Origin of the sequence: Peteryoungia rhizophila, from assembly GCF_004912145.1 — a bacterium.
In the GTDB taxonomy this organism is placed as follows: Bacteria; Pseudomonadota; Alphaproteobacteria; order Rhizobiales; family Rhizobiaceae; genus Allorhizobium; species Allorhizobium rhizophilum.
The window spans coordinates 114,653-204,300 of the sequence record NZ_STGT01000007.1; the positions used below are offsets into that span (position 1 = coordinate 114,653).

Genomic DNA, 89,648 nt, shown 5'->3' on the forward strand with positions numbered 1-89,648 from the left:
ACGGATGGTTCGGCCTTCGTCGCTCAAGCTGTCGAAAAGGGCGCTGTCGCCATCGTCGCGTCGCATCCTGTGGACGCGTCCGTTCCCGTCATCACCGTCGACAATCCGCGCCGCTTTCTGGCTCTTGCGGCTGCCCGCCTCGTCGGACGTCAGCCGAAGACCATGGTCGCGGTGACCGGTACCGCCGGCAAGACCTCGGTCGCCTCGTTCACGCGCCAGATCTGGGCCGAAGCCGGCCACGCCGCTGCGCAGATCGGTACCACGGGCGTGATATCTCCTTCGCGGAACGACTACGGCTCGTTGACCACACCCGATCCGCTGGCGCTGCATTCGCTGCTTGGCGAGCTCGCCGACGAAGGCGTCACCCATGCCGCGATGGAAGCCTCCAGCCACGGTCTCGACCAGAGCCGTCTTGATGGTGTCGTGCTGTCGGCTGCCGGCTTCACCAATCTCGGCCGTGACCACATGGACTATCATCCGACCATGGAAGACTACATGGCGGCGAAGATGCGGTTGTTCGATACGCTGCTGCCGAAGGGCGCACCGGCCGTGATCTTTGCCGATGACGCCTGGTCGGACGAGGCCATTCGTGCGGCGAAGGCTGCCGGCCATGATGTGCGCACCGTTGGCCGCAAAGGCGAGTTCCTGAGCCTGAAACGCGTCGAGCACTTTCGTCACAAGCAGGTGGCCGAGGTGCATCACGGCGGCGAGATCTTCGAGGTTCACATCCCGCTTGCGGGCGATTTCCAGATTGCCAATGCGCTGGTGTCTGCCGGTCTTGCGATCTCGACGGGCGTTGCTCCGGCCGTTGCGCTGAAGGCTCTTGAGCATCTCAAGGGTGCTTCGGGGCGCCTGGAACTGGTCGGACAGACCAAGGCCGGTGCACTCGCTTATGTCGATTACGCCCACAAGCCGGAAGCGCTGGAGAACGTGCTGACCTCGGTGCGTCCGTTCACAACAGGCCGCGTCATCGTGGTCTTTGGCTGCGGCGGTGACCGGGATAAGGGCAAGCGGCCGATCATGGGAGAAATCGCTTCGCGGCTGGCCGACATCGTCATCGTCACCGACGACAATCCGCGCTCGGAAGTGCCGGCGACAATCCGTTCGGAGATCATGGCGGCGACCCCTGATGGCATCGAAATCGGTGATCGCGCCCAGTCGATCCGCGCCGGTGTTGCCATGATGTCGGCGGGGGATACACTGATCGTGGCGGGCAAGGGGCACGAGGAAGGACAGACGGTGGGGTCGGAGACGTTGCCGTTCTCGGACCATCACGAAGTCCGCAAAGCCTTGGAGGAGTTCGACCGTTGACCCTGCTCTGGACCGCGCGTGAAATGGTCGTCGCCATGGACGGCCGGCCTTTCGGCAACCTGCCGGAAGGTGTCACCGGTATTTCGATCGACAGCCGGACGATCACGCCCGGCGAAGCTTTCTTCGCCATCAAGGGCGATCGCGTCGATGGCCACAATTATGCGAGCATCGCGATCGCCAATGGGGCTTCTCTGCTCGTGGTCAGCGAGGCGAAGCTGCCGGCACTCGGCCGGCTGACGATACCGATGATTGTCGTCGAGGACGTGCTGGTCGGTCTGCAGAAGCTCGGCCTGGCGGCGAGGGATCGCACCCCTGCCACGGTGATTGCGGTGACCGGATCCGTTGGCAAGACGACGACCAAGGAAATGTTGCGCATGACGCTCGAGCCGTCAGGCAAGGTGCATGCCTCTGTCGCTTCCTTCAACAATCACTGGGGCGTGCCGTTGACGCTCGCCCGCATGCCGATTGATACGCGCTATGGCGTTTTTGAGCTCGGCATGAACCATCCAGGCGAGATCGGCCCGCTTTCGCGCATGGTCCGGCCTGACGTGGCCATCATCACCACGATTGCGCCAGCTCATCTCGGCAATTTTTCCAGCGTCGACGAGATCGCCGATGCCAAGGCTGAGATCTTCGAGGGCGTCGTCAATGGCGGCGATGCGATCCTCAACCGCGATATTCCCTATTACGAGCGCCTCGAACAGGCGGCGCTCGCTCAGGGTGTCGAGAACATTCACAGCTTTGGCCAGCATGCCAAGGCCGAATTCCGCCTTGCCGAATTCGACGGTGCGGCCGAGCTTTCGACTGTCTGGGTGTCCTTCGGCGGCGAAACGCGCGAAGTGACGATTGGTGCGCCCGGACGACACCTCGCGGAGAATGCCATGGCGGTTCTCGCGGCTGTTTCGCTTGTCGGTGCCGATATCGATGCGGCGATCGAGGCGCTTGCCAATCTGACGGCCGTCAAGGGCCGCGGTCAGCGCCATAAGCTCAAGATGCCCGACGGCGCCCTGACGCTGATCGACGACAGCTACAATGCAAACCCTGCCTCCATGCGCGCTGCGATCGCCGTGCTCGCTTCGTCCCAGCCGACGGGCGAGGGGCGGCGGATTGCCGTGCTCGGCGATATGCTGGAGATGGGCGAATTCGCCCCCAGCGTGCATGCCGAACTCGCCGGGCCACTGCTGGCGGCGGGTATCGAACATGTCTGGCTCGCAGGCCCGGATATGGTGGCGCTTCGCGACGCCCTGCCGGAAACGGTTCATGTCGTCTATCTCGAGACCACGGAGGAGCTCGCGAATTTTGTCACCGCCGAGGTCCGCGCCGGCGACGTCGTGATGGTCAAATCTTCTCTCGGCATCGGTTTCGGCAAGATCGTTTCGGCTCTGCTTGACAAGCATCCGGCATTCCCCGACACGGAGCGCCAATTTTAATCCGGGCTTTGGGAAAGGGCTCCAATGCTGATTTGGCTTGTGGAACTGTCGGACAACCTGCAGTTTTTCAATCTCTTCCGTTACATCACCTTCCGGACGGGGGCAGCTCTCTTCACCTCGGCGCTGGTGGTCTTCCTGTTCGGCCCTATGATGATCGCATCATTGCGCGTGCGCCAGGGCAAGGGGCAGCCGATCCGGGCTGACGGACCGCAGACCCATTTCAAGAAGGCGGGAACGCCGACCATGGGCGGGTTGATGATCCTGGCCGGTATCGTCGTGTCGTCGCTGCTCTGGGCGGACCTGTCCAATGTCTATGTCGTGGCGACGCTGCTCGTGACGCTGGGCTTCGGGGCGATCGGCTTTTATGACGATTATCTCAAGGTGACCAAGCAAACGGAGAAGGGCTTTTCCGGCAAGGCACGCCTCGGCATCGAATTCCTGATCGCCGGCATTGCCGTCTATTTCATGATGTCGACGGCGCTGAGTTCCGGGCCGCAAGGGTCTACCTTCGGTTCTTCGGTCGCCTTTCCTTTCTTCAAGGATTTTCTGATCGATCTCGGGATCTTCTTCGTACTGTTCGGCGGCTTCGTCATCGTCGGTGCCGGCAACGCCGTCAACCTGACGGACGGCCTTGACGGTCTCGCCATCGTGCCCGTGATGATTGCGGCTGCCTCCTTCGGCGTGATCGCCTATCTCGCCGGCAATGCGGTGTTCTCAAACTACCTGCAGATCAATTTCACGCCGGGCACGGGCGAACTTGCCGTGGTGCTCGGCGCCGTCATCGGTGCCGGCCTCGGCTTCCTCTGGTTCAACGCGCCACCGGCTGCCATTTTCATGGGTGATACGGGTTCGCTCGCACTCGGCGGCCTGATCGGCTCTGTGGCTGTCGCCACCAAGCATGAGATCGTCATGGCGATCATCGGCGGCCTCTTCGTCATGGAGACGCTGTCGGTCATCATTCAGGTCGGCTATTTCAAGCTGACGGGCAAGCGCGTCTTCCTGATGGCGCCGATCCACCACCATTTCGAAAAGCTCGGCTGGACCGAGAGCCAGGTCGTCATCCGCTTCTGGATCATTGCTGTGGGCCTCGCCATGCTCGGCCTCTCGACCCTGAAGCTGCGGTGAGGCGGCGATGATCGCGGCCAACACCTTCCAGGGCAAGACCGTCGCGCTGTTCGGGCTCGGCGGTTCGGGCCTCGCCACGGCGAAAGCGCTGCAGGCCGGCGGCGCCAATGTGATCGCTTGGGACGACAATCCCGACAGTGTTGCGCGGGCGGAGACAGAGGGCGTGCCGACCCGGGACTTGCGCGAAATCGACTGGTCCTCGGTCGCGTCCTTCGTGCTGTCGCCCGGCGTGCCGCTCACCCATCCGAAACCACATTGGACGGTGGGCTTTGCCCGCAATGCCGGCGTGGAGATCATCGGCGATGTCGAGATCTTCGTGCGCGAGCGGCGGGCGCAGGCGCCGAATTGCCCGTTCATCGCGATCACAGGCACCAATGGTAAATCGACAACGACGGCACTGATCGCTCATATTCTGTCAGCAAGCGGTCGGGATACGCAACTCGGTGGCAATATCGGCCGAGCCGTTCTGACGCTCGATCCGTCGAGGGATGGCCGGTTCTTCGTCGTCGAGTGCTCGTCCTATCAGATCGACCTTGCACCGACGCTCAATCCGACCGCCGGTATCCTGCTCAATCTGACGCACGATCATCTCGATCGTCACGGTACGATGCAGCATTATGCCGAAGTGAAAGAGCGCCTCGTCGCTGGGGCCAAGACTGCGATCGTCGGGACCGATGACAGCTATTGCGAACTGATCGGCGATCGTGTCGAGCGCGCCGGCACCAAGGTCATCCGGATCTCGAAGCGGCAGCCGCTCGCCGATGGACTTTATGCCGAGGGCTCACGGATCATGCGGGCCGAGCAGGGGGCGACCTCGCTTGTCGTCGATCTCGACGGAATCCAGACGCTGCGTGGCAGCCACAACGCCCAGAATGCCTGTGCTGCTGTCGCCGCCTGCCTTGCGGTCGGTGTGTCTGAGGACGAGATCCAGAAGGGTCTCCAGAGCTTCCCCGGTCTGAAGCACCGAATGCAGCCGGTCGGTCGTCGCCGCCAGGTCGTTTTCGTCAACGACAGCAAAGCGACCAATGCCGAGGCGGCAGCACCCGCGCTGTCCAGCTACGAGCGGATCTACTGGATTGCCGGTGGTCTGCCCAAGGAAGGCGGCATCGCAAGCCTTGCACCACTCTTTTCGCGCATCGTGAAGGCCTATCTGATTGGCGAGGCTGCATCGGCCTTCGCCGCGCAGCTTGGTGACCGTGTCCCTTACGAGATCTCGGACCGACTAGAGCGCGCCGTGGCCCATGCTGCAGACGATGCCGATCGGGATGGCGAAGCTTCTGCCGTGATGCTGTCACCGGCTTGCGCAAGCTTCGACCAGTACAAGAATTTCGAAGTTCGCGGCGACGCCTTTGTTTCGCATGTCGCGGACCTCGAGGGAATGACGATGCTGATCGACCTGCCGACAGGAGGCAAATGAGATGGTAAGCCGCGTAGAGAGGGGCCCGGTCGCTGACTGGTTCTGGACGATCGACCGTCTGTTCCTGATCACCTTTGTCCTCCTGATGGGGATCGGGCTGATGCTCTCCTTCGCGGCGTCGCCGGCGGTTGCCGAACGCCTCAATCTCGACAGCTTCCACTTCGTCAAGCGCCACGCCTTTTTCATGCTGCCGGCACTCGGTGTGATGATCGGGCTGTCCTTCCTGTCGCCACGCCAGGTCAGGCGCATGGCCATGCTGATCCTCGCGGCCTCGCTGATCATGATGGTGCTGGTTCTGTTCATCGGTCTCGAGGTGAAGGGCGGTCGGCGCTGGCTCTCGATCGGCTCGATGTCGATCCAGCCTTCGGAATTCATGAAACCTGCCTTCGTCGTGATCTGTGCCTGGTTGTTCGCCGAACATGCCCGCCAGCCGGAAATTCCGGGCAATCTCTTCGCCATCCTGCTCTTCGGTATTGCCGCCGCCCTGCTGATCGCGCAGCCCGACCTCGGCCAGACCATCCTGATCGGCAGCGTCTGGGGGGCGATGTTCTTCATGGCTGGCATGCCGTGGCTGTGGATCGTCGTGCTCGGCGCGCTGGGCAGTGCTGGCTTCTTTGGCGCCTATTTGACGCTTCCTCACGTTGCCGGCCGAATAGACCGGTTCTTGACCGGGGAGGGCGACACCTTCCAGGTCGATACGGCGCGCGAGGCGATCATTCGTGGCGACTGGTTCGGTCAGGGGCCGGGTGAGGGGATCGTCAAGCGCATCATTCCCGACAGCCATACCGACTTCATCTTCTCGGTAGCAGCCGAGGAATTCGGCATCATCTTTTGCATGGTGCTCGTTGCGATTTTCGGGTTCTTGGTATTGCGAGGGCTCAGCCACGCCTACAAGGAGCGCAATGATTTTAACCGTCTCGCCGTGTCCGGTCTCGTGCTGCTGCTCGGTGTGCAGTCGATGATCAATATCGGCGTCAATCTCGAACTGCTGCCGGCCAAGGGCATGACGCTGCCGCTCATCTCTTATGGCGGATCGTCGATGACCGCTATCTGCGTCACCGCCGGTTTCATCCTGGCGCTGACCCGCCGCCGTCCGGAGAAACGCGCTCAGGAGCGCAGCCTGTTCCGCTCGGTTGCCGGCGTTCCCGCGGAGTAATTGCGTATGACCAAAGGTATAGTGTTGCTTGCCGCCGGTGGCACCGGCGGACATCTCTTCCCGGCCGAGGCGCTGGCGCATGAATTGAAGGCGCGGGGCTTTAGCGTGCACCTGGTGACCGACAGGCGGGCCGAACGCTATGCGGGGAGCTTTCCGGCGGATAAGATCCACACCGTGTCCTCCGCCACGATCGGATCGAAGAACCCGGTCGCCGTCGTCAAGGCGTTTCTGTCGCTCTGGCGCGGTTACCGCGAGGCACGGAGCCTTGTGTCGCGACTGAAGCCAAAAGCCGTCATCGGCTTTGGTGGTTATCCGACCGTTCCGCCAGTTTTCGCTGCGGCCGGTCTCGGCGTTCCGACAGCGGTGCACGAGCAGAACGCTGTCATGGGCCGCGCCAACAAGCTTCTCGCGTCGCGGGTGCGGGCGATCGCCGGCGGCTTTCTGTCGCCTGGCGGGGACCATGCGGCGAAGATGGTGCTGACAGGCAATCCGGTGCGGCCGGCGGTGATCGCTGCTGCGGCGCAGCCCTATGTTCCGTCTAATGCCGATGAGACGTTCAACCTTGTGGTCTTCGGCGGAAGCCAGGGCGCGCAGTTCTTCTCCGACGCCATTCCCGGCGCCATCCGGCTGATGCCAGATGCCCTGCGTGCGCGCCTCGTCGTGACGCAGCAGGCGCGACCTGAAGACCGTCAGAAGGTCATCGACAGCTATGCGACGCTCGGCATCCGTGCGGATGTCGCGCCGTTCTTTACCGACATGTCGGATCGGCTGGCATCTGCCCATCTCGTGATCTGCCGGTCCGGGGCCTCGACGGTTTCCGAACTCGCGGTGATCGGCCGGCCAAGCCTGCTCGTGCCCTATCCCCATGCTCTTGACCATGACCAGGCCGCAAACGCTGCGGCGCTCGCCGCTCAAGGCGGAGCGCAGGTCATCCCGCAGGCGCAGCTTTCCACCGACAGGATCGCAAGTCTTCTGACGGAGGCGATGGAGGGGCCAGATCGGCTCGCCACGATGGCAGCTGCTGCGAAAAGCACGGGCAAGCCCGATGCGGCCGGCTTGCTCGCAGACCTCGTAGAGGCTATTGCCGCCGGCAGGGGCATTGCCCAGTCGAAGGGAGCCACACAATGAAAATGCCGAAATCCATTGGCCTCGTCCATTTCATCGGGATCGGCGGCATCGGAATGAGCGGGATCGCCGAGGTTCTGCACAATCTCGGGCATAGGGTGCAAGGGTCAGACCAGGCAGAGAGCGCCAATGTCCAGCGTCTGCGCGCCAAAGGCATCGAGGTGTTCGTCGGCCACAAGGCCGAGAACCTGGGTGAGGCCGAGGTCGTCGTCGTTTCGACCGCGATCAAGAAGAACAATCCCGAACTCGTCGCCGCCCGCGAAAAGCTGCTGCCGATTGTCCGGCGCGCCGAGATGCTGGCTGAACTCATGCGCTTCCGCAATGCGATCGCCGTCGGCGGCACGCATGGCAAAACAACGACCACGTCGATGGTGGCGGCCCTGCTCGATGCCGGCGCGCTCGATCCGACCGTCATCAATGGCGGTATCATCAATGCCTATGGCACTAATGCCCGCATGGGCGAGGGCGAGTGGATGGTGGTCGAGGCTGACGAGTCCGACGGGACCTTCCTGAAGCTGCCGGCCGATGTTGCGATCGTCACCAATATCGATCCGGAGCATCTCGACCACTACGGCACCTTCGACAATGCGCGTGCGGCGTTTCGCCAGTTCGTCGAGAATGTGCCGTTCTATGGCTTTGGCGTGATGTGCCTCGACCATCCGGAAGTCCAGGCCCTGGTCGGACGGATCGAGGATCGCAAGGTCATCACCTATGGGGAAAACCCGCAGGCCGATGTGCGTTTCTCGAATGTGAGGCTCGACGGCACCCGCTCGATCTTCGACGTCGAAATCCGCCGTCGTCGCACGGGCCGTGTGTTCAACTTCAAGGATCTGGTCCTGCCGATGCCGGGCCGGCACAACATTTCCAATGCCTGCGCGGCGATCGCTGTCGCGAACCGGCTCGATATTCCGGAAGAGGCGATCCGCAAGGGGCTCGCCGGCTTCGGCGGCGTCAAGCGTCGCTTCACGCTGACGGGAGATTCGAACGGTGTGCAGGTCTTCGATGACTACGGGCACCACCCGGTCGAGATCAAGGCCGTGCTCAGAGCGGCACGGGAAGCCTGCCAGGGGCGCATCATCGCCGTCCACCAGCCGCATCGCTTCTCGCGCCTCGCCAGCCTTTTCGACGACTTCGCCAACTGCTTCAACGATGCCGACACGATCTTCCTGTCGCCGGTCTATGCAGCGGGCGAAGAGCCGATCGAGGGGATCGATTCGGAAACGCTGGTCTCGCGCATCAAATCGGGCGGCCATCGCGACGCGCGATACTTGGCCGCGCCCGAACAATTGGCCTCGCTCGTCGCGGGCATTGCACAACCGGGGGATTTCGTGGTCCTGTTGGGGGCCGGCAACATCACCCAATGGGCTGCTGCCCTGCCGGCTGAACTAGATGCAATTTCGGGAAAGTCTTAGATGAAACAGGTGGATGGGGAAAAGCTTCTGGCCTCGCTCGGCCCTGAAGTCAACGATCTCAAGGGGCGGCTGACGCCCGACGCGCCGATGGACCGGGTGACCTGGTTCCAGGCCGGCGGCCTCGCCGAGCTGATGTTCCAACCGCATGACGTCGAGGACCTGACCGCGTTCCTGAAGCTTCTGCCCGAAGACGTGCCGTTGACTGTCGTCGGCGTCGGATCAAATCTGCTTGTGCGTGACGGCGGGATCCCCGGTGTGGTGATCCGCCTCTCGGCCAAGGGTTTTGGCCAGGTCGAACTCGCAGGCGAGAACCGGATCCGCGCCGGCGCGATCTGCCCGGACAAACATATCGCCGCCATGGCGATGGACAACAATATCGGTGGCTTCCATTTCTATTATGGCATTCCCGGTTCGATCGGCGGCGCGATCCGTATGAACGCCGGCGCCAATGGCGGGGATACGGCGGGCCGGCTGATCGAGGTCGAAGCCGTCGACCGCAAAGGCAATGTCCACGTCCTGTCGAATGCCGACATGGGCTACACCTATCGCCATTCGGAGGCTTCCGAAGGGCTCATCTTCACCAGCGCGCTGTTCGAAGGCTATCCGGAAGAGAAGGCGAAGATCCGCGCCGACATGGATGCCGTGCGCCATCACCGCGAAACCGTCCAACCGGTCAAGGAAAAGACCGGTGGCTCGACTTTCAAGAACCCCGACGGCCATTCGGCCTGGGAACTGATCGACGAGGCCGGTTGCCGTGGCCTCATGATCGGTGGTGCGCAGATGTCGTCGCTTCACTGCAACTTCATGATCAATATCGGCCATGCCACGGGCTATGATCTGGAATATCTCGGCGAAACCGTGCGTCAGCGGGTTTTCGAGACTGCCGGCATCAAGCTGGAATGGGAAATCAAGCGTCTCGGCATCTTCATGCCCGGCCGCGAGGTGAAGCCGTTCATGGGCATCGTGGACGCGTAGTCCTTTCCAGGACCCCACGAAGTTTTAACTTCGCTGATCTAGGCTTCCCGTGGTTTTCGGGGAGTTTCATGTTCGATCTGGTCCACCAATGGGTTATCCGACAGTTGACGCTCGGCGAGTTTTCCTCGCCCCGCGCGGTCGTGACCAAAGCAGCCTTCATGGCGGCCAAGATTGCCATCTTCGCCTATCTCCTCAACATCGTCGGGCATCTGATCCTGGTTGCGCTCGGGCTTCTGCCCTATCCGCTCGGCCCGGCGCTGGTGGTGGCCACGATGCTCACGCCGCCGGTGTCTTTCATCGTGGCCGTCATCGCCTATTCCGTCGTCGGGCTGGCGATCTATGATCTCGGCATGTCACGCCAGCGTTTCGAAATGCTCAGCCGGACCGACATGTTGTCCGGCCTGATGAACCGCCGGGCCTTCCTGGACACGTTCGAGCAGGCGCGCGGACACGTCGCCCTGATCGTGTTCGATATCGACCGCTTCAAGTCGATCAATGACGCGCTCGGCCACAAGGCGGGGGATGACGTCATCGTGCGGGTCGCCCAATGTTTCACAGATGTGCTGGGCGAGGGGGCGACGGTTGCCCGCATCGGGGGCGAAGAGTTCGCCGTATTGCTTTCTGGTCCGCGATCAGACGGCGCGCTCGACGTCGCCGAGGCGATCCGCCAGACAGTCGAAGACCTGGGGTTCGAGGTTGCGGGGCGCAGGATATCCGTGAGCGTCTCCGCAGGCGTATCGGAAGGTGTCGCGGGACTCGGATTCAGCGAGCTGTTTTCCGGCGCGGATCGCGCCCTTTACCTCGCCAAGGCGAGCGGGCGGAATCGAATCGTGCATGCGAAACAGCTCGTCGAAGCGTCCCTCGATGCCTCCTATCCGGCCGATGGACACGCGGAGGCGAGCGCCTCCCGCTTGTCTGCCTGACAGGCGTCTGGTGGAATTTGTCTTTAGAAATTCAGATGTTTATCACGACCTCTTCAGGTTTCTTGTGAGCTTTGGTGTATCCGGCCAGCGGCCCGGGTTAACGAAAGTAAACGGTTCATTAACCTTAATGTTGTTGAACTGACCTCATAGAGCCGATGCGGTCCATGCGACGGTCGGCCAGTTCAGGAATTTGCGAGGCGTAAATGAGTGGCAAGCATGTCGCGGTTTTGATGGGTGGATTGTCCTCCGAGCGGCCCGTGAGCTTGTCGTCGGGTAGCGCCTGCGCTGCAGCCCTCGAAGGTGAGGGCTTCCAGGTCACGCGGGTAGACGTCGGTCGTGACATCGGTCGTGTCCTCGGAGAGCTGAAGCCGGACGTTGCCTTCAATGCGCTGCATGGTCCCTTCGGCGAGGATGGCACGATCCAGGGCGTGCTCGAATACCTCGAGATTCCCTATACCCATTCCGGTGTGCTGGCGTCGGCGCTTGCGATGGACAAGAAGCAGGCCAAGATCGTGGCCGCGCAGGCGGGCATTCCGGTCGCGGATGCGCTGGTGATGAACCGGCTCGAGATCGGCAATGTGCATCCGATGAAGCCGCCTTACGTGGTCAAGCCGGTTCGGGAAGGTTCCAGCTTCGGCGTTGTCATCGTGCGCGAGGACATGGCCCATCCCCCGCAGATCCTGACCTCCAGCGAATGGCGTTACGGCGATATCGTCATGGTGGAGCGCTATGTGGCGGGGCGTGAGCTCACCTGCGGCGTCATGGATGGCAAGGTGCTCGGCGTGACGGAGATCGTGCCGCTCGGCCACAGCTTCTACGATTATGACTCCAAGTATGCGGAAGGTGGCTCGCAGCACGTTCTTCCAGCGCAAATTTCACCGAAAATTTACCAAAAAATACAATCATTGGCGCTGAAGGCACATCAGGCGCTCGGGTGTCGCGGAGTGAGTCGGTCCGACTTCCGCTATGACGACCGCCTCTCCGAAGATGGTGATCTGATCTGGCTGGAACTCAACAACCAGCCTGGCATGACCCCCACTTCGTTGCTGCCGGAAATGGCGGCCCATGCGGGCTATGGTTTTGGTGAATTCGTACGTTGGATGGTGGAGGACGCCTCTTGTTCTCGTTGAGCGGCAAAAAACTGGCTGATGCATCCCGGGCCTATCCGGTCGCTCCGATTGCCTCCTCGGAGGCCAAGGTGCTTCCGCGCCCGCTGCGTCGCGTCGCCCGTTTCGTGATCAGTCTGTTTTCCGGTCGTATCGTTCTGCCTCGTCATCTCGGCAAGGTCAGTCTCGGTGCGTTCTATGGCGTGGTCTCTCTGCATGGCGTCGTCGTTGGTGGTCATGGTCCGGTTGTCATGCAGGCCGTTACGGCTTCCGCCGGTTTTGCCGTCGAGGATGTTCGAGTCTCCGGCAATCAGCACACGTCGGAAATCGACATCCTTCAGCTGCTCGGTCTCGATGGATCGACCAGTCTGCTCGGTCTCGACATTGCGAGTGCCCGCAAGGCGCTTTCCGAGCTTCCCTGGGTCGAATCTGCCGATGTGCGCAAGGTTTATCCCTCGACGGTCGAGGTTGTGCTGCGCGAGCGTCAGGCTTACGGAATCTGGCAGCACGGCACGGACCTGTCCTTGATCGAGCGTTCGGGATCGGTGATTGCGCCGCTGCGAGACAACAAGTTCGCCTCGCTTCCGCTCTTCGTCGGTCGTGATGCCGAGACGGCCGCAGCTGTAATCGATGAGGAATTCTCCAAGTGGCCGGCGATCGCTTCGCGTGTGAAGGCTTTCGTTCGTGTCGGCGGTCGTCGTTGGGATGTGCATCTCGACACTGGCGTCGTCGTCCGTTTGCCGGAGGAGAATGTCGCCGGAGCATTGGCGCTGCTGAACCGATTCGACGCTGAGCAGCAGGTTCTCTCGCGGGATATCGCCGTCGTCGATATGCGCCTGCCGGATCGTGTCGCCGTTCGTCTGACGCCCGGTGCGCAGGAGCGCCGTACGGCCGCCGTCGAAGAACGTCGCAAGGCTCTCAAGAAACTGGAGCAGAAGACATGAGCATCTTTGGTGGCTCTTCCTTCGGTCTCCCGCGCGCAAAGCCTCTGTCTTCGAAGCGTGCGCATGTCGTTTCGGTGCTCGACATCGGCTCGACCAAGGTCGTCTGCATCATTGCCCGGCTCACGCCGCGCCGCGAGTCCGCTGTGCTGCCGGGCCGCACCCACAATGTCGAGGTCATCGGCCTCGGTCATCAGCGTTCGCATGGGGTCAAGTCCGGCGTGATCGCCGATCTCGATGCGGTTGAAAATGTCGTGCGGCTCGCGGTCGATGCGGCAGAGCGCATGGCGGGCCTCACCGTCGAGAGCTTGATCGTCAATGTCTCGGCCGGACGCATTGGCTCGGATGTCTACACCGCCTCCATCGATCTCGGTGGCCAGGAAGTCGAGGCCGGCGATCTGCGCAAGGTGCTGATTGCGGCCGGCCAGCAATCCCAGGGCAGCGACCGCGCGGTTCTGCATTCGCTTCCCACAGGCTTTTCGCTTGACGGAGAGCGGGGAATCCGTGATCCACTTGGAATGTATGGCGATGTTCTCGGCGTCGACATGCACGTGGTCACGGCCGAACGGGCAGCGCTCCGCAATCTGGAGCTCTGCATCAACAGGGCTCATCTGACCGTCGAGGGCGTGGTTGCCACGCCTTATGCCAGTGGCCTCGCAGCCCTGGTCGACGACGAAGTGGAGCTCGGTTGTGCGGCGATCGACATGGGTGGTGGCATGACCACCATCTCGGTCTTCGCCGAAGGCAAGCTGATCCATACGGACGCCATCGGGATTGGTGGTCACCATGTGACGACCGATCTGGCGCGCGGGCTTTCCACCCGTATCGAGGATGCAGAACGTCTGAAGGTTGTTTACGGATCGGCTGTCGCCAATGGCGCCGACGATCGCGAGCTCGTGTCCGTTCCGCCGATCGGCGAGGACGACCGTGACCAGCCGACCCAGGTTCCCAAGGCGCTTCTGACCCGGATCATCAGCGCGCGAATCGAGGAAACTCTCGAATTGCTGCGCGACCGGATCCAGAAGTCAGGCTTCTCGCCGGTGGTCGGAAAACGCGTCGTTTTGACGGGTGGCGCCTGCCAGTTGACCGGCATGCCGGAGGCGGCCCGCCGTATTCTGGCCCGGAACGTGCGTATCGGTCGTCCGATGGGTGTGTCGGGTCTGCCGGCAGCGGCCAAGGGACCGGCCTTCTCGACGGCCGTCGGCCTGACGATCTATCCGCAGATGGCGGATCAGGAAACACATGCCGGGCAGGGCGGGTTGTTCTCGCCCTTCGGCAACGGAAACAGCCGGATCGCCCGCATGGGCCAGTGGCTGAAAGAGAGTTTTTGAGTTCACCCTCCGACCACAAGGTTCGGCCAAGGGAAATCTGTTGAAATGACATGGCCGGCTTGGCGATGCGGCCGGAAAAAGAAGGAACGGGTACCATGACCATCAAGCTGCAGAAGCCAGATATCACTGAGCTGAAGCCCCGCATCACCGTCTTCGGTGTCGGTGGCGGTGGCGGCAATGCCGTCAACAACATGATCACCGCTGGTCTGCAGGGCGTCGACTTCGTCGTCGCCAACACGGATGCCCAGGCGCTGACCATGACCAAGGCCGAGCGGATCATCCAGCTCGGCGTCAATGTCACCGAAGGCCTCGGCGCCGGTTCGCAGCCGGAAGTCGGTCGCGCCGCCGCTGAAGAGTGCATCGACGAGATCATCGATCATCTGAACGGTACCCACATGTGCTTCGTCACCGCCGGCATGGGTGGTGGTACCGGTACCGGTGCTGCTCCTGTCGTCGCCCAGGCAGCCCGGAACAAGGGCATCCTGACCGTCGGCGTCGTTACCAAGCCGTTCCACTTCGAAGGCGCCCGCCGCATGCGGCTTGCCGAATCCGGTATCGAGGAACTGCAGAAGTCGGTCGACACGCTGATCGTCATCCCGAACCAGAACCTGTTCCGCATCGCCAACGACCGCACTACCTTTGCCGACGCCTTTGCGATGGCCGACCAGGTGCTCTACTCCGGCGTTGCCTGCATCACCGACCTGATGGTCAAGGAAGGCCTGATCAACCTCGACTTCGCGGACGTTCGCTCCGTGATGCGCGAAATGGGCCGTGCGATGATGGGCACCGGCGAAGCATCCGGCGAAGGTCGTGCCATGCAGGCCGCCGAAGCTGCGATCGCCAACCCGCTGCTCGACGAAACCTCGATGAAGGGCGCCCAGGGCCTCCTGATCTCGATCACCGGTGGTCGTGACCTGACCCTGTTCGAAGTCGACGAAGCTGCGACCCGCATTCGCGAAGAAGTCGATCCGGACGCGAACATCATCCTTGGTGCTACCTTCGACGAAGCGCTCGAAGGCATCATCCGCGTCTCGGTCGTCGCCACTGGCATCGACCGCGCCGCGCTCGCTTCCAAGGGCTTTGAAGCCGCTCCGCTGTCAAAGCCTGCTATGCGTTCCTCCGCGGCCGTTGCTCCGGCACCGGCCGCATATCAGCCTGCAATGGCGCAGGCCCCCAAGCCGACCATGGATCCGGTCGCAGACACCATCCGTTCGGCTGAAGCCGCCATGGAACGCGAACTCGAAATCGCTGCTGCTCGTCAGCCGCTGAGCCAGCCTCATGCCGCGCCGCAGCAGGACTTCCGCCCGGCAAGCCGCCTGTTCGCATCGCCGGCTCCGGAAGCAGCTCCTGCTCCGCAGATGATGCAGCCGGTTGCTCCGGCCCCGGTCATGAGCCAGCCGGCTCCGGTCATGCAGCAGCCCGCTCCCGTCATGCAGGCGCCCGTTGCGCCGGCACCGATGGCTGCCGAGCCCCGCATGGCACCAGAGCCGGTTCGCATGCCGAAGGTGGAAGACTTCCCGCCGGTCCTGCGCGCCGAAATCGACCACCGCGCCCAGCCGGCTGCTCCCGCTGCCCAGGACGAGCGTGGCCCGATGGGTCTCTTGAAGCGCATCACCAACTCGCTTGGCCGCCAGGCCGATGAGGAGCCTGTGATGGGTGACATGACCGGCTCCGCTCCGGTGGCGCCCTCGCAGCAGCGTCGTCCGCTCTCGGCCGAGGCAAGCCTCTATGCACCGCGTCGTGGACAGCTCGACGATCAGGGTCGTGTAACGCCGGCCCGGGCTACCAGCGAAGACGACCAGCTTGAGATCCCGGCCTTCCTGCGCCGCCAGACGAGCTGAGTTCGGACAACGACTCACTAACGAAACCCGGGCTGACAAGGCCCGGGTTTCTTGCATTTCACGATCTGTTTCAGGATGTGGAATTGTTGATGATAATCAACGGCCTGGCTTCGTTACAAAGCGAAAGAATCAGTGATTTGGCTGTATGGGCGGTGCCGCGTATGTATGTGATCGAAGCAGGGCTCCACGGCCCTTTCACACAAGTTTGCGACGGCAAGTTTCAGATCCACCGCCTCGTCGCTTCATTTTAAGGCTATCGGAATGGCAATTGCTTTGCTCGGATTTCAAACCACGATTGCAGCGCCGCTCACGCTGACTGGGATCGGGGTTCATTCCGGACGAGACGTGACAATCACTTTCCAGCCGGCAGAGGCCGGTACGGGCATTGTTTTTCAGCGTCAGCATGACGACGGCTCGACCAGTGAATATCGTGCTGTCTCCGCCCATGTCGGCAACACCGATCTCTGCACCGTGCTTGGAACCAACCCGGCCCGCTCCGTGGCGACGGTCGAGCATGTGATGGCCGCGCTCTATGCGCTCGGTCTCGACAACGTCATCGTTGAAGTCGACGGCGCTGAAATGCCGATCATGGATGGCAGCTCGGAAGTCTTCATCGATGCGATCGAGCAGGTCGGCATTTCAAATCTCGGCGTCAAGCGCCGCTATATTCGCGTCACCAAGCCAGTGCGTATCGAATCGGGTGCTTCCTGGTCCGAGTTCCGCCCCTATGACGGTACTCGCTTCGAGGTCGAGATCGATTTCGACAGCAAGCTGATTGGCCGGCAGAAGTGGGAAGGCGACCTGACGGCAGAGACCTTCAAGAACGAACTGTCGCGGGCGCGCACCTTCGGGTTCATGCGCGATGTTGAGCGCCTCTGGGCCGCCGGTTTCGCGCTCGGCTCCTCGCTGGAAAACTCCGTCGTCATCTCCGACGACGACACGGTCATCAATGTCGAGGGTCTGCGCTACGAGAAGGACGAGTTCGTCCGTCACAAGACGCTGGATGCCGTCGGCGACCTGGCATTGGCCGGTGCGCAGTTCATCGGCTGCTACCGTTCCTATCGTGGTGGTCACAAGATGAATGCGAATGCGCTGAAGGCGTTGCTCAGCGATCCCACGGCTTATGAAGTGGTTGAAGCCCCGAGCCGCAGCCACCAGGTTCGTGCGCGGGAATTCGTTCCGGTCCAGGTGCCGGAATTTGCCCCCTGGTCGGCCTGACCTCGGAACGGGCAACTGGAAGATTGCGCGCCGGCTTCCATTAGGAGGCCGGCGTTTTTGCTGGGCGACGGAAGATACTGAAGAAACGGCACTTTCTGGGCGCCCTGCCACAAAAATGCGTTAAAGTCACATCACTGCGTTGCCCTAGTGCCGCTTTTGTGGCTAGAAACGCCAGTTGAAGGCGACGGTTTTCAAGCGGCGCTGCAATCGGGATCATTTCGAATGAATCATGTGGGATCGGTCGTTGTGAAGAAAGCCGCGCGTATTGCAGGCCTGTGCGTGATGATGTCGGTCGGGGCGGTGCTCGCTGGGTGCCAGTCCGACCCGGATATCGACATCAGCAAGCTCGCTGCCGAGACCGAACCGCCGGAAGTCCTCTACAATCAGGGCCTCGCCAACATCAAGGCGGGTAACATGGGCGAAGCGTCGCGCAAGTTCGACGCTGTCGATGCGCAGCATCCGTTCTCCGAGTGGTCGCGCAAGTCGCTCGTCATGAGCACGTTCACCAAATATCGGCTTGGCCGCTATGCGGATGCCATCGCCTCCGGCAACCGCTACATGAACCTCTATCCGAAGTCCGAGGACGCTGCCTATGCGCAGTATCTCGTCGGACTTTCCTACTGGAAGCAGATCTCCAGCGTCACGCAGGACCAGCGCAATTCGGTGAAGACCATCGAGGCGATGCAGCGGGTCGTCAACGAATTCCCCGATTCGGAGTATGTCGACGATGCGCAGGCCAAGATGCGTTTCGCTCGCGACCAGCTGGCCGGCAAGGAAATGCAGGTCGGACGCTATTATCTGGAGCGCAAGGAATACCTCGCGGCCGTCTCGCGTTTCCGCGTCGTGGTCGAGCAGTATCCGAACACGAACCAGATCGAGGAAGCGCTCGCACGTCTGGTCGAGTCCTACTATGCCATGGGTGTCGTCTCGGAAGCGCAGGCTGCCGCCGCCGTCCTCGGTCATAACTATCCGGACAGCCAGTGGTATGCCGACAGCTACGCGCTGTTGCAGAAGGGCGGCGTCGAGCCGCGTGAGAACGCCGGGTCGTGGATCACCCGCGCCGGCCGCAGGCTGCTGGTCGGGACCTGACGGTCCTAAGTCACGAAGTGAGAACCTGAGCCCATGCTGGTCCAGCTGTCGATCCGCGATATCGTTTTGATCGAGCGGCTGGATCTCGCCTTCGAAGCCGGTCTCTCCGTGCTGACCGGCGAGACGGGTGCTGGTAAGTCAATTCTCCTCGACAGTCTGTCGCTTGCGCTCGGTGGTCGCGGCGATGGCTCTCTCGTGCGCCATGGCGAGGACAAGGGACAGGTGACGGCTGTGTTCGACGTGGACAATAGCCACTCCGCACGCACCTTGCTCAAGGGCAATGGCGTCGATGACGACGGTGATCTCATCTTCCGCCGCGTGCAATCGGCCGATGGGCGCACCCGTGCCTACATCAACGACCAGCCGGTCAGCGTGCAGCTCATGCGTCAGGTCGGGCAGTTGCTTGTCGAAATCCACGGACAGCACGACGACCGGGCCCTGATCGATAACAATGCGCATCGCATGCTGCTCGACGCCTTTGCGGGGCTCACCGACGAAGCTGTGAACCTCGGCGAAAGCTATCGCCGCTGGCGGGATGCTGAGCGTTTCTTCAAGACCCACAAGGCGAAGGTCGAGGCCGCCGCCCGTGAGGCTGACTATCTGCGCGCGTCCGTGGAGGAACTCGAGACGCTTTCGCCGCTCGATGGTGAAGAGGACGACCTCGCCGAGCGGCGCTCGGCCATGCAGAAGTCGGAGCGGATTGCAGGCGACATTGCCGAGGCTTCGGAATTCCTGAATGGCAACGCGTCCCCCGTGCCCCATATCGCGTCGCTGATGCGTCGCCTGGAGCGCAAGAGCCACGAAGCTCCCGGACTGCTCGAAGAGACCGTGCAGCTGCTCGGGACCGCGCTCGACACGCTTTCTGCCGCCCAGATGGAAGTGGAGGCGGCGCTGCGCCGCACCGAATTCGATCCCCGCGAACTGGAGCGGGTCGAGGAGCGTCTGTTTGCTCTCAGAGCCGCCGGCCGCAAATACTCCGTCGCGGTTGTCGACCTTCCGGCGCTCGCCGAGAAAATGGTGGCGGATCTGGCGGATCTCGATGCTGGTGAGGAGCGTCTCGGCCAGCTGGAGGCCGCCGTGCACGAGACCAGGGTCCATTACGATCACCTAGCCCAGCAATTGTCTGCCAAGCGCCAGAAAGCAGCCCAGGCCTTGGCTGATGCCGTCATGCAGGAACTGCCGGCGCTCAAGCTGGAACGGGCCCGCTTCATGGTCGAGGTGGCGGCCGATCCCGAGAACGCCACGGCAGACGGCATCGATACGGTGGAATTCCATGTCCAGACCAATCCCGGCACGCGCCCGGGTCCGATCATGAAGGTTGCCTCGGGTGGCGAGCTCTCGCGCTTCCTGCTGGCGCTGAAGGTTGCACTCGCGGATCGCGGATCCGCGCCGACATTGGTCTTCGACGAGATCGATACCGGTGTCGGTGGTGCGGTGGCCGATGCCATCGGCCAGCGGCTCAAGCGGCTCGCGGCCAGGGTGCAGGTCCTTTCCGTCACCCATGCGCCGCAGGTCGCCGCGCGCGCCTCCACGCATTTCCTGATTTCCAAGGGCCCGACCGGCGATGCGGGCGACAAGATCGCAACGCGGGTGGCGATCATGGAGCCTGACCATCGCAAGGAAGAGATTGCGCGCATGCTCGCGGGTGCCTCTGTGACCGACGAAGCACGGGCGGCAGCGGCCAAGCTGCTTGCGGCCGGCGAGTGATCTCCATCCGCCCGGTGTTGGTTGCGATTCTCACCAAAACCTGTTTCGCTGGTCCGCCATGCTTGAACTGATCCAGATCTACTGGGCCGAGACCCTTGCCGTGCTCTCCGTGGTCTTCGGTACGATCGCCGCGACCCATGCGGCGATGACCAAGCGCGAAGTTCGCTCTGCCCTCGGCTGGGTAGGCGTGATCATCCTCTCGCCGCTGGTGGGAGCCATGATATATGCGGTGGCGGGTATCAACCGCATTCGGCGCGCGACCCTCATTTCTCGACGTGCCCTGGAACTCGACGAGATCTGGCGCAGTCTCTCGCTCTATGCCGTCAGCCGCGAAACGGTGGCCACGCAGTTCGGCGCCAGGTTCGGACAGATGAAGCTGCTCGGGGATAAGGTGACCCGCCGTCCGCTTTCGTCCGGCAACCACATCGCGATGCTCACCACCGGTGAGGAGACCTTTGACGGGATGTGCTGGGCGATCGAGGCTGCTGAACAGAGCATCATCCTCGAAACCTATATTTTCGATCGTGATGCCGTCGGCCTGCGTATCGCGGATTGTCTGATCGCTGCCCATCGGCGCGGTGTCGTTGTGCGCGTGATCGTCGATGCCGTCGGTGCGCGTTACAGCGTGCCCAGCATCATCGGCTATCTGGAAGAGGGCGGCGTTCCGGTGGCGGTCTTCAACGGTCAGGTCATCATGGGGCTCCGGCTTCCTTACGCCAATCTGCGCACCCACCGGAAGATCATGGTGGTGGATGGTGCGACAGCCTTCGTCGGCGGCATGAATATCCGCGCCGGCTTTGTCGGGTCTGATGGTGCGCGTGACACGCATTTCAGGGTGACCGGTCCCGTCGTCGCCGACATCCTGGCGGTCGCGGCCGAAGACTGGCATTTCGAGACGGGTGAGGTTCTGCTGGGGCCGGAGTGGCGGGTGCGGCTCGACGATGCGGTGTCGGGGACGGGGACCGCGATCCGGGCCGTGGTGTCGGGGCCGGATACCCATATCGAGACGAATCACCGGCTCTTGCTCGGTGCCTTTTCAGTCGCCGAACGCTCGATCCGGATCGTCTCGCCCTATTTCCTGCCGGATACGACCTTCATCGCGGCGTTGAATACGGCGGCACGGCGGGGCGTGCAGGTCGATGTGATCGTGCCTTCGCAGAACAATCTCGCCATCGTGGCACGTGCGATGATGGGGCAGTTTGACCAGATCCTGCGGGAAGGCTGTCGCGTACATCTGTCGACCGGCACTTTCGACCATTCAAAGCTGATGGTGGTCGACCGGCAATGGTGTTTCGTCGGATCCTCCAATCTCGATTCGCGTTCGCTCAGGCTCAATTTCGAGATCGATCTCGAAGTGTATGACCGGGTGCTGGCCGAACAGATCGAAGACCGTATCGACGAGAGGCTGGGGACGGCGGAAGAGATGACCCTCGAAAGCCTGAGGGCACGTTCCCTGCCGAACCGGATAATCGACCGCTTTTTCTGGCTCGGATCGCCCTATCTTTGACAAATGAACGGCCATTCGTGGCTGTCAGGGCCGCAACGGTCAACGCCTCGAAAGACGACGGATGCACCTGGTGTGATGAAAAAGATAAAGCCCAGCCTCGCTCGCACGATGGTGACCTCGCTGCGCAATCGCAAATCGCGGCCGGGCGAGCGTGTTTCATCCGGGACGACCGAGGGGGTAATGACGGTCGCCTCCTACAATGTGCACAAATGCGTCGGCACCGACGGCCGTTTCGATCCGGAGCGGATCATCGATGTCATCCGCGAAATAGGGCCCGACGTGATCGCACTACAGGAGGCGGATCAGCGCTTCGGCGAGCGGTCCGGTCTGCTCGATCTCAACCGACTCAGGCTCGAAACCGGATTGCTGGCGGTTCCCGTCATCGCCGGTCCGAAGTCACATGGCTGGCGCGGCAATGTGCTCCTGTTTCGCGAGGGCATCGTGCGCGACGTGCACCAGATTGCGCTGCCGGGGCTCGAACCGCGGGGCGCGCTGGTCGCGGAGATCGATCTCGAAGGCAAGGCGGGGCTGCGCGTCATCGCTGCCCACCTCGGGCTCCTGCGTTGGGCGCGGCGGCAGCAGGCCGACGTGATCCTCGATCTCCTGCAGAGCCGGGACGAGCGGCCGACGCTGCTGATGGGCGACTTTAACGAGTGGCGGCTGGGACCTGGCTCGGCGCTGACCCGGCTCGAGCCCATCTTCGGGCCGCTACCGCCGGCGATCCCGAGCTTTCCGGCACGGCTACCTGTACTTTCGCTCGACCGGATCATGGCCAACAGGGCGGGGTTGATCGCGGATCTGACCGTGCATGATACGCCGCTCGCCCGAGTGGCGTCGGATCATTTGCCGCTGACGGCAAGGCTTGATCTCGGCAAGGTGGAGGACTGAGGGCCGGGCCTTTTCATTCGCCGATTTTCCGCTAAACCCGACTGGAGATTTCCGGAGGTTGCCATGGCCGTTGACACCAGTCCCGTCGAAACCCTGAGCGAGGAGCAGGCGAAGGCCGAGCTACAGCGGCTCGCGGCCGAGATCGCCCATCACGACGCGCTCTATCACGGCAAGGACCAGCCGGAGATCTCGGATGCGGACTACGACGCGCTGAAGCAGCGCAACGATGCGATCGAGGCACAGTTTCCGCAAATGGTGCGCACTGACAGTCCGTCGCAGCGGGTGGGTGCCGCCCCTGCCGGGATCTTTGCCCAGGTCGTGCATGCAAGGCCGATGCTATCGCTCGACAATGCGTTTTCCGACGAGGACGTGCAGGACTTCGTGGCCTCGGTCTATCGCTTCCTCGGGCAGATGCCGGACAATTCCATCGCGTTCACGGCCGAGCCAAAGATCGACGGGCTCTCCATGTCGCTGCGCTACGAGAACCGCAAGCTGGTGACGGCCGCCACGCGAGGCGACGGGACGACCGGTGAAAACGTCACGGCCAATATCCGCACGATCCGGGAAATCCCGGAGGAACTGCCGGCCGACGCGCCTGACATCGTCGAGGTGCGCGGCGAGGTCTACATGGCGAAATCCGACTTCATGGCGCTCAACGCGCAGATGGAGGCCGAGGGCAAGCAGACCTATGTCAACCCGCGCAACACCGCCTCGGGCTCGCTGCGCCAGCTCGACCCGAAGGTGACGGCCAGCCGCAATCTGCGCTTCTTCGCCTATGCCTGGGGCGAGATCAGCCAGATGCCTGAAGACACCCAGTGGGGCATGGTACAGGTGTTCAAACGCTGGGGCTTCCCGGTCAATCCATTGACGCGGCGGCTGAGCTCCGTCGAGGAGATCATCGCGCATTACAGCGACATCGGTCTCAAGCGCGCCGATCTGGATTACGATATCGACGGTGTCGTCTACAAGGTTGACCGGCTCGACCTGCAGGCCCGCCTCGGCTTCCGTTCGCGTTCGCCACGCTGGGCAACGGCCCACAAGTTCCCGGCGGAACAGGCCTTCACGACGGTCGAAGCCATTGACATTCAGGTTGGGCGCACCGGTGCGCTGACACCGGTCGCCCGGCTCACGCCCGTGACGGTCGGTGGTGTGGTCGTGACCAATGCCACCCTGCACAATGCCGATTACATCGAGGGCATCGGAAATTCCGGCCAGCGCATCCGCGAGGATGAGCATGATATCAGGATTGGTGACACGGTCATCGTCCAGCGCGCCGGTGACGTCATTCCGCAGGTGCTCGACGTCGTGCTGGAGAAGCGGCCCGAGGGGGCGGCAAAGTATGTCTTCCCGACGAAATGCCCGGTTTGCGGCAGCCACGCGGTGCGGGAGAAGAACGAGAAGACCGGCAAGCTCGATTCGGTCACTCGCTGCACCGGCGGTTTCGTCTGCCGTGCCCAGGCGGTCGAGCACATCAAGCATTTCGTCTCGCGCAATGCCTTCGACATCGAGGGGCTCGGCACCAAGCAGGTCGACTTCTTCTTCGAGAGCGAGGATCCGGCGCTGATGATCCGCGCGGCGCCCGATATCTTCACCCTCAAGGTGCGCCAGGAGCAATCGCTGACCAAGCTGGAGAATATCGAAGGCTTCGGCCGCGTCAGCGTGCGCAAGCTGTTCGAGGCGATCGATGCGCGGCGTGAGATTGCGCTCAACCGCTTCATCTTCGCGCTCGGCATCCGTCATGTCGGGGAGACAACGGCAAAGCTGCTGGCGCGCTCCTATGGCAGCTACGCTGCGTTCTCCGAGGCGATGCAGGCGGCAGCGCCGAAGTTCGGCGATGCCTGGAACGACCTCAACAACATTGAAGGCATCGGCGAGGTCGTTGCCGCCTCGATCGTCGAGTTCTTCAAGGAACCACGCAACCTCGAGGTCGTGCAACGCCTGCTCGACGAGGTGCGCCCGCTCGATGCAGAAGCCGCTCTCACCACCGGAAGTCCTGTCGTCGGCAAAACCGTGGTCTTTACCGGATCGCTCGAGCGGTTCACGCGTGACGAGGCGAAGGCGCGTGCCGAATCCCTGGGTGCCAAGGTGGCCGGGTCCGTGTCCAAGAAGACCGACTACGTGGTTGCAGGGCCAGGGGCGGGTTCGAAACTGGACAAGGCGCGGGAACTGGGCGTTCAGGTCATGACCGAAGACGAGTGGCTGGAACTGATCGCCGGCTGATCACGCGACGCTGAAGGCGGCGTCGGGTAGGTCGATGGCCGGGCTGTCTATATGTGCAGTGCGGGGCAGGTCGCGTTCGAGCACGATGCGGTTGCGGCCGGCAGATTTCGCGATGTAGAGCGCCCGGTCGGCGGCGGCGTAGACGGCTGAGAAATCCAGGATCGGGGTGATGTCGGCCAGCCCCCCGGAGACCGTGACCGTGATGGTGTGATGAACGGCTTCGATCTGGCGGTTGGCGACAGTACGGCGCAGTTTCTCCGCGAGCGACACCACTTCGGCGAAATCCGTGTCGCGGAAGAGGATTGCGAATTCCTCCCCGCCAATGCGGGCGACGAGATGCGGCGGCCCGGCAGTTTCCTTCAGCATCTCGGCGACCGAAACGATCACGTCGTCACCTGCCAAGTGCCCGTAGCGATCGTTGATCTGCTTGAAGCGATCGATGTCGATGATCAGCAAATATCCCCGCTCTACCTGGGAAAGGTCGTCGATGAAGGCGCGGCGATTGAGCAGGCCCGAGAGCATGTCGGTTCGGCTCATCTGGCGGAATTCGAGGCGCGTTCGGGCAAGATGGATCACGGCATAGCCCATGTAGAGTGAGCAGAGCATCGTCAGCGCGAACGACACGATGAAGGCGATTCCGCAGCCGATTGCGAGGTCTCGCAGCAGTGGGTTGAGTAGGACACCCAGAGCGTGCAGGACGACGAGGGTCGAAGCCACCATCGTGCATGCAATGATCGAGGTTCGGATGGACAACCGCGTCGCGAAACGCATCACGGGATCCCAATTGTCGAACTCTGTCAGTCCTATGTCGCGAATTACCCAGGCCTCTATACGTTTCTTCAACATCACCACCGCCCACACAATATGACTTGAAATCACGGTTGCCCATGAACCGCCACATCGACTTCGGTGGCGTTATCTATTCTGAAATATCTCTGACCCAATGACTATGCGGCCGTCTGCGGTAAAGGTGAACAAAGCCGCCCCGACAGTAAAGCCGTCTCCTGCACTTACACCAAAATTAATCCATCACAAATTAAGTTTAGATGAATCTGTAACTCTGGATTGCATATTCTGTCGTTTCGATACGGGACGCTCACGGTTCCGTGAAGCTGCCGGGCAGTACGCTCAAGCGGTAGCGTGATGGGTCGTTGACGAAGAGCAGGCCGCCTTTACTCGTCGAACCGGCGGCCACATAGTCGAAGGTGACCTGCACCTCTTCGATGGGTGTGGTGCCGTCCAGGAGGGCGCCCTTGACCTCGACTGCCGCTGCTGTCGCATCGGAGGCATTTCGGACCTCGACCATGACGCGCCATCCCTTGGCAACGGGTTCGACGTCGAGCACCTGTGCCGACAATTCCGGCGGGCGATCGTCAGTCTTCATGGCTTCCCACAGAATCCAGCCGGTCATGGCAAGCACGATGAGCGTGGCGAATAGACCGGTCAGCCATTCGACCCAGTGAGGGCTGATCTGCTCTGCGTTCTTGCTGAGACTGGAACGGGTCACGATATTTTTCCTCACAGGATGAGACGCGCTGCGGCGGCGCCGATCGCTGCCGGAAATGACAGGACGACGACAGTCAGGATCGCCTGCGCCGAGCCCAGGTCATCCAGCCGGCCGAAGGTCCACAGGGCATAAAGGCTGACGGCAAGTGCGACGACATAGCCGGGAAGGGTGAAGCGGATGAAGGCGTGCCAACCGGGCGTGCCTTCCTCAAGGCTGTGACTGCCGCGAAAGGCAAGCGCATAGACGAAACCATGCATGAGAAAGATCGACAGGGTCAGAAGCGCCAGGGCGTGCCATGCCGTCATCTTGTGGGCGAGCAGGATCATCTCTTCGGTCGGGGCGAGATTGAGCGAGAGGAAGAGAGCGCCGACCGCCATCATGAAAAGTTCCGTTGCGTAGCTCGTTTCCGCCGCGTCGCCGGGTTCGTCTTCCTCGCCATCCTCCTCGTCACGCATGCTGAGCTGGCTGCGGCCGAGCAGGGCGCCGATGCTGGCAGGCACGGCCTGGACCGCCACCATACCCACCCATTCGCGCGGGGCCATGTCGACCGTGATCACGCCGAGCAGGACAAGGATCAGCGCACTCGCCAGGACACCCATGCCATAGGCGACGATCGCGTCCCGGGCGGATTCGCGCCAGGTGGCGGTGTGTTCGAAGCCGATCCGGTGGGAGAGGCCGATCAGCAGCGGAAGGTTGAGGACGAGCAGCAGAAGCAGGCGCTCACGCTCCATGTAGAAGCCGAGGAACCACATCTCCATGGTCATCAACATGGGGATGGAAAATAGCAGCGCGCCTGCCACGCCCCGGGCAATGCCGACGAGGAAGCGGTTCACGCGTTCCCTATCGTGTCGCTGATTGTGATCGACTGCTGCCATTGTTCCACCGTCCCGTTGTCGCGCAGCAATGCGCGAGCGACGATGGTTGTTCCAACTCGTGAAAACGATGACGCCAGCCCGAAGGCTGGCGTCATCGTTCATCAGTTCCTTGCCGAAGCACTCAGCAGCAGTGCTTGCCGGATGCTTAGACCTTCGGCTTGTAAGGCTTCTTCTTCGCACCGCCGGCGGCGCCGCGGTCTTCGAACTTGCCCTTCGGCTTGCCGGCATAGGCGGGCTTGCCGGCATAGGCAGGCTTGTCACCCTTGGGCTTGCCGGCCCAATCGGGCTTGGCAGACTTGTCCCAAGCGTTGGAAGCGTCCTTGGGCTTCTTGAAGGCAGGCTTGGCTGGTGCGTCGCCCCAGACTTCGGCATCGGTTGCAGCCATGGTGTCACGGGGCGTACGAGGGGCCGCATCGTCCTTGCGGGCATAGGGCTTCTTGTCGCCGAACGGCTTCTTTTCGCCATAGGGTGCCTTGTCGCCGAAGGGCTTGCGATCACCGAAGGATTTCCGGTCGTCCGTCTTGCGGTCGCCATAGGCCTTCTTCTCAGCATAAGGTTTGCGGTCGCCTTCCTCACGCGGCGGGCGAGCAGCGCGCTCCTTCGGGGCGGCGTTGAAATCGGGCATGCCTGGAAGCTGTGACAGTGTGATGCCGCGCTCGAGTGCCTTGTTGGGGCCGAGGGCGCCGAGGAAGGTATCGAGCGCGCTTTCGGCGATCTCGATGAAAGTCTCTTCCGGCTGCATCTTGATCGCGCCGATCTCGTTCTTGGTGATGTTGCCGTTGCGGCAGAGCATCGGGATCAGCCAGCGCGGCTCGGCATTCTGGCGGCGACCGACGGAGACGGAGAACCAGACGCTGGCGCCGAAATCGCCGCGCGGCTTGGTCGCGGAATTGGCCGGATTGGCATAGTCGGGCTCCTTGCGGGCCTTGCCGGCTTCCAGGCTGACGGGGATCAGGTCTTCGGGAGCCGAGCGATGGCCGCGCTGCAGGCGCAGGAAGGCGGCAGCGATCTGTTCGGCGCCGTGGGTCGCGATCAGTGCCTCGATCATCGGCACTTCCTCTTCCCCGATGGCCTGGGTCAACGAGGGATCGGCCATCAAGCGTTCGTCGTCGCGGGCCTGGACTTCATCGGCGGAGGGCGGCAGCGCCCAGGTCGCACGAACATTGGCACCGCCGAGCAGGCGCTCTGCCTTGCGGCGGGCGCTGTTCGGCACGATGAGCGCAGACACACCCTTGTTGCCGGCGCGGCCGGTACGGCCCGAACGGTGCAGCAGGGTGTCGGAATTGGTCGGCAGGTCGGCATGTATGACTAGCTCAAGGCCCGGCAGGTCGATGCCGCGGGCGGCAACGTCTGTCGCGACGCAAACGCGCGCGCGACCGTCGCGCATGGCCTGCAGCGCATGGGTACGTTCGTTCTGCGAGAGTTCGCCCGACAGCGCGACGACGGAGAAGCCGCGATTGTGTAGGCGGGCCGTCAGGTGGTTCACGGCGGCGCGGGTCGAGCAGAAGACGATGGCGTTCTTCGCCTCGTAGAAGCGCAACACGTTGATGATGGCGTTCTCGCGGTCGGGATTGGCAACGGCGAGTGCGCGGTATTCGATGTCGACGTGCTGCTTCTGTTCAGAGACGGTCTCGATGCGGCGGGCGTCGCGCTGGTAGCTCTTGGCGAGGTCGGAGATCGAGCGAGGCACGGTCGCCGAGAACATCAGGGTGCGGCGCTCGTCGGGGGATTGCTGCAGGATGAATTCGAGATCTTCGCGGAAGCCGAGATCGAGCATTTCGTCGGCTTCGTCGAGGACGACGACGCGCATCTGCGACAGGTCGAGGGCGCGGCGCGTGATGTGGTCGCGCAGGCGACCCGGCGTGCCGACGATGATGTGAGCACCGCGTTCCAGCGCACGGCGCTCGTTGCGGATGTCCATGCCGCCGACACAGGAGCCGATGATGGCGCCGGTCTCGGCATAAAGCCATTCCAGTTCGCGCATGACCTGCATGGCGAGTTCGCGGGTCGGGGCGATGGCGAGTGCCAGCGGTGCGCCAGCGCGATCAAAGCGACCGCCTTCCGGCAGGAGCGTCGGGGCCATGGCAAGGCCAAAGGCTACGGTCTTGCCGGAGCCGGTCTGGGCTGAAACGAGCGCATCGCGACCTTGAAGGTCAGGGTCGATCATCGCCTGCTGCACGGGGGTCAAGGTCTCGTACCCGCGCTTGCGCAAGGCCTCAGCGATCGCCGGGACGATGGCGTCAAAATCAGTCATGAATTGGTCTTTCGAATGTGATGGATGGTGCGGGCCAAAGCGCCGCGCCCGCCGATTGCGGGTATGTTTGCGCTGTTCCTACTCGCACGGACCCGGAAAGTCGAGAGGGAGGCAGTGAAAAGCCGCCATATGGTGAAGGGAAGGGGGCATCATGCCTTGCTCGAATCCCAGCTGCGCCGTATGGCTTGCGCATGTCTACCTCTGATTTTTCCGGCAAAACGATCGCCATCGACTTCGAGACCGCCACGGAAGCGCGGGCAAGTGCATGTTCGGTCGGGCTCGCCTTCATCGAGGGCGGCCGCGTCGTGCGGGTCGAAGAGCGCCTGATTCGGCCGCCGCAGAACCGGTATTCGCCGTTCAACATCGCCATTCACGGTATCCGGCCAGAGCACACGGCTCATGCCCCCGATTTTGCCGATGTGATGCTCGAGTTCGCTTCCGATTTCGAAGGGGCGCGGATGATCGCGCATAATGCCTCCTTCGATTTTTCCGTGCTCAGGTCCTGTCTCGATCTCTGCGGGCTGGAATATCCAGACCTCTCCTATCTGTGCAGCGTGAAGCTCGCGCAACGTCATTGGCCGGAACTCGGATCGCATCGGTTGAACGTGCTTGCAGCCCATCTCGGGCTGACATTCCTGCATCATAATGCGGCCGAGGACGCCCGCATTTGTGCCGAGGCCTGCCTTGCCATGGCGATCGAGGCTGAGGAGGACGACCTGTTCAACCTCGCGCTGAAGCTTGGACTCAATCCGGGCCGGCTGCATCGGCAGGGATATGATGCCTGCTCCTTCGCTCGCAAGCCGAAGAGGAAACCGGTCGCTTTGCAAGCGTGACGCGACGTCCTATCTTCAGTGAAATCACGAAGGAGTGAAGTCGATGTCGATCCGTCAAGCTGCCGCCGCCGCCGTCATTTTTACTGCCACGGCAGTTCCCGCCTCTTCCGAAGTCGTCGGCAAGGTCGGGGTCGACTGGGTGGGCAACGACATTGTCGTCGAGGCGGTGACGGATCCCGCTGTGAAGGGGGTGACGTGCCACGTCACCTACTTCGACCGCTCGCTGATCGACCGTTTGTCGAAGGGCAACTGGTTCGAGGATCCTTCCAACAATTCAATCGCGTGCCGCCAGACAGGGCCGATCGAGATCGGCGACATCGACCTGTCGGAGGATGGCGAGGAAGTCTTTCGGGAAGGACTTTCGATCATCTTCAAGTCGCTTGTGGTCAACCGTATCTACGACAAGAAAAACGATACGCTGATCTATCTTGCGCATTCGCGCCAGGTGGTCGAAGGATCGGCGAAGATGGCGATCTCGACTGTGCCACTGTTCAATGAGAACGTTGTCTGGAGCTCGGGAAAGCCTGAGTGACCGACCATAATGGGGTGCATCTGCGCTGACGCGGATGAATGTGACGTAGGTCACTTTCCCGGTTGTTCTGGCTTGGCCATGGATAAACGGTCGTTGCCGCGTCACCCCAATGTCGCGGTCGGCCGGAGAGGAGCCTGTTCAACTCTCCAACAGAAGACGCCCTGGAGCCTTTCGGATCCAGGGCGTTTCGCATTCTGATCGAAGATCGATTACTTGACGTAGACGATCTTGCCACCGTTTGCAGCGGTCTCGACGTGGAAAACGTTGGTGGCCTGGACGCTTTCGGCTTCAATGGCCTGGGCGATGGCCGGATCAGCGCTGATCTGAGCCTGGGCTTCCGTCATCGATTCCGAGCTGTTGGACAGCTGCATCAGGCGGGTATGCTCCTGACGGTTCTGGTCGTTGTCGAGGCTGTCGAGGCGGACGACGCTGACGCCTTCAGTTGCCATGGTCGTGGAATTCGTGGTCGTCGTGGTGTCGACCATCGGTTCGGCGGCGGTCTGAGCGAGGGCCACACCCGAAACGGAGGCGATGGACATGGCACCGGCGAGCGCAAGCTTTACTGCAGAATTCATGGTCTTTCTCCTTGGTTTCTCTTCAAAATTTTCTGCTTCGTTGGAAGCTGATAGGAAAACGCAAGACCATAGTTACAGTTCCGGCTGCCTCAAAAATTATTTATTAATTATAATTAATGTTCGGAATGGCTTTGTATCTCAAACACGAACGCGCGATCGGCTGGGCCGACCGCGTTTACGATGACACACGCGGAAAAAGGCCCCGCAAGCGAGGCCCTTTCCTGGGAAGATCAGTGTGGTCAGGCAGCCTGCGCCAGCTCGTCTGCGATGACGGTGTCGAGGTTGAGGAAGCAGACCATCGACTTCTCGAGTGCGACAATGCCGCGGCAGAAGGCGCGCTGGGCTTCCGGGATGATTTCTGGTGCCGGCTGCAGGTCTTCGCTTTTGATCGTCATCATGTCGGAAACCTGTTCGACCAGAAGGCCGACCAGCTTACCGGCGATGTCGGTGACGATGATCGCCGCGCGCTCGGACGGTTCGGTCATCTTCATGCCGAGGCGGCAGGCCATGTCGATGACCGGGATGACGGCGCCGCGCAGGTTGATCAGGCCGAGGACGTAAGGCGGCGTGTGCGGCATCGGCGTCACCGGTGCCCAGCCGCGGATTTCGCGGATGGCCATGATGTCGATGCAGAATTCCTGGTCGCCGAGATGGAACGAAACGATTTCCAGATATGCACCCGACTGTTTGATGGCATTGCTCATTGTCAGAACTCTTCCCAGTGTTCTTTCGCTGCGGCAGCTGATGCTGTTGCCGAAGCAGTTCGGTTAAACGATCCCGCGACCCTGTCCATCAGCGCCCGCGCGGGAGACGGTTTCTGAGGGGAGGCGGCATGTGCCGTCTCCTGATGCTGGACATGAGCAGTCTGGCCCAAGGTCACCTTGAACTGCCCGACGAGACGCGAAAGGTTTTCCGCATCGCTCGCCAGCGTGTGGCTTGCCGCATTGGTCTGCTCTACCATCGCGGCATTCTGTTGCGTGACCTGGTCCATCTGGCTGACGGCCGAATTGATCTCGCTCAGTCCAACCGATTGTTCTCTCGCGCTGGTAACGATTGCCTTAACATGCTCGTTAATTCGTAAAACATCTTCACCGATCCGGTGCAGCGCCTGGCCCGTCGCGGTCACCAGTTCGACGCCGGAGCGGACTTCGTCATTGGATCGGGTGACCAGTGTCTTGATGTCGCGCGCCGCATCAGCAGCCCGACCGGCCAAGGCCCGGACTTCCTGAGCCACGACGGCGAAACCCTTGCCGGCTTCACCGGCGCGGGCCGCCTCGACACCTGCGTTGAGGGCGAGCAGGTTTGTCTGGAAGGCGATCTCGTCGATGACGTTGATGATCTTGCCGATCTCGTCGGTCGCGTCCTCGATGCGGTTCATTGCGGACATAGCCTCGTTGACCACCGCGCCGGACTTTTCGGTATAGTCCTTGGCATTGTCCACCATGTGGCTCGCCTCTTCGGCTCGCTCGGTGGCTCCCTTGACCGTTTCCGTGATCTCGGAGAGAGCAGCTGAGGTTTCCTCCAGCGAGGCGGCCTGCTGTTCCGTGCGGCGTGCCAGATCGTCGGCAGCGCTGCGCATCTGCTGGCTGTTCGCGTAGATGGAACTGCTATTGGTGGAGATCTCGGTCATGACCCGCTTGAGGTTCGTCGCGACCTCGTTGAAGTCGGTGCGAAGCCGCTCGAGATCAGACGGGAAGGGGCCTGTGATGGATGCGAAGAGGTCGCCCTCGGAAAGTCGCTTCAGGCCTTCGCCGAGCGCATCGACGGCACCCTTCAAGGCGCGGGTGTCGGCCTCCATGGTGGCGGTGCGGGTTTCGTGCTCGATCTCGTTCTGCTGGCGCTGGGTCCTGGTCGATTCTTCCAGGTCGCGTTTGTCGATTGCGGCTTTGCGGAAGATGTCGGCCGAGCGGGCCATTCCGCCGATCTCGTCACGCCTGTCGGTGGCATCGACTTCGGAGTCATAGTCGCCATCGATGATTCGCTGCATGCTGTTGCGCACCAACCGGATGCCATTGGCGATCGAGTTGCCGTGCACGAGCTGGAGGACGATGACCGTGATGAAGGCGATGCTGCCGAGCCAGAGCTGGAACTTCAGAGCCTGATTGCTCGTGTTCGTTGCCCCGTTGACGTAATCCTCCACGAGATTGCCACCGAGGGCCGAGACGTTGTTCAATACGCTTGCCAGACGCTCGCCCGCACCGTCGATCGCGTCGTCGATCGCGGCATAGTCCTCTTCCGGCGCATTGGTTTCCACCATGCGCTTCAGATCGACCTGAATGGCCTGGGATACGACCTTCACATCGGCCTCGTAGGTGGCGACTTCGCCCGGGACCCCGGCTTGCGTTGCCACGGTGTTGAGCACCGCAGCCCCATCGGTCAACAGAGCGATCGCAGCGTTGATGATATCGACACGTTCCGGCTGGATCTGGCCCTCGCCGCGGTCGATGATCGTGTCCATCGCCGCCAGAATCATGTTTGCATTGGCAAGTCGCATCTCGTTGATGCGCTCGACCTCGTTCTTGATGACGATCGAATCCTGGATCGCGGCCGATATCTGCGTATTCTGGTACCAGCCGACAGCCAGCATCGAGCCGATGCCGACCACTGCGGCGGCGCCCAAGGTCATCAAACGCTGCCTGACCGACAGGTCTCTACCCGTAATGAGATTGAACATATGTGTCCCCAGCCTCGATCCCGACCGCCCGTGCGCGCCGGTGATGTGTCATGCGAAGCCGAGGTGAACTGGTCCCGGTGGACGATCATGTCCGTTTGACCCCGCGGGCCAAAACGCTCACGCAGAATCTCGAATATTAGTTAATCTAGAACTAACCGGGGCAAATTACTTGGCAAAGGGCAATTCGGTTCGTCATGTGGCGGTGATCGCGCGGCGATACAGGTGCCAGGTCGCGTGGCCGGCGACGGGCAGGACCACGAGCAGTCCCAGGAACAACGGCACGAGCGCAATGATTGCCAGACCCGCCACGAAAAGTCCAAAAGTCAGCATCGGGACCGGGTTTTCGATGACTGTTCGCATGCTCGTCAGCATCGCGGTGACGAAATCGACGTCGTGATCGAGAAGTAGCGGCATGGCGATCACGATTGCGCTGAAAAGTATGGTGGCGAGAACCGCGCCGACAATCGTTCCGATGGCGAGGAAAAGAAGTCCTTCCGGTGTCGTGAGGACGACCTGGGCAAAGGCGTCGAGCGTCGCGGGGATGCGAAATCCGAGAAAGAGCGCCATGAGCAAGCGGATCTGGTAGATCCAGATCCAGAAGATGAAGAGCACCACGAAGGCCATCCAGGAGAGCTGTCGTTCGCGCTGCCGAAAGACCTCGGCCAAGACCGCCTTCCAATTGATCGATTCGCCCTGTTGATGTCGGCGACTGATTTCGTAGAGGCCGACAGCGACAAAGGGGCCGATCAGCGGGAAGCCGATCGCGACCGGGATGATCATCCAGGGCAGATGATAGGACGTCAGCATCACGGCAATGAAGATGCCGCCAAAGGCATAGATCGCGCCAAAAAACAGGCCGAAGGACGGATAAGTGCGGAAGTCACGCCAGCCATCGGCAAACGCCTGCCTGATGTCATGCATTCGCAGCCGGTTGATCTGCAGTTTCGGCAGTGAGCTTCGTTGGAGTGCCTGCGGTTCCATGGGTCCCTCCCAAGACGTCCGGTCCTGCCACAACCTGTCAGCAAAACCCGATTCCGTTCCTTGATATCCGTCAAATTGCTAGAGACGGTCCGAAAATCTCGCGTTTCATCCTGGCAGAACTGCGCTAAGATCAATCCATGTCCGATGGCGCGCGCACTCAAAATTGGTTGCCCTATACGGCCCTGCTTCTGGCGGGCGCCATCTTCACCGTAGTTGTCTTCATCGGCTGGATGCGGTTCGACGGAGAGATTTTCCTGTCCCTGATCGAGAGCGGTCTCGCCTATTGCTTTTGATCGCAGTTGGCGACCGTGACAAATCGGCGCTCTTCCCTGCAATTTCGTGGAGTTGAATTGCCATCCGCGTCGCGGAGGCTTATCCGGCGGGCAAGGATCTCTAACGCTAAGGATTTGCCAGGATGAAAACGGTCAGAGTGGTCTTGTGGGCGGCGGTGGTGGTCATGGCCGGGGTGCTCGGTTGGCTGACCTATCAGGTGACGCAGTCCAAGGAGCAGATCGCCGAAGCACCCTTTGGCGTGCCTTTCCAACTTGTTGACCAGAATGGCCAGCAGATCACCGAACAGGCCTTGCGTGGCAAGCCGACCGCGCTCTTCTTCGGCTTCACCCATTGCCCCGAGGTATGCCCGACCACGCTGTTCGAACTCGATGGCTGGCTGAAGACGGTCGATCCCGATGCCAAGGGGCTCCAGGCCTATTTCGTGACCGTCGATCCGGAGCGGGACACTCCAGCGATCCTCGGCCAGTATATTTCCAATGTCACCGACCGGGTGAAGGGCATCGCCGGCGATCCGGCCGATGTCGCCGAAGTCGTCAAGGGTTTCCGCGTTTACGCCAAGAAGATCCCGCTGGACGAGGCGCAGCCGGATGGGGACTATACGATGGACCACACGGCCTCCGTTTTCCTGCTGGACGCGGACGGGCGCTTCAAGGGAACGATCGCCTATGGCGAGAACCCCGACACGGCGATCAAGAAGCTCGAAAACCTGATGAAGGGCTGATCGCCAGCTCTTTGCCGGAGGTTGCCATGCCGGCGATTGCGTTGTACCGCAACGCCTGACCGTCCAGACCGCCGAGGAAGACCGACCGTGAGCGAAATTCGCCTCTATGTGAGCACCACCGAGAAGAACGCCAACCGGATCCTGGATCTGATGAGTTTCGCTTTCGGCGAGGAAGATTTCGCGATCGCGACCACCGAGGTCGACGAGAAGGCGGACATCTGGGAAGCGTCCATCTATCTGATGGCCGACCAGGAAGACGAGGTCAGGCCGCGGGTGCAGGAACTGCTCGCCGAGGAATTCGCCGATGCGACGATCGAACGGGAGGTCATTCCCGACATCGACTGGATTGCAAAGTCTCTTGAGGGTTTGAAGCCGGTGCGGGCCGGGCGCTTCCTGGTGCATGGTTCGCATGACCGCGACAAGGTCCAGACGCATGACGTCGCAATCGAGATCGATGCCGGCCAGGCCTTCGGTACCGGCCATCACGGCACGACAGCGGGCTGCCTGGAAGTGATCGAAAAGGTGGTGCGGTCGCGCAAGGTCCGCAATGCACTCGACCTCGGTACGGGTAGTGGCGTGCTTGCCATCGCCGTCCGCAAACTGCTTCCGGTGCCAGTGCTGGCGACGGACATTGATCCGATCGCGGTGCGGGTGGCGAAAGAGAATGCGCGGCGCAACCAGATCATCGACGGAATCGAGTTTCGCACAGCTCCGGGCTTTCACTCGACCGCGTTTCGGGACCACGGTCCCTTCGATCTGATTATTGCCAATATCCTGGCGCGACCGCTGATTAAGATGGCGCCGCAGCTCGTCACCCATCTCGCACCGAACGGCTCTGTCGTTCTTTCCGGCATTCTGGCCGAGCAACGCTGGAAGGTCATCGCCGCCTATAGCGGTGAAGGGCTTTCGCATGTGAAGACGATCTGGCGCAATGGCTGGGTGACCATTCACTTCACGCAAGGGAAGGGCTGATACGTTAAGTCAGCCTTTGCGACGATTGAAAAAAGGCGGCTCCGTGAGGAGCCGCCTTTTTTGGCACCGGCATCATGCCGCGCCGATATCCGCGAGCGTGGGAGGAGCGCTCAAGCGGATGCTTCTATGGGCGGTCGGTCTCGACCGCCGCTGATCAGATGATCGAACGCTGATGCGGACGACGACGCAGCTCGTCGCGTGTCAGGCCCATGGCTGCAAGCGATGCGTCGTCGAGCGAAAGAAGGGCGCCCGTTGCATAGAGATCGGCACGGCGCTGACGTGCCTCGACAAGATTGTTCAGGGCGGTGCGCAGGAAAGACTTTGCCATCTCTCGGTTCCTTTCGGTTTCGGACGCTCGTGTCTGCGTCCTCGATCATTGACATATAGTCTCATCGGCCGGGTTCAGTCAGATGGCTTCGAGCACAGGAGGTCTGCGTTTGCTGCATAGCAACATGAGCTGTGCCTGAAATTGCGGCATATCTGTTTTAGATGGGCGGCATCTGCCGCGAAACGATGCGCCGGTGGTGGTGAGGGCCGGGAGGCCTTGCTATAAGCGCTGACAGAATCCGTAACCCATCGCGAGCAAGCCCATGTTTCAGTCCTTCGAGGTCAAGTCCACGCCGCTTCACGGCAAGTCCCGCATCGCAGCGATTCGGGGCCTGTTCGGCGAACTCGGCATCGACGGCGTGCTCGTTCCACGCTCGGATGAATATCTGGGGGAGTATGTGCCGGAATCGGCGGAGCGCCTCGCCTGGGCGACGGGCTTTACCGGCTCGGCCGGCATGCTGATGGTGACCGAGACGCTGGCTGTCGTCTTCGTCGACGGTCGCTATGTGACCCAACTCGCCCAGCAGGTCGATGTCTCGGTCTTCACGCCCGGCGATCTCGTCGGGGAGCCGCCGCACAAATGGATCGAGAACCGGGCACCGAAGGGTTTCCGTCTCGGCATCGATCCCTGGATGCATACAGGTGCCGAAGTGCGTCGTCTGGAAAAGGTGCTCGCAGACAAGGGCGGCAGCCTTGTCCTTCTTCCTTTCAACCCCGTAGATCGCCTATGGACGGATCGTCCGGCCGAGCCGAAAGGCGCCGTGATGATCCAGGCACTCAATCAGGCCGGTGCATCGGCCGCCGACAAGCTGAAGAAGATCAGCGCCGATCTTGCCGAGAAGAATCTGGCGGCCGTTCTGATCACCGATCCTTCGTCGGTGGCCTGGATCTTCAATCTGCGCGGCAGCGATGTGCCGCACACGCCGCATCCGTTGTCGCGTGCGATCATCAAGGCAGACGGCTCGGCTGAACTCTTCCTCGACAGCGCCAAGACCAATCTCGAGGTCGAGACCTATCTGCGCGACCTCTGCGAGCAGGTGGATCCTGTCGTTCTGTCCGAGCGCCTGGAACGGGTCGCCCGCGATGGTGCCCGCATCCTCGTCGATCCGGACCTCGCGCCTTACGCTCTCGCTCGCATGATCCTCGAAAGCGGTGGAGAGGTGGTCGAAGGCAACGATCCGGCCAAGCTCGGCCGCGCCGTGAAGAACATGGTCGAGCTCAATGGCTCGGCTGCCGCTCATCTGCAGGATGGTGTGGCCATGGTCGAGTTTCTCCACTGGTTCAACGACCAGCCGCATGGCAGCCTGACCGAAATCGCGGCGGCGAAGAAGCTGGAGGCGGTGCGCTCATCGGTCGGCGAGCGCATGCAGAACCCGCTCAAGGATATCTCTTTCGACACCATCTCCGGTGCCGGCGAGAATGCCGCGATCATGCATTACCGCGTGACGACGGAAAGCGACCGGCAGATCCGGTCGGCCGAGATGTTCCTGATCGATTCGGGCGCGCAATATGTGAACGGTACGACGGACATCACCCGCACGCTTGCCGTCGGCGAGGTGCCGGAAGAGCAGAAGCGTTTCTTCACGCTGGCACTGAAGGGCATGATCGCGATCAGCACCGCACGTTTCCCGAAGGGCACGCGCGGCTGTGATCTCGATCCGCTGGCCCGTATCGCGCTCTGGAAAGCCGGTGCCGACTTCGCGCATGGCACAGGCCATGGCGTTGGCTCCTATCTCTCCGTGCATGAAGGTCCGCAGCGGATTGCGCGGCTTTCTACACAGGAGCTGCTGCCCGGCATGATCCTGTCGAACGAGCCCGGCTACTATCGCCCGGGCAGCTTCGGCATCCGCATCGAAAACCTGATCTATGTGCGCGAGGCCGAGGCAATCGAAGGCGGTGACCAGCCGATGCTTGGTTTCGAACCACTGACCTTCGTGCCGATCGATCGCAACCTCATCGTCGAGGACCTGTTGACGCGCGACGAGCTGCAATGGCTTGACGCCTATCATGCCAAGACCCGCGAAGAGCTTTCGCCGCTGATTGCCGATGCTGCCACGCGCGAATGGCTGGAGCAGGCGACGGCGCCGTTTGCGCGCTGAGGATCAGCTGATCAGCTGACGCATCAACATGACGACGGCCCAGCCGCCGATCAGCATGGGGATGGCGCCGAAGCGCAAGCCGATCAGGAGGGAGGTCGCCATGGCGACCTTCACATCGATCTCGCTATAGAAGAAGGCGGGGGCGACGAGCGCGGTGAGGACGGCGGCCGGAACTGCGTTGAGAGCAGCCTCGAGGCGTGGCGGCATGGACTTCAGCCGCTTCACCAGCACGTAGCCTGCAATGCGGGTGAGGAAGGTTGCGGCCGCCGCTGCCGCGATCAGCAGCGTCATATAGGGGGTGAGCAGGGTCGTCATAGTGCGGCCTTCTTCTCTGGCGCTGCCGGCAGCGGAAGAACGGCTGCCAGCAAGATGCCGGCGAGGGCGCCCACGCTGATATGCCAAGGTGCGCCGATCAGGTGCTGGGCAATGACCGCGACCACGGCGCTGACCGCGACAATCATCAGGAAGTTTCCGCGCTTTCTGAAGCCGAGGACGAGGCCGAGGAAATAGATCGGTAGAAGCACATCGATGCCCCAATCGGCTGGATTGCCGATGACGCTGCCGAGTGCGCCGCCGACCGCGGTCATGGCGACCCACGGCAGATAGATCATCGCACCGAAGCCCAAATACCAGGGAAAGCTCACCTCGCGACCGCTTTCGCCGCGGGCGACGGCCTCGGCGAATTGCGGGTCTGTGAGCAGGAAGAAGCTCAGCATCTTCTGCGGAAAGCTATAGTGATCGATGAACGGTGTGAGCGCGGCCGAATAGAGGATGTGACGGAAATTTACGGCGAGGATCGAGAGCACGACGACCCACATGGGCACGTTCTGGCCGAAGAGTTCGATCCCGACCAGCTGGCTGGCGCCCGCATAGACGGTCGCACTCATCAGCGCTGCCTCAGCCACGGTCTGGCCGTTGGCGACGGCGACGGCTCCGAAGAGGACCGCAAACGGACCGGCCGAGATGATGACGGGAAGTGCCTTCAGCGCACCTTGGGCAAATTCGGATCGGGACATTGAGGCTGTTCTCGCGTTCATCTGCTGGCTAAAGCCTGTTGCCCTAACGGACAAACCAATTCCGCTGATGGAACGACCATCGGCATTGATGATTGCGATTGCCACTGAATGGTTGCCGGCGTCTTGTCGAAAAGTCGCATTGATGGGGGCGGACGGTGACTGGACAGTTTGCCCGGGCTCCGGGCGCCTCAATCCTATTGTCGTTTGCGGTCAGATGGACACGGGGTTTCGCCCGTCAATGACTATGCGCTTGCGCTTTGAAAGCGGCGGATATCTGAAAATACTGTGCTCAGGTTCTTCCTGAATCAGCGTTCCGTCCACCTCGACCGCGCTGATCCAGGACAGGCCATATTGGGTGGCAAGATCCCGTACCGCCCTCCAATGCGCTGCCTTCGCTGTATCTCCGGCTCGGATCGCACGTCTGACATAGGTGATGCACTCGTCGGACAGTCCTACCGTCAGAGGGTGTCCCCATGCCTCACGCAGAGCGTAGAAGTCGCGCCAGACCGCGCCGCTGACAACAAAGATCACGTCGGGGCGATAGTCTTTCATCGTCCCGGCCCGACTAACAAATGAGGACGCTTCGCGACATTGATGTCGGCGTTCCGCTGTGTAAATCGCGAATCATCCAATTCCATCGAGCTTCCTCGTCGGTCAGTAGGACCACTGCGATGCGTTAAGAGACCCGACGGAATTTCTACTACTTTTTCGGACGGATCTGGAACGTGTGTTCCGGGCCCGGGAAGATGCGTTCCTTCACCTCGGCGGCATAGCCTTCTGCGGCCTTGTCGATGACATCCGCCAACTCGCTATAGTGCTTGACGAAGCGTGGCTTGAACTCGTTGAACAGGCCAAGCATGTCGTCGGAGACGAGGATCTGGCCGTCGCAGGCGGGAGAGGCGCCGATGCCGATGGTTGCTGCCTTCACCGTCGTGGTGATCTCGCGGGCCAGCGGTTCGACCGTGCCTTCAATGACCATGGCGAAGGCGCCGGCATCGTCGATGGCCTTGGCGTCACGGCGGATCTTGTCCTGCTCGTCTTCGCTGTGGCCCTTGGAGCGATAGCCTCCGGACGTGTTCACCTGCTGCGGCATCAGGCCGATATGACCGAAGACCGGAACGCCGCGGCTGACGAGGAATTCGACGGTTTCGGCCATTTCCGCGCCGCCCTCGAGCTTCACGCCGTCGCAGCCGGTTTCCTTCATCAGGCGGACCGCATTGCGGAAAGCCTGTTCCTTGCTCTCCTGGTAGGAGCCGAATGGCAGGTCGACGATGACGCAGGCGCGGGTCGCGCCGCGCATGGTTGCCTGGCCATGGGCGACCATCATGTCCATGGTGACACCAACAGTGGTCTCCATGCCGTAGAGCACCATGCCAAGACTGTCGCCGACCAGAAGCAGGTCGCAGTGGCGGTCGAGGATGCGGGCGACCGGCGTCGTATAGGCGGTCAGCGAGACGATCGGTCTGACGCCCTTGAGTGCCGTGATGTCGGCGGGTGTGAAGCGCTTCTGGCGGGGTGGTGTGCTCATGTCAGGCGGCCTCCATGCCGGTGGCGGCCGCTTGGCCGATGATGCGGTTGTCGAGAAGCTTCGTCTTGCCGAAGCGGACGTAGAGCAGCACAAGTGCGGTGCCGTTCACCGTTTCGATGCGCTCCAGTGTGCGGGGATCCCGGATCGCTACCACTTCAGGCTCGGCGAGTGGTTCGGTCCGGATGAACTCGACGAGTTTCGCTTCCAGTGTCGACACGTCCCGGACGCCGGTTCGAACAAGTCGTTCGGCCTCTGCGAGCGTCTTCGGCACAATCACGGCAGCAGCACGCTGGGTGGCCGAGAGGTAGACGTTGCGGGAAGAGCAGGCGAGGCCATCCGCCTCGCGCACAGTGGCCACCGGCACGATGCGGACCGGTTGGGCCAAATCCTCGACCATCTTCTGGATGATCGTGACCTGCTGGTAGTCCTTCTCGCCGAAATAGGCGGAATCTGGCTGGACGATGTTGAAGAGCTTGGTGACAACGGTCGCGACACCTGCGAAATGGCCGGGCCGCGCTTCGCCCTCGAGCTCTGAGCCGAGTTTCGGAAGGTCGACGACCGTCTGCATCGGTTCGGGATACATGTTCTCGACGTCAGGAGCGAAGAGATAGTCGACACCTGCTTCGTCCAGCATTGCACTGTCACGGGCGAGGTCGCGCGGGTATTTTTCGAGGTCTTCGTTCTTGCCGAACTGCAGCGGGTTGACGAAGATCGACACGACCGTCACGTCGTTTTCAGACCTTGCGCGACCGACGAGGCTCAAGTGCCCCTGATGCAGGTAACCCATGGTCGGTACGAAGCCGATGGTCTGGCCGGCACGGCGGCGGGGCGCGAGCTTCTGTCGCAAAGCGGCGATCGTGGTGACGATTTCCATGACCGGCGTCCTCCCTGTCTTCTCACTGGCTCGGCTCTAGCGCTTGCCGCCAAAAAAGGCAATCGCACGAATCCTTTGCAGAAACTTCCTCAGAAACCGATTCGGCTGCTGTCGGTGATCTCGACGCCTGCCTGGCGCATGGATTCGATGGCCTCTTCTACGCCTGTCGGATCGATGCCGCGGCAGCCGTCCGCGATCAGGCGGACCGTCACGCCCGGCAGCATGTCGATCGCATCTAAGGCGGAGAACTTCACGCAGTAGTCGGTGGCAAGGCCCATCACGTCGAGCGAAGTGACGCCCTTTGCCATCAGCCACTCGGCAAGACCGGTCAGCGCCGCCTGATCGTTGTCACGAAAGGCGGAATAGCTGTCGACCTTGGGGTTCTCACCCTTGCGCTGGACGAAGTCGATGCGGTCGGTGGCAAGGTCCGGATGGAACTCGGCATCCACGCTATCCTGTATGCAATGATCCGGCCACATGACCTGGGGCTGGCCGGAAAGCTCGCCCATGTCGAAGGGCTGCTTGCCGCGATGTTGGGAGGCGAAACTGCCATGATTTGAAGGGTGCCAGTCCTGTGACGCGACGATGAGGTCATAGGCACCGCTCGCGATCAGGCGATTGGCGACAGGAACAACCTCGTCTCCGTCTGCAACGGGCAGATTGCCGCCTGGGCAGAAGCCGTTCTGGATGTCGATGAGCAGAAGGGCCTTCGTCATGATCTCGCTCCCAGTCTTGTGCGGCGCAAGATGGCAATGCCGAGGCTCGGGATCAAGGCCAGATCGCGCAATTTCCGGTGGTTCCGAATGATGGAACAATCTTTTGGTTCCATCGTTCCGCAAGGGTCGTTCTTTGACTCGACCGCCCGCGCGGTCAAATCCGCAAATTTTAAAAATCGAATGGAACCGGCATGTTTCTCATCGTCACCGCCGTCGTCTTCGGGATCCTGGGGCTCGTCCTCGGGGCAGGGGGTATCCAGCTCCTGACCCTGGGCGGCAGTCCTTATTTCCTTCTGGCCGGACTTGCTTTCCTCGCAACTGCCGTCCTGCTTTTCCTCAAGCGCGCGGAAGCGCTCTGGGTCTATGGCCTGTTCATCCTCGCCAGCCTCATCTGGGCCGTGATGGAAGTCGGTCTCGACTGGTGGCAGCTGGGGCCGCGTGGCGGCCTGATCATTGTGCTCGGCCTCTGGCTCATGCTGCCCGCGATCCGTCGGCGCCTCGGCCCTGTCCATCGGCGAGACCGGGTTGCGGCAGGCATGCTGCCGGTCGCCGTGCCTGTCCTGGTTTCTGTTGTCGTTGCCGGCATCTCGCTGTTTGTCGAGACGTATGACCGCGACGGTCAGCTGCCGACCGAACAGGTCGCTGCCGCACCCGCGCTCGGGGGCGACGTGCCTGACGGCGACTGGCATCAGTATGGCCGAACGCCCTATGGCCAACGCTATTCGCCGCTGACGCAGATCAACACGGACAACGTCAAAGATCTGAAGATCGCCTGGACCTATCAGACCGGCGATGTGAAATTGCCGGAAGATGTTGCCGAGACGACCTATCAGGTGACGCCGCTCAAGATCGATGACACGCTCTATCTCTGCACGCCGCACAACTGGGCCATTGCTGTGGATGCGGCGACCGGTCAGGAAAAGTGGAAGTTCGATCCGAATGCCGGCCTCAACCCTGACCGACAGCACCAGACCTGCCGTGGGGTGACTTACTACAAGGACCCGGCGGCCGTCGAAGGTACCGTCTGCGCCGAACGCGTCTACCTGCCGACGTCAGATGCCAGGCTGATCGCACTCGATGCCGAAACCGGCGCGATCTGCGAGAACTTTGCCAATGGCGGTACGCTGCGTCTCGAACAAAACATGCCCTACAACCCGGCCGGCTATTACTACTCTACGTCGCCGCCGGTCATCGCGGCCGGCAAGATCATCATCGGCGGTGCGGTCAACGACAATTACTCGACGCAGTCGCAGTCGGGCGTCATCCGCGCCTTCGACGTCGATACCGGCGCGCTCATCTGGAATTGGGACAGTGGCAATCCCGAACAGACGGCACCGCTCGGCCCGGACGAGACCTACAGCGCCAATTCGCCGAACAGCTGGTCGATCTTCTCGGTCGATGAAGACCTCGGTCTGGTCTATATCCCGCTCGGTAACCAGGTGCCCGACCAGCTCGGCATGGGACGTAGCGAGAGCGTCGAGAAATATTCCTCCTCGATCGTCGCGCTCGACGTCAACACCGGACAGGACCGCTGGGTCAGCCAGACGGTCCATCACGATCTCTGGGATATGGACGTGCCGGCACAGCCAGTGCTGATGGACCTCAACCGCGAGGACGGTACGGTCGTTCCGGCCCTGATCGGCCCGACCAAGCAGGGCGACATCTACGTGCTCGACCGCCGCAGTGGCGAGCCGATCATTCCGGTGCGGGAAATCCCCGCGCCGGGCGGTGCGATCCCCGAGGACTTCACAGCGCCGACGCAGCCGATCTCGGACCTGACTTTCCGACCGCCGACCATGACCGAAAGCAATATGTGGGGGCTGACCATCATCGACCAGATGATGTGCCGCATCCAGTTCCATCAGCTGAAATACGAGGGCCAGTACACGCCGCCTTCGCTTGAAGGCACGCTTGTCTATCCAGGCAATTTCGGCACGTTCAACTGGGGCTCGGTCGCGGTGGATCCGGAGCGGCAGGTGATGTTCGGCATGCCGACCTACCTCGCCTTCACCTCAAAGCTGGTGCCGCGGTCGGAGATCCCGCCGAAGGAAGAGGGCGCGACCGGCTCTGAGCAGGGGCTGAACCGCAACGAAGGCGCGCCCTATGGCGTGATCATGGGGCCGTTCCTGTCGCCGCTCGGCATTCCCTGCCAGGCGCCGCCATGGGGCACGATCGCCGGCGTTGATCTGCAAACCGGGCAGATCGCCTATCAGAAGCGCAATGGCACGGTCATGGACATGACGCCGCTTCCGCTGCCGTTCAAGGTCGGCGTTCCCGGCATCGGTGGGCCGATGATCACCAAGGGTGGCGTCGTGTTCCTCGGTGCAGCCGTGGACAATTATCTGCGCGCCTACGACCTCACCTCGGGCGATCAGCTGTGGGAATCGCGCCTTCCGGCCGGTGGCCAGGCGACGCCGATGACCTATGCGCTGGATGACGGCAAACAGTATGTCGTGATGGTCGCCGGCGGTCATGGCTCGGTTGGCACGACGCCCGGTGACTATGTCATCGCCTACACCCTGCCGGATTGATATCCTGAAACCTTTGAACCCGCCCGAAAGCCTCGGGCGGGTTCACTTTCGGCACACTTCGACGTGTCCGGGATTGCTGCGAAACGGAACGTTAACCATGTGATTCTAAACACATGTCGTAACGTGAGGATGTTTCGCATGAGTAGCCAAGCCATGAACGGCCCGACCAATCCGACGACCATCGCCTTCTTTCCACTTGCGAACCGCCGGGACCTGGTGCGCCGCTCAGCGATCGAACTCGATCGCCTGAATGGCTATGCAGCGACCGACTTCTGGAAAGCGACCTGCCGGGGTCTTGGAAACGAGCTTCTGGCGCTTGGCTGCCCGGAAGACGAGATGCGCGCCGAAATCATGGATTTTCAGGCAGCCGTCCAGGTCGAACTGATGTGGCTGCATCGTGAGGAAGCGGCGCAGGGCTGAAGTCCCTGGCAGCGCTAGCCTCTGAAATACTTCCTGTTGGCAACGCCGGTCGCCGCTTGTCGGTGGTGCCCGCCGTCCGTTAGAACCTGCGCAACGTTCCCGATCCCGTTGCGAGCAGCTGATCCTTGGCCAAACTTCATTTCATCTATGCCACCATGAATGCTGGCAAATCGACCCTTCTCCTGCAGGCGGCTTACAACTACCGGGAACGCGGGATGCGGGTTGCGATGCTGATCAGCACGCTCGACAATCGTGCCGGCAAGGGTTTCATCGGTTCGCGTATCGGGCTTCGGGCCGAGGCCGACGCCTTCGGCGCCGAGCAAGACCTATACGCCGCGATCAAGGCCGATCACGACAATTCGCCACTCTCTTGCGTCTTTGTCGACGAAGCGCAGTTCCTCACGACGGATCAGGTATGGCAGCTGTCGCGCGTCGTCGATGTGCTCGACCTGCCCGTCATGGCCTATGGACTGAGGACGGATTTTCGCGGCGAGCTTTTTCCGGGATCACGAGGCCTGCTCGCCATTGCCGACGAACTGACCGAGGCCCGTTCGATCTGCCATTGCGGGCGCAAGGCAACCATGGTCGTGCGCATGGGCGAGGATGGCAAGGCATTGAAGGACGGCGCCCAGGTGATGATCGGCGGTAACGAGACCTATACGTCACTGTGCCGGCGACACTGGCAGATGGCATTTGAGGCAGAAGAAGTCACCGACGCCGCTTGAGCATCGGATTGCCAAGCACGTCACCGTGCGAGCCCTGGTATCATTGATGGGGGCCTCACGCCTTCTCCACAAAGCCGTCCAGAACCCGTTTCTGACCAGCCCGGTCGAAATCGATCGTCAGCTTGTTGCCCTCGATCGAGGAAACATTCCCGTTGCCGAACTTCATGTGGAAGACGCGGTCGCCGACCGAGAAACGCGAGGGCTCGTTCGACGTCGATTTGGCGACGAGTTCACCCTCGATCGTCTTGGCGCGAGGGCCGCTTTCACCGTAGCCAATCCGTTCGACCGAATGGCCGGAGCGATTGCCCCAGTTGTCGCGGGTTGCATCGGTCTTATTGGCCTGGGCGCGCTTCCAGCCGGGCGTCGAATAGCTGTTCTGGAAGGGCTCCTGCTTGTCGAAGCGGGACTGGCCGTAAGGGTTGCGACCATAGCCGCCATAGGACGTTTCGGATTCGGCCACCTCGACATGGGCGGGCGGCAGCTCTTCGAGGAAGCGTGACGGAAGGGTGGATTGCCAGAGGCCGTGGATGCGGCGGTTGGAGACGAACCAGATGTGGCAGCGGCGCTTGGCGCGCGTGATGCCGACATAGGCGAGGCGGCGTTCCTCCTCGAGGCCCGAGCGGCCGCCTTCGTCGAGGGCGCGCTGGTGGGGGAAGAGGCCTTCCTCCCAGCCGGGCAGGAAGACGGTTTCGAATTCCAGGCCCTTGGCGGAATGCAGCGTCATGATCGAGACGGCGTCGAGGTTCTCGTTGGTCTCGGCATCCATGACCAGCGAGACATGTTCGAGGAAGCTGCGCAGGCTCTCGAAGGCTTCCATCGAGCGGATGAGTTCCTTCAGGTTTTCCAACCGACCCGGCGCTTCTGCCGATTTGTCGTTCTGCCACATCGCCGTATAGCCGCTCTCGTCGAGGATCTGTTCGGCGAGTTCGGTATGGGGCGTGTTTTCGAGCAGCGACTGCCAGCGGCGGAAATCGGTCACCACGTCAAAGAGCGCCTTGCGCGCCTTGGGCTTCAGTTCGTCCGTTTCGATGATGTCGGTCGCGGCGGCCAGCATCGGGATGTCGCGGGCGCGGGCATAGTCGTGCAGATTGCGGATCGTGGTATCGCCGAGTCCGCGCTTCGGCGTGTTGACGATGCGCTCGAAGGCAAGATCGTCGGCCGGCTGGCAGACCATGCGGAAATAGGCCATGGCATCGCGGATCTCGAGGCGCTCGTAGAAGCGCGGGCCCCCGATGACGCGGTAGTTGAGGCCCAACGTCACGAAACGGTCTTCGAATTCGCGCATCTGGAAGGAGGCGCGAACGAGAATTGCCATATTGTTCAGCGGGTGCTGGTTGCGCTGGAGCTGTTCGATCTCTTCGCCGACGGCGCGGGCCTCTTCTTCCGAATCCCATGCGGCATGGACGACGACCTTGTCGTCGTTGGGATCGACGCGGTCGGTGAACAGCGTCTTGCCGAGGCGGCCCTCGTTGTGGGCGATCAGAAATCCGGCGGCACCGAGGATGTGTTCCGTCGAACGGTAGTTGCGTTCGAGCTTGATGACCTTGGCGCCGGGGAAATCCTTTTCGAAACGCAGGATGTTGTCGACTTCAGCACCGCGCCAGCCATAGATCGACTGGTCGTCATCGCCGACGCAGCAGACATTCTGCGGCACGCCGGGTGGGCGCTGGGCGAGAAGGCGCAGCCACATGTACTGTGCGGTGTTGGTGTCCTGGTATTCGTCGACGAGGACGTATTTGAAGCGCTGGTGATATTCCTTGAGAACGTCCGGGTTCGCCTTGAACATGCGGATCGGATGCAGCAGCAAGTCGCCGAAATCACAGGCATTCAAGGTCTTCAGGCGGGCCTGATAGGCGGCATAGAGTTCGCGGCCCTTGCCGTTGGCGAAGGCGCGGGCATCCCCTTCCGGGATTTGTGCGGCGTCCAGGCCCTTGTTCTTCCAGCCGTCGATCATCTGGGCGAACTGCTTGGCCGGCCAGCGCTTGTCGTCCAGACCCTCGGCCTGGATGATCTGCTTGATGAGGCGGACGACGTCGTCGGTATCGAGAATGGTGAAAGCGGAGGTGAGGCCAACCAGTTCGGCATGGCGGCGCAGCAACTTGACGCCGATCGAGTGGAAGGTGCCCATCCACGGCATGCCCTCCACGGCTCCGCCGACGAGATGGCCGACGCGCTCCTTCATCTCGCGGGCTGCCTTGTTGGTGAAGGTCACAGCGAGGATCTGGCTCGGATAGGCGCGGTTGGTCGCGAGAATGTGGGCGATACGGGTGGTCAGCACGCGCGTCTTGCCGGTGCCCGCACCTGCAAGCACGAGCACGGGGCCATCGACGGTTTCGACCGCCTCGCGCTGTTCGGGATTGAGGCCGGAGAGATAATCGGGTGCGCGGGCCTGGTCGCGAGCGGCCATGGCGCGGGCCGCAATGCCGAGACCACCACCAGCGGGCGCGCTGGGAGCAGGGGCCGGGGAGGCAGCCGGCTTGCGCGGCGCGGGTTCTTCGTCGAAGAAGGGAATGTCGTCGAAACCGTTACTCATGCGGCTCAATGTAGTGATTCGGGTCGGAAAGGCCAGTGAAGGCGTTCTGGTTTTATTCCTCGCACCTGACAACCCACGGATTTCGAGCGTCTAAGGGCATTGCTCATGCTATGATCCGACAGACCCCATTCCCGAGGCAAAGACAGGCCGGCATTCACGGTGGCGTGAAAAGACGCGAGATTACAAATCAGTAAGCTTGTCGTTGAGGCATTGCCACTGACCGTTTGCGCCCGATACTTAACCGCTGACATTCCGATTTTACATTTTGGAGCCTTGCATGCCGCTTTGGAAGCAACTCGCCATCAGTCTTGCCGTCCTCTTTGTCGGCCTCTGTTCCCTCGTCTATTTCTCACCCGGGGCGGGGCAGACGCTCATTTCTATGGGCGTGCCGGCGTCTGCCGTTGCCCTGGTGTCCAGCGCGCCTGACAGCGAAGGGCAGGGACAGCGGGGCCAGGAGCAGGGCGGACAGCAGGCGCAGTCCGGCGGCGGCCAAGGTGGGCAGGGTCAGGGCAATCGGCGTGGCGGCGGCAATCAGGCCATTCTCGTGGCCACGCAGCCCGTCGCCATGGGTGTCGTGAACGACCGATTGAACGCGATTGGCGACGGGGAGGCCATCGAGGCCGTGACCGTCATGCCGCAGACCTCAGGAACTGTTGCCGAAATCCTCGTTTCCTCCGGCCAGAAAGTCACGAAAGGCGATGTGATTGCCCGGCTCGACCGCGAAGAACAGGTCATCCTGCGTGACCAGGCCGCTGTGGCGCTCCGTAGTGCAGTGGAAAAGGCTGAATCCTACCGCAATCTGCAGAGCTTCTCGCGTCTCGATGTGCTGGATGCGCAAATTGCCGAGGAGCAGGCGCAGTTGCAACTCACCACCGCGGAACTCAACCTCAAGCGCCGCGATATCGTGGCACCGATCGACGGCGTGATCGGGATTGTCGGCGTCAGCGTCGGCGATAATGTTACGAACACGACAGCCATCGTCTCCCTCGACAATCGCAGCCAGTTGCTCGTCGATTTCTGGGCACCCGAACGCTTCGTGGCCGCCGTCCGACCCGGCATGCCGGTCGAAGCCAATTCCGTCTCGCGTCCGGGCCAGGTCTTCCAGGGCACGGTCGAAGCAGTCGATAGCCGCGTGGATCAGGCGAGCCGAACGATCCGGATCCGCGCCAAGATCGACAATCCTGAGGATGTGCTGCGCGCCGGCATGTCGTTTGCCGTCGCGATGCGGTTTCCCGGAGACAGCTATGCGGCAGTCAATCCGCTCGCGGTCCAGTGGGACGGAGAGGGGTCTTTCGTCTGGCAGATCGTCGATAACAAGTCTGTGAAGACGCGTGTGCGGATCGTTCAACGCAATTCGGACCAGATCCTCGTCGAGGCATCTCTTGACGAGGGTGACATCGTCGCCGTCGAAGGCCTGCAGCGTGTGCGCGAGGGTGGGACGGTCGAGATTGCCGGCGAAGCCGGTGCCGATTCCGAGGAGGTTGCTGTTCGATGAGCGCGAGCGAAAACGGTTCCGAACAGTCCGGGCGCAGCTTCACCGCGCTCTTCGTCCGCCGACCGGTCCTGGCGGCGGTCCTGAACACCCTGCTGGTCGTTGCGGGTCTGGCTGCCCTTGCCGGCATCGAAATCCGCGAATTGCCCGACGTCGACCAGCCTGTCATTACGGTCAGCACAGACTATGATGGTGCTTCCGCGCAGACCATGGACCAGGAGGTGACGCGCATCATCGAGGGCGCAGTCGCCCGGGTCAGCGGCCTCAAATCCATGTCCTCGCGTTCGTCTTTCGGCTCCAGCCGCACGACGCTCGAGTTCAGCGACAATGTTGATCTTGCCGTCGCGGCAAACGACGTGCGCGATGCTCTCGGCCGTGTACGCAACCAGTTGCCCGACGACACGGACGAACCCCGCATCGTCAAGGCGGACGCGGATTCGCAGCCGATCATGCGGCTTGCCGCGACCTCCACCACACTCTCGATGGAAGACCTGACCCTGCTGGTCGAGAACGAGGTCTCCGACCGGCTTGCCGCCGTCGAGGGTGTCGCCGACGTCCAGATCTATGGTGACCAGGAAAAGGTGTTCCGCATCGACGTCAACCAGGCGGCACTCGCCAGCCGGGGCCTGAGTGTCGCCAGCCTTGCGACCGTGTTACAGAATTCCTCGCTCGATGTCCCGGCCGGTTCACTCGAATCGCAGACGCAGGACATTGTTGTGCGGGCGACCGCCAGCCTCGCCACCGTCGATGACTTCGAGAATGTGCTGATCGGAGAGCGCGTGCGGTTGCGCGACGTGGCGACAGTGACGCTCGGGCCTGACGATGGTTCGACCTCGCTACGCTCCAATGGCGTCCAGGGTGTCGGCCTCGGCATTATCCGTCAGGCGCAGTCCAACACGCTGAACATCTCCGCTGGAGTGCATGATGCCGTTGAGGGCATGGCGAGCGCCCTGCCGGAAGGCACGCGGGTCATCGTCACCAGCGACGATGCGGTCTTCATTCAGGGTGCTCTGCACGAGGTTGAGATCGCGCTCGGGCTCTCCGCCGTGATCGTGCTTGTGGTCCTCTTTCTGTTCCTGCGTGACTGGCGGGCGACTTTGATCCCGGCGCTCACCATGCCGGTCGCCCTGATCGGGACGCTGGCGGCGATCTATATGGTCGGCTTCTCGATCAATATTCTCACCCTGCTCGCGATCGTTCTGGCCACCGGCCTCGTGGTGGATGACGCGATCGTCGTCCTTGAAAACATCGTCCGCCGCCGGGCTGAGGGCATGGGGCCACGCGCGGCCGCGGTGCTCGGAACACAGGAAGTGTTCTTCGCGGTGCTCGCGACCACGGCCACACTCGCTGCTGTCTTCGTACCGCTATCCTTCCTGCCGGGTCAGTTGGGCGGTCTCTTCCGGGAATTCGGGTTCGTGCTCGCCTTTGCGGTTCTGCTCTCGTCGGCCACTGCGCTCACGCTTTGCCCAATGATGGCATCACGCATGCTCAAACGCGAAGCCGATGATGATCGCGGCGTGCTCGGTGCATTTGGTAAGCGGTTCTCGGCATTCTATGCCCGGACGCTTCGGGCCTGCCTTGGCAACCCGTTGATCGTCTGCGTGTTTGCCGTCGTGTTTTCCGGGGCCGCCTATCTCGCCTTCACGGGGATCCAGAGCGAGATTACGCCTCGCGAAGACCGTTCGGTCGTCCTGATGCGGCTGTCGACACCGCAGGGGTCAAGCCTTGCCTATACCCGTGATCAGCTCCAGCGGGTTGAGGAAAACCTGCAACCACTCCGCGACAGCGGGGAGATTGTGAACATCTTCTCGATCTCAGGTCAGGGCTCTTCGAACAGCGCATTCATGGTGATGACACTGGCACCATGGTCTGAGCGCGCGCGCAGCCAGGACCAGATCGTTCAGGACGTGAATGCGGCTGCCGCCCTTGTGCCGGCGCTCCGCGGCAATGTGTTCCAGACCAACAGTCTGCGAATCCGTGGTGCCGGAAGCGGCCTGCAGATGGCGGTGGTCGGGTCCAACCATGAAGCGCTGACAGCGTCGGCGCTGCAGATCGTCGATCAGTTGCGAGACCGTCCCGAATTCCAGACACCGCGTCTCGACAACGAGCCGACCCAGGCGCAGATCTCGGTGACGATCGACCGCGAACGGGCCTCCGATCTCGGCATCGATATCGGCGCCATCGGCACCTCGTTGCAGGCGCTGCTCGAGGGGCGTTCGGTCACCGACGTCTTCGTCGATGGCAACTCGATTCCGGTACGACTTGTGTCGAGCACGCAGCCGATCAACGATCCGACGGATCTGGAGAACATTTTCCTGACGACCTCCGACGGGCGTGTGGTGCCGATGTCGACCATTGCTTCGCTTGAGGAAAGGGCTGTTTCTCCGACGCTGAACCGAGAGCAGCAGCTGGCGTCTGTCTCCTTCTCGGCGGGGCTTGGAGAGGGTGTCGCGCTCGGAGACGCCGTGGAGATGGTGACGCAGATCGCTCAGCCGCTCCTGCCACCGGGCTCTCGCCTGCTGCCACTTTCCGAGGCGGCTACGCTGGAAGAAAACAGCTACGGCATGGCGCTGACCTTCGGCTTTGCGATCGCGATCATCTTCCTGGTGCTCTCCGCACAGTTCGAAAGCGTGGTGTCCTCGCTGATCATCATGGCAACGGTGCCACTTGGTCTCGCCTGTGCCGTGTTCGCGCTCGTCGTGACGGGATCGTCGCTGAACGTCTACAGCCAGATCGGTCTCGTGCTGCTTGTCGGCGTCATGGCGAAAAACGGCATTCTCATCGTCGAATTCGCCAACCAGCTCCGTGATCGTGGGCTGTCCGTGCGGGAGGCAATCGAGGCCGCCTGCACGATCCGCCTGCGTCCAGTGATGATGACGATGATCGCGACCGTGCTCGGCGGGGTGCCGCTGGTGCTGGCGCAGGGAGCAGGCGCGGAAGCGCGCATCGCGCTCGGTTGGGTGATCGTCGGGGGTCTCGGCTTCGCGACGCTGGTGACGCTCTACATCACCCCCGTCGCCTATCTGCTGCTGGCACGCTTCTCCAAGCCGCATGCGCAGGAAGAGGCGCGTCTCAAGACCGAGCTTGAGGATGCCACGCTGAAGATTGCCAACGATGCGGGCTTGCCGCCGCGGATCGCGGCAGAGTGACGGGGAGGGGCGCCATGCTCCTCCTGCGCCCTTCGGACGTCTGGACAATTTCCGAACCCTATCCCATAGCAGGGGCGTGTCGGCGCAGTGCCGACGCGCCCCACTTCAGTATTTCGGGAGGTCGCGGATGGCCCGCAAGGATGTGATCGACGGCAAGCGCAACGAAGAGGGCATCGCGCTTGTCCTGCCCATCCTCAAGCAGCGTTTCGGCGAGCGTTTCCAGACCGGCGAGAGCTTTCGTGACCAGCACAGTCACACCACCACCTATCTGCCGTCGCAGCGCCCTGATGGCGTGGTCTTTGCCGAGGCCTCCGATGATGTGCAGGATATCGTCCGTGTATGCGCTGCCCACAGCGTCCCGATCGTTCCCTTCGGCACCGGGTCCTCGCTGGAAGGACAGGTGAATGCCCCCTTCGGCGGGATTTCCGTGGACTTTACGCGCATGAACCGGATCCTGTCGGTTAATGCCGAGGATCTCGACTGCACGGTCGAGCCCGGCGTGACACGGGAAGACCTCAACACCTATCTGAGGGATACCGGCCTCTTCTTTCCCATCGATCCCGGCGCCAATGCCTCGCTCGGCGGCATGACCGCGACGCGCGCTTCCGGCACCAATGCAGTGCGCTACGGCACAATGAAGGACAATGTCCTCGCGCTCACCGTCGTCACCGCCGATGGCGAGGAAATCCGCACGGCGCGACGGGCGCGCAAGTCCTCGGCCGGTTATGATCTGACACGGCTCTATGTCGGCTCGGAAGGTACGCTCGGCGTCATCACCTCGGTCACGCTTCGCCTTCAGGGCATTCCGGCCAAGATCAGCGGCGGGGTTTGTGCCTTTCCGACGCTCGAAGATGCCTGCAATGCAGTCATCATGACGATCCAGATGGGTATTCCCGTCGCGCGCATCGAATTGCTCGACGAGATGCAAATCCGCGCCTGCAACGCCTATTCGAAACTCTCCTATGCCGAGTGCCCGACGCTCTTCGTGGAATTCCACGGAACGGAGGAGACGGTGGCGCTGCAGGCAGCGCAATTCGGCGAGATCGCGGCCGAGTTCGGTGGCGGCGAATTTGCATATACCGCCAATGCGGAAGAGCGCAGCCAGCTGTGGAAGGCGCGCCACAATGCCTATTGGGCGAGCCGGGCGCTGGCGCCGGAGCTTGCCGCACTTTCGACCGATGTCTGCGTGCCGATTTCCAGGCTTGCCGAATGTGTCGCGGAGACCCAGGCCGACATCCGCGAGCAAGGTTTCCTGGCGCCGATCGTCGGCCATGCAGGGGACGGCAATTTCCACGTTCTGCTGCTTTTCAATGATAAGGATGCAGCCGACGTGGAGAAGGCCGAAGCTTTCCTCGAGCGGCTGAACGGCCGGGCACTTGCCATGGACGGCACCTGCACCGGCGAACATGGGATTGGCCAGGGCAAGATCGGCTATCTGGAACAGGAGCTCGGCTCGGCGCTGCCAGCGATGCGCGCAATCAAGGCGAGCCTCGATCCGCAGAACATATTCAATCCCGGCAAGATCTTTCGCCTGTGACTGCAAGAGCTTGCGGGTTGCCCCCACGGTGAATTGCGTTACCTTCTGGCCGTAATCAAGGGAGTGGCATTCGGTGCTCGGACGCATACTGGCAACGCTCGGCGGTCTTCTGGTGGTTGCGCTCTTTGCCGCGCTGCTGGCGCCTGTCTTTGTCGACTGGACCAATTTCCGACAAGATTTCGAGGATCAGGCGAGCCAGTTGCTCGGCAAGAAGGTGGTGGTCAACGGCGCGGTCAGCGCGCGCATCCTACCGTTCCCTTCCGTCACCATGGAGGATGTGACCGTCGGGACCGATGTCGACGGCACGCCGCTGGTGCGGGTGGCGCGTTTCTCACTCGATGCGGAGCTTGCGCCGTTTCTGTCGGGTGAAGCCCGCATCTTCGACATGCGGATCGACGAGCCCAAGGCGCGCATTCGGCTGTTGCCGGACGGTACGCTGGATTGGTTGCGCGGCAGCAGGCCCAGCCTGCCGGCACGCAATGTCGTTCTCGAAAAGGTGTCGGTCAGCGGCGGGACGATCGAGTTCATCGATCAGCAATCCGGTCGAGACCGGACACTCACCAAACTCGATGCGGCACTTTCGGCGCGCACGCTCGCTGGTCCTTGGTCCGTCGAGGGAAACGCGGAGTTGGACGGAGAGGCTGCGGGCTTCAGCCTCACAACATCCGAGCTGGCCGGGCCCTCGATACCGCTTCGACTGCGGATCGACCCGAGCATGCGACCCTTCGACCTCATGCTCGAGGGGGATTTGGCGCTCGAATCGGGCAAGCCTCATTACACGGGGACTTTCGTGTCGACCTGGAAGGTGGCGGCATCACCGGAGGCACTTGAGCCCGGCGATAGGCCCACACCTGCGCCACGTGTCCGTGGCGAGTTCAAGCTGGCCAATGACAGCATCACGATCCCAACCTATCGGCTTGAGCTCGGCGAGGTCGCCGACCCTTACGTGATCACCGGTGAGGCTAAGCTCGACACCGGCGCAAAGCCGGAATTCCTGCTGACAGCCGAGGGCCAGCAGGTTGATGTCAACAGGCTTGCGGCTGACGGGAGCCGGGCAAAGACGTCACGGAACGGGTCCGTTTCCGTTCAGCAGAGAATGGCGCTGCTTCTGGCGACCGCTGCCCAGATCCCGATTCCCAATGTGCCTGGCCGGGCGACCTTGCGGCTGCCGGCGATCGTTGCCGGAGATACGGTGTTTCGGGACCTGCAGCTCGATATCAGGCCCGCCGGTAACGGCTGGACTGTGGACAGGGCCGTCGGATTGTTGCCTGGGCGCACCCAGGTCGAGGCGAGCGGACGGCTGGTGCTCGTCGGCACGCCGTCCTTCGAGGGCAACCTGCTCGTCGCCTCGACGCAGCCGTCGGGACTGGCCACCTGGATTTCCGGCCGGGTGGATCCGGCCATCCGCGGGCTGGCATCGGCCGGTTTTTCTGCATCGGTCAATCTGACCCCCGAATTGCAACGTTTCGAGAAGCTGGAGCTCGCGATCGGAGCCGAGCCATTGAAGGGCCGGATCGAACGCGAATCGCGCGGCGGCGCTGCTGCCAACCTCTCGGTCGATCTGGTGGGCGAGAGACTGGACCTCGATGCCGCGCGGGCGATCGCGGCCCTCATGATTGGTGAGGATGCCGAGCAACGCCTGCTGGCCGAACGGGTGGCGACGCGGTTGAAGGTCGACGAGTTGCTGGCATTCGGTGTGACGGCGGAGGATGTCGAGACGATCGCGACCTATCAAGCCGGCCAACTTGCCATCGAGCGGCTGAACCTCGGCAACGTGGCCGGCAGCTCGGTGCGAATCAGCGGTGAACTGCGCGATGCCGAGACGCAGCCAGTCGGCCAAGGCCAGGTCGAATTCAAGTCTGCAGACCCTGGGCCGTTCCTGGCGCTCCTGCGCGAAGGGCTGCCGAACAGCCCTATCATCGAGCGGCTGGCCAATGCTTCGGCCTGGTATGGCAATACCGACATCCAGATGACGCTGAGTGTGCCGGAAAACGGAGCAGTGAGCATCGACGCCAACGGTCGTGCCTCTAACAGCGTGGTTTCGCTCAAGGTCGGCGCCGACGATCTAACGACGCTCCTTGCGGGCGGCAAACGGAACTTCGAACTGCGGATGGAGAACGACGAGGCGCAGATCCTGCTCGGCCAGGCGGGCTTCGACCCCTTGCCCTGGACGACCGGGGAAGGGGGTGTGCTAACGCTCACGGTCGATACGGCAGGAGACGGGAATGCCGAAGCCGTCGCGCGCTTCGCCGGAGCCGGAACGACGCTGGATGCGGCCGCGCAACTGACGGCATTCGACACACCGGATCTGCTCGACGGTGGCTGGCAGCTGTCGATCGACAGCGGGGATCTCGGCCCCTATCTGATGGCTCTCGGTTTGAACCTGCCTGATGCCGCGACCGGTGTGCCGATCGCGGGTGAGGCGCGGTTCTCACTGGTAGAAGGTCAGCTCGGCATTGAGAGTTTCGGGGCGAACGTTGCGGGGCAGGCGGTGGTCGCTGAGGGGCGCGTCGATTTGACTGCGGCTCAACCGTCTGCGGTGGGTACGGTTACTCTCGATGCGCTCGACCTGGATTGGCTGGCGGAAACCGTGGTCGGTCCACTCAGGGATCCGATGACAGGCGCTCTGTCTCCGGTCGCGCTGAGCCCACGTGCTCTGCCCTTCGACCTGGACCTCAACCTCACTGTCAAGCGGCTCTGGCCCGGTCTCGGCGAGGCCATGACAGATGTCTCCGGAAAGCTCCGTAACAAGGCCGGCGAACTCACTTTCGATGAGGTTTCGGCCGACTGGCTGGGCGGGCGGATGACTGGCCGCTTCTCGGTCGCCAATACCGACGGGAACGGCTTCCTTCGGGCCCGGCTCGATCTGGCCGACAGCGATCTTGCCCGTATGATCAACGCTTTGCGCGTCGAGCGTGGCATCGCGACGAAAGACAGTCCTTCGGGGCTGATGGATTTCACTTTCGTCGTCGAGGGCGGCGGCAAGACGCCTGCCGACCTGATCGGTCGGGCGAGCGGATCCGGGGAGGCTCGCATGAAGGACCTGACACTGGAGGACCTCGACCTGTCGGTCTTGCCGAGGCTGGTCACCGAAGCGGATGCACTCGGAACTGACATCGACGAGGAAAAGGTTCTTGCACTTGCGGAAAGACTGATCACAGCCGGCTCGACGGAACTGGGAGACGTGACCGTGCCCTTCGCGTTGTCAGACGGAACGGTCCGTGTTCAGGCGGCTACCCATCAGACGGCGCAGGCCAAACTCGACGGCGCGCTGCGTCTGGATCTGCGCGCCGGCACGCTGGACGGGGAAGTCGGCATCGCCTTCAATCCCGGTGATGCGGCCATGGACGGCGCCCAACCCAATTTGCGCCTGATGCTCAACGGAGCGGCTCTCGAGCCGGAACGGGAACTCGACGTGACTGAGCTCACCAATTTCTTCTCGCTGCGTGCCTTCGAGACCGAGCGCCGGCGGGTCGAGGCACTGCAGGCGACCGTTCTGGAGAAGCAGAGGCTGCGGCGTGAGGCAGCCCTTGCGCGTGCCCGAGCCGACGAGCGGACGCGTGCCGAGACTGAGCGCCTCAGGCTGGAGGAAGAGGCCCGGCTGAAAGCGGAAGCCGATGCAGCAGCCCTGAAGGCTGCCAGAGAGGCTGATGCGGCAGCGGAGCCGTCGGATCCGCCGGTTCCGGAGGAGCGAGGCGATGTGACGACGGAGACGGTTCCGGCACAGCCCGTCTTGCCGGTCGCGCCGGAAGAGCGGGTCATCCGTCAGCCCTTGCCCGAACTCCAGTTCGAGGCATTGCCTGGGGTCAACTGATCGTCGAATGGTGGTGGATCGGCGATATCAGTCATCTGATGTGGTCGTCTGCCGCTTCAACTCCCGGAGAACATGCAGGCGCAGCGCGGAGGACAGGTTCGATTCGAGCGGACGAGCCTCGTCGATCTGCGCGACCAGAGCCGCAAAACTCAACCCGCGTTCTGCGGCCATTGCCTTGAGCTCGTCGAGAAAGGCGTCCTCGACGGAGAAGCTCGTCCTGTGGCCGTGGAGGGTGATCGAGCGCTTGCGGATCATGGCGGTTACCCGGGGACAATATTCGGAGGATGGCGCCGACATGGAGAGCCGCGGAAAGAGTGGCTCTTACTCCTGATCCAGCTTATCGATGCGGCCCTGCGCGTGATCGCGGGTGGCCTTCTCGTTCTGTGCCTGGGTGAGGGACTTTTCCGCCTTGGTCCGCCCGTAGGTTATGCGGTTCTGCTCGGCAGCCGTCTCGCGCTCGCTGCGGGCCTTTGCCTTGCGGAACTGGCGGAGATTGACGACGTCTGCGGCCATTCTGGTCCTCGATGAAAAAGGCCGGGCATCGGCCCGGCCATCCGTCAGATCACTGCTTCTTGCGGAAGGCGTCGAGCGAGACGACCGAACCTTCCTTCTTCTCGTCCGATTTCGCCGCTTCCGGCTCATCCGACTTCGCCACGGCTTCCACCGGATAGGCCGTGATCTCTGCCTCGTTTTCTTCTTCCTCGGTCAGCGGAACGTCGAATTCCAGTTCGAAATTCACCGACGGATCGTAGAACCCGCGGATGGCATTGAAGGGGATGACGAGTTTCTCTGGCGTGTCGGAGAAGGAAAGGCCGATTTCGAACAGGCTGTCGGTGACCTTCAGTTCCCAGAACTGGTGCTGAACCACGATCGTCATCTGTTCGGCATACTTCGCCTTGAGATGCTGGGAGATGCGCACGCCCGGCGCACCGGTCAGGAAGGTGATGAAGAAGTGGTGGTCACCGGGCAGCCGGCCTGTCGCGGAAACCTCGGCCAAGACCTTGCGGATGACGCCACGCAGGGCGTCCTGGGCCAGAATGTCGTAGCGAATGTGGTCGTGCCCCATCAGATCCTGCTTTCCTAATCATGCCGATTTCAACGGCTTATGCCATGACGCGGCGACGCGGAAAAGCCCCGACGCGTTAAACTGGTTCGTCGAATGTACATCAAATCGCGGACTGCGGGTAGCGGCGAAATCCGAAGCAATTCATGGAGAAAGACAAAGGAGAGGAGTTAGGTGAAGGCTTCTGTTGCCAGGTGCCTTCGGACCCCGCCTTAAGGGGCTAACCCTAAGGACTTAGAGCGGGTTTCCCGCACCACCGTTAGGCAGCGAGAGCGTAACCCTTAGCGTTGTTGTCGTTTGCAACTACACTTGTGACCCGATAACGGCGGTATCATGCCGAGCAAAAGTTCGATCTTTACGCCCTTGTCGATCCTATTTCGCCCCCATCAAAAGCCGGTCCGAAGAGACTTCGTCACCGACCGGTTTTTGGTGGAGGCGCCGGGTACCGCCCCCGGGTCCAATAGGTTTATTACATCGACCGTTTATCGCCATATCCGGAGCAAGCCCCGGCAAGGCTGATATAGGTGTTTCCGTCCCCGATGAAAAGAGGGCGGGCACACAATCGGACGGTCTCCGGTAAAATCCTTTGAGCGCCAGGCTGGTGATCGGGCGGGGAAAAACGATATGGCGGATTGGTTAAACGCCGCGTCGGCAGTAAACTGCGTCGAGACAAGACCGGGAATCGCCCATGCACCAGTATCACGACCTCCTGCGCCATGTTCTGGACAATGGCAGCGATCGCGGCGATCGCACGGGCACCGGCACGCGCTCGGTCTTCGGCCATCAGATGCGATTCGATCTCGCCGACGGGTTTCCGGTGATCACGACGAAGCGCCTGCATCTGAAGTCGATCATCCACGAACTGCTCTGGTTCCTGAAGGGCGACACGAATATCGCCTATCTCAAGGCAAACGGCGTCAGCATCTGGGACGAATGGGCTGATGAGAACGGCGATCTTGGGCCGGTCTACGGTGCGCAGTGGCGCTCCTGGCCGGACTATGACGGCGGCCATATCGACCAGATGGCAAAGCTCGTCGAGAGCATCAAGACCAATCCGAATTCGCGTCGGCATATCGTCTCTGCCTGGAACCCGGCGCTGGTCGACGAGATGGCGTTGCCGCCCTGCCATTGCCTGTTCCAGTTCTACGTGGCGGATGGTCGGCTATCCTGCCAGCTCTACCAGCGCTCTGCCGATATCTTCCTTGGTGTACCCTTCAATATCGCGTCTTATGCCTTGCTGACGCTCATGGTGGCTCAGGTGACCGGGCTGGAGCCGGGCGACTTCGTGCATACACTGGGCGATGCGCATATCTATGCGAACCATTTCGACCAGGCGAAGCTGCAGCTGACTCGGACGCCGAAGGCTTTGCCTGTCATGAAGCTCAATCCGGAGGTCAAGGACCTGTTTTCCTTTGTCTATGAGGATTTCACCCTGATCGGCTATGAGGCCGATGCGAGCATCAAGGCGCCGATCGCCGTTTGAGGCGAAGCGAGGGCATATCAAGCATGGCTCCCATCAAGATCGTCATCATCGTGGCCGTCTCGCAAAACGGCATCATCGGCCGCGATGGCGACATGCCGTGGAAGCTGTCGACGGACCTCAAGCGCTTCAAGGCGCTGAGCATGGGCAAGCCATTGGTGATGGGGCGAAAGACATTTGAATCCGTTGGATCGAAGCCACTGCCGGGACGCCCGCACATCATCGTCAGCCGCAGCAACGGCTTCGATATGCCCGGCGTGGAAAGCGCGGCGAGCCTGGAAGACGCGCTCGCCCGAGCGAAAATCATCGCCCGTGAAACCGGCGTCGAGGAAGTCTGCGTGGTCGGCGGCGGCGAGATCTACCGCCAGGCGCTGGGACTGGCCGACATGCTGCATGTGACCCATGTCGACACGATCGTCGATGGCGACACCACGTTCCCGCAGATCGATCCGCACGTGTTCGAGTTGATCGAGGAAGCGTCAATTCCGGCGGGCGAAAAGGACAATTTCCCGACGCGCTACGCGATATACCGTCGCAGAAGCGCCTGATAACGCAAAATTTGCCCTATCCCATGAAGAAGTTGGCATCCTCGCGTTGAAAGCAGGGGCGGCGGTACCTATAACCCTCTGGAACCTCATGCATGTCGGTCGATCGACCAGCGGGCGGGGGACTTGGGAGCTTTTACAGCAAAGAGGTACTGATGCCCTGGAGCAATCAAAACGGCGGCGGCGGCGGTCCATGGGGCGGCGGCGGTGGCGGCGGTAACAATCAGGGTCCCTGGGGGCAGGGGCCGAACCGGCCACGCGGTAGCGGCGGCGGTGGTGGTGGCAATCAGCCCCCGGATCTCGAGGATCTCATCCGTCGGGGCCAGGATCGTCTCAAGAATGTCGTGCCCGGTGGTTTCAATGGTGGCGTCTTCGTCATCATCGGCATCGTGCTCGTCGCTTTCTGGGCCATGCAGTCGATCTACACCGTACAGCCCGACGAGCGCGGTGTGGAGCTTCGCTTCGGCAAGCCGAAGGAAGAAATCTCCATGCCCGGCCTGCATTTCCATCTCTGGCCGGTCGAATCGGTCGAGATCGTCAAGGTCACCGAGCAGCAGCAGAATGTCGGCAGCCGTCCGACGTCTAACAATCCGGGCGCCGGCCTGATGCTCAGCGGCGACCAGAACATCGTGAGCGTGCAGTTCTCGGTGCTGTTCACGGTTTCCGATCCGCAGGCCTTCCTCTTCAATCTGGAAGATCCGTCGCAGACGCTGCAGCAGGTTGCTGAAAGCGCCATGCGTGAAGTCGTCGGTCGACGTCCGGCCCAGGACGTCTTCCGCGACAATCGTGAGGAAATCTCCACGCAGGTCCGCGCTATCATCCAGGGCACCATGGACACCTATGGCTCAGGCATCGCGATCAACGCGGTTCCGATCGAAGATGCGGCACCTCCGCGCGAAGTGGCCGAGGCTTTCGAAGAAGTCCAGCGTGCACAGCAGGACGAGGACCGTTTCGTCGAAGAAGCCAACCAGTATGCCAACCAGCGTCTCGGTCAGGCCCGCGGTCAGTCGGCACAGATCCGCGAAGAGGCAGCTGCCTACAAGGATCAGGTCGTCAAGGAAGCCGAGGGTGAGGCGCAGCGCTTCATCTCGATCTATGACGAATACGTCAAGGCACCCGACGTCACGCGCCAGCGCATCTATCTGGAAACCATGGAGAATGTCCTGCGCAACTCGAACAAGGTGATCATGGGCGATCAGCAGGGTGTCGTCCCTTACCTGCCGCTCAACGAACTCATGCGCCAGCCGGGCAATCAGGGCGCAGGCCAGTCGTCGACGGGAGGGAACTGAGATGAATAATCGTCTTCCCTATTTCCTCATAGCCATCGGCGTCGCGCTATTCTTCCTCTATTCGTCGATCTTCGTGGTCAACGAACGCGAGCAGGCGCTCGTGCTGCGCTTCGGTCAAATCCAGGACGTGAAGGACGAGCCGGGCCTCTACTTCAAGCTGCCCTTCGCCTTCATCGATGCCGACCGCGTCCAGTATGTCGAAGACCGCGCATTGCGCTTCGACTTGCCGAACATCCGCGTGCAGGTCCGCGGCGGTGCATTCTATGAAGTGGATGCCTTCGCAGTCTACCGCATCACCGATGCCCGTCGCTTCCGTGAAACGGTCTCGGCCGATCGGGACGCCGCTGAATCGCGTCTGCGCACCCGTCTCGATGCGGCACTCCGCCGCGTCTATGGTCTGCGCAACTTCGATGCGGCACTGTCCGAAGAGCGTGGTTCGATGATGTCGGACGTTCGCGACGATCTCCAGGCTGCGGCCGAAAGCCTTGGCCTGCAGGTCACGGATGTCCGCATCCGCCGCACCGACCTTACGCAAGAAGTCTCGCAACAGACCTTCGAGCGCATGAAGGCCGAACGTCTTGCCGAGGCGGAACTGATCCGCGCCCGGGGTAACGAAGAAGGCCAGCGTCGCCGGGCGATCGCCGACCGTCAGGTCGTCGAGCTGCAGGCCGAAGCGCAGCGTGATTCGGAAATCCTGCGCGGTGAGGGCGATGCTCAACGCAACAGCATCTTTGCTGACGCTTTCCAGCGGGATCCGAACTTCTTCGAGTTCTATCGCTCGATGCGCGCTTATGTTGCTTCGATGAGCAATCAGGGGACCACGATGGTTCTCTCTCCGGACAGCGACTTCTTCCGCTTCTTCAACAACGGAGTGGGGACTGGTGGCGCCGGACAGACGGCACCGACACCGGGTGCACCGGCGGCACCGCCGGCGGCGGCGGTCGGCAACTGACACGATGGATGACCTGTTCGCAGGGATCGCCATCTTTCTGATCATCGAGGGGCTGGCCTATGCGCTGGCCCCTCGTTTTCTTGTGCGGATGGCACGCCTCTTGCCACATATCCCGGAAGACCAGTTGCGCCTTGTCGGGCTGACCGCTGTCACTTTCGGCGCGGCAATCCTGTGGGTGTTGCGCGGCTGACAAGATCTGGTCGCAAGCGGCAGATAGACCTATTCCGGGAATTGTGATTTTGCCTGCGCCCAAACCGCCTTATGTTCAGCAAGAGCCCAGACAATCAGTGAGGAAGCCGATGATGAAACCTGCCCGCACGTCGCGAACGATCCTGTCGGCACTCCTCATGGGTACGGCGCTTGCCGTCTCCCCGATCTTGGCTCTTCAGCCCGTTCATGCGCAGCAGGGCCCCGAATCGGTGGCCGATCTCGCAAGCGGCCTGCTGGGCGCTGTCGTCAACATTTCCACCTCCCAGAGTGTCGCCGAGGAAGGCGACGGTCCCTTGCCGCAGGTGCCGGAGGGCTCTCCGTTCCAGGAGTTGTTCGAAGATTTCTACAAGAATCGTGAAAGCGGCCCTGGTAACAACCGGGTCAATTCGCTCGGCTCGGGCTTCGTCATCGATCCGACCGGCTTCATCGTGACAAACAATCACGTCATCGAGAACGCCGATGACATCGAGGTCATTTTCTCGGACGGATCGAAGCTGAAGGCCAAACTGATCGGGACGGACACCAAGACCGATCTTTCCGTGCTCAAGGTCGAGCCGCCAGAGCCTCTGACTTCGGTCAAGTTCGGTGATTCGCGCACGATGCGGATCGGCGACTGGGTCATGGCGATCGGCAACCCGTTCGGTCTTGGCGGGTCGGTCACCGTGGGCATCATCTCGGCCAGTGGGCGCAACATCAATGCCGGCCCTTATGACAACTTTATCCAGACCGATGCGGCCATCAACAAGGGCAATTCCGGCGGCCCGCTGTTCAACATGAGCGGTGAGGTCATCGGGATCAACACGGCGATTATTTCGCCGAGCGGTGGGTCGATCGGTATAGGTTTTGCTGTGCCGACCGAGCTTGCGCAGAACATCGTCAATCAGCTGATCGAATTCGGCGAGACACGCCGCGGCTGGCTCGGCGTACGCATTCAGCCCGTCTCAGACGAGGTTGCCGAAAGCATGAAGATCGGACGCGCCCGGGGCGCTCTGATCAGCGGCATCGTCGAAGGCGGGCCTGTTGCCACTGGTCCGATCCAGGTCGGCGACATCGTCACGAGCTTCAATGGCCGTCCGATCGTCGAAACACGCGATCTGACCCGTATCGTTGCGGAAAGCCCGATTGGAGAGCCGGTTGATGTGGTGATCCTTCGAGATGGCAAGGAGCAGACGGTGAAGGTGACGCTCGGTCGTCTGGAGGACGACGAGGTGGCCAGCAACGAGACGGAAGCGGAAACCACCGTCGAGCCGAATGAAGAGGGGACCGCACCCGATGGGGATGGCCAGGATGATCCGGCGACACCGCCGACCGATCAGCCGATGCCGGAAGATCCGACCCCCGATGCCGATGAAGGAACTGAGCAAACAACACCGCCTCAGGACGAGGCCAGCGCGCCGGTGACCGAGGGCCTGATCGGGGTCGAACTTTCTGCGCTCGACGATGCGAACCGGGTCAGTTTCTCGATCGCCGAAGGCGTCGAGGGAGTTCTCATCACGCGTGTGCTTCCCGGCTCCAAGGCGGAAGGCAAGGGGCTCAAGGTCGGTGAAGTGATTGTCGAAGTGGCGCAGGAATTCATGAAGACGCCGCAGCAGGTGGCAGAGAAGCTGACCAGCATCAAGGGCGAGGGGCGCCGCAGTGGCTACCTGATGATCGCGGACAAGGATGGCAATCTGCGCCTTGTCGCAGTCCCGCTCGAATAGAGGTCAGGCGTACAGGCGCTGTACGGCGTCGCCATTTTCTTGGAGATAGGCCTCGAACCCGTCGATCTGCATTGGACGGCCTACGAGGTATCCCTGGATCTCGCCGCATCCGAGCTGCCGGAGCAGGTCGAACTGGCCCTTGGTCTCGACCCCTTCGGCCGCCACGCTCATGCGCAGATCACGCGCAAGCCTGATCACCGCTTCGACAATCGCCCGGCTGTCCGGGTTGGTTTCGAGATCGGTGATGAAGGACTGGTCGATCTTCAGCTTGTCGAAATGGTAGCGGCGTAAGTAGCTGAGCGACGAGAAGCCTGTCCCGAAATCGTCGAGGGCTATTCTTAGCCCGAGGCGAGACAGCGACTGAAGTGTCTCCTCCACGCCAATAGAGCTTTCCATCAGCAAGCTTTCGGTGACTTCGAGCTCGAGCCGATGCGTGGGTAGCCCGCTCTGCTTGAGCGCGGCCTCGACGAGAGGAAGGAGGCCTGGGCCCATGAACTGGCGTGAGGACAGGTTCACGGCGATCCGGATATGGTCTGGCCAGCTGGCTGCTTGCGTGCAGGCCCGGCGCAGCACCCAGCTGCCGATGGCGCCGATCTGGCCCGTTTCCTCCGCGATGGGAATGAACTCGCCGGGGCTGATCGCTCCCAGTGTCGGATGGTTCCAGCGGACGAGAGCTTCTGCACAGACGACGCGTCGAGTTTGTGCATCGACGAGCGGCTGGTAGTTGATGTCGAGTTTTCCCTCGGCGATTGCCAGAGCCAGTTCGCGTTCGATGAGGCTGCGACGTCGAGCTGCCGCATCCAGGGTGCTGTCGAAGAAGCGATAGCGGTTCCGCCCGTCGGCCTTTGCACGGTAGAGCGCGAGATCGGCATTGCGCATCAGCTGGTCAGGCTCGGTGCCGTCGATCGGCGCGCAGGCGATGCCGATACTGACGCCGATATGGGCGGAGCCTGAACGCAAGGTGATGGGTTTTTGAAGATTGTCGATGATCCTCGCGGCGAGGCTCGCGGCACTTCGCGGATCGTCTCCTGACAGGTGTAGAATGGCGAATTCATCACCGCCGATGCGAGCAAGGGTGTTGGTTTCGCCGCAGAGCTGGCTGAGGATGCTCGCGACGACGCGGAGCAGTTCGTCGCCTCCGGCATGTCCGAGATTGTCATTGATCTGCTTGAAGCGATCGAGGTCGAGAACGAGGACGGAAAACGGGTCGCCGTGGCGTTCGAAGCGGGAGACAGCGCGGGCAAAGTCCTCGGCCAGCATGACCCGGTTGCCGACCTCGGTCAGAGGATCGTGACGGGCCATGTGCTCGATGCGCAGCCGGCTCTCACGGCTTGCGGTCACGTCGCGCCCGACGCCGCGATATCCGTTGAAATTGCCTTTGTCATCCTGGATCGCCTTGGCCGTCAGCGACCAGATCGCCAGCTCTCCACCCAACTCGACACAGATGTCCTGGTCGCGAAACGACTGGCGTTTTTCCAGGCATGCGACGAAATTCTGGCGACAGTCGAAGCCGTCTACTCCGACCGATGAGAACGGGATGATATTGATCAGCGGTTTGCCTACCACCATGGCCTCGGGCACCTGCAGCTGCTCGTAGAAGCGTATCGATGCCCGCTCCATGTTCATGTCGTGATCGACGCCCCAGAGCCAGTCGGCAGCATTTTCTTCGAAGTCGTTCAAGAGAAGGTTGATGACGTCACGTTGCTCGTCGGCGGCAAGCTTTGCCCGGACGCGTTCGGTGAGGCTGTTGCAGACTGCCAGAGAGGAGCGGATGATGATGGCGGCAAAGACCAGATAGAGGACTAAGAGATAGGCTTCGAGGACCGATGGTTCCCGGGACAGCGCAATCGCCGCGCCGACCGCGATCGTGCTGCAGAAGACGATCGATGCGGGCGGAACCGTCGCCAGCGCGAAACCACCGCCGCCGGCCATGCCGACCGTCAGGGCAATCAGCACCATTCTCTGTGTTTCGTCGGCTGTGTGATAGGCGACAATGTCGAGCGCTGCCCATAGGGCACTCAGGAAGAAGGCATAGACGACCGCACGAATCGTGCCGCGCATGCTGGCCCGCTCCCTGGCACCTCGCTTGCGGTTACGCCACCACGAATAGCTCGTGTAAAGCGCAACGGCGCAAATGAGAATGCAGATGATGGAAACGGACGTCGATGACGGGCTGTCCTGGAATGCGAACAGGGTCAGGATCGCGTTGCACAGGTTCGCTGACATCATCCAGGGGGTGGTAGCCCCCATGACGGAAAGGCGGATTGCCCGAATGCGCGATGCTTCGTCCGCTGTCTGCCCACTCTCTCCGAGGCGCAGGAAGCGGTCGACCATGCCTGCAACGGGAGCTGCTATACGCGCCGGGATCGTTTTGTCCATGGCACAATATTTAGCATCTACTTTTTAAGTCTGTGTAAATTAGTCGTTTCGTGTTTTTCGTATCTCGGGAATTATCGCGCTGATCCGATACAATACGTGCCGTTTCAGATGAGGGTGTGTGTCCGGCACTTTGGGGTGGTTGAAGTCCCGATCCCCGAGATGCTCCATGCCGAGACGCCGCATGACGGCAATCGAACGTTCATTGTTGTGGACGGCGAAGGCGTAGATTTCGGCAAGGCCCAAGGTGGTGAGGCCATGTGCGAGAAGCTTTTCCGCAGCTTCTGTGACATACCCCTTTCCCCAGAAGCGTGTCGCAAGACGCCAGCCGATTTCGACGGATCCGTCCGGCAGGATTTCTGGGGGCTCGACCTCGGATAGGCCGCAGAAGCCCATGGCTTCGTCGGTGCTGCGATCGGCAAGCGCATAGAAGCCCAGGCCTGTCTCCGTGATCATGTCGCGATTGCGGTCGAAGAGCAGGTCGCATTCGGCGTGGCTGCGCCGAAACGGAAAGAAGGTCATGACCTTCTCGTCCCTGTTGATCTCGCGAAACAGGTTTCGGTCATCGTCCCGCCAATTGCGAAGTGTGAGCCGCTCTGTCTCAACGATGATCATGGGAGGCCTGTCACCCGTTGACGAAATCCGTTTTGCGATAGCCCTGGAGATACAGGAGGGCGGTGAGGTCACCGTGGTCGATGCGGATCCCGGCCTCCGCGGCAACTGCGGGTTTGGCGTGCAGGGCGACGCCGGACCCTGCGATGCCGAGCATGCCGAGATCGTTGGCGCCATCTCCGACGGCAATGGTGTCGTCAGGGGAAATGCCGAGCTTCCTTGTGATGTCCAATAGCGCATCGACCTTGGCCTGTTTGCCGAGGATTGGTTCGGCAACTGCGCCCGTCAGATAGCCATCGCTTTCGAGCAGGATGTTGGCGCGGTTCTCGTCGAAGCCGAGCGTGGCAGCGATCCTTGTGGTGAAGACGGTGAAGCCGCCCGAGACGAGCGCGGTGTGTCCACCCCTGGCCTTCATCGTGGCGATCAGTTCTCGGCCGCCAGGCGTTAGCGTGATACGCTTCTCGATGACTTCGTCGACCACCGAGATGGGCATGCCCTTTAGTAGCGCCACCCGCTCGCGAAGGGCGGGTTCGAATGCGATTTCGCCATTCATTGCACGCGCCGTGATCTCGGACACCTTGTCCTTCAACCCGACTTCGGCCGCCAGCTCATCAATGCATTCCTGGCCGATCATGGTCGAATCCATGTCGGCGATGAGGAAGGATTTGCGACGAGTTTCGGCGTCCTGCACGGCGACATCCACGGGCTGGCCTGCCAGAACCTCGCGGATGAGGCGCTCCGCCTCGACTGCGTCCGTGCCGTCCGGAAGCGGAATGTCGCAGGCAATGCCGTCGGCGAGCCAGTAGAGCCGCGATGATGCGACCGCGTCCGCAGCCTTCTCGGCGAGCGCCGGGGTCAGAACAGGGTTTGACGGATTGGCGACAAGCGTGGCAACCAAGGCCATGATGGAAGATCCTAGCAAGAACTCAGACGCGATCCTGATAACCGGGCCGACCGCCAGCGGCAAGTCCGCGCTTGCGCTCGATTTCGCCCGACGGCATGGCGGCGTTGTCATCAATGCCGACAGCATGCAGGTTTATGACACGCTGCGGGTCGTGACCGCCCGTCCGAGCGTCGAGGAAATGGACGGGGTTCCACACGAACTCTACGGCCGTGTGCCCGCATCGCGTAGCTACTCCACCGGAGACTGGCTGCGGGAGGTGGAACAACTCCTCGAACGCATCAAGGGAGAGGGGCGCCTGCCGGTCATCATTGGTGGGACGGGGCTCTACTTCAAGGCGCTGACGGGAGGGCTTTCAGAGATGCCGCCTGTCCCGGATGCGCTGCGGAGCGAAATCCGGCGCAGGTTGGAGATGGAAGGGGCCGAGGTGCTGCATGCAGAGCTGGTGACGCTCGATCCGCCCGTGGCGCAACGTCTCAATCCGAGCGACGGGCAACGGATCGTGCGAGCCGTGGAGGTGTTTCTGGCGACCGGACGCTCCATCGCCGAATTCCAGAAACAATCCGGACCGATGCTCGTCGATCCCGGTCGGGCCTTGAAGCTCATTGTCCTGCCGGACAGAACCGTCCTGCAGGATCGCATCAACCGGCGCTTTGCGTTGATGATGGAGGAGGGGGCGGTCGAGGAGGTCGAGGCCTTGCTCGCACTCGATCTTGCGCCTGAAATGCCGGCCATGAAAGCGATTGGCGTGTCGCAGATCGCCGATATGCTGGCCGGGCGCATCACCCGGAAAGAGGCAACCGATCTCGCCTCTGCGGCGACGCGGCAATATGCCAAGCGGCAGATGACCTGGTTCCGTAATCAGATGGATGACAGCTGGCTGCGCATCGACCCGACCACATACCGGATCGACTAAGGCCGTTTCAGTCGCGCTTGTAGAGGCTCGACAACGGCTTTTTCAGAATGCTTTCCCGAAGCGAGGAGCCACCCTCGCGGCGCAGCGGCTGTGAGCCGAAGGTCGCCGGCGCCGGCTCCGCAGCAGCGTATGTGGGGGCAGGAATCTCGGGGCGTGGCCGGACGGGATCGTCCATGCCAGTACGGGGAAGCATGTCGGGCCGATACGGCTCGATGGGCGGCATTTCCGACGATGGCAATGTGTGGCGCTGGACAACTGTGTCATAGGCCGGGCGCGTGACCGGCGGGGCGGGTGCGATGGGCGTCGTGCTCACAACCGGGCGAGGGGCGTGGCTCTGAGCGAGGGCCGGCCTTACGTTGCCGAAACCTTCGTCCTCGTCGTCGAATTCTTCGTCGTCGTAAATGCCATCAGGTGCGAGCGGGATGCCACCCTGGCCAAAGCCGCTGTCGAAGCTTTGCTGGAAGGCAGAGATGTCGGGACCTGCAATGGCGCGCATGCGGCCGACGATGTTGCGCAGATCGACCGTATCCGGTGTCTCCTCGGTGTTTTTCGCGGTGACGCCGTTCGCCTTCGGCAGAGCCGATTCGTCGACGCGGGTGAAGCGCATGCGCATCGGGACGGCGATCGCCTCGCCGAAAGCGATGGCTTCACCATTGCCGATCGACGAGATGAAGCTGGTGGTCGAGATCGAACTATCGGGAATGGCCGAGCGGATGATTTCCTGGTCGCGGTCGTTGGCAAGCCGCATGGCAAAGAGCGTCGAGCACTGCGACAGGATGGTCTGGTCGAGTTCACCGGGGCGCTGGGTGATCACGCCGAGCGAAACGCCGTATTTTCGGCCTTCCTTGGCGATGCGGGCTATGGCCTGCCGGGTCGGGAAGAAGCCGAGATTGGGGTCTGCGGGCACGTAGCGGTGTGCCTCTTCGCAGACGACGAGCATGTGGATCGCGCCGTTCGACCAGAGCGCCAGCTCGAAGGCCATGCGGCAAAGAACCGAGGCGACGGAATTCACGACTTCGGATGGAATGCCGGCCAGCTGGAAGGTCGAGATCGGACGATCGTCTCCCGGGATGCGGAAGATATGCGCAATCGTCTCCATGATCGTGTCGCTGATCGTGTTGTTGGAGAACATGAAGTGATAGCGGGGGTCATTGACCGCCGACATGATGCGCATCTTGAGCGACCGCAGATAAGGTTTTTCGCCGCGACCTTCGAGGCGGCCGATGCGCTCGTCGATGAGCGCCATGAGATCGGCGATGCGATAGGGCACCGGCGTGTCCGCGGTCATCGAGCTCTTGTCGGCCATGCGGCGCATCAGGGCGCTTTCATTGCCGCGGAAGGCGCGTTTCGCCTCCGGCATCAGATCGCGCAGGATGTCGAGTTCCTCGGCCACCGGCGGGCGGCCGCGGAACAGGACCTCGGCGAATTCATCGAGCCGCATCAGCCAGAAGGGCAGGTCGAGCGTATCCGTATCGATGACAACAGCGAGTTCCGGGAAGGCGGCCGCGAATTCATTGTGTGGATCGAGGATCAGAATGCGGAGCTTCGGGTCGCTCTCGATTGCCTTGCGCAGCAGCAGCGAAACGGCCGTCGACTTGCCGACGCCGGTCGAGCCGACCACTGCGAAATGCTTCGACAGCATGGATGGAATGTGGATGGTCGCGTCGATCGACTCGTCCTGGGTCAGCTTTCCGATGACGGCCGTGTCGTTGAGGCGGGTGTCGTAGATGCGCAGGAGGTCGGCCGCGCGAATGCGGTGTGCGATGGCGCCGAGATAGGGGTAGCGCGAAATGCCTGTAGAGAAGGTCTCCTTACCGTCCTCCTGGACATAGACTTCGCCCATGAGTTCGACCTCGATCAGGAACTGGTTGTCGGCACCTTCGCCCCAGTCCTTGCCTTCGGTCTGCATCGAATAGGCGAGCGCCACGACGCGGTTGTTGCCGACCGTGATCGAGATCAGGCGGCCGACGGACCAGAGCTCCGTGAGATCGGTGCCGCCTTCCGCAGCGACGGCGGCAATGGTCGCACGCGAGCCGTTGCAGGCGACGACACGTCCCAGCATCCGGTTGCCAGGCCGCATACCATCGCGGCGCTCTTGTTCTCCGGCGTCGCCGGACTTGTGAAGATCATCGTTCAACAAGCGCATTCTCCCTGCTTGCGCAAGCTTAGGGCGGAGCGCTTAAAATTTCGTGTAATCCATTAGGTCCGCAGAGAGAATTGATCGGTTGGGCGCAACAAACTTTCGCGATCCGGCTGGAAAATTTAACAAAGATGCGTTGACGCTGGGATGCTTTCTGGCTAACACTTCGCCCCATGAAAAACTCGGTTGCACTTATCGTGGTGGGACGGCGCATGGGCAGGATGGTGTAACCATCCGGCGATAGCCACCCATGCGCTAGATGACAGGCTCCTCAAGGGGCCTTTTTTTATGCCCAGAACCGGGTTATCAGCCCAAAAACCAAGAAGGCAGATGGAAACACAGCATGACGGGTAAAGACAATCAGATGACTGGCGCCGAGATCGTCCTGCGCGCGCTCAAGGATAACGGTGTCGAACATATCTTCGGCTATCCCGGCGGGGCCGTGCTTCCGATCTATGACGAGATCTTCCAGCAGGAAGAGATCCAGCACATCCTGGTGCGCCATGAGCAGGGCGCCGGCCATGCGGCCGAAGGTTATGCCCGCTCGACCGGCAAGGTCGGCGTCATGCTGGTCACGTCCGGCCCCGGTGCCACCAATGCGGTGACGCCGCTGCAGGATGCGCTGATGGACAGCGTACCGCTCGTCTGCATCTCCGGCCAGGTGCCGACCTCCTTGATCGGTTCTGATGCCTTCCAGGAGTGTGACACTGTCGGCATCACGCGCCCCTGCACCAAGCACAACTGGCTGGTCAAGGACGTCAACCAGCTGGCAAGCGTCATCCATGAAGCGTTCCGCATCGCCCAGACCGGCCGCCCGGGCCCTGTTCTCGTCGACGTGCCCAAGGACATCCAGTTCGCCACCGGCACTTACACGCCGCCGGATGCGCACAAGACGCTGAAGAGCTACCAGCCCAAGGTCACCGGAGATGCGCTGGCCATCCAGGCCGCCGTCGAACTCATGGCGTCTGCCCGTCGGCCGATCATCTATTCGGGTGGCGGCGTCATCAATTCCGGTCCGGAAGCCACAAAGCTGCTGCGCGAATTGGTTGGTCTCACGGATTTCCCGATCACCTCGACGCTGATGGGTCTCGGCTGCTATCCGGCTTCGGGCAAGAACTGGCTCGGCATGCTCGGCATGCACGGTTCCTACGAGGCGAACATGGCGATGCATGATTGCGACGTCATGGTCTGCATCGGTGCACGCTTCGATGACCGCATCACCGGCCGCTTGAACGCTTTCTCGCCGAACTCGAAGAAGATCCATATCGATATCGACCCGTCGTCGATCAACAAGAATGTCCGTGTCGACGTGCCGATCACCGGTGACGTTGGCCGGGTTCTCGAAGACATGGTCCGCGCCTGGCGGGCCCTGCCGAAGAAGCCTGAGGCTTCCCAGACGGCCGAGTGGAATACGAGCATCGCCAAGTGGCGGGCGCGCAATTCTTTCGCCTACACGCCGTCCAAGGATGTGATCATGCCGCAATACGCGCTGCAGCGGCTCTATGAGCTCAGCAAGCATCGCGATACCTACATCACGACCGAGGTCGGTCAGCACCAGATGTGGGCGGCACAGTATATCGGCTTCGAACAGCCGAACCGCTGGATGACGTCGGGCGGTCTCGGCACCATGGGCTACGGCCTGCCGGCTGCCATCGGCGTGCAGGTCGCGCATCCCGATGCGCTGGTCATCGATGTCGCGGGCGACGCCTCGATCCAGATGTGCATCCAGGAAATGTCCTGCGCCATCCAGTATGAGCTGCCGGTCAAGGTGTTCATCCTGAACAACCAGTACATGGGCATGGTCCGTCAGTGGCAGCAGCTCCTGCATGGCAACCGCCTGTCGAATTCCTATACGGAAGCCATGCCCGATTTCGTCAAGCTGGCGGAAGCCTATGGCGCGGTCGGCATTCGTTGCGAGAAGCCCGGCGATCTCGACGGTGCGATTCAGGAAATGATCGACGTGAAGAAGCCTGTCATCTTCGACTGCCGTGTCGCCAATCTCGCCAATTGCTTCCCGATGATCCCCTCGGGCAAGGCACACAACGAGATGCTGCTGCCGGACGAGGCGACCGACGAAGCCGTCGCCAATGCCATCGATGCCAAGGGCCGTCAGCTCGTCTGACCGGGAGGAACAACCATGAACGCACATCTTCAGCCGACCGGTTCGGCCTATTTCATCGCCAAGGAAACCTCGGCCATCGAGAGCCATACGCTCTCGGTGCTGGTTGATAACGAGCCCGGCGTTCTTGCCCGGGTCATCGGCCTGTTCTCCGGCCGTGGATACAACATCGAAAGCCTGACGGTGTCCGAGACGGAGCATGAAGCGCATCTGTCGCGCATCACGATCGTGACGCGCGGTACGCCCGGCGTACTCGAGCAGATCAAGGCGCAGCTCGAGCGGATCGTTCCGGTGCACCGGGTCCTCGATCTCACGGTCCGGGCGAGGGATCTCGGCCAGGAGCGCCCGATAGAGCGGGAAGTGGCTCTTGTGAAGGTCGTGTCATCAGGCGAGATGCGAGCAGAAACGCTGCGGTTGGCCGATGCTTTCCAGGCTAAAGTGGTGGACGCGACTGTCGATCACTTTATCTTCGAGATTACCGGCAAGTCCTCGAAGATCGACCAGTTCGTCTCGATCATGAAGCCGCTCGGCCTCAACGAGATCTGCCGTACCGGGATTGCTGCGATGAATCGCGGTTCGCAGGGTATGTAAGGAATTCGCCAATTGGCGAAATGACAAAGGGCGGCCTTGCGGTCGCCCTTTTGCTTGATGCGGTCTCAGTTCATGCCGAGCAGGTCGAGAAGGCCCATCTGCTGCGGTGCCGGGGACAGGTCCTCGGCTGCCTTCTTCGCCTTTTGCTTGGCTGGTTTTTCGGTGGCCGGTTTCGCCGTGGCTGCTTTTCCAGCCTTGCTTGCCGCTGCCGCCGCTTCCTTTCGATCGGCTTTCTTCTTCACAGACTTCTTCGTCGGGTTGGCTTCGGCGGTCTCTGGTCCGGCCTGTTCGCCCGCTGCTTCGGTCGTCGGCAGCATGGCCAGCAGCGCGTGCCGCAATGCGGCTGGCCTCAGGCTGTAGTGAATGTACTGGCCCTTTTTTTCGCCTTCGATCAGTTCGGCATTTTCCAGGATCGACAGGTGCTGGGAGATCGAGGGCTTGGCCATGTCGAAGCGGGCGGCGATCTCGCCGGCAGTCAGGGTCGATTGGGAAAGGTGTACCAGCATCATGCGCCTGGGATCGGAGGCGAGCGCGTGAAAGACACGGGACGAGATCTTGTCCATTGCCGGATGTGCATCGTTCTTGCCGCGCTTCGCCATGACGTCCCCTGTCACTCTGCAGCTTTTGAGGCTGCAGTTTCTGAATTAGGCAATCTCCTAATTTCCTGAGGGGCTTGCGTAAAGTGCCGTAAATGCAGCGCCTGTGGATAGATCGCAATATCTCGATGGTCAGAAGCCGATCGGGATTTCCGGCTTGTTCAGCATCAGCCACAGGATTGCCATCACCGAGAAGAAGGCAGGAAAGCCGCAGGCAAACCAGATGCGGAAGAGGTGGTGATAGCGGGCCGGTAGCGGCGTGCCCGAGGCGACTGCTTGGCGGGCGAGGTCGCGCAGTTGGACCTGGATCCAGACGACGGGGAGCCAGAACAGGCCGACCACCACATACAGGATCAGTGACGTAAGCACCCAGCCTGATGTCAGCGGCCAGCCGATCTCGTGGGCGAGCCAGGCGCCGGTAACAGGCTGCAGGATGGCGGCGGTCGCGGTGAACAGCGTGTCTGCGACGACCACGGTGCCGGCGACATGGGCGATGTGGGCGGGGTTGCCTGCGCGATGGGCGAGCAGCATGAAGAAGGCGACGCCCGCACCCGTGCCCAAGAGCACTGTGGCTCCGATCACATGCACGAAGCGCAGTATCTCCTCGAGCATCTCAGCGCTCCTCCAGCACGGCGAGCGTCGCGAGCGTCAGCAGGATCGAAGGCAGGACCTTGACCAGCGGCCCGAGCGGGTCGAGCCAGAGGGTGGGTTCGATCAGCGTTCCGCCGGCGAGATAGGCAAGCGAAACTGCGATCATGCCGAGCATGGCTTTCTCTGCCCAGGGCTGGACGATGATCACCAGACCAAGCGTGATGTCGAGCAGCGAAGTGAGGATGGTGACCGGCAGTGCTACAGCCGCCGGCAGACTGGCGCCGAAGCGGAGCGAGGTCGTGACGGGATCGAGGAGAGGCACGAGGCCCGAGAGGATCCAGAAGAGTGAAAGTGTCAGGATCATCAGGGGTTTCAGGAGATAGAGTCGGGCGAACCAGAGGTCCTGGACGGCAGCCGGCTCCGCTGCCAGCCTCAGTGTGGGGTCGGGTGTCGCAAGGGTCGGTCGTCCAGGCTCCGGCGCCACGCCGATACCGCTGATTCGGATGGCGGTGGACCGTAGCGGAGAGCGCCATCCGAGGCGCCCGGCGAGATCGGCGGCGAAGGAGAGGGGTCGAGCAAGGCCTGAGGGCAAGCGGATGACGGGGGCATCGGCGAGACCCAGCCAGCGGCGGTAGAAGCGCGCCATATCCTCGACGGTTCGGGTCGGCTCGCCCGCAAGAACCATGTCCGAACCTGGGGAGATGCGGCCCTGGACAGCGTCGACCACCGCCTGCGCCACGTCATGCACATGGACCGCGTTCATCGGGCTCGCGGCATCAACGAGCGGCAGCAGGCCGGGGATAGAGGCGACGGCGCGCAGCAGTGCCGTGCCGCCATAGGCATTTCGTCCGACGACGACCGTCGGGCGCAGGATGACATGCGGGAGGCCGGAGCTTGCCAGCGCCCGATCGGCGTCCAGCTTGGTCGCCATGAAGGCGGTGCCGGCGCGGCCAAGGTTCTCGGGGGCAGAAATCTGGACGATCAGTGGGGTCGGCAGGCAGGTCCTTGCTGCGTCTTGCAGGGCGAGCATGGCATCCCTCTGCACCGCCACAAGAGCATCGCACAGGCCATCCTGCAATGCACCTGCGCAATTGACGACGACGGTCACGCCTTCGAGGAGCGGCAGCCAGTCGCTCGCCTGCCGGAGGGCGCGCAGGTCGCGGGTGATCCAGCGAATATCAGGGAAGCGGGCGCTGGCCTGGCGGATGTCGCGGCCCAGGCCGATTACGGGATGGCCGGCCGCCTGCAAGCACAGGGCGACCTGCTGGCCGATGAAGCCGGTCGCACCGAGGACGAGGATGGGCATGGATCCAGACTCTCCTTGTCTGCCGGTCTGGGTCACAACATCGCCAGCGGCACCTTGCGGGCCGGCGGCGGAAATGCTGCATCGAGGCGGGCCCAGTCTTCATCCGAGATGTCGAGATCGACCGCGTCGCGGTTCTCCTGCAGGCGGCGAAGGTTAGAGGTTTTCGGGATCGGGATCACGCTTTCACGCTCCAGAAGGAAAGCGAGGGCGACTTGCGCAGGGGTCGCCTGATAGGCCTTGGCGACATGGGCCAGTTCGGGATGGCGGAGGATGCGGCCCTGCTCGATTGGCGAATAGGCCATGACAGGGATCTTATGCTCCTGACACCAAGGCAGGAGGTCGAATTCGATGCCGCGACGGGAGAGATTGTAGAGCACCTGATTGACGGCGCAGTTTTTACCATCTGCAACCGAGAAGAGTTCCTCCATGTCGTCGACGTCGAAATTGGAAACACCCCAGGCGCGGATGCGGCCCGCAGCCTTCAGTTCTTCCATCGCGGCGACCGTGTCGTCGAGCGGGTGCTCGCCGCGCCAATGCAGGAGGTAGAGGTCGAGATGGTCCGTGCCCAACCGGTCGAGGCTGGCGTGACAGGCCTTGATCGTTCCGTCGTAACTCGCATTCCAGGGCAGAACCTTGGAGACGAGAAAGGCATTCTCCCTCCGATCTTTCAGTGCCTCGCCGACGATGCGTTCCGCGCCGCCATCGCCATACATTTCCGCCGTGTCGATGATCGTCATGCCGAGGTCGAGCGCCAGCCTCACCGCATCGACTTCGGCTTTTGCGGCGGACTTGTCCTCGCCCATCATCCAGGTGCCGAAGCCGAGGCTCGGAACTTCCTCGCCGCCAGGCAGGGTGACAGTCGGAATGGCGTCGTGCATCTTGCGGCTCCCTGATGGTGTTCTGCCGAACTTAGCCGGACAGACCGGTGGGGCAAGGGACAAATGACGCAGCGCGTTTGGTCGGGAGTTCGTGTCACCGTAACAAATTGCTGCTGGCGCGCGGGGATGGGTCAGCTAGGCTGACTAAAAACCTAGGGAGAAATAACCATGTCGGCCGACACACTGCTGGCCCTCGTCCTCTTCGCTTTCGCGACCTCCATCACGCCGGGTCCGAACAACATGATGCTCTTTGCCTCTGGTGTGAATTTCGGCTTCCGGCGGACAATTCCGCACATGTTCGGTATCGGGGCCGGGTTCCTGTCGCTGCTCATCGGTGTCGGACTCGGTCTGGGCGCGCTTCTGTCCGCCTATCCGCCGGCCTTCATCGCGCTCAAGGTCGCAGGCGGGCTTTATCTTCTGTGGATTGCCTGGAAGATCGGGTCGTCGAGGTCAATGGGTGAGGGCGAGGCAAAGTCCCGGCCGATGACCTTTCTCGGCGCGGCGGCCTTCCAGTGGGTCAACCCGAAGGCTTGGGTGATGGCGATCACGGCCATGGCGGTCTATCCGAATCCGGAGCAATATGCTTTGACAGTCGCCATTGTTGCGCTGGTCTTCGCCGCAGTGAATGTTCCAAGCGTGTCCACCTGGGCTGGATTCGGCTCGGCGCTCCGGGAGTGGCTCTCGGTGCCGGTCAGGCTCAAATGGTTCAACATCACCATGGCTTTGCTTCTGGTACTCAGTCTCTGGCCCATGCTGAAATAGGAAAGTCCGATGTCCGGCCATCACCACGACCACGACGATCACGTTCATGACCATGAGCACGACAACCAGTATTCGGACATGCAAGCGCGGGTGAAGGCGCTCGAAACGCTCTTGACCGAGAAGGGGCTGATCGATCCGGCGGCCATCGATGCCATTGTAGATGCCTACGAGACAAAGATCGGTCCGAGAAACGGTGCGCGCGTGGTGGCCAAGGCATGGAGCGATCCCGACTTCGCCGACTGGCTGAGGCGCGATGCGACAGCGGCGATCGCGAGCCTGGGTTATACCGGCCGGCAGGGTGAACACATGCGCGCCGTTTTCAACACGGTGGAGACCCACAATCTCGTCGTCTGCACGCTGTGCTCCTGCTATCCTTGGTCCGTGCTCGGCCTGCCGCCCGTCTGGTACAAGGCGCCGGCCTATCGCTCGCGGGCGGTCATCGATCCGCGCGGCGTACTCGCCGAATTCGGCGTCAGCCTCCCGCATGAGATGGGCATTCGCGTCTGGGATTCGACTGCGGAGTTGCGGTATCTCGTGGTGCCGCTGCGTCCTGCCGGAAGCGACGGGCTGGATGAGGAGCGGCTCGCGGATCTTGTGACACGCGATTCGATGATCGGCACGGGGCTTGCGCTTTCGCCGGAGGTGTCGCGATGAACGGTCCGCATGATCTCGGTGGCCAAATGGGTTTCGGTCCCGTCGCGCCGGAGCGGGACGAGCCATATTTTCATGCCGAATGGGAGAAGTGGGCGCTCGGCATCACGCTGTCCTGCGGCGCCTTCGGGGCCTGGACAATCGACGAAAGCCGGCATGCCCGCGAGAGCATTCCGCCGGCCAACTATCTGGCGGCGAGCTATTACGAGGTCTGGATACGCGGCATCGACATGCTGCTCGAACGGCATGGTTTCGCAACCGCCCAGGAGCTGGAAACGGGACGGCATGTGGAGCAGAGCCGTGCACCGAATCGGGTGTTGAAAGCCGAGATGGTCGAAGGCGTCCTGGCCCGTGGCGGACCTTGCGACAGGCCCGTGGAGACGGAGCCAAAATTTGCCGTCGGCGATCGTGTGCGGACGAAGAATTTCCATCCGACCGGCCATACCCGTCTTCCACGATATGCCCGGGCGAAGGCGGGCGTCGTCGAGGCGGTGCAGGGGAGCTTCGTCTTTCCCGATGACAATGCACATGGTCGGGGCGAGAACCCGCAATGGGTCTATACGATCGTATTCACGGCAGAAGAGATCTGGGGCGAGGGCGCCGATCCGACGCTCACGGTCTCTATCGATGCCTGGGAGAGCTATCTTGAGCAGCTGTGATGCCAGCACCGATCTTGTCGCCTCGCCCGGCCTGCCGCGATCACCGGACGGTGCGCCGGTCTTTGCCGAGCCGTGGCATGCACAGGCCTTTGCCATGACCGTGCATCTGCATGCGCGCGCTGTGTTCGACTGGACGGAATGGGCAGAGAGCCTCTCGGCCGAAGTCCATCGGCCGGAGCGCGCCGAGGATGGCTCCGACTATTTCGATGCCTGGGTTGCTGCGCTGACGGATCTGCTGGAGCGCAAGGGACTGGCGGATCGCGAGACGGTCGAAGCTTTGCGCGAAAGCTGGCAGCGGGCGGCGGAAGCGACGCCGCATGGGGCGCCGATCGAGCTTTCCAACGACCCGATGCGGGTCTGATGTCCACGATTTGTTCTGGTTTGGGCGGCTTTTGCCTTGCATCAGCCATACGAATCCGCGCATGACCTAGCCATGCAGTTCGCGCCCCAGCAAGACGAGGCCCTCAAGGCCGTTTCGAAATGGCTGAAGGAGGGGAAAACCCCCGTCTTCCGGCTGTTCGGCTATGCCGGAACGGGCAAGACTACGCTCGCCAAGCATTTCGCCGAACATGTCGACGGGGAAGTCCTGTTCGCCGCCTTCACCGGTAAGGCTGCCCAGGTGCTGCGCTCGCGCGGTGCGTCCAACGCCAAGACCATCCACTCGTTGATCTACCGCCCGCGTGGCGAGGAGGCGGTGGAAGACGAGGAAACCGGCAAGACATCGATCGCACCGATGTTCTCGATCAACCGCCAGAGCCCCGTCGCGAAAGCGGCGCTGATCGTCATCGACGAATGCTCGATGGTGGACGAGGCGCTCGGGCGCGACCTGATGAGTTTTGGCACGCCGATCCTGGTGCTCGGTGATCCCGGTCAGTTGCCGCCGGTCTCTGGGGGCGGTTTCTTCACTGACCAAGAGCCGGACTATCTGCTGACGGATATCCATCGCCAGGCGCGTGACAATCCGATCATCCAGCTCGCGATGCATATCCGCGAGGGCAAGGAGATCATGCATGGCGACTATGGCACGACGGCGCGGGTGATCTCGAAGAACGAGGTGACGCAGGACCTCGTGCTCGGCGCCGACCAGGTGCTGGTTGGGACCAACAAGACGCGGCGCCGCTACAATATGCGCCTGCGGGAGTTGAAAGGCTTCACGGTCGACTATCCGCAGGCTGGCGACAAGCTGGTGTGCCTCAGGAACGACCAGGTCAAGGGTCTGCTCAATGGCTCGCTCTGGCAGGTGATGACCTCGTCGCGCGAGACGGTGAAGCCGGGCATCAACCTGTTGATCAAGCCCGAGGATGACGACATGGACCGCGGTGCGGCCAAGATCAAGCTGCTTAAAGCCGCCTTCGAGGACATCGACACCGAGATCCCCTGGTCGACGCGCAAGCGCTACGACGAGTTCGACTACGGTTATGCGCTGACGGTGCACAAAGCCCAGGGCTCGCAGTGGAACGATGTCGTGCTGTTCGACGAGAGCTGGGCATTTCGCGACACGCGCGAACGCTGGCTCTATACGGCCGTTACGCGTGCGGCGGAGACGCTCACCATCGTCAGGTGAGCGCGCCCTTTCCGATCATTTCGCCTTCAGTGCGGCTACTGTCGCCATCAGGGCCATCGTGTTCTTGCCGGAGGCGGTGGCAATCTCGGACAGGGGTGTTGCCGCATCGGCTGCAGTAAAGCCACCCGCCTTCAAGGCCGCGACGACTTCAGTGTCGGACTTTTTGAGAAGCGGCGCCACTTCGGTCGGGGTGCCGCTGGCGATGATGCTGACCATGGCCAAGGCCGGGTTTCCGCCCGCACCGGCATTGCCGCTCAGGGACGGCCACGCAAAGACGAGACCTGCGACAAGGCTGAGACCGAGGGCCAGCGTCATCGGCAGACGCTTGAAATAGGCGAGGAATGGGCGCCAGTTCTTCCACACGTGAAGCAGAAACGGGGCGATCAGAGCCATGCTCAACCATTCGTGCATGCCGTGGAAGGCCGCCGTGCCAACATGGAAGAACAGGGCGATGCCCGAGACGAGAGAGACCAGGAAAAGGCCGGTGGTCAACGGCGTGGCATATCGGGAAAGGAATGAGGACATCGTGGAAACCCATGCTTATGGAACAATGTCCTCATAAGCTCGGGTTCGGCGGAGGTCCCGTTACATCTCCTCCATGTTTTACAATTGCCAAGTCTGTCCACCGCGTGGCGTCAATTGGCGACGATGCCGAGCAGCACCGCCTTGGCGACTGCCTGGAACCTGTTCTTGGCGCCCAGCTTCTCGGCCACCTGACGCTCGATCACTTCGATTTCGTCCGATCTGAGTTCGAGAGTGCGGGCGATTCGGATCGGCGAGTAACCCTCGGCCATCAATTGCAGGCAGCGATGTTCGATGTCATCGAGCTCGGGCCGGTGCCGGTTGACATGGGCCGAAGTGCCGCCACCGTCTTCTTCCGGGGTGAGCAGCGTGTTGATCTGCTGCAATTGTCGGTGCAGCGTCGACAGGTTGGCCGCAAGCTCGCGCTGGCGGGCCAGCATGGCCTCTTCGAAAATCAGATTGGCTTCGGTTTTCGATGATGCCGTCGACAAGGTCTCAAACAGATCCTGGATCACGGAGATCGGCATGCCAACCTCGCGGCAGGCGTTGATCAGTGTCATGCGGGACACGTCGCGCTCACTATACACCCGCATAAGGCCGATCCGGCTCGCCCTGATCAGATCCTTCTCTTCGTAGAAATGCAGTGTTCGGTGCGTGACGCCGAAGAATTCCGCCATATCGGCGATCGCCACCGGTTCCCTGGGACGTTCGCGCGCCGCTGCGATATCCGGGAGAATGATATCTCGTCCGGCCGCCCCGGACTGTATTGCGACGGTGTGCAGATGGTGTGGTCCGTTCGACATGTACCCCTCCATGTTCCGTGTCGACGCGTCTGCTCTGTCCTTTGTGCCGCTGATGTTGTTTCCGTTTCGATGAGCCCCCTTCGACTCGTTCAACTGTTGAATGCGTAAAGTATATTCGCAATCAATAAAATAAATTTCTATGCGAATACGTCACGGCGCGTGAACCGCGGGAGCGCGCGCTCAGATATGCTGGGTGGAAAGGGCGATGAGTCTGGGGATTTCCGTGATGATGTCGGCGTCGCCGCCGAGTCCCGGCCACTGCTGCTGATGTCGCCTAGCCGCGATATAGGCATCGGGCGTGCCTTCGAGCGTGTAGCGATAGGTTGCGTCCAGGCACTTCATTTCGGCCGTGGAGAGATTGTTCGCGTGGCAAAACTGGTAGATCCGGCCGGGGATCGTCAGGTTGACCCCGGCGAACTGGTTCGCCAGGCTCGCGATGTCGAGAATGTCACCCGAGGCGTCCAGGGTTCGGCCCGTCGCAAGGACCTCGTTGCCGGACTGCTGGTGTCGCAGGCTGAGTGACAGGCGAGTGGCTCCTTCGTCTTTCACCTCGAGGATGAAATGCAGGGAACTGCCCTGATCATTCTGTTCCTGAAATTGCGCATCGCATGCGGCTATCGCGACGGCCCAGAGGCGGCCCGTCCAGAAACGCAGTGCATTCACAAAGATCCGGCTCGTGGCGTCGCCATCGCGGAGCGGAGCAAGGAACAGGTTGGGTAGCCCACGCCAACGCGAGATGTCGGTCCTGTCGTCGTTTTCGATCCTGGACCGTCGTGCCGTACCTGCCAGCTCATACATCGGCACGTATCCTCCGAGCGGGATGCGGATCCGCAGCGCTTCGTCACGTCCTTCTTCGGCATAGAACTGATTGAGCAGGCGGCGCAGCTTGCCGGCCTGGACGCGGACCAATGGATCTGTCCCTGGATCGAAACCCTCGCTGCGGCTGAAGACGTCGATGCCGATCGTGTAGCCCTTCAACTGATGCGCCAGGCCCAGCTGCTCCATTTCCACCACGAACTTCAGGAAGGAGCGCAGACGCTCCGAGCGTGCGAAGGTCCGGCTGGTCAGGACGCTGCGCAATGCCTCCGCGACCTGCCGGTTGTCGATCCTTGCGTCGGTTGACATCGTTGCTCCAGCTTGCCTGCGCGATCGCGCGACTGCGGCAGGGGTGCCAGCAAGCCTTTGTGCGATCCGTCACAATCATTAAACTGACTAATGTAAAGCGTGGTTGGGTCAATACCTGAAAAATATGGGGTTTTTGGCATTCCTCACCCATCAATCCCGGAGATCGGACTATCTGCGATTCTCGTTGGTTTTCGGCCTCGTGATGTCCTAAAGATGCGGGCCTGACAAACTTGGCTCCGGAATCGTGATCATGCCTGCGAAGCTCTCCGTCAATCTCAATGCCATCGCCATGCTGCGCAACCGCCGGGATCTGCCCTGGCCTGACGTCGCGGATCTCGGGCGGATTGCGCTGAGGGCCGGTGCCAGCGGACTGACCGTGCATCCGCGACCTGACCAGAGGCATATCCGGTTCAGCGACCTCCCGATCTTGAGGGCTCTGATCGATGACGAATTTCCGGCGGCGGAGTTCAATATCGAAGGTTATCCCACCGAAGACTTCCTGGCGCTGTGCGAAGCGACAGAGCCAGAACAGGTGACGCTGGTTCCTGATGACCCGTCGCAGGCAACTTCTGACCATGGCTGGGACCTCGTGAAGCACCAGGAATTCCTCAAGAGCGTGGTGGATCGACTGCGGTCGAAGGGAATGCGGGTGTCGCTCTTTGTCGATGGCGAGGGGCTGGCCGGGCCGATGAAGCTGGCACGGGCGACCGGCGCTGAACGGGTGGAGCTCTATACGGGCCCTTATGGCGGTTGCTACGACAATCCGGAGGAGGCCGCCCGGCAGGTGGACTTGCTCGGTCTCACCGCCGATGCTGCCAAGGCCGAGGGGCTTGCCGTCAATGCCGGTCATGACCTGACGGTTGCGAACCTGCCGGCACTGGTCCGGCGGATCCCGCATCTGGCGGAAGTCTCGATCGGCCACGGCCTGACGGCGGATGCGCTGGAATACGGCATGGCAGAGACGGTTCGCCGCTTCTGCCGGGCCTGCGGCCAATCGATTTGACTTCAACCTAACACCAAGTCAGGCGGCGAGGGTGTTCGACATTCCAGCCAGCGCGAACTCGACCGCGGCATCCGCGTGGATCGTGGTCGAATCGAAGCCCGGCAGCGGCAGATTGTCAGGATCGAGAATCAGGCAGATTTCGGTGCAGCCGAGGATGACGCTGTCGGCGCCTTCGGCCTTGGCCTTTTCGATAATCGTGATCAGCTTCTCACGAGACTGCGGGCGGACTTCGCCGGCGCAGAGTTCGCTGAAGATGATGTCGTGGGTCACTGTCCGGCCATCTGCGTCGGGCACCATGACCTCGATGCCATGGCGGCGCATGCGCTCGGCATAAAAGCCGTGTTCCATCGTGTAACGGGTGGCGAGCAGCAGCGGACGCTTTGCGCCACGATCTGCGAGGACGGTTGCGGTTTCATCGATGATGTTGATCAAAGGGACCGAGATGCGGGATGCCACCGGTTCGGCGACGAGATGCATGGTGTTGGTGCAGATGAGAACGCAGCCAGCACCGGCGCGTTCCAGGCCCTCTGCCGCACGGGCGAGGCGGTCGGCGGCCGCGTCCCAAAGGCCGGCCTTCTGCAGGGCGACGATTTCCTCGAAATTGACCGAATGGAGAATGACTTCTGCGGATGACAGGCCGCCCAGGCGTGCCCGAACGGCTTTGTTGACGAGGCGGTAGTAAACTGCCGAACTTTCAAAACTCATTCCACCGATCAAGCCGATCATCTGCATCACGTTGTCTCCTCTAATCCGATGGAGTGATGATGCCGTGGCCTTGGCGCGGGATGTTTGCATTTTGACAGGCGGTGAGCTGGCTTGCCGCTTCTTTTTCGCTGCGATACAGTCCCAACGCGCTGAATTTTTGCGCTGTTGCATCAGTAGGCGGGAGTGATCAGCGTGATCGACGACAGGGACAGGAAGATTCTCGACATTCTCCAACGCGATGCGGGTGTCGCCGTAAGCGACATCGCCGACATGGTGTCGCTGTCGGTGTCTGCGTGTTCGCGGCGTATCCAGAAACTGGAGGAGAACGGCTACATCGCCCGCAGGATCGTCGTTCTAGACCGAGACAAGGCGGGGGTGCCGACCACGGTCTATGCTCTCGTAAAGACAGCCCATCATGCCGATGACTGGATCGAGGAGTTTCGCCGTGCAGTGAGCGACATCCCCGAGATCGTCGAGGCTCATCGCTTGACCGGGCACTACGACTACATCCTCAAGGTCGTCCTGCCGCGGGTCGAGCATTACGACGTCGTCTATCGGCGGCTGGTGAAGCGGGTCGAACTGTTCGACGTCTCGGCTTCCATCTCCATGGAAACGCTGAAGCAGGGACTGGCGGTGCCGGTCGATTACGCTCGATAGACCATTGCTAAAAACACAAAAAGGCCCCGGGGCCGAAGCCCCGAGGCCCGTCACGCACCCTTGAATCAGGAGGCGTTGGAGATGGTGCGGTTGACGAGGGTCACCGACTTGTCGGCATTGACCTTGTAGATCTCGCGAACGTCGCGGCCGTCACCGTTTGCAAACGTGTGGAAGAAGGTCGAACCGGCCGGAGCCTTTTCCAGCTGAACGTTTGCGTTGTCATAGGTGATCGAGCCCGGGATCGGCTGGACGGCGGCAAAAGAAGCCGAAGCGGCGGCGAGGGTGATGAGGGCTGCGGAGATGATGGTCTTCATGGTCGTTTTCCTTTGTGCGTTAGGATTGGCGGCGGCTCGGGGTCGTGGGAGAGGGGCCAAGCCAGCCGCCGGGATTTTTGCGTCTTGGGAGGCGCGTTGATTACGAAGCGTTGGAGATGGTGCGGTTGACGAGGGTCACCGACTTGTCGGCGTTGACCTTGTAGATCTCGCGGACGTCACGACCGTCACCGTTTGCAAACGTGTGGAAGAAGGTCGAACCGGCCGGAGCCTTTTCCAGCTGAACGTTGGCGTTGTCATAGGTGATCGAGCCCGGGATCGGCTGGACGGCGGCGAAAGAAGTCGAAGCGGCGGCGAGGGTGATGAGGGCTGCGGAGATGATGGTCTTCATGGTCGTGTTTCCTTTGTGCGTTTGATGGGCGGCGGCTCGGGGCGGTGGAGAGGGCCAAGCCTGCCGCTGGAGGTCTTTGCGTCTTGGGAGGCGCTTTGATTGAGACGCTTCGCGATTACGAAGCGTTGGAGATCTGGCGGTTGACGAGGGTCACCGACTTGTCGGCATTGACCTTGTAGATCTCGCGAACGTCGCGGCCGTCACCGTTGGCAAACGTGTGGAAGAAGGTCGAACCGGCCGGAGCCTTTTCGAGCTGAACATTGGCGTTGTCATAGGTGATCGAACCCGGGATCGGCTGAACGGCGGCAAAAGAAGCCGAAGCGGCGGCGAGGGTGATGAGGGCTGCGGAGATGATGGTCTTCATGGTCGTTTTCCTATCTTAAGATTGAGCGGATGGATTTTCATTCAGCTCATGATTGTGGTTGAAGGCGGAATTTCACTGTGTGCGGAGGGTGTCTGCGGTAGTATCGGTGGTCAGTCGTTCGCCATCGAACGGGAGACCAAGGATACGGACCGGTCTGTATTCACCTTGTAGATCTCGTGGACCTCAGAGCCGTTGAGATAGAAG

At 61.9% G+C, this 89,648-nt stretch carries 82 protein-coding genes and 1 other RNA gene (1 of these 83 cut by a window edge); 48 read left to right on the forward strand and 35 right to left on the reverse strand.

All coding sequences use genetic code 11. The annotated features are described in order from the left end of the window. The 19 genes from E9677_RS23100 to ligA all read left to right on the forward strand — a co-directional run. Nucleotides 1-1,311 carry the 3' portion of a UDP-N-acetylmuramoyl-L-alanyl-D-glutamate--2,6-diaminopimelate ligase gene (locus E9677_RS23100; RefSeq protein ID WP_136560412.1) on the forward strand. The gene continues 144 nt to the left of window position 1, outside the view, so 1,311 of the gene's 1,455 nt are visible here — the last part of the coding sequence; its start codon lies off the left edge, out of view; it ends in the stop codon at nt 1,309-1,311. Next, nucleotides 1,308-2,741 (forward strand): UDP-N-acetylmuramoylalanyl-D-glutamyl-2,6-diaminopimelate--D-alanyl-D-alanine ligase, encoded by a 1,434-nt coding sequence (locus E9677_RS23105; protein ID WP_136560413.1) that lies wholly within the window; start codon nt 1,308-1,310, stop codon nt 2,739-2,741. Before E9677_RS23100 ends, E9677_RS23105 begins: the two co-directional genes overlap by 4 nt. A 24-nt stretch (nt 2,742-2,765) precedes the next feature. Beyond that, nucleotides 2,766-3,866, forward strand: a complete 1,101-nt coding sequence (gene mraY / locus E9677_RS23110) for a phospho-N-acetylmuramoyl-pentapeptide-transferase (protein WP_136560414.1) — start codon at nt 2,766-2,768, stop codon at nt 3,864-3,866. A 7-nt stretch (nt 3,867-3,873) separates the two neighbouring features. Continuing rightward, nucleotides 3,874-5,283 carry a UDP-N-acetylmuramoyl-L-alanine--D-glutamate ligase gene (murD, locus tag E9677_RS23115; protein WP_136560415.1) on the forward strand — a complete coding sequence of 470 codons (1,410 nt, stop codon included), beginning with the start codon at nt 3,874-3,876 and terminating at the stop codon, nt 5,281-5,283. Nucleotide 5,284: 1 nt separating this feature from the next. After that, the gene (ftsW, locus tag E9677_RS23120; RefSeq protein WP_136560416.1) at nt 5,285-6,439 is read left to right on the forward strand and encodes a putative lipid II flippase FtsW; all 1,155 of its coding nucleotides are present in this window, start codon (nt 5,285-5,287) and stop codon (nt 6,437-6,439) included. A gap of 6 nt (nt 6,440-6,445) precedes the next feature. After that, a complete protein-coding gene (murG, locus tag E9677_RS23125) occupies nt 6,446-7,567 on the forward strand; it encodes an undecaprenyldiphospho-muramoylpentapeptide beta-N-acetylglucosaminyltransferase (RefSeq protein WP_136560417.1) in 1,122 nt (373 codons plus the stop codon). Beyond that, entirely contained in the window at nt 7,564-8,976 is a 1,413-nt protein-coding gene (gene murC / locus E9677_RS23130) for a UDP-N-acetylmuramate--L-alanine ligase (protein ID WP_136560418.1), read from the forward strand. Before murG ends, murC begins: the two co-directional genes overlap by 4 nt. Beyond that, nucleotides 8,977-9,951 (forward strand): UDP-N-acetylmuramate dehydrogenase, encoded by a 975-nt coding sequence (gene murB / locus E9677_RS23135; RefSeq protein ID WP_136560419.1) that lies wholly within the window; start codon nt 8,977-8,979, stop codon nt 9,949-9,951. A 68-nt stretch (nt 9,952-10,019) separates the two neighbouring features. Then, nucleotides 10,020-10,874 carry a GGDEF domain-containing protein gene (locus tag E9677_RS23140; protein ID WP_136560420.1) on the forward strand — a complete coding sequence of 285 codons (855 nt, stop codon included), beginning with the start codon at nt 10,020-10,022 and terminating at the stop codon, nt 10,872-10,874. A 203-nt stretch (nt 10,875-11,077) separates the two neighbouring features. Next, entirely contained in the window at nt 11,078-12,004 is a 927-nt protein-coding gene (locus E9677_RS23145; protein WP_136560421.1) for a D-alanine--D-alanine ligase, read from the forward strand. Next, nucleotides 11,992-12,924, forward strand: coding sequence for a cell division protein FtsQ/DivIB (locus tag E9677_RS23150; RefSeq protein ID WP_168801320.1), 933 nt, complete (start codon nt 11,992-11,994; stop codon nt 12,922-12,924). Before E9677_RS23145 ends, E9677_RS23150 begins: the two co-directional genes overlap by 13 nt. Then, the gene (ftsA, locus tag E9677_RS23155; protein WP_136560423.1) at nt 12,921-14,252 is read left to right on the forward strand and encodes a cell division protein FtsA; all 1,332 of its coding nucleotides are present in this window, start codon (nt 12,921-12,923) and stop codon (nt 14,250-14,252) included. Before E9677_RS23150 ends, ftsA begins: the two co-directional genes overlap by 4 nt. 95 nt (nt 14,253-14,347) lie before the next feature. After that, nucleotides 14,348-16,093: a cell division protein FtsZ gene (ftsZ, locus tag E9677_RS23160; RefSeq protein WP_136560424.1), complete on the forward strand. Its 1,746-nt coding sequence runs from the start codon at nt 14,348-14,350 to the stop codon at nt 16,091-16,093. Nucleotides 16,094-16,354: 261 nt separating this feature from the next. Beyond that, nucleotides 16,355-17,311 carry a UDP-3-O-acyl-N-acetylglucosamine deacetylase gene (gene lpxC, locus E9677_RS23165; protein ID WP_136560425.1) on the forward strand — a complete coding sequence of 319 codons (957 nt, stop codon included), beginning with the start codon at nt 16,355-16,357 and terminating at the stop codon, nt 17,309-17,311. A gap of 282 nt (nt 17,312-17,593) precedes the next feature. Beyond that, nucleotides 17,594-18,400, forward strand: coding sequence for an outer membrane protein assembly factor BamD (locus E9677_RS23170; protein ID WP_408014777.1), 807 nt, complete (start codon nt 17,594-17,596; stop codon nt 18,398-18,400). A gap of 33 nt (nt 18,401-18,433) precedes the next feature. Next, nucleotides 18,434-20,107, forward strand: a complete 1,674-nt coding sequence (recN, locus tag E9677_RS23175) for a DNA repair protein RecN (protein WP_136560427.1) — start codon at nt 18,434-18,436, stop codon at nt 20,105-20,107. 58 nt (nt 20,108-20,165) lie between these two features. Continuing rightward, nucleotides 20,166-21,614 carry a cardiolipin synthase gene (cls, locus tag E9677_RS23180; protein WP_136560428.1) on the forward strand — a complete coding sequence of 483 codons (1,449 nt, stop codon included), beginning with the start codon at nt 20,166-20,168 and terminating at the stop codon, nt 21,612-21,614. Between the two features lie 75 nt (nt 21,615-21,689). Continuing rightward, nucleotides 21,690-22,502 carry an endonuclease/exonuclease/phosphatase family protein gene (locus E9677_RS23185; RefSeq protein ID WP_136560429.1) on the forward strand — a complete coding sequence of 271 codons (813 nt, stop codon included), beginning with the start codon at nt 21,690-21,692 and terminating at the stop codon, nt 22,500-22,502. A 63-nt stretch (nt 22,503-22,565) separates the two neighbouring features. Further along, nucleotides 22,566-24,722 (forward strand): NAD-dependent DNA ligase LigA, encoded by a 2,157-nt coding sequence (gene ligA, locus E9677_RS23190; RefSeq protein ID WP_136560430.1) that lies wholly within the window; start codon nt 22,566-22,568, stop codon nt 24,720-24,722. On the opposite strand, the gene E9677_RS23195 is transcribed toward ligA, so the two are convergent. The 4 genes from E9677_RS23195 to E9677_RS23210 form a co-directional block, all read right to left on the reverse strand. Further along, nucleotides 24,723-25,568, reverse strand: a complete 846-nt coding sequence (locus E9677_RS23195) for a GGDEF domain-containing protein (RefSeq protein ID WP_136560431.1) — start codon at nt 25,566-25,568, stop codon at nt 24,723-24,725. A 250-nt stretch (nt 25,569-25,818) separates the two neighbouring features. Further along, the gene (locus E9677_RS23200; protein WP_136560432.1) at nt 25,819-26,229 is read right to left on the reverse strand and encodes a hypothetical protein; all 411 of its coding nucleotides are present in this window, start codon (nt 26,227-26,229) and stop codon (nt 25,819-25,821) included. 11 nt (nt 26,230-26,240) lie between these two features. Beyond that, entirely contained in the window at nt 26,241-27,104 is an 864-nt protein-coding gene (locus E9677_RS23205) for a TIGR02587 family membrane protein (RefSeq protein ID WP_136560433.1), read from the reverse strand. A gap of 145 nt (nt 27,105-27,249) precedes the next feature. Continuing rightward, nucleotides 27,250-29,358: a DEAD/DEAH box helicase gene (locus tag E9677_RS23210; RefSeq protein WP_136560434.1), complete on the reverse strand. Its 2,109-nt coding sequence runs from the start codon at nt 29,356-29,358 to the stop codon at nt 27,250-27,252. Nucleotides 29,359-29,549: 191 nt separating this feature from the next. Here E9677_RS23210 and E9677_RS23215 point away from each other — a divergent pair, with 191 nt between their 5' ends. Together E9677_RS23215 and E9677_RS23220 are read left to right on the forward strand one after the other, a co-directional pair. After that, on the forward strand, nt 29,550-30,191 hold the full coding sequence (locus E9677_RS23215) for a 3'-5' exonuclease (RefSeq protein WP_136560435.1): 642 nt from the start codon (nt 29,550-29,552) through the stop codon (nt 30,189-30,191). 43 nt (nt 30,192-30,234) lie between these two features. Further along, nucleotides 30,235-30,723, forward strand: coding sequence for a CreA family protein (locus E9677_RS23220; RefSeq protein WP_136560436.1), 489 nt, complete (start codon nt 30,235-30,237; stop codon nt 30,721-30,723). Between the two features lie 209 nt (nt 30,724-30,932). Here E9677_RS23220 and E9677_RS23225 read toward each other — a convergent pair whose 3' ends face one another. The 4 genes from E9677_RS23225 to E9677_RS23240 form a co-directional block, all read right to left on the reverse strand. After that, nucleotides 30,933-31,298: a hypothetical protein gene (locus tag E9677_RS23225; protein WP_136560437.1), complete on the reverse strand. Its 366-nt coding sequence runs from the start codon at nt 31,296-31,298 to the stop codon at nt 30,933-30,935. A 239-nt stretch (nt 31,299-31,537) separates the two neighbouring features. Then, on the reverse strand, nt 31,538-32,002 hold the full coding sequence (locus E9677_RS23230; protein ID WP_006725961.1) for a chemotaxis protein CheW: 465 nt from the start codon (nt 32,000-32,002) through the stop codon (nt 31,538-31,540). Nucleotides 32,003-32,004: 2 nt separating this feature from the next. Then, entirely contained in the window at nt 32,005-33,972 is a 1,968-nt protein-coding gene (locus E9677_RS23235) for a methyl-accepting chemotaxis protein (RefSeq protein ID WP_136560438.1), read from the reverse strand. A gap of 192 nt (nt 33,973-34,164) precedes the next feature. Further along, on the reverse strand, nt 34,165-34,953 hold the full coding sequence (locus tag E9677_RS23240; protein WP_136560439.1) for a DUF2189 domain-containing protein: 789 nt from the start codon (nt 34,951-34,953) through the stop codon (nt 34,165-34,167). Nucleotides 34,954-35,090: 137 nt separating this feature from the next. Between E9677_RS23240 and E9677_RS25325 the strand changes: the two genes are divergently transcribed. The 3 genes from E9677_RS25325 (at nt 35,091) to E9677_RS23250 (ending at nt 36,940) form a co-directional block, all read left to right on the forward strand. Then, entirely contained in the window at nt 35,091-35,246 is a 156-nt protein-coding gene (locus E9677_RS25325) for a hypothetical protein (protein ID WP_168801321.1), read from the forward strand. Nucleotides 35,247-35,368: 122 nt separating this feature from the next. Beyond that, a complete protein-coding gene (locus tag E9677_RS23245; RefSeq protein ID WP_136560440.1) occupies nt 35,369-35,968 on the forward strand; it encodes an SCO family protein in 600 nt (199 codons plus the stop codon). A gap of 87 nt (nt 35,969-36,055) precedes the next feature. Further along, nucleotides 36,056-36,940, forward strand: coding sequence for a 50S ribosomal protein L11 methyltransferase (locus E9677_RS23250; protein WP_136560441.1), 885 nt, complete (start codon nt 36,056-36,058; stop codon nt 36,938-36,940). 154 nt (nt 36,941-37,094) lie between these two features. Here the strand turns inward: E9677_RS23250 and E9677_RS25330 are convergent, their stop codons facing one another. Further along, the gene (locus tag E9677_RS25330) at nt 37,095-37,268 is read right to left on the reverse strand and encodes a hypothetical protein (protein ID WP_168801322.1); all 174 of its coding nucleotides are present in this window, start codon (nt 37,266-37,268) and stop codon (nt 37,095-37,097) included. Nucleotides 37,269-37,530: 262 nt separating this feature from the next. Here E9677_RS25330 and E9677_RS23255 point away from each other — a divergent pair, with 262 nt between their 5' ends. Next, nucleotides 37,531-39,366 (forward strand): aminopeptidase P family protein, encoded by a 1,836-nt coding sequence (locus tag E9677_RS23255; protein ID WP_136560442.1) that lies wholly within the window; start codon nt 37,531-37,533, stop codon nt 39,364-39,366. 3 nt (nt 39,367-39,369) lie between these two features. Here the strand turns inward: E9677_RS23255 and E9677_RS23260 are convergent, their stop codons facing one another. The 6 genes from E9677_RS23260 to pncA form a co-directional block, all read right to left on the reverse strand. Next, entirely contained in the window at nt 39,370-39,681 is a 312-nt protein-coding gene (locus tag E9677_RS23260) for an AzlD family protein (RefSeq protein WP_136560443.1), read from the reverse strand. Continuing rightward, complete coding sequence (locus tag E9677_RS23265) at nt 39,678-40,382, reverse strand: AzlC family ABC transporter permease (protein ID WP_136560444.1); 705 nt, start codon at nt 40,380-40,382, stop codon at nt 39,678-39,680. Before E9677_RS23265 ends, E9677_RS23260 begins: the two co-directional genes overlap by 4 nt. A 210-nt stretch (nt 40,383-40,592) precedes the next feature. Beyond that, complete coding sequence (locus tag E9677_RS23270; RefSeq protein WP_136560445.1) at nt 40,593-40,934, reverse strand: hypothetical protein; 342 nt, start codon at nt 40,932-40,934, stop codon at nt 40,593-40,595. Between the two features lie 148 nt (nt 40,935-41,082). Beyond that, complete coding sequence (gene panB, locus E9677_RS23275) at nt 41,083-41,910, reverse strand: 3-methyl-2-oxobutanoate hydroxymethyltransferase (RefSeq protein WP_136560446.1); 828 nt, start codon at nt 41,908-41,910, stop codon at nt 41,083-41,085. Nucleotide 41,911: 1 nt separating this feature from the next. Then, a complete protein-coding gene (gene panC, locus E9677_RS23280; RefSeq protein WP_136560447.1) occupies nt 41,912-42,784 on the reverse strand; it encodes a pantoate--beta-alanine ligase in 873 nt (290 codons plus the stop codon). An 89-nt stretch (nt 42,785-42,873) separates the two neighbouring features. Further along, nucleotides 42,874-43,500, reverse strand: a complete 627-nt coding sequence (gene pncA / locus E9677_RS23285; protein ID WP_136560448.1) for a bifunctional nicotinamidase/pyrazinamidase — start codon at nt 43,498-43,500, stop codon at nt 42,874-42,876. Between the two features lie 191 nt (nt 43,501-43,691). On the opposite strand from pncA, the gene E9677_RS23290 reads away from it, so the two are divergent. The 3 genes from E9677_RS23290 (at nt 43,692) to E9677_RS23300 (ending at nt 47,176) form a co-directional block, all read left to right on the forward strand. Then, nucleotides 43,692-46,031, forward strand: coding sequence for a glucose/quinate/shikimate family membrane-bound PQQ-dependent dehydrogenase (locus tag E9677_RS23290; protein ID WP_136560449.1), 2,340 nt, complete (start codon nt 43,692-43,694; stop codon nt 46,029-46,031). A gap of 138 nt (nt 46,032-46,169) precedes the next feature. Further along, a complete protein-coding gene (locus E9677_RS23295) occupies nt 46,170-46,451 on the forward strand; it encodes a DUF6074 family protein (protein ID WP_136560450.1) in 282 nt (93 codons plus the stop codon). A gap of 125 nt (nt 46,452-46,576) precedes the next feature. Then, complete coding sequence (locus tag E9677_RS23300) at nt 46,577-47,176, forward strand: thymidine kinase (RefSeq protein WP_136560451.1); 600 nt, start codon at nt 46,577-46,579, stop codon at nt 47,174-47,176. 55 nt (nt 47,177-47,231) lie between these two features. On the opposite strand, the gene E9677_RS23305 is transcribed toward E9677_RS23300, so the two are convergent. Then, a complete protein-coding gene (locus tag E9677_RS23305; protein ID WP_136560452.1) occupies nt 47,232-49,709 on the reverse strand; it encodes an ATP-dependent helicase in 2,478 nt (825 codons plus the stop codon). 277 nt (nt 49,710-49,986) lie between these two features. Here E9677_RS23305 and E9677_RS23310 point away from each other — a divergent pair, with 277 nt between their 5' ends. From E9677_RS23310 to E9677_RS23325, 4 genes are all read left to right on the forward strand, one after another. Further along, nucleotides 49,987-51,204 carry an efflux RND transporter periplasmic adaptor subunit gene (locus E9677_RS23310; protein ID WP_136560453.1) on the forward strand — a complete coding sequence of 406 codons (1,218 nt, stop codon included), beginning with the start codon at nt 49,987-49,989 and terminating at the stop codon, nt 51,202-51,204. Continuing rightward, the gene (locus E9677_RS23315; RefSeq protein ID WP_136560454.1) at nt 51,201-54,350 is read left to right on the forward strand and encodes an efflux RND transporter permease subunit; all 3,150 of its coding nucleotides are present in this window, start codon (nt 51,201-51,203) and stop codon (nt 54,348-54,350) included. Before E9677_RS23310 ends, E9677_RS23315 begins: the two co-directional genes overlap by 4 nt. Before the next feature lie 127 nt (nt 54,351-54,477). Continuing rightward, the gene (locus E9677_RS23320) at nt 54,478-55,887 is read left to right on the forward strand and encodes an FAD-binding oxidoreductase (RefSeq protein ID WP_136560455.1); all 1,410 of its coding nucleotides are present in this window, start codon (nt 54,478-54,480) and stop codon (nt 55,885-55,887) included. A gap of 73 nt (nt 55,888-55,960) precedes the next feature. Next, nucleotides 55,961-59,701, forward strand: a complete 3,741-nt coding sequence (locus E9677_RS23325) for an AsmA family protein (protein ID WP_136560456.1) — start codon at nt 55,961-55,963, stop codon at nt 59,699-59,701. A gap of 27 nt (nt 59,702-59,728) precedes the next feature. On the opposite strand, the gene E9677_RS23330 is transcribed toward E9677_RS23325, so the two are convergent. The 4 genes from E9677_RS23330 to ssrA form a co-directional block, all read right to left on the reverse strand. Beyond that, nucleotides 59,729-59,956: a ribbon-helix-helix domain-containing protein gene (locus E9677_RS23330; RefSeq protein WP_136560457.1), complete on the reverse strand. Its 228-nt coding sequence runs from the start codon at nt 59,954-59,956 to the stop codon at nt 59,729-59,731. A 66-nt stretch (nt 59,957-60,022) separates the two neighbouring features. Further along, on the reverse strand, nt 60,023-60,214 hold the full coding sequence (locus E9677_RS23335) for a DUF4169 family protein (RefSeq protein WP_136560458.1): 192 nt from the start codon (nt 60,212-60,214) through the stop codon (nt 60,023-60,025). A gap of 49 nt (nt 60,215-60,263) precedes the next feature. After that, nucleotides 60,264-60,767, reverse strand: a complete 504-nt coding sequence (locus tag E9677_RS23340; protein ID WP_136560459.1) for an SspB family protein — start codon at nt 60,765-60,767, stop codon at nt 60,264-60,266. 170 nt (nt 60,768-60,937) lie between these two features. Beyond that, nucleotides 60,938-61,314, reverse strand: a transfer-messenger RNA (tmRNA) gene (ssrA, locus tag E9677_RS23345). Between the two features lie 138 nt (nt 61,315-61,452). Between ssrA and E9677_RS23350 the strand changes: the two genes are divergently transcribed. The 6 genes from E9677_RS23350 (at nt 61,453) to E9677_RS23375 (ending at nt 66,940) form a co-directional block, all read left to right on the forward strand. Next, nucleotides 61,453-62,247 (forward strand): thymidylate synthase, encoded by a 795-nt coding sequence (locus E9677_RS23350; protein WP_136560460.1) that lies wholly within the window; start codon nt 61,453-61,455, stop codon nt 62,245-62,247. Between the two features lie 23 nt (nt 62,248-62,270). Next, entirely contained in the window at nt 62,271-62,792 is a 522-nt protein-coding gene (locus E9677_RS23355; protein ID WP_136560461.1) for a dihydrofolate reductase, read from the forward strand. A 152-nt stretch (nt 62,793-62,944) separates the two neighbouring features. Then, entirely contained in the window at nt 62,945-64,078 is a 1,134-nt protein-coding gene (hflK, locus tag E9677_RS23360) for an FtsH protease activity modulator HflK (protein WP_136560462.1), read from the forward strand. A gap of 1 nt (nt 64,079) precedes the next feature. Then, entirely contained in the window at nt 64,080-65,030 is a 951-nt protein-coding gene (gene hflC, locus E9677_RS23365; RefSeq protein ID WP_136560463.1) for a protease modulator HflC, read from the forward strand. 4 nt (nt 65,031-65,034) lie between these two features. Then, on the forward strand, nt 65,035-65,220 hold the full coding sequence (locus tag E9677_RS23370; protein WP_136560464.1) for a DUF2065 domain-containing protein: 186 nt from the start codon (nt 65,035-65,037) through the stop codon (nt 65,218-65,220). 109 nt (nt 65,221-65,329) lie between these two features. Beyond that, nucleotides 65,330-66,940 carry a Do family serine endopeptidase gene (locus E9677_RS23375; RefSeq protein ID WP_136560465.1) on the forward strand — a complete coding sequence of 537 codons (1,611 nt, stop codon included), beginning with the start codon at nt 65,330-65,332 and terminating at the stop codon, nt 66,938-66,940. Nucleotides 66,941-66,943: 3 nt separating this feature from the next. On the opposite strand, the gene E9677_RS23380 is transcribed toward E9677_RS23375, so the two are convergent. Genes E9677_RS23380 through serB form a run of 3 tightly spaced genes read right to left on the reverse strand, consistent with a single transcriptional unit; the run spans nt 66,944 to nt 70,832 of the window. Beyond that, nucleotides 66,944-69,319, reverse strand: a complete 2,376-nt coding sequence (locus E9677_RS23380) for a putative bifunctional diguanylate cyclase/phosphodiesterase (RefSeq protein WP_136560466.1) — start codon at nt 69,317-69,319, stop codon at nt 66,944-66,946. Nucleotides 69,320-69,358: 39 nt separating this feature from the next. Then, nucleotides 69,359-69,931, reverse strand: a complete 573-nt coding sequence (locus E9677_RS23385) for a GNAT family N-acetyltransferase (protein ID WP_136560467.1) — start codon at nt 69,929-69,931, stop codon at nt 69,359-69,361. Nucleotides 69,932-69,941: 10 nt separating this feature from the next. Continuing rightward, nucleotides 69,942-70,832, reverse strand: a complete 891-nt coding sequence (gene serB / locus E9677_RS23390; protein WP_136560468.1) for a phosphoserine phosphatase SerB — start codon at nt 70,830-70,832, stop codon at nt 69,942-69,944. On the opposite strand from serB, the gene miaA reads away from it, so the two are divergent. Continuing rightward, nucleotides 70,831-71,745, forward strand: coding sequence for a tRNA (adenosine(37)-N6)-dimethylallyltransferase MiaA (gene miaA, locus E9677_RS23395; protein WP_136560496.1), 915 nt, complete (start codon nt 70,831-70,833; stop codon nt 71,743-71,745). The genes serB and miaA overlap by 2 nt on opposite strands. Nucleotides 71,746-71,752: 7 nt before the next feature. On the opposite strand, the gene E9677_RS23400 is transcribed toward miaA, so the two are convergent. Then, nucleotides 71,753-73,885 (reverse strand): ATP-binding protein, encoded by a 2,133-nt coding sequence (locus tag E9677_RS23400; RefSeq protein ID WP_136560469.1) that lies wholly within the window; start codon nt 73,883-73,885, stop codon nt 71,753-71,755. Nucleotides 73,886-74,228: 343 nt separating this feature from the next. On the opposite strand from E9677_RS23400, the gene E9677_RS23405 reads away from it, so the two are divergent. Continuing rightward, nucleotides 74,229-76,007, forward strand: a complete 1,779-nt coding sequence (locus E9677_RS23405; RefSeq protein WP_136560470.1) for an acetolactate synthase 3 large subunit — start codon at nt 74,229-74,231, stop codon at nt 76,005-76,007. Nucleotides 76,008-76,022: 15 nt separating this feature from the next. Continuing rightward, on the forward strand, nt 76,023-76,595 hold the full coding sequence (gene ilvN / locus E9677_RS23410) for an acetolactate synthase small subunit (RefSeq protein WP_136560471.1): 573 nt from the start codon (nt 76,023-76,025) through the stop codon (nt 76,593-76,595). A 65-nt stretch (nt 76,596-76,660) separates the two neighbouring features. Here the strand turns inward: ilvN and E9677_RS25785 are convergent, their stop codons facing one another. The 4 genes from E9677_RS25785 to E9677_RS23430 form a co-directional block, all read right to left on the reverse strand. After that, nucleotides 76,661-77,194: a metalloregulator ArsR/SmtB family transcription factor gene (locus E9677_RS25785; protein WP_205910190.1), complete on the reverse strand. Its 534-nt coding sequence runs from the start codon at nt 77,192-77,194 to the stop codon at nt 76,661-76,663. Nucleotides 77,195-77,323: 129 nt separating this feature from the next. After that, nucleotides 77,324-77,803 (reverse strand): DUF2269 family protein, encoded by a 480-nt coding sequence (locus E9677_RS23420; protein ID WP_136560472.1) that lies wholly within the window; start codon nt 77,801-77,803, stop codon nt 77,324-77,326. A 1-nt stretch (nt 77,804) separates the two neighbouring features. Continuing rightward, on the reverse strand, nt 77,805-79,088 hold the full coding sequence (locus E9677_RS23425) for an SDR family oxidoreductase (RefSeq protein WP_136560473.1): 1,284 nt from the start codon (nt 79,086-79,088) through the stop codon (nt 77,805-77,807). A gap of 32 nt (nt 79,089-79,120) precedes the next feature. Beyond that, complete coding sequence (locus tag E9677_RS23430) at nt 79,121-79,966, reverse strand: aldo/keto reductase (protein WP_136560474.1); 846 nt, start codon at nt 79,964-79,966, stop codon at nt 79,121-79,123. Between the two features lie 168 nt (nt 79,967-80,134). On the opposite strand from E9677_RS23430, the gene E9677_RS23435 reads away from it, so the two are divergent. The 5 genes from E9677_RS23435 (at nt 80,135) to E9677_RS23455 (ending at nt 83,602) form a co-directional block, all read left to right on the forward strand. Further along, nucleotides 80,135-80,728 carry a LysE family translocator gene (locus E9677_RS23435; RefSeq protein ID WP_136560475.1) on the forward strand — a complete coding sequence of 198 codons (594 nt, stop codon included), beginning with the start codon at nt 80,135-80,137 and terminating at the stop codon, nt 80,726-80,728. A 9-nt stretch (nt 80,729-80,737) separates the two neighbouring features. After that, a complete protein-coding gene (gene nthA, locus E9677_RS23440; RefSeq protein ID WP_136560476.1) occupies nt 80,738-81,382 on the forward strand; it encodes a nitrile hydratase subunit alpha in 645 nt (214 codons plus the stop codon). Then, nucleotides 81,379-82,038: a nitrile hydratase subunit beta gene (gene nthB, locus E9677_RS23445; RefSeq protein WP_136560477.1), complete on the forward strand. Its 660-nt coding sequence runs from the start codon at nt 81,379-81,381 to the stop codon at nt 82,036-82,038. Before nthA ends, nthB begins: the two co-directional genes overlap by 4 nt. Next, complete coding sequence (locus E9677_RS23450) at nt 82,025-82,399, forward strand: nitrile hydratase accessory protein (RefSeq protein WP_408014774.1); 375 nt, start codon at nt 82,025-82,027, stop codon at nt 82,397-82,399. The genes nthB and E9677_RS23450 overlap by 14 nt, the downstream gene beginning before the upstream one ends. 72 nt (nt 82,400-82,471) lie before the next feature. Then, entirely contained in the window at nt 82,472-83,602 is a 1,131-nt protein-coding gene (locus E9677_RS23455) for an ATP-dependent DNA helicase (RefSeq protein ID WP_136560479.1), read from the forward strand. A gap of 15 nt (nt 83,603-83,617) precedes the next feature. Here the strand turns inward: E9677_RS23455 and E9677_RS23460 are convergent, their stop codons facing one another. The 3 genes from E9677_RS23460 to E9677_RS23470 form a co-directional block, all read right to left on the reverse strand. Further along, on the reverse strand, nt 83,618-84,127 hold the full coding sequence (locus E9677_RS23460; RefSeq protein ID WP_136560480.1) for a DUF4405 domain-containing protein: 510 nt from the start codon (nt 84,125-84,127) through the stop codon (nt 83,618-83,620). A gap of 110 nt (nt 84,128-84,237) precedes the next feature. Next, nucleotides 84,238-84,927 (reverse strand): MerR family transcriptional regulator, encoded by a 690-nt coding sequence (locus E9677_RS23465; RefSeq protein ID WP_136560481.1) that lies wholly within the window; start codon nt 84,925-84,927, stop codon nt 84,238-84,240. A 180-nt stretch (nt 84,928-85,107) separates the two neighbouring features. Beyond that, nucleotides 85,108-86,052: a hypothetical protein gene (locus E9677_RS23470; RefSeq protein WP_136560482.1), complete on the reverse strand. Its 945-nt coding sequence runs from the start codon at nt 86,050-86,052 to the stop codon at nt 85,108-85,110. 250 nt (nt 86,053-86,302) lie between these two features. Between E9677_RS23470 and E9677_RS23475 the strand changes: the two genes are divergently transcribed. Next, nucleotides 86,303-87,055: a pyridoxine 5'-phosphate synthase gene (locus E9677_RS23475; RefSeq protein ID WP_136560483.1), complete on the forward strand. Its 753-nt coding sequence runs from the start codon at nt 86,303-86,305 to the stop codon at nt 87,053-87,055. A gap of 18 nt (nt 87,056-87,073) precedes the next feature. Here the strand turns inward: E9677_RS23475 and E9677_RS23480 are convergent, their stop codons facing one another. Beyond that, nucleotides 87,074-87,787: an aspartate/glutamate racemase family protein gene (locus E9677_RS23480; RefSeq protein ID WP_136560484.1), complete on the reverse strand. Its 714-nt coding sequence runs from the start codon at nt 87,785-87,787 to the stop codon at nt 87,074-87,076. Between the two features lie 165 nt (nt 87,788-87,952). Between E9677_RS23480 and E9677_RS23485 the strand changes: the two genes are divergently transcribed. Continuing rightward, nucleotides 87,953-88,417, forward strand: a complete 465-nt coding sequence (locus tag E9677_RS23485) for an Lrp/AsnC family transcriptional regulator (RefSeq protein ID WP_136560485.1) — start codon at nt 87,953-87,955, stop codon at nt 88,415-88,417. Nucleotides 88,418-88,482: 65 nt separating this feature from the next. On the opposite strand, the gene E9677_RS23490 is transcribed toward E9677_RS23485, so the two are convergent. The 3 genes from E9677_RS23490 to E9677_RS23500 form a co-directional block, all read right to left on the reverse strand. Next, a complete protein-coding gene (locus E9677_RS23490) occupies nt 88,483-88,731 on the reverse strand; it encodes a hypothetical protein (protein ID WP_136560486.1) in 249 nt (82 codons plus the stop codon). Between the two features lie 100 nt (nt 88,732-88,831). Next, nucleotides 88,832-89,080, reverse strand: coding sequence for a hypothetical protein (locus E9677_RS23495; protein ID WP_136560487.1), 249 nt, complete (start codon nt 89,078-89,080; stop codon nt 88,832-88,834). Between the two features lie 115 nt (nt 89,081-89,195). Continuing rightward, nucleotides 89,196-89,444 carry a hypothetical protein gene (locus E9677_RS23500; protein WP_136560488.1) on the reverse strand — a complete coding sequence of 83 codons (249 nt, stop codon included), beginning with the start codon at nt 89,442-89,444 and terminating at the stop codon, nt 89,196-89,198. Nucleotides 89,445-89,648: the final 204 nt, after the last annotated feature.

What these genes read in the sequence shown, in the direction of transcription:
- E9677_RS23305 (WP_136560452.1), bottom strand. Translation starts at nt 49,709, where the DNA reads ATGAGTAACGGTTTCGACGACATTCCCTTCTTCGACGAAGAACCCGCG.
- E9677_RS23195 (WP_136560431.1), bottom strand. Translation starts at nt 25,568, where the DNA reads ATGTTGAAGAAACGTATAGAGGCCTGGGTAATTCGCGACATAGGACTG.
- mraY (WP_136560414.1), top strand. Translation starts at nt 2,766, where the DNA reads ATGCTGATTTGGCTTGTGGAACTGTCGGACAACCTGCAGTTTTTCAAT.
- panB (WP_136560446.1), bottom strand. Translation starts at nt 41,910, where the DNA reads ATGAGCACACCACCCCGCCAGAAGCGCTTCACACCCGCCGACATCACG.
- E9677_RS23375 (WP_136560465.1), top strand. Translation starts at nt 65,330, where the DNA reads ATGATGAAACCTGCCCGCACGTCGCGAACGATCCTGTCGGCACTCCTC.
- nthB (WP_136560477.1), top strand. Translation starts at nt 81,379, where the DNA reads ATGAACGGTCCGCATGATCTCGGTGGCCAAATGGGTTTCGGTCCCGTC.
- ligA (WP_136560430.1), top strand. Translation starts at nt 22,566, where the DNA reads ATGGCCGTTGACACCAGTCCCGTCGAAACCCTGAGCGAGGAGCAGGCG.
- E9677_RS23295 (WP_136560450.1), top strand. Translation starts at nt 46,170, where the DNA reads ATGAGTAGCCAAGCCATGAACGGCCCGACCAATCCGACGACCATCGCC.
- E9677_RS23495 (WP_136560487.1), bottom strand. Translation starts at nt 89,080, where the DNA reads ATGAAGACCATCATCTCCGCAGCCCTCATCACCCTCGCCGCCGCTTCG.
- ftsZ (WP_136560424.1), top strand. Translation starts at nt 14,348, where the DNA reads ATGACCATCAAGCTGCAGAAGCCAGATATCACTGAGCTGAAGCCCCGC.
- murG (WP_136560417.1), top strand. Translation starts at nt 6,446, where the DNA reads ATGACCAAAGGTATAGTGTTGCTTGCCGCCGGTGGCACCGGCGGACAT.
- E9677_RS23315 (WP_136560454.1), top strand. Translation starts at nt 51,201, where the DNA reads ATGAGCGCGAGCGAAAACGGTTCCGAACAGTCCGGGCGCAGCTTCACC.
- E9677_RS23350 (WP_136560460.1), top strand. Translation starts at nt 61,453, where the DNA reads ATGCACCAGTATCACGACCTCCTGCGCCATGTTCTGGACAATGGCAGC.
- E9677_RS23465 (WP_136560481.1), bottom strand. Translation starts at nt 84,927, where the DNA reads ATGTCGAACGGACCACACCATCTGCACACCGTCGCAATACAGTCCGGG.
- E9677_RS23355 (WP_136560461.1), top strand. Translation starts at nt 62,271, where the DNA reads ATGGCTCCCATCAAGATCGTCATCATCGTGGCCGTCTCGCAAAACGGC.
- serB (WP_136560468.1), bottom strand. Translation starts at nt 70,832, where the DNA reads ATGGCCTTGGTTGCCACGCTTGTCGCCAATCCGTCAAACCCTGTTCTG.
- ilvN (WP_136560471.1), top strand. Translation starts at nt 76,023, where the DNA reads ATGAACGCACATCTTCAGCCGACCGGTTCGGCCTATTTCATCGCCAAG.
- E9677_RS23220 (WP_136560436.1), top strand. Translation starts at nt 30,235, where the DNA reads ATGTCGATCCGTCAAGCTGCCGCCGCCGCCGTCATTTTTACTGCCACG.
- E9677_RS23205 (WP_136560433.1), bottom strand. Translation starts at nt 27,104, where the DNA reads ATGGCAGCAGTCGATCACAATCAGCGACACGATAGGGAACGCGTGAAC.
- E9677_RS23420 (WP_136560472.1), bottom strand. Translation starts at nt 77,803, where the DNA reads ATGCTCGAGGAGATACTGCGCTTCGTGCATGTGATCGGAGCCACAGTG.
- hflK (WP_136560462.1), top strand. Translation starts at nt 62,945, where the DNA reads ATGCCCTGGAGCAATCAAAACGGCGGCGGCGGCGGTCCATGGGGCGGC.
- E9677_RS23145 (WP_136560421.1), top strand. Translation starts at nt 11,078, where the DNA reads ATGAGTGGCAAGCATGTCGCGGTTTTGATGGGTGGATTGTCCTCCGAG.
- E9677_RS23185 (WP_136560429.1), top strand. Translation starts at nt 21,690, where the DNA reads ATGAAAAAGATAAAGCCCAGCCTCGCTCGCACGATGGTGACCTCGCTG.
- E9677_RS23290 (WP_136560449.1), top strand. Translation starts at nt 43,692, where the DNA reads ATGTTTCTCATCGTCACCGCCGTCGTCTTCGGGATCCTGGGGCTCGTC.
- murD (WP_136560415.1), top strand. Translation starts at nt 3,874, where the DNA reads ATGATCGCGGCCAACACCTTCCAGGGCAAGACCGTCGCGCTGTTCGGG.
- E9677_RS23460 (WP_136560480.1), bottom strand. Translation starts at nt 84,127, where the DNA reads ATGTCCTCATTCCTTTCCCGATATGCCACGCCGTTGACCACCGGCCTT.
- E9677_RS23380 (WP_136560466.1), bottom strand. Translation starts at nt 69,319, where the DNA reads ATGGACAAAACGATCCCGGCGCGTATAGCAGCTCCCGTTGCAGGCATG.
- E9677_RS23170 (WP_408014777.1), top strand. Translation starts at nt 17,594, where the DNA reads ATGATGTCGGTCGGGGCGGTGCTCGCTGGGTGCCAGTCCGACCCGGAT.
- E9677_RS23330 (WP_136560457.1), bottom strand. Translation starts at nt 59,956, where the DNA reads ATGATCCGCAAGCGCTCGATCACCCTCCACGGCCACAGGACGAGCTTC.
- ftsW (WP_136560416.1), top strand. Translation starts at nt 5,285, where the DNA reads ATGGTAAGCCGCGTAGAGAGGGGCCCGGTCGCTGACTGGTTCTGGACG.
- E9677_RS23335 (WP_136560458.1), bottom strand. Translation starts at nt 60,214, where the DNA reads ATGGCCGCAGACGTCGTCAATCTCCGCCAGTTCCGCAAGGCAAAGGCC.
- E9677_RS23240 (WP_136560439.1), bottom strand. Translation starts at nt 34,953, where the DNA reads ATGGAACCGCAGGCACTCCAACGAAGCTCACTGCCGAAACTGCAGATC.
- E9677_RS23140 (WP_136560420.1), top strand. Translation starts at nt 10,020, where the DNA reads ATGTTCGATCTGGTCCACCAATGGGTTATCCGACAGTTGACGCTCGGC.
- E9677_RS23260 (WP_136560443.1), bottom strand. Translation starts at nt 39,681, where the DNA reads ATGACGACCCTGCTCACCCCCTATATGACGCTGCTGATCGCGGCAGCG.
- E9677_RS23270 (WP_136560445.1), bottom strand. Translation starts at nt 40,934, where the DNA reads ATGAAAGACTATCGCCCCGACGTGATCTTTGTTGTCAGCGGCGCGGTC.
- nthA (WP_136560476.1), top strand. Translation starts at nt 80,738, where the DNA reads ATGTCCGGCCATCACCACGACCACGACGATCACGTTCATGACCATGAG.
- E9677_RS23425 (WP_136560473.1), bottom strand. Translation starts at nt 79,088, where the DNA reads ATGCCCATCCTCGTCCTCGGTGCGACCGGCTTCATCGGCCAGCAGGTC.
- E9677_RS23320 (WP_136560455.1), top strand. Translation starts at nt 54,478, where the DNA reads ATGGCCCGCAAGGATGTGATCGACGGCAAGCGCAACGAAGAGGGCATC.
- E9677_RS23385 (WP_136560467.1), bottom strand. Translation starts at nt 69,931, where the DNA reads ATGATCATCGTTGAGACAGAGCGGCTCACACTTCGCAATTGGCGGGAC.
- E9677_RS23235 (WP_136560438.1), bottom strand. Translation starts at nt 33,972, where the DNA reads ATGTTCAATCTCATTACGGGTAGAGACCTGTCGGTCAGGCAGCGTTTG.
- panC (WP_136560447.1), bottom strand. Translation starts at nt 42,784, where the DNA reads ATGGAAATCGTCACCACGATCGCCGCTTTGCGACAGAAGCTCGCGCCC.
- ftsA (WP_136560423.1), top strand. Translation starts at nt 12,921, where the DNA reads ATGAGCATCTTTGGTGGCTCTTCCTTCGGTCTCCCGCGCGCAAAGCCT.
- E9677_RS23370 (WP_136560464.1), top strand. Translation starts at nt 65,035, where the DNA reads ATGGATGACCTGTTCGCAGGGATCGCCATCTTTCTGATCATCGAGGGG.
- E9677_RS25325 (WP_168801321.1), top strand. Translation starts at nt 35,091, where the DNA reads ATGTCCGATGGCGCGCGCACTCAAAATTGGTTGCCCTATACGGCCCTG.
- E9677_RS23455 (WP_136560479.1), top strand. Translation starts at nt 82,472, where the DNA reads ATGCAGTTCGCGCCCCAGCAAGACGAGGCCCTCAAGGCCGTTTCGAAA.
- murC (WP_136560418.1), top strand. Translation starts at nt 7,564, where the DNA reads ATGAAAATGCCGAAATCCATTGGCCTCGTCCATTTCATCGGGATCGGC.
- E9677_RS23265 (WP_136560444.1), bottom strand. Translation starts at nt 40,382, where the DNA reads ATGTCCCGATCCGAATTTGCCCAAGGTGCGCTGAAGGCACTTCCCGTC.
- E9677_RS23435 (WP_136560475.1), top strand. Translation starts at nt 80,135, where the DNA reads ATGTCGGCCGACACACTGCTGGCCCTCGTCCTCTTCGCTTTCGCGACC.
- E9677_RS25330 (WP_168801322.1), bottom strand. Translation starts at nt 37,268, where the DNA reads ATGGCAAAGTCTTTCCTGCGCACCGCCCTGAACAATCTTGTCGAGGCA.
- E9677_RS23490 (WP_136560486.1), bottom strand. Translation starts at nt 88,731, where the DNA reads ATGAAGACCATCATCTCCGCAGCCCTCATCACCCTCGCCGCCGCTTCG.
- E9677_RS23340 (WP_136560459.1), bottom strand. Translation starts at nt 60,767, where the DNA reads ATGGGGCACGACCACATTCGCTACGACATTCTGGCCCAGGACGCCCTG.
- E9677_RS23310 (WP_136560453.1), top strand. Translation starts at nt 49,987, where the DNA reads ATGCCGCTTTGGAAGCAACTCGCCATCAGTCTTGCCGTCCTCTTTGTC.
- E9677_RS23210 (WP_136560434.1), bottom strand. Translation starts at nt 29,358, where the DNA reads ATGACTGATTTTGACGCCATCGTCCCGGCGATCGCTGAGGCCTTGCGC.
- lpxC (WP_136560425.1), top strand. Translation starts at nt 16,355, where the DNA reads ATGGCAATTGCTTTGCTCGGATTTCAAACCACGATTGCAGCGCCGCTC.
- E9677_RS23215 (WP_136560435.1), top strand. Translation starts at nt 29,550, where the DNA reads ATGTCTACCTCTGATTTTTCCGGCAAAACGATCGCCATCGACTTCGAG.
- E9677_RS23500 (WP_136560488.1), bottom strand. Translation starts at nt 89,444, where the DNA reads ATGAAGACCATCATCTCCGCAGCCCTCATCACCCTCGCCGCCGCTTCG.
- recN (WP_136560427.1), top strand. Translation starts at nt 18,434, where the DNA reads ATGCTGGTCCAGCTGTCGATCCGCGATATCGTTTTGATCGAGCGGCTG.
- E9677_RS23245 (WP_136560440.1), top strand. Translation starts at nt 35,369, where the DNA reads ATGAAAACGGTCAGAGTGGTCTTGTGGGCGGCGGTGGTGGTCATGGCC.
- E9677_RS23470 (WP_136560482.1), bottom strand. Translation starts at nt 86,052, where the DNA reads ATGTCAACCGACGCAAGGATCGACAACCGGCAGGTCGCGGAGGCATTG.
- pncA (WP_136560448.1), bottom strand. Translation starts at nt 43,500, where the DNA reads ATGACGAAGGCCCTTCTGCTCATCGACATCCAGAACGGCTTCTGCCCA.
- E9677_RS23405 (WP_136560470.1), top strand. Translation starts at nt 74,229, where the DNA reads ATGACGGGTAAAGACAATCAGATGACTGGCGCCGAGATCGTCCTGCGC.
- E9677_RS25785 (WP_205910190.1), bottom strand. Translation starts at nt 77,194, where the DNA reads ATGGCGAAGCGCGGCAAGAACGATGCACATCCGGCAATGGACAAGATC.
- E9677_RS23255 (WP_136560442.1), top strand. Translation starts at nt 37,531, where the DNA reads ATGTTTCAGTCCTTCGAGGTCAAGTCCACGCCGCTTCACGGCAAGTCC.
- murB (WP_136560419.1), top strand. Translation starts at nt 8,977, where the DNA reads ATGAAACAGGTGGATGGGGAAAAGCTTCTGGCCTCGCTCGGCCCTGAA.
- E9677_RS23430 (WP_136560474.1), bottom strand. Translation starts at nt 79,966, where the DNA reads ATGCACGACGCCATTCCGACTGTCACCCTGCCTGGCGGCGAGGAAGTT.
- E9677_RS23225 (WP_136560437.1), bottom strand. Translation starts at nt 31,298, where the DNA reads ATGAATTCTGCAGTAAAGCTTGCGCTCGCCGGTGCCATGTCCATCGCC.
- E9677_RS23480 (WP_136560484.1), bottom strand. Translation starts at nt 87,787, where the DNA reads ATGCAGATGATCGGCTTGATCGGTGGAATGAGTTTTGAAAGTTCGGCA.
- miaA (WP_136560496.1), top strand. Translation starts at nt 70,831, where the DNA reads ATGATGGAAGATCCTAGCAAGAACTCAGACGCGATCCTGATAACCGGG.
- hflC (WP_136560463.1), top strand. Translation starts at nt 64,080, where the DNA reads ATGAATAATCGTCTTCCCTATTTCCTCATAGCCATCGGCGTCGCGCTA.
- cls (WP_136560428.1), top strand. Translation starts at nt 20,166, where the DNA reads ATGCTTGAACTGATCCAGATCTACTGGGCCGAGACCCTTGCCGTGCTC.
- E9677_RS23475 (WP_136560483.1), top strand. Translation starts at nt 86,303, where the DNA reads ATGCCTGCGAAGCTCTCCGTCAATCTCAATGCCATCGCCATGCTGCGC.
- E9677_RS23230 (WP_006725961.1), bottom strand. Translation starts at nt 32,002, where the DNA reads ATGAGCAATGCCATCAAACAGTCGGGTGCATATCTGGAAATCGTTTCG.